At 70.2% G+C, this 112,650-nt stretch carries 97 protein-coding genes and 17 pseudogenes (2 of these 114 running past the window's edge); 58 read left to right on the top strand and 56 right to left on the bottom strand.

The features are described 5' to 3' along the window. From AC6I72_RS32695 to AC6I72_RS32665, 7 genes and pseudogenes are all read left to right on the top strand, one after another. On the top strand, window positions 1–11 hold the 3' end of the coding sequence (locus AC6I72_RS32695; RefSeq protein WP_376365844.1) for a GTP-binding protein. 595 nt of this gene lie to the left of the window's left edge; only the last 11 of its 606 coding nucleotides appear in the window; the start codon falls outside the window, past its left edge; the stop codon is at window positions 9–11. Further along, window positions 8–1,348: a cytochrome P450 gene (locus AC6I72_RS32690; protein ID WP_498005072.1), complete on the top strand. Its 1,341-nt coding sequence runs from the start codon at window positions 8–10 to the stop codon at window positions 1,346–1,348. The genes AC6I72_RS32695 and AC6I72_RS32690 overlap by 4 nt, the downstream gene beginning before the upstream one ends. A 332-nt stretch (window positions 1,349–1,680) precedes the next feature. Then, complete coding sequence (locus AC6I72_RS32685) at window positions 1,681–2,850, top strand: tryptophan dimethylallyltransferase family protein (RefSeq protein WP_498005071.1); 1,170 nt, start codon at window positions 1,681–1,683, stop codon at window positions 2,848–2,850. A gap of 61 nt (window positions 2,851–2,911) precedes the next feature. Then, on the top strand, window positions 2,912–4,285 hold the full coding sequence (locus AC6I72_RS32680) for a tryptophanase (RefSeq protein ID WP_498005069.1): 1,374 nt from the start codon (window positions 2,912–2,914) through the stop codon (window positions 4,283–4,285). A gap of 24 nt (window positions 4,286–4,309) precedes the next feature. Beyond that, window positions 4,310–4,453 carry a hypothetical protein gene (locus AC6I72_RS32675; protein WP_498005067.1) on the top strand — a complete coding sequence of 48 codons (144 nt, stop codon included), beginning with the start codon at window positions 4,310–4,312 and terminating at the stop codon, window positions 4,451–4,453. A 21-nt stretch (window positions 4,454–4,474) separates the two neighbouring features. Then, window positions 4,475–5,365: pseudogene (locus tag AC6I72_RS32670) on the top strand (amidohydrolase family protein); the annotation flags it as partial. Further along, window positions 5,314–5,652, top strand: coding sequence for a nitrilase-related carbon-nitrogen hydrolase (locus tag AC6I72_RS32665; RefSeq protein WP_498005066.1), 339 nt, complete (start codon window positions 5,314–5,316; stop codon window positions 5,650–5,652). The pseudogene AC6I72_RS32670 and the gene AC6I72_RS32665, both read left to right, overlap by 52 nt. Here AC6I72_RS32665 and AC6I72_RS32660 read toward each other — a convergent pair. The 5 genes and pseudogenes from AC6I72_RS32660 to AC6I72_RS32640 form a co-directional block, all read right to left on the bottom strand. Continuing rightward, window positions 5,644–7,647 (bottom strand): annotated as a pseudogene (locus tag AC6I72_RS32660) (acetoacetate--CoA ligase). The gene AC6I72_RS32665 and the pseudogene AC6I72_RS32660 sit on opposite strands and share 9 nt — an antisense overlap. Then, window positions 7,644–8,471: an SMP-30/gluconolactonase/LRE family protein gene (locus AC6I72_RS32655; RefSeq protein ID WP_498005064.1), complete on the bottom strand. Its 828-nt coding sequence runs from the start codon at window positions 8,469–8,471 to the stop codon at window positions 7,644–7,646. The pseudogene AC6I72_RS32660 and the gene AC6I72_RS32655 overlap by 4 nt, the downstream one beginning before the upstream one ends. Next, window positions 8,468–9,931, bottom strand: a complete 1,464-nt coding sequence (locus AC6I72_RS32650; RefSeq protein ID WP_498005063.1) for a bifunctional 3-(3-hydroxy-phenyl)propionate/3-hydroxycinnamic acid hydroxylase — start codon at window positions 9,929–9,931, stop codon at window positions 8,468–8,470. Before AC6I72_RS32650 ends, AC6I72_RS32655 begins: the two co-directional genes overlap by 4 nt. Before the next feature lie 11 nt (window positions 9,932–9,942). Beyond that, window positions 9,943–11,199, bottom strand: a complete 1,257-nt coding sequence (locus tag AC6I72_RS32645) for an MFS transporter (RefSeq protein ID WP_498005062.1) — start codon at window positions 11,197–11,199, stop codon at window positions 9,943–9,945. 37 nt (window positions 11,200–11,236) lie between these two features. Further along, window positions 11,237–11,371, bottom strand: coding sequence for a hypothetical protein (locus AC6I72_RS32640; protein WP_498006413.1), 135 nt, complete (start codon window positions 11,369–11,371; stop codon window positions 11,237–11,239). 50 nt (window positions 11,372–11,421) lie between these two features. On the opposite strand from AC6I72_RS32640, the gene AC6I72_RS32635 reads away from it, so the two are divergent. Then, window positions 11,422–11,868 (top strand): GntR family transcriptional regulator, encoded by a 447-nt coding sequence (locus AC6I72_RS32635; protein ID WP_498005061.1) that lies wholly within the window; start codon window positions 11,422–11,424, stop codon window positions 11,866–11,868. Between the two features lie 3 nt (window positions 11,869–11,871). Here the strand turns inward: AC6I72_RS32635 and AC6I72_RS32630 are convergent, their stop codons facing one another. Further along, entirely contained in the window at window positions 11,872–12,606 is a 735-nt protein-coding gene (locus AC6I72_RS32630) for an SDR family NAD(P)-dependent oxidoreductase (RefSeq protein WP_498006412.1), read from the bottom strand. Between the two features lie 176 nt (window positions 12,607–12,782). On the opposite strand from AC6I72_RS32630, the pseudogene AC6I72_RS32625 reads away from it, so the two are divergent. Then, window positions 12,783–13,205 (top strand): annotated as a pseudogene (locus tag AC6I72_RS32625) (LysR family transcriptional regulator); the annotation flags it as partial. 127 nt (window positions 13,206–13,332) lie between these two features. On the opposite strand, the gene AC6I72_RS32620 reads toward AC6I72_RS32625, so the two are convergent. The 4 genes from AC6I72_RS32620 to AC6I72_RS32605 all read right to left on the bottom strand — a co-directional run bounded on the left by AC6I72_RS32620 (window position 13,333) and on the right by AC6I72_RS32605 (window position 20,095). After that, window positions 13,333–16,254: a M48 family metalloprotease gene (locus AC6I72_RS32620; protein WP_498005060.1), complete on the bottom strand. Its 2,922-nt coding sequence runs from the start codon at window positions 16,252–16,254 to the stop codon at window positions 13,333–13,335. Further along, window positions 16,251–17,093, bottom strand: a complete 843-nt coding sequence (locus AC6I72_RS32615; protein ID WP_498005059.1) for a hypothetical protein — start codon at window positions 17,091–17,093, stop codon at window positions 16,251–16,253. The genes AC6I72_RS32620 and AC6I72_RS32615 overlap by 4 nt, the downstream gene beginning before the upstream one ends. A gap of 337 nt (window positions 17,094–17,430) precedes the next feature. Further along, window positions 17,431–18,552 (bottom strand): epoxide hydrolase family protein, encoded by a 1,122-nt coding sequence (locus tag AC6I72_RS32610; protein WP_498005058.1) that lies wholly within the window; start codon window positions 18,550–18,552, stop codon window positions 17,431–17,433. A gap of 52 nt (window positions 18,553–18,604) precedes the next feature. Beyond that, window positions 18,605–20,095 carry an MFS transporter gene (locus tag AC6I72_RS32605; RefSeq protein WP_498005057.1) on the bottom strand — a complete coding sequence of 497 codons (1,491 nt, stop codon included), beginning with the start codon at window positions 20,093–20,095 and terminating at the stop codon, window positions 18,605–18,607. Between the two features lie 51 nt (window positions 20,096–20,146). Between AC6I72_RS32605 and AC6I72_RS32600 the strand changes: the two genes are divergently transcribed. After that, window positions 20,147–20,731: a CGNR zinc finger domain-containing protein gene (locus tag AC6I72_RS32600; RefSeq protein ID WP_498005056.1), complete on the top strand. Its 585-nt coding sequence runs from the start codon at window positions 20,147–20,149 to the stop codon at window positions 20,729–20,731. Between the two features lie 154 nt (window positions 20,732–20,885). Here the strand turns inward: AC6I72_RS32600 and AC6I72_RS32595 are convergent, their stop codons facing one another. Then, on the bottom strand, window positions 20,886–21,884 hold the full coding sequence (locus tag AC6I72_RS32595; RefSeq protein WP_498005055.1) for a helix-turn-helix transcriptional regulator: 999 nt from the start codon (window positions 21,882–21,884) through the stop codon (window positions 20,886–20,888). Between the two features lie 156 nt (window positions 21,885–22,040). Here AC6I72_RS32595 and AC6I72_RS32590 point away from each other — a divergent pair, with 156 nt between their 5' ends. The 6 genes and pseudogenes from AC6I72_RS32590 to AC6I72_RS32565 all read left to right on the top strand — a co-directional run. Then, a complete protein-coding gene (locus AC6I72_RS32590; RefSeq protein WP_498005054.1) occupies window positions 22,041–22,463 on the top strand; it encodes a VOC family protein in 423 nt (140 codons plus the stop codon). Window positions 22,464–22,573: 110 nt separating this feature from the next. Continuing rightward, window positions 22,574–22,756, top strand: a pseudogene (locus tag AC6I72_RS32585) (aldo/keto reductase); the annotation flags it as partial. Between the two features lie 124 nt (window positions 22,757–22,880). Continuing rightward, on the top strand, window positions 22,881–23,975 hold the full coding sequence (locus AC6I72_RS32580) for a winged helix DNA-binding domain-containing protein (protein ID WP_498005053.1): 1,095 nt from the start codon (window positions 22,881–22,883) through the stop codon (window positions 23,973–23,975). A 271-nt stretch (window positions 23,976–24,246) separates the two neighbouring features. Then, complete coding sequence (locus AC6I72_RS32575; protein ID WP_498005052.1) at window positions 24,247–24,957, top strand: FadR/GntR family transcriptional regulator; 711 nt, start codon at window positions 24,247–24,249, stop codon at window positions 24,955–24,957. Window positions 24,958–25,040: 83 nt separating this feature from the next. Further along, the gene (locus AC6I72_RS32570; protein WP_498005051.1) at window positions 25,041–26,204 is read left to right on the top strand and encodes a CynX/NimT family MFS transporter; all 1,164 of its coding nucleotides are present in this window, start codon (window positions 25,041–25,043) and stop codon (window positions 26,202–26,204) included. 144 nt (window positions 26,205–26,348) lie between these two features. Next, a pseudogene (locus tag AC6I72_RS32565) lies at window positions 26,349–26,541 on the top strand (amidase family protein); the annotation flags it as partial. Here the strand turns inward: AC6I72_RS32565 and AC6I72_RS32560 are convergent. The 6 genes from AC6I72_RS32560 to AC6I72_RS32535 all read right to left on the bottom strand — a co-directional run bounded on the left by AC6I72_RS32560 (window position 26,523) and on the right by AC6I72_RS32535 (window position 34,617). Beyond that, window positions 26,523–29,282, bottom strand: a complete 2,760-nt coding sequence (locus AC6I72_RS32560) for a protein kinase domain-containing protein (protein WP_498005050.1) — start codon at window positions 29,280–29,282, stop codon at window positions 26,523–26,525. The pseudogene AC6I72_RS32565 and the gene AC6I72_RS32560 sit on opposite strands and share 19 nt — an antisense overlap. A 371-nt stretch (window positions 29,283–29,653) precedes the next feature. Next, complete coding sequence (locus AC6I72_RS32555) at window positions 29,654–29,917, bottom strand: hypothetical protein (protein ID WP_498006410.1); 264 nt, start codon at window positions 29,915–29,917, stop codon at window positions 29,654–29,656. Window positions 29,918–30,069: 152 nt separating this feature from the next. Next, window positions 30,070–30,807 carry an alpha/beta fold hydrolase gene (locus AC6I72_RS32550; protein ID WP_498005049.1) on the bottom strand — a complete coding sequence of 246 codons (738 nt, stop codon included), beginning with the start codon at window positions 30,805–30,807 and terminating at the stop codon, window positions 30,070–30,072. A gap of 61 nt (window positions 30,808–30,868) precedes the next feature. Beyond that, complete coding sequence (locus AC6I72_RS32545) at window positions 30,869–32,011, bottom strand: FAD-dependent oxidoreductase (RefSeq protein ID WP_498005048.1); 1,143 nt, start codon at window positions 32,009–32,011, stop codon at window positions 30,869–30,871. A gap of 253 nt (window positions 32,012–32,264) precedes the next feature. Further along, entirely contained in the window at window positions 32,265–32,960 is a 696-nt protein-coding gene (locus AC6I72_RS32540) for a TetR/AcrR family transcriptional regulator (protein WP_498005047.1), read from the bottom strand. An 805-nt stretch (window positions 32,961–33,765) separates the two neighbouring features. Next, window positions 33,766–34,617 carry a helix-turn-helix transcriptional regulator gene (locus tag AC6I72_RS32535; protein ID WP_498005046.1) on the bottom strand — a complete coding sequence of 284 codons (852 nt, stop codon included), beginning with the start codon at window positions 34,615–34,617 and terminating at the stop codon, window positions 33,766–33,768. A gap of 85 nt (window positions 34,618–34,702) precedes the next feature. On the opposite strand from AC6I72_RS32535, the gene AC6I72_RS32530 reads away from it, so the two are divergent. The 4 genes and pseudogenes from AC6I72_RS32530 to AC6I72_RS32515 all read left to right on the top strand — a co-directional run bounded on the left by AC6I72_RS32530 (window position 34,703) and on the right by AC6I72_RS32515 (window position 37,470). Beyond that, window positions 34,703–35,497, top strand: coding sequence for an SDR family NAD(P)-dependent oxidoreductase (locus AC6I72_RS32530; RefSeq protein WP_498005045.1), 795 nt, complete (start codon window positions 34,703–34,705; stop codon window positions 35,495–35,497). A gap of 265 nt (window positions 35,498–35,762) precedes the next feature. Next, a complete protein-coding gene (locus AC6I72_RS32525) occupies window positions 35,763–36,446 on the top strand; it encodes an SMI1/KNR4 family protein (RefSeq protein ID WP_498005044.1) in 684 nt (227 codons plus the stop codon). A 188-nt stretch (window positions 36,447–36,634) separates the two neighbouring features. After that, window positions 36,635–36,765: pseudogene (locus AC6I72_RS32520) on the top strand (IS701 family transposase); the annotation flags it as partial. A gap of 282 nt (window positions 36,766–37,047) precedes the next feature. After that, window positions 37,048–37,470: a hypothetical protein gene (locus AC6I72_RS32515; RefSeq protein WP_498005042.1), complete on the top strand. Its 423-nt coding sequence runs from the start codon at window positions 37,048–37,050 to the stop codon at window positions 37,468–37,470. Window positions 37,471–37,748: 278 nt separating this feature from the next. Here the strand turns inward: AC6I72_RS32515 and AC6I72_RS32510 are convergent, their stop codons facing one another. Next, the gene (locus AC6I72_RS32510; RefSeq protein WP_498005041.1) at window positions 37,749–38,327 is read right to left on the bottom strand and encodes a hypothetical protein; all 579 of its coding nucleotides are present in this window, start codon (window positions 38,325–38,327) and stop codon (window positions 37,749–37,751) included. Between the two features lie 126 nt (window positions 38,328–38,453). Here AC6I72_RS32510 and AC6I72_RS32505 point away from each other — a divergent pair, with 126 nt between their 5' ends. The 3 genes from AC6I72_RS32505 to AC6I72_RS32495 all read left to right on the top strand — a co-directional run bounded on the left by AC6I72_RS32505 (window position 38,454) and on the right by AC6I72_RS32495 (window position 41,079). Further along, window positions 38,454–39,053: a TetR/AcrR family transcriptional regulator gene (locus AC6I72_RS32505; RefSeq protein WP_498005040.1), complete on the top strand. Its 600-nt coding sequence runs from the start codon at window positions 38,454–38,456 to the stop codon at window positions 39,051–39,053. Between the two features lie 174 nt (window positions 39,054–39,227). Next, window positions 39,228–39,494: a hypothetical protein gene (locus AC6I72_RS32500; RefSeq protein WP_498005039.1), complete on the top strand. Its 267-nt coding sequence runs from the start codon at window positions 39,228–39,230 to the stop codon at window positions 39,492–39,494. Window positions 39,495–40,074: 580 nt separating this feature from the next. Next, window positions 40,075–41,079 (top strand): M23 family metallopeptidase, encoded by a 1,005-nt coding sequence (locus AC6I72_RS32495; protein WP_498005038.1) that lies wholly within the window; start codon window positions 40,075–40,077, stop codon window positions 41,077–41,079. Between the two features lie 298 nt (window positions 41,080–41,377). Here the strand turns inward: AC6I72_RS32495 and AC6I72_RS32490 are convergent, their stop codons facing one another. Continuing rightward, window positions 41,378–42,745 (bottom strand): erythromycin esterase family protein, encoded by a 1,368-nt coding sequence (locus tag AC6I72_RS32490; RefSeq protein ID WP_498005037.1) that lies wholly within the window; start codon window positions 42,743–42,745, stop codon window positions 41,378–41,380. Window positions 42,746–43,492: 747 nt separating this feature from the next. Here AC6I72_RS32490 and AC6I72_RS32485 point away from each other — a divergent pair. Next, window positions 43,493–46,558, top strand: a complete 3,066-nt coding sequence (locus AC6I72_RS32485) for a DNRLRE domain-containing protein (RefSeq protein ID WP_498006408.1) — start codon at window positions 43,493–43,495, stop codon at window positions 46,556–46,558. Between the two features lie 19 nt (window positions 46,559–46,577). Continuing rightward, window positions 46,578–46,919, top strand: coding sequence for a hypothetical protein (locus AC6I72_RS32480; RefSeq protein ID WP_498005036.1), 342 nt, complete (start codon window positions 46,578–46,580; stop codon window positions 46,917–46,919). A 721-nt stretch (window positions 46,920–47,640) separates the two neighbouring features. Here the strand turns inward: AC6I72_RS32480 and AC6I72_RS32475 are convergent. Then, window positions 47,641–49,188 carry an isocitrate lyase/phosphoenolpyruvate mutase family protein gene (locus AC6I72_RS32475; RefSeq protein ID WP_498005035.1) on the bottom strand — a complete coding sequence of 516 codons (1,548 nt, stop codon included), beginning with the start codon at window positions 49,186–49,188 and terminating at the stop codon, window positions 47,641–47,643. 147 nt (window positions 49,189–49,335) lie between these two features. Here AC6I72_RS32475 and AC6I72_RS32470 point away from each other — a divergent pair, with 147 nt between their 5' ends. Next, complete coding sequence (locus AC6I72_RS32470; RefSeq protein WP_498005034.1) at window positions 49,336–49,569, top strand: hypothetical protein; 234 nt, start codon at window positions 49,336–49,338, stop codon at window positions 49,567–49,569. A gap of 337 nt (window positions 49,570–49,906) precedes the next feature. Here AC6I72_RS32470 and AC6I72_RS32465 read toward each other — a convergent pair whose 3' ends face one another. Then, window positions 49,907–51,157, bottom strand: a complete 1,251-nt coding sequence (locus AC6I72_RS32465) for an IS701 family transposase (RefSeq protein ID WP_498004750.1) — start codon at window positions 51,155–51,157, stop codon at window positions 49,907–49,909. Window positions 51,158–51,556: 399 nt separating this feature from the next. Between AC6I72_RS32465 and AC6I72_RS32460 the strand changes: the two genes are divergently transcribed. After that, window positions 51,557–52,093 carry a YcxB family protein gene (locus AC6I72_RS32460; protein ID WP_498005033.1) on the top strand — a complete coding sequence of 179 codons (537 nt, stop codon included), beginning with the start codon at window positions 51,557–51,559 and terminating at the stop codon, window positions 52,091–52,093. 37 nt (window positions 52,094–52,130) lie between these two features. On the opposite strand, the pseudogene AC6I72_RS32455 reads toward AC6I72_RS32460, so the two are convergent. Then, window positions 52,131–52,327: pseudogene (locus AC6I72_RS32455) on the bottom strand (transposase); the annotation flags it as partial. Window positions 52,328–52,455: 128 nt separating this feature from the next. Between AC6I72_RS32455 and AC6I72_RS32450 the strand changes: the two are divergent. After that, entirely contained in the window at window positions 52,456–53,748 is a 1,293-nt protein-coding gene (locus AC6I72_RS32450; protein ID WP_498005032.1) for an APC family permease, read from the top strand. A 763-nt stretch (window positions 53,749–54,511) separates the two neighbouring features. Here AC6I72_RS32450 and AC6I72_RS32445 read toward each other — a convergent pair. Next, a complete protein-coding gene (locus tag AC6I72_RS32445) occupies window positions 54,512–55,753 on the bottom strand; it encodes a serine hydrolase domain-containing protein (RefSeq protein ID WP_498005031.1) in 1,242 nt (413 codons plus the stop codon). 249 nt (window positions 55,754–56,002) lie between these two features. Between AC6I72_RS32445 and AC6I72_RS32440 the strand changes: the two genes are divergently transcribed. Then, window positions 56,003–56,725, top strand: a complete 723-nt coding sequence (locus AC6I72_RS32440) for a GNAT family N-acetyltransferase (protein ID WP_498005030.1) — start codon at window positions 56,003–56,005, stop codon at window positions 56,723–56,725. 195 nt (window positions 56,726–56,920) lie between these two features. Here AC6I72_RS32440 and AC6I72_RS32435 read toward each other — a convergent pair whose 3' ends face one another. Beyond that, a complete protein-coding gene (locus AC6I72_RS32435; RefSeq protein WP_498005029.1) occupies window positions 56,921–57,076 on the bottom strand; it encodes a hypothetical protein in 156 nt (51 codons plus the stop codon). 120 nt (window positions 57,077–57,196) lie between these two features. On the opposite strand from AC6I72_RS32435, the gene AC6I72_RS32430 reads away from it, so the two are divergent. Then, entirely contained in the window at window positions 57,197–57,343 is a 147-nt protein-coding gene (locus AC6I72_RS32430) for a hypothetical protein (protein WP_498005028.1), read from the top strand. Between the two features lie 9 nt (window positions 57,344–57,352). On the opposite strand, the gene AC6I72_RS32425 is transcribed toward AC6I72_RS32430, so the two are convergent. The 6 genes from AC6I72_RS32425 to AC6I72_RS32400 form a co-directional block, all read right to left on the bottom strand. Next, entirely contained in the window at window positions 57,353–58,543 is a 1,191-nt protein-coding gene (locus AC6I72_RS32425) for a sialidase family protein (protein WP_498005026.1), read from the bottom strand. A gap of 841 nt (window positions 58,544–59,384) precedes the next feature. Next, the gene (locus tag AC6I72_RS32420) at window positions 59,385–60,620 is read right to left on the bottom strand and encodes a Gfo/Idh/MocA family protein (protein WP_498005025.1); all 1,236 of its coding nucleotides are present in this window, start codon (window positions 60,618–60,620) and stop codon (window positions 59,385–59,387) included. Window positions 60,621–60,626: 6 nt separating this feature from the next. Then, entirely contained in the window at window positions 60,627–61,496 is an 870-nt protein-coding gene (locus tag AC6I72_RS32415) for a carbohydrate ABC transporter permease (RefSeq protein ID WP_498005024.1), read from the bottom strand. Further along, a complete protein-coding gene (locus tag AC6I72_RS32410) occupies window positions 61,489–62,466 on the bottom strand; it encodes a carbohydrate ABC transporter permease (protein ID WP_498005022.1) in 978 nt (325 codons plus the stop codon). The genes AC6I72_RS32415 and AC6I72_RS32410 overlap by 8 nt, the downstream gene beginning before the upstream one ends. An 11-nt stretch (window positions 62,467–62,477) precedes the next feature. Continuing rightward, window positions 62,478–63,773 (bottom strand): ABC transporter substrate-binding protein, encoded by a 1,296-nt coding sequence (locus AC6I72_RS32405; RefSeq protein ID WP_498005021.1) that lies wholly within the window; start codon window positions 63,771–63,773, stop codon window positions 62,478–62,480. Between the two features lie 290 nt (window positions 63,774–64,063). Next, a complete protein-coding gene (locus AC6I72_RS32400; protein ID WP_498005020.1) occupies window positions 64,064–64,813 on the bottom strand; it encodes an IclR family transcriptional regulator in 750 nt (249 codons plus the stop codon). A gap of 272 nt (window positions 64,814–65,085) precedes the next feature. On the opposite strand from AC6I72_RS32400, the gene AC6I72_RS32395 reads away from it, so the two are divergent. Further along, window positions 65,086–66,045: an amidohydrolase family protein gene (locus AC6I72_RS32395; protein ID WP_498006406.1), complete on the top strand. Its 960-nt coding sequence runs from the start codon at window positions 65,086–65,088 to the stop codon at window positions 66,043–66,045. A gap of 182 nt (window positions 66,046–66,227) precedes the next feature. Here the strand turns inward: AC6I72_RS32395 and AC6I72_RS32390 are convergent, their stop codons facing one another. The 3 genes from AC6I72_RS32390 to AC6I72_RS32380 form a co-directional block, all read right to left on the bottom strand. Further along, window positions 66,228–66,896 carry a TetR/AcrR family transcriptional regulator gene (locus tag AC6I72_RS32390; protein WP_498005019.1) on the bottom strand — a complete coding sequence of 223 codons (669 nt, stop codon included), beginning with the start codon at window positions 66,894–66,896 and terminating at the stop codon, window positions 66,228–66,230. A gap of 213 nt (window positions 66,897–67,109) precedes the next feature. Further along, entirely contained in the window at window positions 67,110–67,865 is a 756-nt protein-coding gene (locus AC6I72_RS32385; protein ID WP_498005018.1) for an SDR family oxidoreductase, read from the bottom strand. Between the two features lie 95 nt (window positions 67,866–67,960). Then, entirely contained in the window at window positions 67,961–68,152 is a 192-nt protein-coding gene (locus AC6I72_RS32380; RefSeq protein ID WP_498005017.1) for a hypothetical protein, read from the bottom strand. Between the two features lie 235 nt (window positions 68,153–68,387). On the opposite strand from AC6I72_RS32380, the gene AC6I72_RS32375 reads away from it, so the two are divergent. Continuing rightward, the gene (locus AC6I72_RS32375; RefSeq protein ID WP_498005016.1) at window positions 68,388–68,573 is read left to right on the top strand and encodes a CsbD family protein; all 186 of its coding nucleotides are present in this window, start codon (window positions 68,388–68,390) and stop codon (window positions 68,571–68,573) included. Window positions 68,574–68,708: 135 nt separating this feature from the next. After that, entirely contained in the window at window positions 68,709–69,638 is a 930-nt protein-coding gene (locus AC6I72_RS32370; protein WP_498005014.1) for a YihY/virulence factor BrkB family protein, read from the top strand. Window positions 69,639–69,828: 190 nt separating this feature from the next. On the opposite strand, the gene AC6I72_RS32365 is transcribed toward AC6I72_RS32370, so the two are convergent. The 4 genes and pseudogenes from AC6I72_RS32365 to AC6I72_RS32350 form a co-directional block, all read right to left on the bottom strand. Then, on the bottom strand, window positions 69,829–70,908 hold the full coding sequence (locus AC6I72_RS32365) for a hypothetical protein (RefSeq protein WP_498005013.1): 1,080 nt from the start codon (window positions 70,906–70,908) through the stop codon (window positions 69,829–69,831). A gap of 372 nt (window positions 70,909–71,280) precedes the next feature. Beyond that, a pseudogene (locus AC6I72_RS32360) lies at window positions 71,281–71,460 on the bottom strand (IS5 family transposase); the annotation flags it as partial. 293 nt (window positions 71,461–71,753) lie between these two features. Next, window positions 71,754–72,491, bottom strand: a complete 738-nt coding sequence (locus AC6I72_RS32355; RefSeq protein WP_498005012.1) for a hypothetical protein — start codon at window positions 72,489–72,491, stop codon at window positions 71,754–71,756. Beyond that, on the bottom strand, window positions 72,488–72,817 hold the full coding sequence (locus AC6I72_RS32350; RefSeq protein WP_498005011.1) for a hypothetical protein: 330 nt from the start codon (window positions 72,815–72,817) through the stop codon (window positions 72,488–72,490). Before AC6I72_RS32350 ends, AC6I72_RS32355 begins: the two co-directional genes overlap by 4 nt. A 133-nt stretch (window positions 72,818–72,950) precedes the next feature. On the opposite strand from AC6I72_RS32350, the gene AC6I72_RS32345 reads away from it, so the two are divergent. The 4 genes from AC6I72_RS32345 to AC6I72_RS32330 all read left to right on the top strand — a co-directional run bounded on the left by AC6I72_RS32345 (window position 72,951) and on the right by AC6I72_RS32330 (window position 76,780). Next, a complete protein-coding gene (locus AC6I72_RS32345; RefSeq protein WP_498005010.1) occupies window positions 72,951–74,156 on the top strand; it encodes a sensor histidine kinase in 1,206 nt (401 codons plus the stop codon). After that, a complete protein-coding gene (locus AC6I72_RS32340; RefSeq protein WP_376366410.1) occupies window positions 74,153–74,845 on the top strand; it encodes a response regulator in 693 nt (230 codons plus the stop codon). Before AC6I72_RS32345 ends, AC6I72_RS32340 begins: the two co-directional genes overlap by 4 nt. Before the next feature lie 191 nt (window positions 74,846–75,036). Continuing rightward, a protein-coding gene (locus tag AC6I72_RS32335) for an IS3 family transposase (protein WP_498005009.1) occupies window positions 75,037–76,247 on the top strand; the annotation gives its coding sequence in 2 pieces (ribosomal slippage) (window positions 75,037–75,283 and window positions 75,283–76,247; 1,212 coding nt in all). A gap of 194 nt (window positions 76,248–76,441) precedes the next feature. Further along, a complete protein-coding gene (locus AC6I72_RS32330; RefSeq protein ID WP_498005008.1) occupies window positions 76,442–76,780 on the top strand; it encodes a hypothetical protein in 339 nt (112 codons plus the stop codon). A gap of 109 nt (window positions 76,781–76,889) precedes the next feature. On the opposite strand, the gene AC6I72_RS32325 is transcribed toward AC6I72_RS32330, so the two are convergent. Beyond that, complete coding sequence (locus tag AC6I72_RS32325) at window positions 76,890–78,494, bottom strand: DUF5722 domain-containing protein (protein WP_498005007.1); 1,605 nt, start codon at window positions 78,492–78,494, stop codon at window positions 76,890–76,892. Window positions 78,495–78,821: 327 nt separating this feature from the next. Here AC6I72_RS32325 and AC6I72_RS32320 point away from each other — a divergent pair, with 327 nt between their 5' ends. Next, window positions 78,822–79,145 (top strand): hypothetical protein, encoded by a 324-nt coding sequence (locus tag AC6I72_RS32320; protein ID WP_498005006.1) that lies wholly within the window; start codon window positions 78,822–78,824, stop codon window positions 79,143–79,145. Here AC6I72_RS32320 and AC6I72_RS32315 read toward each other — a convergent pair. After that, complete coding sequence (locus AC6I72_RS32315; protein WP_498005005.1) at window positions 79,117–79,635, bottom strand: transposase; 519 nt, start codon at window positions 79,633–79,635, stop codon at window positions 79,117–79,119. The two genes, AC6I72_RS32320 and AC6I72_RS32315, sit on opposite strands and share 29 nt — an antisense overlap. 124 nt (window positions 79,636–79,759) lie before the next feature. Further along, window positions 79,760–79,879, bottom strand: a pseudogene (locus tag AC6I72_RS32310) (transposase); the annotation flags it as partial. A 290-nt stretch (window positions 79,880–80,169) separates the two neighbouring features. Here AC6I72_RS32310 and AC6I72_RS32305 point away from each other — a divergent pair. From AC6I72_RS32305 to AC6I72_RS32295, 3 genes and pseudogenes are all read left to right on the top strand, one after another. Next, window positions 80,170–80,340, top strand: a pseudogene (locus tag AC6I72_RS32305) (integrase core domain-containing protein); the annotation flags it as partial. A 163-nt stretch (window positions 80,341–80,503) separates the two neighbouring features. Then, window positions 80,504–81,588, top strand: a protein-coding gene (locus AC6I72_RS32300; protein ID WP_498005004.1) for an IS630 family transposase whose coding sequence is annotated in 2 segments (ribosomal slippage) — window positions 80,504–80,947 and window positions 80,950–81,588 — 1,083 coding nt in all. Because the reading frame shifts where the segments join, the coding sequence is not laid out codon by codon here. A gap of 240 nt (window positions 81,589–81,828) precedes the next feature. Next, window positions 81,829–87,021, top strand: coding sequence for a hypothetical protein (locus AC6I72_RS32295; RefSeq protein ID WP_498005003.1), 5,193 nt, complete (start codon window positions 81,829–81,831; stop codon window positions 87,019–87,021). Between the two features lie 11 nt (window positions 87,022–87,032). Here AC6I72_RS32295 and AC6I72_RS32290 read toward each other — a convergent pair whose 3' ends face one another. From AC6I72_RS32290 to AC6I72_RS32280, 3 genes are all read right to left on the bottom strand, one after another. Continuing rightward, window positions 87,033–87,155, bottom strand: a complete 123-nt coding sequence (locus tag AC6I72_RS32290) for a hypothetical protein (protein WP_498005002.1) — start codon at window positions 87,153–87,155, stop codon at window positions 87,033–87,035. A gap of 276 nt (window positions 87,156–87,431) precedes the next feature. After that, the gene (locus AC6I72_RS32285) at window positions 87,432–88,541 is read right to left on the bottom strand and encodes an IS630 family transposase (protein WP_498005001.1); all 1,110 of its coding nucleotides are present in this window, start codon (window positions 88,539–88,541) and stop codon (window positions 87,432–87,434) included. An 84-nt stretch (window positions 88,542–88,625) separates the two neighbouring features. Then, window positions 88,626–88,901 (bottom strand): hypothetical protein, encoded by a 276-nt coding sequence (locus AC6I72_RS32280; RefSeq protein WP_498005000.1) that lies wholly within the window; start codon window positions 88,899–88,901, stop codon window positions 88,626–88,628. Between the two features lie 916 nt (window positions 88,902–89,817). On the opposite strand from AC6I72_RS32280, the pseudogene AC6I72_RS32275 reads away from it, so the two are divergent. Continuing rightward, a pseudogene (locus tag AC6I72_RS32275) lies at window positions 89,818–90,588 on the top strand (protein kinase domain-containing protein); the annotation flags it as partial. Here AC6I72_RS32275 and AC6I72_RS32270 read toward each other — a convergent pair. After that, on the bottom strand, window positions 90,567–90,983 hold the full coding sequence (locus tag AC6I72_RS32270; protein WP_498004999.1) for a winged helix-turn-helix transcriptional regulator: 417 nt from the start codon (window positions 90,981–90,983) through the stop codon (window positions 90,567–90,569). The pseudogene AC6I72_RS32275 and the gene AC6I72_RS32270 sit on opposite strands and share 22 nt — an antisense overlap. A gap of 120 nt (window positions 90,984–91,103) precedes the next feature. On the opposite strand from AC6I72_RS32270, the gene AC6I72_RS32265 reads away from it, so the two are divergent. Beyond that, window positions 91,104–91,955: an SDR family oxidoreductase gene (locus AC6I72_RS32265; protein ID WP_498004997.1), complete on the top strand. Its 852-nt coding sequence runs from the start codon at window positions 91,104–91,106 to the stop codon at window positions 91,953–91,955. A gap of 892 nt (window positions 91,956–92,847) precedes the next feature. On the opposite strand, the gene AC6I72_RS32260 is transcribed toward AC6I72_RS32265, so the two are convergent. From AC6I72_RS32260 to AC6I72_RS32250, 3 genes are all read right to left on the bottom strand, one after another. Next, window positions 92,848–94,311, bottom strand: coding sequence for an amidase (locus AC6I72_RS32260; RefSeq protein WP_498004996.1), 1,464 nt, complete (start codon window positions 94,309–94,311; stop codon window positions 92,848–92,850). A gap of 702 nt (window positions 94,312–95,013) precedes the next feature. Continuing rightward, window positions 95,014–95,952 (bottom strand): glutaminase, encoded by a 939-nt coding sequence (locus AC6I72_RS32255; protein WP_498004994.1) that lies wholly within the window; start codon window positions 95,950–95,952, stop codon window positions 95,014–95,016. A gap of 475 nt (window positions 95,953–96,427) precedes the next feature. After that, window positions 96,428–97,321, bottom strand: a complete 894-nt coding sequence (locus AC6I72_RS32250) for a helix-turn-helix transcriptional regulator (protein WP_498006404.1) — start codon at window positions 97,319–97,321, stop codon at window positions 96,428–96,430. A gap of 215 nt (window positions 97,322–97,536) precedes the next feature. Between AC6I72_RS32250 and AC6I72_RS32245 the strand changes: the two genes are divergently transcribed. The 5 genes from AC6I72_RS32245 (at window position 97,537) to AC6I72_RS32225 (ending at window position 100,639) form a co-directional block, all read left to right on the top strand. After that, a complete protein-coding gene (locus AC6I72_RS32245) occupies window positions 97,537–97,860 on the top strand; it encodes a carboxymuconolactone decarboxylase family protein (RefSeq protein WP_498004993.1) in 324 nt (107 codons plus the stop codon). Window positions 97,861–97,890: 30 nt separating this feature from the next. Beyond that, complete coding sequence (locus AC6I72_RS32240) at window positions 97,891–98,292, top strand: (R)-mandelonitrile lyase (RefSeq protein WP_498004992.1); 402 nt, start codon at window positions 97,891–97,893, stop codon at window positions 98,290–98,292. 33 nt (window positions 98,293–98,325) lie between these two features. Continuing rightward, window positions 98,326–99,348: a zinc-dependent alcohol dehydrogenase family protein gene (locus AC6I72_RS32235; protein ID WP_498004991.1), complete on the top strand. Its 1,023-nt coding sequence runs from the start codon at window positions 98,326–98,328 to the stop codon at window positions 99,346–99,348. A 218-nt stretch (window positions 99,349–99,566) separates the two neighbouring features. Then, on the top strand, window positions 99,567–99,791 hold the full coding sequence (locus tag AC6I72_RS32230) for a hypothetical protein (protein WP_498004990.1): 225 nt from the start codon (window positions 99,567–99,569) through the stop codon (window positions 99,789–99,791). A gap of 149 nt (window positions 99,792–99,940) precedes the next feature. Further along, the gene (locus tag AC6I72_RS32225; protein WP_498004989.1) at window positions 99,941–100,639 is read left to right on the top strand and encodes a type 1 glutamine amidotransferase domain-containing protein; all 699 of its coding nucleotides are present in this window, start codon (window positions 99,941–99,943) and stop codon (window positions 100,637–100,639) included. Window positions 100,640–100,785: 146 nt separating this feature from the next. Here AC6I72_RS32225 and AC6I72_RS32220 read toward each other — a convergent pair whose 3' ends face one another. From AC6I72_RS32220 to AC6I72_RS32205, 4 genes are all read right to left on the bottom strand, one after another. Beyond that, window positions 100,786–100,956, bottom strand: a complete 171-nt coding sequence (locus tag AC6I72_RS32220; protein WP_498004988.1) for a hypothetical protein — start codon at window positions 100,954–100,956, stop codon at window positions 100,786–100,788. 434 nt (window positions 100,957–101,390) lie between these two features. After that, window positions 101,391–101,654, bottom strand: a complete 264-nt coding sequence (locus tag AC6I72_RS32215; RefSeq protein ID WP_498004987.1) for a hypothetical protein — start codon at window positions 101,652–101,654, stop codon at window positions 101,391–101,393. 14 nt (window positions 101,655–101,668) lie between these two features. Beyond that, window positions 101,669–101,821, bottom strand: coding sequence for a hypothetical protein (locus AC6I72_RS32210; protein ID WP_498004986.1), 153 nt, complete (start codon window positions 101,819–101,821; stop codon window positions 101,669–101,671). Then, complete coding sequence (locus AC6I72_RS32205; RefSeq protein WP_498004985.1) at window positions 101,818–101,961, bottom strand: hypothetical protein; 144 nt, start codon at window positions 101,959–101,961, stop codon at window positions 101,818–101,820. Before AC6I72_RS32205 ends, AC6I72_RS32210 begins: the two co-directional genes overlap by 4 nt. A 348-nt stretch (window positions 101,962–102,309) precedes the next feature. Here AC6I72_RS32205 and AC6I72_RS32200 point away from each other — a divergent pair, with 348 nt between their 5' ends. Beyond that, on the top strand, window positions 102,310–102,516 hold the full coding sequence (locus AC6I72_RS32200; protein WP_498004984.1) for a hypothetical protein: 207 nt from the start codon (window positions 102,310–102,312) through the stop codon (window positions 102,514–102,516). A gap of 191 nt (window positions 102,517–102,707) precedes the next feature. After that, window positions 102,708–104,060 (top strand): IS4 family transposase, encoded by a 1,353-nt coding sequence (locus AC6I72_RS32195; RefSeq protein ID WP_498004983.1) that lies wholly within the window; start codon window positions 102,708–102,710, stop codon window positions 104,058–104,060. 343 nt (window positions 104,061–104,403) lie between these two features. Here the strand turns inward: AC6I72_RS32195 and AC6I72_RS32190 are convergent, their stop codons facing one another. Continuing rightward, window positions 104,404–104,577, bottom strand: a complete 174-nt coding sequence (locus tag AC6I72_RS32190) for a hypothetical protein (protein WP_498006477.1) — start codon at window positions 104,575–104,577, stop codon at window positions 104,404–104,406. Between the two features lie 53 nt (window positions 104,578–104,630). Then, window positions 104,631–105,050, bottom strand: a pseudogene (locus AC6I72_RS32185) (outer membrane protein assembly factor BamB family protein); the annotation flags it as partial. On the opposite strand from AC6I72_RS32185, the pseudogene AC6I72_RS32180 reads away from it, so the two are divergent. Then, window positions 104,950–105,907, top strand: a pseudogene (locus tag AC6I72_RS32180) (transposase); the annotation flags it as partial. The pseudogenes AC6I72_RS32185 and AC6I72_RS32180 sit on opposite strands and share 101 nt — an antisense overlap. A 164-nt stretch (window positions 105,908–106,071) precedes the next feature. On the opposite strand, the gene AC6I72_RS32175 reads toward AC6I72_RS32180, so the two are convergent. From AC6I72_RS32175 to AC6I72_RS32165, 3 genes and pseudogenes are all read right to left on the bottom strand, one after another. Then, window positions 106,072–107,156 (bottom strand): IS630 family transposase gene (locus AC6I72_RS32175; RefSeq protein ID WP_498004945.1). Its coding sequence is split into 2 segments (ribosomal slippage): window positions 106,072–106,695 and window positions 106,698–107,156, totalling 1,083 coding nucleotides; the frame shifts between segments, so codons are not numbered across the junction. Beyond that, window positions 107,153–107,425, bottom strand: a pseudogene (locus tag AC6I72_RS32170) (transposase); the annotation flags it as partial. The gene AC6I72_RS32175 and the pseudogene AC6I72_RS32170, both read right to left, overlap by 4 nt. Window positions 107,426–107,728: 303 nt before the next feature. Continuing rightward, a complete protein-coding gene (locus AC6I72_RS32165) occupies window positions 107,729–108,217 on the bottom strand; it encodes a hypothetical protein (RefSeq protein ID WP_498004982.1) in 489 nt (162 codons plus the stop codon). 446 nt (window positions 108,218–108,663) lie between these two features. Between AC6I72_RS32165 and AC6I72_RS32160 the strand changes: the two are divergent. The 7 genes and pseudogenes from AC6I72_RS32160 to AC6I72_RS32130 all read left to right on the top strand — a co-directional run. Next, window positions 108,664–108,879: pseudogene (locus AC6I72_RS32160) on the top strand (glutaminase); the annotation flags it as partial. A gap of 221 nt (window positions 108,880–109,100) precedes the next feature. Continuing rightward, complete coding sequence (locus AC6I72_RS32155) at window positions 109,101–109,598, top strand: nuclear transport factor 2 family protein (protein WP_498004981.1); 498 nt, start codon at window positions 109,101–109,103, stop codon at window positions 109,596–109,598. A 134-nt stretch (window positions 109,599–109,732) separates the two neighbouring features. Next, a pseudogene (locus AC6I72_RS32150) lies at window positions 109,733–110,479 on the top strand (transposase); the annotation flags it as partial. Continuing rightward, window positions 110,480–110,728: pseudogene (locus AC6I72_RS32145) on the top strand (glutaminase); the annotation flags it as partial. It abuts the pseudogene before it with no gap. Window positions 110,729–111,101: 373 nt separating this feature from the next. Further along, window positions 111,102–111,995: a DUF6924 domain-containing protein gene (locus tag AC6I72_RS32140; protein ID WP_498004980.1), complete on the top strand. Its 894-nt coding sequence runs from the start codon at window positions 111,102–111,104 to the stop codon at window positions 111,993–111,995. Then, a complete protein-coding gene (locus AC6I72_RS32135) occupies window positions 111,995–112,249 on the top strand; it encodes a hypothetical protein (protein WP_498004979.1) in 255 nt (84 codons plus the stop codon). Before AC6I72_RS32140 ends, AC6I72_RS32135 begins: the two co-directional genes overlap by 1 nt. Window positions 112,250–112,516: 267 nt before the next feature. Further along, window positions 112,517–112,650: the 5' portion of a hypothetical protein gene (locus AC6I72_RS32130; protein WP_498004978.1), read on the top strand. It continues 379 nt past the right edge of the window; only the first 134 of its 513 coding nucleotides appear in the window; it begins with the start codon at window positions 112,517–112,519; its stop codon lies beyond the right edge, outside the window.

Raw genomic sequence — 112,650 nt, 5'->3', positions numbered from 1 at the left:
AGCACGCATGACCACCACCCCCGTTCCACCACCCGGCTGCCCCGCGCATGGCAGCGGCCAGCCGATTCCCCTGCACACCCCGCAGTTCGCCGCCGACCCGCACGCCTTCTACGCCTACATGCGCCAGTACGGGCCCGCCGCGCTCGTCGAGCTCGCTCCCGGTGTGGAAGCGACCCTGGTGACCGACTACGGCGCGGCGCTCGATCTCCTGCAGAATCCGACCGTCTTCCACAAGGACTCACACCGCTGGCGAGCCCTCGGTGAAGGGCGGATACCCGCCGACAGCCCGGTCCTTCCCCTGCTCGCCCCACGGCCCAACTGCATGTTCACCGACGGCGCCCCGCACCTGCGGCTGCGCCAGGCCGTCACCGACAGTCTGGCCCGGATCAACGACATCCGGCTGAGCCAGACCGTCGAGCGGGTCGCCCAGTATCTCATCGCCCAGTTCAGCGCCCGCGGCTCGGCCGACCTGCTCAACGACTACGCCAAGCCGCTTCCCCTGTTCGTGTTCAACGAACTCTTCGGCTGTCCGTCGGAGATCGGTGACCGGGTCATGTTCGGCATCTCCGGTATGTTCGACGGCATCAACGCGGAGCAGGCCAACCAGGTGCTCGTCCAGGCGGTCGGCGAACTGGTCGCGCTGAAGCGGGCCCAGCCGGGCGATGACGTCACCTCCTGGCTGATGGAGCATCCGGCGCAGCTGAACGACATGGAGATGGTCCACCAACTCGTACTGCTGCTCGGTGCCGGTGCGGAGCCGCTGCGCGGGCTCATCGGCAACACCCTGCACCAGGTGTTCACCAACGAGCGTTTCGCGCGCAGCGGACTGCTGGACGAAGCCCTCGACGACACGCTGTGGCGCAATCCGCCCATGGCCAACTACGCGCCGCACTACCCGTCCGTGGACACGGACGTGGCCGGCCACAAGGTCAGCGCAGGAGAGCTGGTACTGGTGAGCTTCGCCGCCGCCAACGCCGCTCTGGCAGACCAGGCCAGCAGCAATCGCGCTCACCTCGCCTGGAGTGCCGGCCCTCACGCCTGCCCCTCCAAGGAGCCCGCCCGTCTCATCACCTTGACGGCCATCGAGCATCTGCTCAACGAACTGCCCGACGTCGAACTCGCGGTCCCGGAGGAGAGCCTGGTCTGGCGCCCCGGCCCCTTCAACCGGGCGTTGGCGCAGCTTCCCGTCCGGTTCGCCCCGGTCAAGCCACGGGTTTCCGCACAGCCTCAGCAGTCGGAGACGCCTCTGCGGCCGCAGACGCCTCAGCCCTCGGCGTCCAGCACCGATCAGAGCAACTCCAAGCGCCCCGGACGCTGGAGCGCCTTCCTCGCCTGGCTACAGAAGTGACGCACGTGACACACGAGGTCGTTGCTAGCTGCATGAATGGTGAACCACTGGGGTAGGACTGCGCGGACTGTTCCGGGGTTGTCACAAGGTGAAGGAGAGACAGTGGATTCCCACGACATACCTGTTCATCAACGCGTGGCACGGCCACCCCGGGGACGGTCCCACCTCCAGCCGGACAACCCCCCGCACAGGCCCGGACATGGTGAGGAACACGGTCGGACGCCCGTCTCTCCCGGCGGGTGTTCGCGTGGCTCCTCGCTCACCGGCAGGTCGCCCGCAGGAGTGACGCCCGCGAGCCACCGGTCCGGGCGCCGGCCGCCGCTGGGGGGACGGTGAAGGCACTGCCGACGTCCGCCGCACCGGGGACAGCATCCGCGGCAGAGCCTGGCAGAACCACGCTCGGCGGCCACGTCCTGGGCCAACTGGTGCGCCTCGCCCCCGTCGCCGGGCTGAACGACGCGGACACGATCGCGTACGGCCAGGCACTCATGGACTCCCTGTCGGACACAGCGCACCGGCCGTTGTCCCTGCCGCCGGCTTCGCCCAGCTTCATCTCCGACGACCACACCCCGGTCGAGTTCTCTCTCGCCTTCACCCGGGACGCCGATCCGCGTCTGCGGGTGCTGGTGGAACCCGGCTGCGCGGTCGGCGACGTGGCCGGCAGCGGTCGCGTCGGCCTGTCGGTCATCCGTGAGATGGCCGCCCGATGGGATTTCTCCACCGCTCAGCTCGACGCCGTCGAGGACCTCTTCTTCCCGGCCGACCCACAGGGCCCGCTGGCCCTCTGGTACGCGCTGGAACTGCGTCCCGGAGGGGTACCCGGGGTCAAGGTGTATCTGAATCCCTCGGCCGCCGGCCCCGAGAACGCCGCCCGGACGGTGCGGGAAGCGCTGCGCCGGCTCGGCCACCCCCACGCGTTCGACGTGCTTCCCGCAGCAGCGGGCTACCCCTTCATCGCCCTCGACCTGGGCAGCTGGGCGACGCCCCGCGTCAAGGTGTACGTCAAGCATCCCCGGATGTCCGCAGACGACGCCGCCACGGTGAGCCGCACCACGCCCGGCCTGGCGGAAGACCAGGTCACCACCTTCTTCCAGCTAGCCGCAGGAACGGTTCCGCTGCCGGGTCGCAGGACCGAGGAGAGACAGCGGCTCCTGCGGCGGCCCGCGCTCACCTGCCATGCCTTCACCGACGGCAAGGCCACTTCACCGAGCGGCTTCACCCTGCACATTCCCGTCCGGGACTACGTCCGCGACGACCAAGAGGCCCTTGCCCGGGCAACGGCTCTGCTGCGCCACTTCGGCATGGGCGCCTCGGCTCTCCGCCGAGCCCTGGCTGCGCTCACCCCCCGGAAACTCACCGACGGCGTCGGGCTGATCGCCTACCTGGCCCTGGCGCACGAGCAGCACCGGCAACCGCGCGTCACCGCCTACCTCTCCTGCGAGGCGTACGCGGTCCGCCCGCCGCTGGCCCTGCCCCTGCGGGAAGCAGCCAGCCTCCCCTGAGCAGGGACGAAGCATCGCAAGCCATACACGAAGCACACGCAAGGCAAAAGGAAGAACCCACGTGGAGCCCTACCGCATCAAGGTCGTCGAGCCCCTGGCCTTCACCACTCGGAAGCAGCGCGAGGAGGCCCTCGAACGGGTCGCCTACAATCCCTTCGACCTGCGTGCCGACGAGGTCACCATCGACCTGCTGAGTGACTCGGGGACCGGCGCGCTCTCCGCGGCACAACTGGCCGCCGGTATGAACGGCGACGAGTCCTACGCAGGATCCCGCTCGTTCTACCGCTGGCACACAGTCGTCAGCGAACTCACCGGCTACCCGCACATCCTGCCCGTCCATCAGGGAAGAGCGGCGGAACGCGTTCTGTTCTCCGTGCTCCTCAGACCCGGCGGCACCGTTCTGTCGAACACCCACTTCGACACCACCCGCGCCAACGTGGAACTGACCGGCTGCCAGGCACGTGACCTCCCGTGCGCCGAGGCCGCCGACCTCGACAGCCAGTATCCCTTCAAGGGTGACATCGACCTGTCCGCTCTCCAGCAGGCGCTCGAGAGTGCGGAGGAATCCCCCGTTTCGGCCGTGGTGATGACCATCACCAACAACGGCGGTGGCGGCCAGCCCGTGTCCATGGAGAACCTGCGACGGACCGCCGACCTGTGCCGCCGTCACAACGTCCCGATGATCCTGGACGCCGCGCGTTTCGCGGAGAACGCCTGGCTGGTGACCCGCCGGGAACCCGGCTACCAGGACCGCACCCCCCGCCAGGTCGCCGAAGAGGCCTTCAGGCTGGCGGACGGGTGCATCATGAGCGCCAAGAAGGACGGCATCGTCCACATCGGCGGCTTCATCGGCCTCAAGGACCCTGAACTCGCCGAGAAGTGCAACGGGCTGCTCATCGCCACCGAAGGCTTCTCCACCTACGGCGGCCTGGCCGGGCGTGACCTCGACATGATGGCCCAGGGCCTCCTTGAGGTCACCGAGCCGGCCTATCTGGCGGAGCGCGCCGAGGCGGCCAACTACCTGGCCGACGCCATCCGTGCCGCAGGCGTCGACATCGTCGAGCCCGCCGGCCTGCACGCCCTCTATCTCAACGCCGGGCGCCTCCTGCCCCACATCCCTCCTCATCAGTACCCCGGCACTGCCCTGGTCTGCGAGCTCTACCTCCGTGGAGGCATCCGCTCCGCAGAGCTGGGATCCCTCTACCTCGGCGAGGAGGACGAACAGGGAAACCCCGTCAAGAGCGCACCGTACGAGCTGGTGAGGCTGGCACTCCCGCGCCGGGTCTACACCCGCAGCCACTATGACCACGTCGCCCAGACCCTGGCGGACATAGCGAAGGATCCCGGCTCGGTCCACGGATACCGCGTCGTGGGGCAGTCCCCGATCCTTCGGCATTTCAGCATTCGGCTGGAACCGGTGAACCCCGCAGGGTGACACCCCGCCGGCCCCGCCCGCCCGGTGCACCGAAGCGGCCGAGCGGGCGGCTGCACGGCCGGCGTCGTCGTGGATCTCGGCGGCGCCCACGCCGTTCCCGGGTTCAACGACGCGCAGCACCATCTCAGCCTCGTCGGCAAGGGTGTGCGCGAGCCCGACCTCTCGTAGGCCGTCACGCCGAGCCTCGACGCGCTCTACGCGGTGGTGGACGTGCGGGCCGCGACGCTGCCCGAGGGGGCCTGGATACTCGGCGCGGGCTACGACCAGGACAAGGTCGGCGCCCATCCCACCGCCGAGGCGCTGGACAAGGCGGCACAAGGCCGCCCGGTGTGGCTCGTGCACACCTCGCACCACATGGGCGTGGCGAGCACGGAGGCGTTCCGGCGGGCCGGCTTCGGCGGCCTGGCCGCAGTGCCCGACCTGCCTGGCGGCCACCTCGTGCGCGACGCGGCGGGGCGGGCGGAGGGACTGCTCCAGGAGACGGCGATGCAGTTCGTCGAACGGGCGCTGCGTCCCGAGCCCGTCGCGGAGTGGACCGCCAACATCGCCACCGGCGCACGGGCCGCCCTCGGGGTCGGACTGACCAGCGTGACGGAACCGGGCATCGGTGTCACCGACGGCCTCGGCAACGGCCCGGCCGACCTGGACGCCTGCATGCGGGTGCGAGAACGTGGTGAGCTCGGCGTCCGCATGACCGTCATGCCGTACATCACCGCACTGCACGACTGCGGCGTCTTCGAGCCGGGCGCCGCCTGGTACGGACTGGACCTCGGTCTGCGCACCGGCTTCGGCGACGAATGGCTGCGCACCGGACCGACGAAGCTGATGTCGGACGGCTCACTGACCGGACGGTCCGCGGCGATGTGCTGCGACTACCACGACGCTCCCGGCAACAGCGGCCTGCTCCAGCACGAACCCGAGCGGATCCGCCGTTACATGGTCGAGGCACACCGCTGCGGATGGCAGATCTGCACGCACGCCATCGGGGACGCGGACCTGGACATCGTCCTTGTACAGCCCTGGCCCAGATGCTCAGCACCGCCGACCCGCAGGAGAACCTGCGCACCATCACCGATCTGACCGCTCGGGGCGCCGACGTCGTCGTCTTCCCCGAGGCCGCCATGTGCGCCTTCTCCGGCCCGGTCGCCGACGCGGCCGAGCCACTGGACGGACCCTGGGCCCGTCAGGTCGAGTCCCTCGCGGCCGCCCACGAGGTGACGCTCGTGACCGGGATGTTCACACCGGCCCCCGACGGCGGGAAGGCGCTCATCTCCGACGCTTTGCGGCGGGTCTGCGAACGGCTGGGCTTCTCCGTCCGGCGGCCGCGTCCGCGCACGCCGACGGCCTCTGACGTCCACTCATCCTGATGAGGCGCCTTTGACGGCCTGACCGGTTGGCCCGTGCTCCGCACCGGGTTCGGTACGGCGCGCGAGGGCGATCCCGTGGTACCAGCTGATGAGGCCTGGCCGGTCGACGCTGCCGGGGTCGACGACCGTCTCCGGGGCGTCGCCGCGCAGCAGCCGTTTGATCGGTACCTCCAGTTTCTTGCCTGTACGGGTGTGCGGGATGCCCGGTGCCGCGATGATCTCGTCGGGCACATGCCGTGGGGAAGCGTGGCGCCGGATCGACACGTCGATCCGCTGCCGCAGCGCCTCATCCAGGGCGCACCCGTCGACCGTGGTCACGAACAGCGGCATCCAGTAGCCGCCGTCGGCCTGCTCGACGCCGACGACGAGGGCCTCCTCGATCTCGTCGAGCGCCTCGACGGGCCCGTAGATGTCGCCGCTTCCCATGCGCACCCCGTGACGGTTCAAGGTCGCGTCCGACCGGCCGTGGATGAGCACCGAACCGCGGTCGGTGATGGTGATCCAGTCGCCGTGGCGCCACACACCCGGAAAGGTGCCGAAGTAGGCGTCGCGGTAGCGGGCGCCGCCGGGGTCGTTTCAGAACCACACCGGCATGGACGGCATCGGCCGTCGTACGACCAGCTCACCGACCGCATTCCGCACGGGCTTTCCGTCGGTTGCCAGCGCGTCGAGCGCCACCCCGAGGCACGGCACCGCCAGTTCACCTGCCCACACCGGCGTGATCGGCGTCGCGCTGACGAAGGTCGTGACCACATCGGTTCCGCCACTGCTCGGCACCACTTGGACCCGGTGCCCGAGTTCCCCGGCGAGCCAGCGGTGCAGCTCGGCCGGGAACAACGACCCGGTGACTCCGACCCTTGCCAGCGTCCGCAGGTCGTGATCGGCGAGCCGGACACCGGCTCTGCGGCAGGCCCCCAGGTAACCGGGACTGGTGCCCAGCACGGTGACACGCAGGCGGGCGGCTTGGTCCCACAAGGTGTCCGGGCGGGGAAAGGCGGGGCTGCCGTCGTCGCACACGGCGGTCGCGCCCACCAGCAGAGCACCGACGAGGGAGTTCCACAGCATCCAGCTCGGAGTCGTGTACCAGAGGAGGCGGTCTCCCGCACGCAGGTTCAGGTGGAACGCGGAATGCTTGAGCTGCTCGAGCACCACGCCGCCGTGGCCGTGCACGATCCCCTTGGGACGGCCGGTGGTCCCCGACGAGAACAGCACCCACAGCGGGTGATCGAACGGCACCGGCGCGGGGGCCAGTTCCGCGTCGCCGCCGGTGACCGACGACCACGAGACGGCTCCGGGCACCGGGGCCGCGTCATCGATGACAACGGTCGCGGTCAAGGTCGGCAGCGCGGCGCGCAGTGCTGCCACGTCGGCACCGCGATCGACGGGGCGCCCACCATGCACGGCGCGGGTGGCGGTGATCAGCACCGTCGGCTCCAGCTGCGCGAACCGGGCCTGCGCGGCCGAGCCGGTGTAGTCCATGCCGCACACGGCCCAGACGGCGCCGAGGCTCGCGGTGGCCAGGAACGCCACGATGGCCTCCACCGAGTTCGGCAGGTATCCGACGACCCGGTCCCCGGGCGCGACGCCCAGTGCTGTCAGGGACGCTGCGACCGAGGCGACCCGGCGGCGCAACTCAGCCCAGCTCACCTCGACGGGTGCGCCGTCCTCGGTGACCGCGACCACCGCGACGCCGGCATCGTCGCGGCCGCGGAACACCTCCGCCGCGTAGTTCAGTGTGCTTCCCGGGAACCAGACGCTGCCCGGCATGGCCTCGGCCGCCAACGCGGGCTGCGCCTGCGGGCGGGCAGGCAGCCCGAAGTAGTCCCACACCGCTGACCAGAAGCCGTCCGCATCGCGTACCGACCACCCCCACAACGTCCGGTACCCGCCCGTCAGGTCGTGGCCGGTGCGTCCCGACGCGTACCGCGCGAACTCGGTGATGCGTGCCCGTTCCACCTCGTCCGGCCGCGGGGCCCACAGCTGGTGCCCGGTCACGGCGCCTCCTGGACGACCGCGACCGTGGTCGCGACGGACTTCGCCGCGAGGGCTTCGGCCAGTGGCCGTCCGCCGGTCCCTGCGAGGGTGACGAAAAGCCTGCCCGCGCCGTCGCCGCAGCAGGCGATGGGAAACGCCGCGCCGGTGTCGATCGCGGTGATGAGCGTGTTGTCCCGGACCAGAGCCAGGGTGCGTCCGGTCGTGGTCGCCACCCAGATGCCGCGCGGTGTCGCCCAGATCCCGTCAGGGCGGGCGTCGCTGCCCACCAGGGTGGCGATGTCGGCGTAGAGCCGCCGGTCGGTGAGGCTTCCGTCGTCGTCGACGGTGAAGGCCGTCAGCCGCCGTGCGTCGGTTTCGGCGACGATCAGCGTACGGCCGTCGTCGAGGAGGGCGAGACCGTTGGGGAACTCGACGCCCTCGGCGGCGACGGTGGCCGAACCGTCCGCGGCGATCCGCAGCAGGCGTCCTGGCCGGGGTGATTCACCGGCGTGCGCCGCGAAGCCGACGTCGTCGACGTACAGGTTCCCCTGGGGGTCACCGACGAGATCCCCGAGCGGTCCCGTGGCCAGTGCGCCGAGATCCGCGTAGGTGTCGAAGCGGTCACCGGTCCAGACGTCGATGCGCTTCTCGTGCATCATGGCGGCGGTGAGCCGGCCGTCGGGCAGAAACCACAGCCCGTTGGACGGCGAGTTCAATCCCGTGGCTCCCCAGCTTCCGCCGTGGTCCGTCCACAGCTTGCTGCCCTGGGTGTCGGACAGCCACAGGGCACCCTGGTGCCAGCGCGGACCCTCACCCCAGGCCATACCGGTGGCGTACTGCTTCATGCGCTCACCTCCGTGGACGCCAGGATGCGGGCCAGTTCCCTTGTCGCCTTCTCCAGCTCCTCGGCGTCACGGGCCAGCGCGAACGTGTAGCGGTCCGGACGGATGATGGCCGCCGTCGCCGAGTTCGCCGCCAGCCAGGCATCGACGGCCGGGCCGGTGCCGGGGGTGACCACGACACCGAGTCTCTGCCACAGCTCGGCGGTGTCGGCCGCCACGGCCGCTTCGCCGACGACGGCGAAGGTGTAGCCGGTGACGTCGTCCAGCTTCGCGCCACCCGCGCCCCGGGGCTGGGGAGCGAGTCCGGCCGATTCCCCGGCGAGCCCGGGCCCGAGCGGCGGCCGCAGTGGCGCGAGAGCCCGGGGTTCGCTCGGATGCGGCGGGACCGCGCCGGTGCCGAAGGCCTCGATGAGGTTGGACTGCCGCGCGGATTCGACGATGTAGGGCCGTACGTGCGGGGCACGTTCGCTCTCGTACGTGTCGAGCAGGCTGTCGTCGGCGCCCTGGATGACGGCGGCGAGTTTCCAGGCCAGGTTCGCCGCGTCCCGCAACCCTGAGCACATGCCCTGTCCGAGCATCGGTGGCATCTGATGTGCGGCGTCGCCGGCGAGGAGGAGCCGCCCCGATCGCCAGCCGTGCACGAGCCTGGCGTGCCACTCGTAGGTATCGGTGCGCATGATGCGGTAGCTGCCCGGTTCGATCCAGCGGCTGAGCGCGTCGTACACCGCCTGCGGGCGCTCGAGTTCGGCGGCGTCGTCCTCGGCGAGCAGCATGAACTCGAAGCGCAGCATCGGCGGGAAGACCGGCACGTACGTGATGGGGCGCTGCCCCTCGCACAGGATGAAACCGGCGGTCTCCGGAAGGGCCGGCGGGTGCTGGAACGGATGGATGTCGACGATGAGCGAGCGCTGCGTACCGTGCAGGTCCTCGATGCCGGCGTCCATGGCCTGCCTGACGAACGAGTTCGCCCCGTCGGCTCCCACCACATAGGCGGCCTTGAGTTCCGTCACCCGGCTCGTCGCGCGGTCCGCCACCGTGAGGGTCACGGCGTCCGCGTCCTGGCCGACTGCGGTGACCGTCCAGCCGAACCACAGGTCGACGTTGTCGTCGCCGGCGAGCAGGCCCCGCAGCCGGGACTCGAAGTCGGGTTGGTGGAACTGGTAGTCGGTGTACCAGCCCTGACCGGACGTCTCGTGGGGGTGGGCGAATTCGAGGAACGGCGCGCCGTCCGGCCCGTGCAGGACCCAGCCGGTCTGGCGCAGGAATCGCTGCTCCAGATCGGCCGCCCCCAGCGTTTGCAGGGTGCGCATCGATTCGTCGTCGAGATGCGTCGCCCGCGGATGGTGGCAGGCGATGCGGTTCGGGTCGATCGCTGCGACGCGCAGCCCTTTGAGGCCGAGCAGCCGTGCGAGGGTCAGGCCGACCGGCCCGCAGCCCACGACCGCGACGTCGTACGTGTCCATAGTGATCTCTTTCATCGGCTCGGCTCGGCTCGGAGGATGCGGCTTTCCGGCTGGTGCGCAAGGACCTTCCGCGCGCCGACGGCGGCGGTGAGGATGGCGCCGACGAGTGCCGGAAGTGCGAAGAGGGCGAAGTTCCATCGCGGCGCGAAGCCGGCGGCGAGTATCCAGCCGCCCAGGGTCGGGCCGGCGATGGCGCCGATCCGGCCGATGCCCAGCACCACCCTGATCGCGCTTGCCCGGGCGCGCACCGGATAGGTGTGTGCGAGGTAGACGTTGATGAGCCCCTGGACCCCGAGCACGCCCGCGCCGCCGATCATGATGACCAGGTAGAGCACCGTCGGCGCCGACTTGATGCTCAGGGCGGCGATCGCGGCGGCCGCGATCAGGAAGGACGCGATGATCGTTCCCTTCGACCCGGCGCGATCGGCGAGCAGGGCCATGGCGAGTCCGCCTATGGTCGCGCCCACGTTGAGCAGCATGAGGAAGGTCAGCGACGATCCCAGCGGATGGTCCGCCGCCTGCATCAGCTCCGGCAGCCAGGTGTTCATCCCGAAAATGAGCAGGAACGAGCAGACGATGGAGCAGAAGAGGATCGTCGTGCCCAGGTACGGCGCCCGCAGCACCAGGCGCATCCCACCGTCCCGTGCCGCCTTTCGTGACGGCTTCCCCTCGTACGCCGGCGATTCGGGCAGCCGGCGGTAGGCCAGGGGCAGGATCACCAGCCCGGCGGTGGCGCCCGCGATGTACTCCAGCCGGAAGTCGCTTCCGTGCAGGAACGCGTTGGCTATGGCGGCGGCCAGCGAACCGCCGACGGTGACTCCGCACTGGACGATCGCGAACACCAGGTTCTTCCGGTGCACCGGTGCGAGCTCGAAGATCAGCGGCGCCATGGCGGGATACGCCGAACCGACCCCGAGCCCCACGACCAGCCGGCCCGCGCCGAACATCTCCGGGTCGACGGCCGCCGCGCACACGGCCATTCCCAGCGAGATGAGCACGATGCTGAGCAGCGTTGTGCGCCGTCGCCCGTAACGATCGGTGGCCTGCCCGACCAGCAGTGCGCCGAACAGCATCCCGATGGGCGTGAGGCTGCCCAGCAGACCCACTGCGGAAAGAGAGAGGTTCCACGGCTCGTAACGGAGCAGCATGGGTGTCGTGGCACCGAAGGCGACGAGGTCGTAGCCCTCCAGCGTCATGACGGCCAGCCCGATCGCCATGCCTCTCCACGGCAGGGACGAGGCGGGCCCCGGTGATGGTGGCGTGCTCACGGACGGACTCCTTTGCCCTTGAGTTCGTCTTCGAGGGTCACGGCTTCAGGTGCAGCAACCGCTCGGCATTGCCGTGGCTGATCTTGGCCCGGTCGGCGTCGCTCACCGGCGCCTGCTCGAGGAACCGGACGGCCTCGGCGGTGTCTTCGAAGGGGTAGTCGACGGCGAACAGGATGGCGTCGGCGCCGATGGCGAGGACGGCGCCGGCGAGCGCGGCGGGTCGTGGCGGTCTCCCCGGCCGCGCTGCGAGACCTGACCGGCGCGCGGGTCGTCATCGAGACGCACGTGGTCCGTGAGGCCGTCAGACACGGGACCATCGCGTGGGAGTCCGACCTGATCGCCGCCCACCACCACCTCGCGCGCACGGCCTTCGCCGGCGAGGACGGCGCGATCAACGAATCATGGCTGAGCGCGCACGCCCGTTTTCACGAGACCCTGCTGGCGGGCTGTCCCAACCTCCACCTGCGCCAGGTGGCGTCCCAACTCCGTGACTCCGCCGAGGTGTACCGGTGCTGGGCCCGCACTCCGACCGAGCACAGCCCCCGGGACGTCCCGGCGGAACACAAGCTCATCTGCGAACGGGCCATCGCGCGGGACGCCGAAGGCACGGCCGAAGCGCTGCGCGAGCACATCGAGCTCACCACCGCACTGATGCTGGAGGAGAGATGACCCTCATGCCCGCCGTCCTCCATCGACCGACAGCGCGATCCCGGTGACGTAGGACGAGGCGCCCGAGCACAGCCAGACCGCCGCCGCCGCGGCCTCCTCCGGTGCTGCCAGCCGGCCGAGCGGCGTGATCGCCTCCTGCCGCTCGATCATGCCGGTGTCACCTGCGAACTTCTCGAACCCCGGCGTGCGGGTCGGTCCGGGGCAGACAGCATTGACCCGGATTCCCTCCGGCGCGTAGTCGACCGCAGCCACCTTGGTGAGACCCACGATGCCGTGTTTGGCGGCCACGTAGGCGGTGGCCTGCGGGATCGCGTACAGGCCGCCGCTGGAGGCGATGTTGACGATCGCGCCACCGGCGGTGAGCCGGGGCAGCTCGTACTTCATGCACAGGAAGGTCCCGGTCAGGTTGACGTGAACCACGCGCTCGAACTCCGCCAGACTCGTCTGGTCGAGCTTCCGGTGCGAGGACATCCCGGCGTTGTTCACAGCGAAGTCGAGGCCGCCGAACGCGGCGACAGTGCGCTCGACGGCCGCCCGCACGGAACCTTCGTCCGCGATGTCGACGGCGGCGGCGAACGCGTTCCCGCCGTCGCCGACGATCATCTCAGCGGTCTCGGCCGCGGTGTTCTCGTCGATGTCGAGTACGGCGACCGACGCGCCGCACCGGGCCAGCTCGATCGCCGTCGCGCGGCCGATTCCACTGCCCGCTCCGGTGACCAGCCCGGCCTTCCCGGGCATGCCGATCACGACGACACTCCCGTCCGTTTGATGCCCACTGGATACTGGTCGGAATGGCTGACCGATGTGGATGGATCGAGCGGATCGACCCTTGAATCAGTGTTCATGGGTAGATGCTCACGCCGTACGACGTCGGTGTCCAAGACCAGTCCGACACTCAGCGATACCCTGGAGGCATCGTCGATCCGGAGACTCGCGAACTCGAGCCCGTCCTCACGGTCGCCGACGAGCTGCACTTCGGCCGGACCGCCGTCCGGCTCTCGATCGCCCAGCAGGCGCTGTCCAAGGCGATCCGCCGGATCGAAACCCGGCTCGGCGTCCCCCTGTTCCTCCGCACCGGCCCCCATGTCGAACTCACTCCGGCCGGGAAGGCGCTCCAGGAACACGGTCGACCCGCGCTTCACGCGATCGGTGCTGCTGCCCGCAGCGCCCGACGAGCCGGCGACACCCAGGCTCACCCGAGGCTCGTACTCAAGCCCGGCGGTGACGCCGGTCTACTGTCGCCCATCCTGGCCGGCTACGCGCACGAGCCCGACGCCCGGCGGGTCCACATCCTGTTCAGCGGCCCCGCCCCAGTTGGGGGCGGACTCATCGACGGCCTCGGAGCCTGCCGGACATCCGCAGCCCCCGGTACGGACGGCGACAGGTGGCGAGGCGCGGTTCCTGGGGCTGCGCGTGGCCGGCGTCCGGTGCCGCCGGCGCCCTTCCGGCGGTTGCCCGGGCCGGTCACCGGCCCGGGTGGCGATCGGCCTGGGCGGTCACTTCGCGCAGGACGCCGCTCAGCCGCTCGGAGAGAGTGAGGACGTCGTTCATGCTGGTGAGGTAGAGGTCACGCTTGCCCTCGTCGATGGCCTGCCGGCAGTTCGTGCCGATCCGCCTGCCCTGTGCCGACAGGGTCGGCTGCTGCCGGGCCATGTCGGGATCGGGCACGGGGAAGTACGCGCCGAGCCGCTGCGCGGCCGTGCGCAGGCCCAGGCAGTGCGGGCGTATGACGCGGGCCGCATAGCCGCGGTCGGTGAAGGCCCTGTCGTCCTGAAGGGCCGTCATGATGTGCAGGACTTCACCGGTCATCTTGACCAGCAGTTCTCTCCCGCCGAGGCGCAGCCAGGCGTCCGTCTGGAGGGCGAGCACCTCCTCGGAGGGTCTGGCGTCCTGTGCCGGTACCAGGTTCTGGCGGGTCAGCGAAGTACGCGCGCCGGAGGGTGTGCCGGTGCCGACGGGGAGGCTCGCCGCGGTGATCAGGGTGAGCGCGGTCAGGCAGACGGCCGCCACAGCCGCCTTGCGGGCCGGGGCGCGGGTGCGGCCTGCGTCCCGTGCGGGCCGGAGGCGCGTGCGCCGGCCGCGGTCACCGGTGTCCGGGCGCGGCCGGCGCCGCGACCGGCGTACCGCCGTGGCAACCACGGCTGTGACGACGGAGACGAACAACGCCAGTCCCAGGACGAGCGGCAGCAGCAGTTCGGTCAACGGCCAGGCACCCCCCGGCAACCAGGCGCAGGTGGCGCCCAGCGTGGCCAGGGGGCTCACGCAGCCGTCGGCCGACAGCAGCAGGAAGGCGGCGGTGACGCCGGCGAGTCCCGCCGTCCCGGCGGCCACGGCCGCGGCCGGCACAGGGAGCCGGGGTGTCACCGAGCCGGTCACCGCCGCCGTGGCCACCACCACTGCGGCGAGCACCACGAACAGCCAGGCCACCACCAGCAGGGCCTGCTGCCCCAGCGGCTGCCCGACCGGCGGCCGCACGGCGTGGATGCGGGCCAGCACCACCACGACCCCCAGCAAGGCGCCGCCGGCCCCGAGGCCCGCGGCCACCGCGAGCCGCCGGAACGACGGCAGCCGCCCGGCCCGCCAGACGGCGCCCTCCTCCGGCGGCAGCGCACGGACCGCCCACGCCGGTGCGCTGTTCGCCGCCCCGATTCCCCACGCCAGCAGGGGCAGCACCCACAGGGTCGTCACCGCCCACAGCAAGGGGTCCTGCTCCCACGGCAGGACGACCGACAGCACCACCGCGATCACCGTGAGCGTGCTCGCGCCGAGCGCGGGGCCGGGCAGGTCGTGCTGGAGTGCCGCGCGGATCGCGGGCTCCGAGAACGGCCAGCCGGCCGCGAAGATCCTGCCGCTGCTCTGCCACCAGTCATAGGTCAGGGCGAAGGTGACCAGGGTCGCCGTGAGCCCCGCGGCGAACGCCGGCCGCAGGCGGCTTCCCCGCCAGCAGCGCAGTGCGAGGTCGGCGAACTGTGCCGTCCAGCAGGTGACGACGACGCTGATCACGACGAGCAGTGTGAACACCTCCGGGTGTCTGGGCAGTACCCGCCACCCGGAGACACCGCCGGTCAGCACCTCCCCGAGGACGAGCCCCACCCCCAGCCACCACCCGGCGCGCAGTCCGGAGGGCGCGCGAACGCCCGTCAGCACGGCCCGGGCCGCGGCACGCCACAGGTTCACGGCGACCGTCGTCGCGATCAGACCGGCGACCGCGGCGGCCGCCAGGCGCACCACCCACCCGGCCCCCAAGCCGTGGAGCTGTCCGGCGCAGATCGAAGCGGTCGCCCCGGTGAGGAACAGGGTGAGCGCGGAGGAGTGGAACAGTTCCTCCGCACCGGCGAGCGCCCGTCTGCGCAGATCCCAGCCGGGATGACTCCGCCACGCGGCAGCCAGAGCCCGCGCGGCACGGCCGAGCCTGCCACGGTCCGGGGCCGCGGGCTCGGTAGCCCCGCCCCAGCCCGCCGGGTCGGCCCCCCACCGGATGGCGTCGGCGTCGGCGTACAGCTCGCGGGTGCGCAGGATGTCGGCGCGCGTCAGGAAGACCAGGGCGACGAGCACCGCCGTGGACGCCACGTCGCGCGAGGTGGCGACCAGCGACGGAGGACCGAAGACCGCCGAGGACAGGGCGTCGCGCAGGGCCAGCACCGCCCAGACCAGGTAACCCGGCAGGACGGCGAACAGGAAGACACGCCACAGGGCCACCGTCGCGTAGGTGATGTCGACGTCCCGGTTGTGCAGGTGCGCCAGCTCGTGCAGGACCACGGCGCGGAACCTGCGCGCGTCGCTGTCACGGATGGCGACGAGGCCGCCGTGCAGGCAGACGACGTGGCGCCGCCACCGTCCGAAGACCACGGCGCTCGCCGTGCGTGCCGCGGGCGACACGACGAAGCGCGGCCGCCGGGAGAGGCCGGCGACGTCGACGAGTTCGTCGAGAACGGCGCGCAACTCGCCGTGCGGGTCGATCACCGCGACGGGCACGAGCCTGCGGCCGCGCTGCTTCCACCTGGGCAGCGTCCAGTACAGGACGCCGGCGGCCAGCACGAGTGCCACGACGGCGGCCGGCACCGGCCAGGGGGAGGCATGCGGGACGAAGCGGTCCACACATGCGCGGAACGCCCTGTCGGATCGCAGCGTGGCCAGGCTCGCGCCCAGGAAATCGGCCCGCGGGTCCGATCCGGAGGCCAGGGCGCAGCCCGAGGTGATATTGCGGGGGTCGGTCAGCGAGTGGAAGACGGCCGACGCCACGGTGGCGCTGCTCGTCACGAAGAGGAGGATGAGCAGGAGGAACCGCGGCCCGGTACCGGCGCCGAGGAGGCGTTCGTCCATACGCCCGGGCCCGGGCGACGACGCCGTGTCCGTGTCCTTCTCCGTGCCGGGGCCGGGGCTCATGCGCGGCCGCCCCGCTCACCCCGGTCCGTTGCGCGGCCGGCCGAGGGACCGTCGTCTGCCGGGGAGACCCGGTGCGGTGCGCGATGGTCCGGTCCCGGCTCGGCGTCGTCCTCCGGTCCCGGCTCGGCGTCGTCCTCCGGTCCCGGCTCGGCGTCGTCCTCCGGTCCCGGCTCGTCCTCCGGTCCCGGCTCGGCGTCGTCCTCTGGTCCCGGCTCGGCGTCGTCCTCCGGTCCCGGCTCGTCCTCCGGTCCCGGCTCGGCGTCGTCCTCTGGTCCCGGCTCGGCGTCGTCCTCTGGTCCCGGCTCGGCGTCGTCCTCTGGTCCCGGCTCGGCGTCGTCCTCCGGTCCCGGCTCGGCGTCGACCTCCGGTCCCGGCTCGGCCTCGTCGTCCGGCTGAGGCTCGGCGGGTAGCACGAGCCGGGCCACGACCCGTTCGGCGAGTGCCTCGGCCGCCTCGCGCTCCAGCCCGCTCTCCACGGCGAGCCGGGCCACCCGCGACCGTACGGCTTCCAGTTGCTCGGGCGTCAACGGCGGGAGCAGACGGGACTGCGCAGGCTCTGCCGGCCGGCGCCTGATCCGGCGCAGCCACGGACGTGCCCGCCGGCCGGCGGAGGCGACGGTGGCGGACACCACCTGCCGGGCCGCTTCGTCCAGGGCCATCCACACCACGGGAGTCAGCAGGGTCGCGGCCTCGCCCAGCCCGAATCCCAGGGGGTCCCGGTGCCGATCGCGCGCGAGCCGCCGCAACGCGGTGTCGTCGTCCACCAGAAGGAGGGCATCGAGCACGATCAGCTCATGCGGCGCCAGCTCGCCGACGATGCCCCGGACGACGTCTCGCACCGGTGTGCCCGCAGGCGTTTCAGGTCGCCCGTTCATCACATCCCCCGTTGTCACGTCCGTCCGTGCACCAGGTCCAAGGTAATGCAGGACGAGGTCCGGCTGGCCGAAATCGCTTACGGCGAAGACCGGTTGACGTGAATCGCCCCGGCGTCGAGCGCCTCCTGGAGCAGCGGACGGACTGCCGGCGGTGGATCGGACCGCGCCAAGCGCATCCGTGCGCCGGCGAGCCGGGCGACGTTCGCCCATTGCACCGCCCCACCACGTGATGTGCCGGTAACCCGGGGGACGGACAGGCCCATCCCCTGGGCGCGGGCTTCCCAGGGGGTGGCACGGATAGTCAGCGGAACAGGCGGAAGAACCCGCGCACCTGCTTGACCAGCGACTCCGGCTGTTCCAGCGCGGCGAAGTGGCCACCATGCGGCAGTTCCTCGAACCAGCGCAGGTCGGTGAACCGCAGCTCGGCCTCCCGCCTCGACGGGCGGGTGATGTCGCGCGGGTAGACCGACAGCCCGGATGGCGCGGTCACCTTGTCCCGGAAGTTGGCGAAGCTCTCCCAGTACAGGCGCGCCGACGACGTGGCCGACGCGGTGAACCAGTAGACCGAGATCTCGTCGAGGATCGTCTGCCGTGACAACGCGTCCTCGGGATGGCCGTCGTTGTCCGTCCACGCCCAGAACTTCTCGGCGATCCAGGCGGCCTGCCCCGCCGGGGAGTCGGTGAGGCCGTAGCCGAGCGTCTGCGGCCGGGTCGCCTGGATCGCCGAGTATCCCCGGCCGGTGCGCCGCATCTCCTTCTCGGCCTCGAGATTCGCCAGCTCCGCGGGCGTCGGGTCGTCGAACGCGCCCGCCGCCACGGATCCCAGGTTCAGGTGCACGCCGGCGACCCGCTCGGGCGCCACCTCGCCCAGCGCCGCGGACACCGCCGAACCCCAGTCACCGCCCTGCGCGCCGTACCGGTCGTAACCCAGCGAGACCATCAACGTGTCCCAGGCGCGCGCGGTGCGAGTGACGCCCCACCCGGTCGTCGACGGCTTGTCACTCCAGCCGTACCCGGGCAACGACGGCGCGACCACGTGGAACGCGTCCGCCGGGTCGCCGCCGTGCGCGCGCGGGTCGGTCAGCGGGACGAGGACCTCCAGGAACTCGAGCACCGAACCCGGCCACCCGTGCGTGAGCACGAGCGGGAACGCGTCCGGCTCCGGCGAGCGGACGTGCAGGAAGTGGATGCCCAGTCCGTCGATCGTGTCGCGGTACTGAGGGAACACGTTCAGCCGCTCGGCGAACCCGAAGTCGTAGTCCTCGGCCCAACTGCGGCAGAGCTCCTGCGCGTACGCCAGCGGCAAACCCTGTGACCAGTCGTCCACCGGCTCGCGCTCGGGCCACCGCGTCCGTCGCAATCGTTCACGCAGGTCCGCGATCTCGGCTTCGGTGATGCTGACCTCGAACGGCTCGGCGGACATGGCAAGGCTCCCTACTGGTCAAGGCGCTGGCGGATCAGATGCAGGTGGACCGTCATCGTGGGCGCCCACGCGTGGCGTCGGGTTCGGGACGGCGGTCCGCGGTGGGGCGCCGGGTCAGGCTGAGGACGAGTCCGGCCAGGGGGAGTGCCGCGAGTACGGCGAGGGCCACCGGCACCGGCACGATGCCGGACAGACCCGCGACAGCGGCCGGACCGATCCCGCCACCGAGGGCGTTCATGAAGTTGAGCAGGCTCTGTGCGGTGTCGCGGTCGTCCGCGGCGACCAGGTCCGGCGCGAGGTTCACCAGTACGGCTTGGGCGCCGGCGAACCCGCACACGGTCAACGCGGTGCCGACGACGATCAGGATCGGCCCGGTGAAGAACGCGACCACGAGCACGCCGGCGACGGTGAGTGCCGCAAGCCCGGCCGACACCTGCCAGCCGGTGAACCGGTCGGTCAAGGTGCCGACCAGCCGCCCGGCCAGCACCGAGCAGGCGGCGGCCGGGACCAGGAGCACGCCCGCTTCCAGGGGGCCACCGCCCGTGGCCTGCTCGATCAGGGACGGGGCGCGGAACAGCACCCCGTAGTAGCCGGCGAAGACGGTCCCGCCGACGACGCCGGCCGCCAGGAAGCCGCGGGATGCGATCACCCGCCGGGGCACGAACCCGTCGGGCGTGCTCCGTACGCGCCACCACAGTCCCACGGCGGCGAGCGCCCCGGCGGCAGCCACGACGAGCGTGACCGGAGCGGGCAGGCCGACCGAGTGCGCCTGCAGCAACGTGATCAAGGAGCCGGCGAGTACCGACAGCACGGCCGCGCCGACGATGTCGAGTCGCCCGGTCGAGCCGTTTCGCTCGCCGCTGCCGCTGCCGCTGCCGCTGCCGCTGCCGCTGCCGCTCCGCGTCAGCGCGCGCCTACTCGGCAACGCGGCGAGCAGGAGGGGCAGCGCGAGGACCGGGATCGCGAGCACGGCACGCCACCCGAGCCATGCGGTCACCGCCCCGCCCAACAGTGTCCCGCACCCCGACGCCGTCGCGCCGGCGGCCGCGATGATTCCCAGGGCACGGATCCGTTGCCGTCCGGGAAGGGCGGTGGCCGCGGCAAAGACGGCGATCACGGTCGCGCCCGCCCCGGCCCCGCCGATCAGCCGGCCCACGATCACGACGGACAGTGTCGGCCCGGCTCCGGCGAGCGCGGAGCCCGCGGCGAGCGCCACGACCCCGGCGACGAGGACCTGGAAGGGGCTCCACCGGACCAGCAGCCGACCCGCGACCGGCATCGCGAGCGCGGAGGTCAGCGACCACGCGGCGAGAATCCATGCGGTGGCCCCGAACGGCACCGCGAGTGCGCGGCCGATGGCCGGCAGGGCCACCGAGGGCGCTCCCAGTGCCACATACATCGGCAGTACCAGCATCCCCGAAGTCAGCCCCAGCCGACGCCCGTCCGGGGCGTCGGCCCGCTCCGGCGCCGGGGCCCCTCCGGACGGGGTCGCCTGCGGCGTCGTCCCCTGCGGCGTCGTCCCCTGCTGGGCATGCTGTGACATGCTAAGCCTCCTTTGGGTGTAACGTTACGGAGCAGTGAGGAGACACGTCAAATGCAGGATGCGTATCACAGCCCATGGGCGATCCAGACGGCCGTCGACCTGGCCAACACCTTGAGGCCGATCAGGGGAGAGGACGCGCTCGAGACCGTGGAGCAGCTCCGGGACTTCCTCGACGACCATCCCGCGGCTGAGCCTCCGAATCGGGCCGCGAACCAAGGGACCGGTCCGCGGCAGCTCACCCGCGCCGACCTGGCGGAAGTCCGTGCGGTGCGCGAGACGGTGCGTGAGGTGCTCGAACGGGCGAACACGGACGCGGCCGAAGCCGCGGCTCTGATCAACGACGGTCTGCGTCGCTGCCGCGCCACCCCCGTACTGCGCCACGAGGACGACCGCTGGTGGACCGAGGTGACCTCCGACACCGACCGCTGCTCGGCGCACCTTGCCGCGACCACGCTCAGCGCACTGGCCTCCGTGATCGCCACGCTCGGTCCCGCTCGTCTCGGCGTATGTGCCGGGCCGACCTGCCGGGCCACTTTCGTGGACCTCTCGCGCAACGGCTCGAAGCAGTACTGCACCCGAACCTGCGCACACCGGGCCAGCGTCGCGGCCTACCGGAGCCGGCGCGGCCCGCGGTGAGCGCCGGCACCTGACCCTGCGCCATGCCTGGGTGAACGCATGCTGTACTCCGTCCCAGGCTCCGTGCTGCCTGCCGCCGGCGGCAAGCAGCGCCACGCTCAGAACGGACTGCCGGTGTGCTCGGTACAACCGCTCCCGCTCGAAGTCGCCGCTCTCACCACGCCCGGCCTGTCTCTGGTCCTGCGGTGCGTGCAGCCTGGGCGTAGCGGGCGGCGAGGTCTGCGAACGCGGTGGCCAGTGGCGGTGGGCCGATGACTTCGATATCGGTGTCGAAGCGGCCGATGGCGGCGGCGAGTCCGGTCCATGACCAGGAGCCGAGGGTGAGCCGGCAGTGGTGGGGGCTGAGTTCCTCGACGACTCCGTCCTGGGCGAAGGGTGCGACGTCGGCGGCCGGGAGGTGGAGGACGACTTCGCCTTGGCAGGGCCATTCGGTGGTGGTGCCGTCGTTGCCGCGGAACCGGCTGGTGATGAAGGCGGAGACGTTGCCGCCGGGGAGTTCGCGCGGGGTGAAGCGGGGGCCGGTGGGGGTTCGGGGCCGGATGCGGTCGACGCGGAAGGTGCGCCAGTCCTCGCGGTCGAGGTCCCAGGCCACGAGGTACCAGCGATGACGCCAGGTGACCAAATGGCGGGGCTGTACGTGGCGGACGTCATCGGCCGGGGCGCTTGGACCGGTGGTGTAGTCGAAGCGCAGTTCCTCGCAGGCGTGGATGGCGCGGCTCAGGTCCACCAGGGCCTGAGTGCCGACCTGGGGGGTGTCGCGGGGCGCGGGCGGTGGGACGGCGGTGATGCGCAGCAGGTCGATGCGGTGGCGTAGGCGGGGTGGCATGACCTGGCGGAGGGTGGCCAGGGCGCGGGTGGCGTCCTCGGCGACGGGGGTGCCGGTGGCTGCGGTCTGCAGGGCGACGGCCAGGGCGACGGCCTGGCCGTCGTCGAACAGCATGGGTGGCAGGTGAGTGCCGGCGTCCAGCCGGTAGCCGCCGGCCGGCCCCTTGACGGTCGTGATCGGGTAGCCGAGTTCGCGCAGGCGGTCGATGTCACGCCGCACGGTGCGGGGGGTGATGTCGAGACGCTGGGCGAGAGCCTCGCCGGACCAGTCACGGTGCGTCTGAAGCAGCGAGAGCAGCGCGAGCAGCCGGGAAGAGGTCTTCTGCATGAGATCCATTCTTCCCGCAGTAGAGGACACGACCTGTCCTCTACCTCCGCCATGCTGGCACACGAGCCGTTCGGGAGGCATCGCTCCTGGTCACGGCAGTCGTCAGGGCTCGGACGGCCGACGGCGTATGTGTCACATCGAGGCAAGGAGCAGGTCATGTCCGTCACGACCACCACTCACCTGAACTTCCGGGGCGCTGCACGGGAAGCGCTGGACTTCTACCAGTCCGTCTTCGGCGGACGTACGGCCGCGGTCACCTATAAGGACGCGGGCGCCGTGCAGAACGAGAGCGAGGCGGAGTGGGTGATGTGGGGCGAGGTGGCCGGCGACAACGGCTTCCACGTCATGGCCTACGACGTACCCTCGCAGCTGCCCTGGAACCAGGGCGAGAACCCGTTCTTCGTCTCCGTGCGCGGTGACGACGCCGAGGAGATCAGCGCCCTGTGGGCCAGGCTCGCCGAGGGCTCGACCGTCGTGCGTGCGCTGGAGCCCGCACAGTGGGCGCCGCTGTACGGCATGCTCACCGACCGCTTCGGCGTCACCTGGGTCCTGGACGTCACCGCCCCGTACAACGGCTGAGCCGGCCGACTGACACGCCTGCGCCGCGGGCCGCCACAGCCACACGGGCGGCCCGGACGGCGCGGGCCCCGAACACGTACAGCAGCGGAAGGAAACAGGTCACCGTGCGGATGCGGAAGCTGGAACGGACCGGCATCGAAGTCAGCGCCTGCTGCCTGGGCACCATGGTGTTCGGCAAGACGGGCAATCCGGATCACGAAGACTGTGTGCGCATGATCCACCGGGCTCTCGACGCGGGCATCAACCTCGTCGACACCGCCGACGTCTACGGCTGCAGCGAGACCGAGGAGATCGACGCGATCGTCCCGCCCGGCACCGACATCAGCCCTCTGGACGTCTCCCGCACACCCCCCTCCCTCACCCGCACGGACCTGCGCCGACGCCCGCTCCACGAGCGGGCAGCAGTCTGAGAACGTCATGACCGTCCTCGACAGCCGCGCCCTCAACCGCGCCACCCTCGCCCGCCAGCACCTGCTCACGCGCAGCGACACATCCGCGCCCGAGGCGGTGTCCCACCTGTGCGGCCTGCAGGCTCAAGAGCCCCAGGAACCGTTCATCGGACTGTGGTCCCGCCTGGCCGACTTCAAGCCCGGACTGCTGGACGACGCGCTGACCGGCCGCACCGTGGTGCGCACCCACCTGATGCGCCGCACCGTCCACCTCGTCACCTCCGACGACGCGCTCGCCTGGCGGAGCCGCCACGACACCATGCTGCGCCGGCGAGTGCTGGGCACCTACCGGCGCGAACTGGCCGGAATCGACTTGGACGAGGTCGCCGCAGCCGGCCGCGCGGTCATGGCCGACCAGCAGCCCCGCACCATGAGAGAGCTCGTCCAAGCCCTCGAAGACCGCTGGCCCGGCCCACCACGCCGTGTCCTGGGCGAGCTGCTCGTCGCAGCCCTCATCCCCATGGCCCAACTCCCGCCCCGCGGCCTCTGGCAGCAGACCGCCGGCGTACGCAACCTGCCGTTGGCCACCTGGCTGCAACGGGACATCGACCCCCTGCCCGCCGGGGACAGCGATCCCGTCGGGCAGCAGTTGTTGCGCCGCTACCTCGCCGCCTACGGGCCCGCCGCCGGCGCGGACCTACGCGCCTGGTGCGGCCTCGCCGGACTTCCCGCCGCCGTCGAAGCCGCCCGAGAAGAACTCGTCGTCTTCCGTGACGAACGCGGCCGCGAACTGCTCGATCTGCCCGACGCACCTCGCCCCCACCCCGACACCCCGGCCCCTGTCCGGTTCCTGCCGGCCTTCGACAACGCCGTCCTCGGCTACCACGACCGCAGCCGCATCATCGACGCCCCCCACCGCGGTCTGTCCGTCGCCGGCCACCGCATGGTCCTCGTCGACGGGCGCGTCACCGCCACCTGGACCGTGCGCAACCACCAGCTCCACATCAGCTCCCTGCGCCCCCTCACCGCCCTGGAACAGGAAGCCGTTCACGCCGAAGCCCAGAACCTGACCACCTTCCTGGACAACGGCATCGAGCACATCCGACTCGACACCGGAAACTGACGATCACCCGCTCCAGATCCCGGCGTGGCGGGACCCTTCGCCCACCGTGCTCGTCGGCTCGCACGTGGACCCACACCCGGTACTCCGCGGCCGGCACCGTGCGCACCGGGCCGGGCGCAGCGGGGTCAGGGGCGTCGTCCCGTTCACCCCCGTACGCAGCCGACCGGAGTCGCTCCGGCCGGCGGCCCGAGGTGCCGACCGCCTTCGGCATGGCATGGCGCACACAGAGGCATGATGTTCAAATGTCTGATGTTTGTATAGGGTGTGCTCCATGGATCGGATCAGTGCACCGCGACGGGCGACCAGCCTGTCCGCGCAACTCGTGGAGAGTCTTCGCTCACACATCGAGGCAGGGGGCTGGCCGGTGGGGACGCGCATCCCACCGGAGCAGGCCCTGATCGAGGAACTCGGGGTCGGACGCAGCACGCTGCGGGAGGCGATCGGTGCGTTGGTGCACCTTGGCCTGCTGGAGCCCCGGGCCGGGGACGGAACCTATGTGCGTTCCGCGAGTGAGCTGCAGTCGGTCATGGTGCGGCGGGCGAGTTCCGCGAAGCGGGACAACGTATTGGAGCTGCGGACCGTATTGGAGGAGTACGCCTCGGGAGCCGCGGCGCTGCGCCGCGACGAGGAACAGCTTCAAGAACTGCGGGAGCTGCTGGCCGACGCCGATGCGGCCAGCGTCAGCCAGGACACGGCCGCGGCCGGGAGCGTCGACGCGCTGTTCCACCGGGCCGTGGTCCGGGCGAGCGGGAACGACCTGCTGATCGAGGTGTACGACCACCTCGGTACGGCGCTCACCTCGTCCCTGGGCGGCCTGCCCTGGGACGCCGCGCACGCCGAGGAACACGCGCGCCTGCACCGGCGGCTGGTCGCCGCGATCGAGGCCCGGGACGCGAACGGGGCCCGCGAGGCGGCAGCAGCGATCGTCCGGTGCACCCGTGACCACGAGAGCGACCGGTCCGGAGCAGGTGAGGAACAGTGACTGCTCGGTCCTCCTCCGTGTCCCCACGTCACTCCGCCCCCCGGTCGACGCACGCCGGCCGAACCGCCCCTGCCCCGCCTGCTGTGTCGGTCGGACTCGTCGTCGCGATCTGTCTCGTGGCGGCGAACCTGCGCACCACCCTCACCGGCGTCGGCACGCTCCTGCCGGAGATCGAACGTGGCAGCGGCCTGACGTCGAGCTGGGGCGGGTTGCTGAGCACCCTCCCGCTGCTGACGTTCGCCGCGACCTCGCCGCTGGTCGCCCGGGCCTCCCACCGGTGGGGCAGCGCCCGCCTGCTGGTGGCGTCGCTCGGGGTGCTGGCCGTGGGCACGGTGGTCCGTTCCCTCCCCTCGGTGGTCTGCCTGTTCGCCGGTACGGTGATCCTCTCCGCGGCCATCGCGTTCGGCAACGTGCTGCTGCCCGCACTGATCAGGCGCAGCGTGCCCGCGCACCGTATCCAGGGCGTCAGCGCACTCTACGTGACCGTCATGGGCCTCATGGCCGCGGTCTCCTCCGGGATCTCCGCGCCGCTGGCCCACACCGTGCCGGGATCCTGGTACACCGCGCTGGCCTGGGGGGTCGTCTTCACCGTCGCGGCGTTCCTGGCCTGGCTGCCCCGTATGCGGGGGGACGAGCCACAGGCGTCCACCGGCGGGACGCACAGCCCGGTCCCCTGGCGGTCGCGGCTCGCCTGGCAGGTCACCTTCTTCATGGGCCTGCAATCCCTGGCCTTCTACACCGCCGTCGCGTGGCTGCCCAGCATCCTGATCGACCGCGGCACGAGCAGCACCACGGCCGGCTGGATGCTGTTCTACTACCAGGTGGTGTCCCTGGCGGCCAGCAGCCTTCTGCCCCTGCTCACCCGGGGCCGGCACGACCAGCGGTGGACGGCGGCCGGGGCCTCGGCCCTCGTGGCGGGCGGATTCACCGTCCTGGTCGCCGCGCCCGGGCTGCCCGTCGTGGCGTGCACTCTGCTCGGCCTCGGCGGCGGCGCGAGCCTCGTCCTGGCGCTGACCTTCCAGAGCCAGCGGGCAGGCAGTCCCGGCGAAGCCGCCGCACTGGCGGGCATGGCACAGTCCATCGGCTACCTCGTGGCGGCGGCCGGACCTCTCCTCCTCGGCATCCTGCACGACGCCACGCACAGCTGGACACTGCCGCTCGCCGTCCTGGCCGTCCTCGGCGTCGCCACAGCAGTCGCCGGACACGGAGCGGGACAGGACCGCCACGTAGGCCGGCCCGCCGGCTGACACGGACGCCCTGCCCGAAGCCCGGCCGGGTGAATCCCCAGACCCTCATCCAGCACGTCCTGACGGCCATCACCGCCAGGTGCACACACCGGTGAGGCCGCCGATCCCCTCTTGTGCTCGGCGCCTGCCGGCCGTGCAGCCTCGATCCCGTCCTCCACCCCGGCCGCCGTCACCGGCTGCCCGTCCCCGTCCGCCCGCCGGATTCGTGGGCGAACTCCCGGTCGGGCTGCTCCTGAAGGCCGGTGACCACCGGGACACCCAACTGCTGTCGCCGGGAGGGGCCGTGGAGCACCGGCCGGCCGTCCGGCGGCCGCCCCGCTACCTGCCGTCCACGTAGGCGCGCAGGGCCGACACCCCGTAGCCGTCGGTCTGGAGCCCGTGCAGGGACTTCGACACGGGGAAGGCGAGCGTCGGGACGTAGACCGGGACCGCCGCGGCCCGCTCCATCACGCGGCGGTCGACGGCCGCCCAACGGGCTCCGGCGGTACGGATGTCCGGGGCCTCGTCGGCGTGGTCGACGGCCGCGTCGACGCCCGCGTCCGCGAGCCGGGACCAGTTGACGTGCCCGAGACCCTGGGCGCTGTGCGCGCTGAAGTAGTCCGGCAGCAGGGACGAGCCGACGGGGAGGGAGGCAGTGACGGCCTCGGAGCCGAACACGTCGTACGCGGCCGTCTCCTGGTAGAACTTCTCGGGTGCCACGGCGAGCAGGGTGACCGCGAACCCGGCCTTCTCCAGGGCCTGTCGCACGACGTCGGCCTGGCCCGCGCCGTGGAACTGGTCCGACCGGTAGGCCACCGTCAGTTTCCTGCCGGTCTGCCCGGCCCGGTCGAGCAGGGCGCGGGCCGCGGCCGGGTCGCCGTCGTCCCCCGCCCCGTACACGTCGAAGTCCTGGGAGCCCACGACGCCCGGCGGCAGCAGATGGTGGGTGACCGTCCCCGACACCCCCGAGGCGCGCAGCACCTGCCCGGCGGGGATCGCGGTGGCGACGGCCTCGCGGACGGCCGGGTCGGTCAGGCGCCGGGTGTTGACGAAGTAGCTCCGCGCGTACCACGCCGGGGCCGTGAGGGTCCGCAGACGCGCGTCCGCCGGAACGCTGTCCCGGCCCAGCGGGCCGCCGGTGAAGGTCATCACCGGCAGGCCCGACTCCGCCAGCGACAGCAGGGTCCTTCCGGTGGTGGAGGCGTCACCGGTGCTCTCGACCGTGAACCGGTCGGGGTACGCCGTGCGCAGCGGGTCGCTGTCCGGCTGCCAGCGCGGGTTGCGCGCCAGCTCGACCGTGCCCTTGCCACCCGGGAGGGCCGCCTTCGTGATCCGGTACGGCCCGGTGGTGGGTGGTGCCTGCGCCGCGGGCGGCTTCCCGGTCCAGGAGCGGGGCACCGGCACCCCGGACGGGCCGGTGAGGGCGACGCCGAAGTCGGCGCAGGGCGCGGCCAGATGGAAGACCACCGTGCGGTCGTCCGGGGTGCTGATCGCCCCGGCGGGCAGCGTGGCACCGCTCATCCGCTCGGCGCCCGACAGGCCGAGCAGCCGTCGGCGCATCAGGTCGTCGTTGGTGCTGAACGCCGGGTCGAGGGTGCGTTCCACCGCGTGGGCGAAGTCATCGGCCCGCACCGGTTCGCCGGTGTCGTAGCGCAGCCCCGGCTTCAGGTGGAACGTCCACGTGCGGCCGCCGTCGCTCACCTTGCCCGGACCGTCGGCGAGGTCGCCGACGAGGCGCATGCGGCCGTCCGGCAGCGGCTTCAGGCCGGTGAGGCCGCGGTAGGCGAGCTGGATCAGTCTGACGTCGCCCGCGGCCTGGGCGTTGCCCGGGTCGACCGTGGTGAGGAAGGACTCCACGACCGCGACCCGCCCGCCGCGCCGGGCGCCGTTCACCGCCGGGGCCGGGCCCCGGGAGTCCGCGGCCGTGCCCTCGGTGAGGGTCTGGGGGTGCGCGGCGGGCGCCACGGTGCCGGCTGTGCCGTCGAAGCCGCCGCCGGCCCCCGCACCGCCGCCGCCCGTGCCCCGCCACGGCTGGATGACGGCGAGCGTGGCGGCGAGGGCGCCCGCGACGACGGCCGCCGTGGCCGTCAGCCACAGGGTGCGACGGCGGCCGGACGGGACCGGTGCGGGGTCGGCGCGCCGGGGCGGCATGAGGTGGTAGGAGGTGGTGGTGGCAGGCGGGGCCCCGGCGGGCGGGGCGGCGGCGTCCGGGACCGTCGTGGGCGTGGTCTCCGGGGGCCGCGCCGCCTCCGGGGCGGGGCGGGCCAGCGCGTCGAGCGCCGTCGCGGCGGCCGTCGCGTCCGGCCGGTCCGCCGGGTCCTTCGACAGCAGCCGCAGCAGCAACTCGTCCCAGGCGGAGCCGAGTCCGCTCCGCAGCTCGGAGGGGCGCCGTACCTCCTCGTGCAGATGGCTGTACATCAGGACGGCCGCTGAGGCGCCGGTGAACGGGGTGGTCCCGGTCAGCGTCTCGTACAGCGTGCAGCCCAGCGAGTACAGGTCGCCCGCGCCCGTGTCCGCTCCGCGCGTGAACCGCTCGGGTGCCATGTAGTGCAGAGTGCCGACGGGCGCGTCCGCGGTCGCAGTCAAGTATCCGGCTCCGGTCCGGGCGTCGACGAACTTCGCGACGCCGAAGTCCAGTACCTTGACGGTTCCTTCGCCGGTGACCATCACGTTCGGCGGTTTGATGTCGCGGTGCACGATGCCCGCGCGGTGGGCCGCAGCCAGGGCCCGGCACACCTGCGCCGCGGTCTCCGCCGCCCGTACGGGCTCCATCGGGCCGTACGCGTCGAGGAGTTCGCGCAGGGTGCGCCCGGACAGCAGCGGCATCACCAGGTAGGGCACGTCGCCGTGGGCGCTGTGGTCGAAGACGGGGACGATGTAGGAACTCTCCAGCGCGGCGGCGGCGTGCGCCTCGCGGGCGAACATGCCGAGGAACCGCGCCCGTTCCTCGCCGGCCAGACCCGCTGGCACGCTCAGCAGCTTCACGGCGACCTGTCGGCCGAGCCGCGCGTCCGTGGCCCGCCACACGACGCCCATGCCTCCGGCGCCGATCCGTTCGCGCAGGGTGTAACGCCCTCCGAGGACCGCGCCGTTCTCCATCTCCGTGCTCCCCCAAGCGCCGTCGTCCGTGCTGCTTCCTCCGTCAATCTACCCGGCGGGCGGGGCGCGGTCGGCGGACGCGGGGCGGGAACTACGGGTGGAGGACGGCCTTTCCGGTGACGGTGCCGGACTCCGCCAGGGCGTCGCGTCGGCACCGTGCTCCTGGAACTGCTCCAGGGTGACGACGACGGGCACCGCATGGCTGTAGTCCTTCGCCGTGATCGTCTCGCGGTAGTAGCCCGGCGTCTACGGGCTGTGCCAGGCGCACGTTCGGGTCGCCGCCCCTCGTCCCGAGGCGGCGGGCGAGGTCATCGTGCAAGGCGAAGACCTGGGAGTCTGGGTGGTGGCGCAGTGTGCCGGATGGGAGCGGCTCATGCCCGCACAGCAGTACCTCCTGGAATCGACCAGGACACTCCGGAGAACCGGCGTGCGGAGGACTTCGCCGCCGTCATCGCGGGCTCCCTCGGCCAACGCCGGGTCCTGTGTGACTGCGGCGCAAGTCGGTCGAACCGATGGCGGCCCGCCTCGGCGAGGTCGACCACGTCGTGGTCGGCGTCGCTGCGCTTTCGGGCCTGCTCCAGTACCCACTGTGCGACGCGTGCGCCGGCACGTCCGGTGCGGGTGCTGCCGAGAATGATCGCGATCTTCGCGATCGTGTCTCCGGTAGCTGGAAGAACCGGTCGGCTCCCCGCCCTGGGCGCGGATCGGTCCCCGGCTGAGCGTGATCAACCGCTGCCGAGGACAACGCCGGCGTCGGCCCGCGGACGGGGAACCGGATAGCAGGGGTTCACTGACCGGTGGCCGAGGCTCGGTGGGTGAGGAAGGAGTCGAGATGGGTGAAGACCGTCTCGGGTTCTTCGCGGAGGGGCAGGTGTCCTGCGCCGGGGATGATTTCGAATCGTGCGTGGGGGAACCCCGCGGCGTAAGCGCGGCCGAAGTCGGGGGTGACGACTGCGTCGTCGGCGCCCCAGATCACCAGTACCGGGCAGGTGACGGTGGGAAGGCGGGGCAGCATGCCGGGATCTGCCATGGCCGGCCCGGCGTAGGCACGCATGGCGGCCATCGCCTGTGCGGGCGGTCCGCCCTGCGGCGCCGGAGCCGGTGGACCGGCGGGCATGGTGATCTGCCGGCCGGGGATGACGGGGCCGATGGCGTCCATGAGGACGAGCCGGGAGATCCGGCCCTCGCGGTCGTCCAGGACGGTCTGGGTGGCGACCCAGCCGCCGAAGGACGTGCCGATCACCGTCACGTCGTTCAGCCCGAGCCGGCCGAGAAGTTCCAGGTAGGCAGCGGCGAGTGCGGGCACGCTGTCCAGGTCGTCGGGCCGTACGGTGGCGTCCCAGCCGGGATGGGTGGGCGCGACCACCCTGTGATCCGGTGCCAGGTGGTCGATCAGGGGCGAGATGCTGGAGGGGCCGGGGCCGCCGTGCAGGACGAGGACCGGGCTGCCGCTGGTGCCGGCCTCGCGCACTTCGAGGTCGAGGCCGGGCCGCACCGGAACGGTGCGCTGATGGGGTGCGGTCATGGGGTGCTCCTGGGCGCGGGGGATTCGGTGACTGAGGGCGCGGTGGCCGTGAGAGCGGGCCTCACCGGGCTGCCGGGTCGGAGGTGAAGAAGGCGACCATCTGCTCCAGGCCGCGCTCGCCGAACATGGTGTCCAGGTTGGCGGCGGACTCGGCGGCGGACTCCTCGCTGCGCGGGAAGAGGGCCTCCTCGTACGCTGCCAGGGCGGCCTCGGTGTCGCCGGGGTGGGCGGCGACGGTCAGGGCGAGTTCGGCGCCGTCGAGCATGGCCAGGTTGGCGCCCTCCCCGGCGAAGGGGGACATCACGTGGGCGGCGTCACCGAGCAGCGTGACGCCCGGGACGCGGTCCCAGCGGTGCCCGACGGGCAGGGCATGGATACGGCGCGGTGTGATCGTGTCCGCGTCGGCGACCAGCGCGCGCAGGCCCTCGTCCCAGCCCTCGAAGTGGGGGAGAACCGCGGCCTTGGCGGCGGCCTGGTCGGTGAAGTCGACCGTGTCCAGCCAGCCTTCGTCGGCCTTGAGCGCCGTGTAGACGTGGAGACTGCCGTCGCTCTCCCGGTGCGCGAGGACACCGCGTTCGCCCCCCAGGGCGATGAAGAACCCGCCGCCGACGACCGCGACGCTGCGCGGATGGCGGGTGTCGGCGTCGAAGAGGTCGGTCTCGACGAACGAGATGCCGGTGTAGGCGGGCTTGGCGTGCGAGACCAGCGGCCTGATCCGCGACCAGGCGCCGTCCGCGCCGATCAGCAGACCGGTGGTGACGGCCGAGCCGTCGGCGAACGTCACCTCGTGACGCCCCTCGCCCAGCGCCCGGGCGCCGGTGACCTTCCGGCCCCAGTGGACCGTGCCGTCGGGCAGGGAGTTCAGCAGCAGGTCCCGCAGGTCGCCGCGGTCCACCTCCGGCCGGCCGCCGGTGCCGTCGTCCTCCTCAGCCACGTGCACCGTGCCGTCCGGGCCGAGGAGACGCATGGCCTGACCGCCTTCATGGACGATCTTCAGGAAGTCGTCGTGGAGGCCGGCGGCGTGCAGAGCCTTCTGCCCGTTCTCCTCATGGATGTCGAGCATCCCGCCCTGCGTACGGGCCGCCGCCGACGCCTCCAGGTCGAAGACCGCCGACTCGATGCCGTTGACGTGCAGGACACGGGCGGCGGTCAGGCCGCCGAGACCTGCACCGATGATCGCGATCGGGACGTGACTGGTGCCCATGGGGGCCTCCGAAAGCACTAGGGGAACACCTCTGTCCGCCGAGCAGGTCCCGCCGACGCCGCCGGACTCATGAGGAAGGCCGGCGTCCACGTGATCGGCAGGCAAAGGCCCGGCCACACAGAAGACCGTACCGAACATGTTCGTTGCGAACAAGTTCGGTACGGCTCAGCGAGGGGCGGCGGGCCGGGGGCGGCGAGAGAACTGCGTCCGACCAAGCCGCAGCCGCCGGCAGGGCGGGCGAACCCGCCGGAACTCAGCCTCCTGTGCCCGGGACGGGCGTGTGTGTGATGCCGTTGACGAGGACGTCGAAGCTCCAGCGCATCCTGTCCGACGCCGCGCCGCCGATCAGGTCGGGCATGTGCGCGGTGATCGCCGGATGCGTGGCGGCGTCCACGGCGTGCAGTGCACGCACCGTGGCGTTCCAGTCGTCCTCGGAAGCGGGATCGTGCTCACGCGTCGAGTGCTCGGCAGCGGTGGCCGTCGCATCCTGGAGCAGTTTGTCCACCCCCCAGGCGACTTGCTCGCGACCGGCGCCGCTTTCTGAGAGGAGTTCGAGGATGCGCTCCACCAGGCGCAGGTAGTTCTCCCCGCTCGGGCGGGCGACGAGCGCGGCCCGCGCCAGCTGCGGGTGCGCGAACAGCACCTGGGTGTACGACGTCATGACAGCACGAAGCTGCTCGCGCCAGTCCTCACCGCCGTCCCGCCCGGTCAGGTCGACCTCGCTGAGCAGGGAATCCAGAACGGCTGCGTGCAGCTCGGCGGTGTTGGCGACGTAGACGTACAGCGACGCGGGGCCGGTATCCAGCTCCTGCGCCAGGCGGCGCATCGTGACCTTCCCCAACCCCTCCGCCCGCATGATCCGCACGGCGGTGTCCACGATCCAGCGCCGCGACAGGGCGGGCTTCGCCGGCCGCTCCCGGCGGCTGATCGGCTCTCTTCTGGCAGTCATAACTCGATCGTAACGAACATGTTCGCAGTGCGGGATTGCCCGGCTCACTGACCGGCTCCTGGACATGGCGCCGGCCCGTCTCGAGGAGGCCGGACCGGTGCGCGAGCGTACCTCGCAGCGCACCGACTCCGCCCGCCTCTTGGCCGCGGTGCGTGACCTGACCCGTCTGGAGCTGATCACCGAGGGGGTCCGCGCCGCACTCGGAGGTCGCTGGCCGTCTCCCCTCACCTGCTGGACGGACGGGTCGATGAGGACTGGGGGATCCGCTGCGGCCGGCCGGTCCGCACGGGCAAGAACCCACCCAGCCCGAGACCACGATCCTTGGCACCGGAGACGACGCCGTTCGGCTCCTGGAACACCTCGACCGGCACGGGGCACAACTGGCAGTTCGGGGGCCCACATGACGGGGGACGCCGAGGGAGAGGGTGTGCCGAGGCAAGCCGCGTGGCACGGTCGACGAGTTCGCCCACGGAAACGGCACGCGGCGAGCTGCAGGACGAGGCTGGAGAAGGCCGTGGTGCGGATGCGGCCGCTGGCCATGCCGTCACGGGCGACGTGGCCCGCATCAGGTCGAGCGCCCGCGACACGGCCTTGGTCCACCGGGGTCGGTGAGAGCAGCGAAGCTCTTCATCATGCCCCCGCACTCGATGTCCGGACGGAAGGCGCCGTCCGGGTCGACGTTGGACGAGAACAGCGCGGTCAGGCCGCACCGGTCCTCGCCCCTCAGCTTCTTCGCCCACGCCCGCTCGGACACTCCCGGATGTCGCCCAGCCGGCGACGGTGATCGCGGTGCCTGGCTGTGACGCTACGGCGTGTAGTGACTGGCCTGTGCTCCCAGGACGTTCAGCAGGGCCAGGGCCTCGGCGCCGGGGGATCCCGGCGGTGCGGTGTAGAGCACGAGGTGCTGGTCTCGGTCGGTGAGGGTGAGGGTGTCGCAGTCGACGGTGACGTCGCCGACCGCCGGGTGGCAGAAGGTCTTGGTGAGTGTCGGTGCGGGCTGTACGTCGTGCCGTTCCCAGAGCCGGGCGAAGTCGGGGCTGGTCTCGCGCAGTTCGCCGACGAGGCCGGTCACCGCGGGATCGGTGGGGTAGCGGGCGAGGGTGGCGCGGAGCTGCATCACGACACCCAGCCGGAAGTCAGCGGCGTCGGAGATTCCGTAGAGCGTCTCATCGGCGTACTGAGGTCCGGGGAAGGCCCGGCGGGCGAGGTTGCGTTCTCGGGGGGTGAGCGGGGCGAAGTCCTCCATGAGGGCGGCCGCGAGGTCGTTCCAGGCGAGGACCTCGCACGCGGCGGACATCACGAAGCCGGCCGTCTGCGGCAGTCGTTCCAGGAGCGCGAGGATGCTGGGGCGGACGTCGCGCCGGTGCAGTCCGGTGCGGTTCGGCGCGGTGCCCGCGAGGACGTGGAGGTGGTCGGATTCTGCGTCGGTGAGCCGCAGCGCGCCGGCGATCGCGGCCAGGACGTCGCCGGACGGGCGTGGCGCCCTGCCCTGTTCGAGGCGTGTGTAGTACTCGGTCGAGATGTGCGCGAGGACGGCTGCTTCCTCGCGGCGCAGACCTGGTGTGCGCCGGCGCGGGCCGGGGGCAAGGCCGACGTCCTGGGGGCGGAGCCGCTCGCGGCGGCTGCGGAGGAATGCCCCGAGTTCCTGCTTGTCCATACGACAAGTGTGCGCGCAGTCCGGCGGCGGATCCTGGTACAGCCTGTGCCTGTATCCGGACGGCAGCCGGCCGGACGCTGTTGCCATGACGAACCACACGAACACCACCGACAGCGCACCCGTCGGCCTGCTCACCGGCAAGATCATCTTCATCACCGGCGCCAGCCGCGGCATCGGAGCGGCCGCGGCCCGGCTCTTCGCCTCCGAGGGCGCCGCCGTCATGCTCGCCGCCCGCAGCACCGACGCCCTCGACCGCATCGTGGAGGAGATCCGCGCCGACGGCGGCAGCGCCGACGCCGTCCCCCTGGACCTCGCCGACAGCGCGAGCGTCCGCGCCGCTGTCGACCACGTCGAAACGCTTCACGGACGGCTGGACGGCGCCTTCAACAACGGCGCGGTCCCCCAGCGGCAGTTCGGCCCGGTCGAGACCACCAGCGACGAGGACATCGACGAGCAGTTCGCCGTGAACTTCCGCGCGCACTGGACCGCCATGAACGCCCAGGCCGCTCTCATGCGGAAGAACGGCGGCGGGGCGATCGTCAACACCTCCAGCATCGGCAGCCGCCGCGCGAACCCCGCCCTGCCCGCCTACGGCGCCATGAAACGCGCGCTCAACAGCCTCACCGAGACCGCCGCGGTGAACTGGGCCGGTGACCGTATCCGGGTCAACGCCATCACACCCGGCGGCACCTCCACCGAGATGATCGACACCTGGGAGGCAGCGACTCCCGGCATCGTCGAGCAGATGACCAAGTCGATCCCGCTCGGTCACATGGCCGAGCCCCGGCAGATCGCCGAGGCGGCCGCGTGGCTGCTCAGCGACCGCGCCTCGTACGTGACCGGCGCGATCCTGCCGGTCGACGGCGGCGCCGGCGCCTGACAAGAGTGGCCCGGGTCCTGATCCCCGCTCCAGGCCCTGTCGGCAACACCCGGACCGCGTCGTCAGCGCCTGCCTGAGCCCGCGTTCGCGCACACCACTCCAGCTGGAGATCGTGATCTCGCTGGCGGGCGTGACCGAGAGCATCAGCCGGCCGATGTGCGTGTTGTGCGCAGGGACCTGGGGCGTCGAGCCGGTCCTCAGCCCGTCGGGACCGTAGGAGTGGGCCCGCGCCCCAGGTGTCGGCGGCTGCACGTACGGTCTGCGCATGACTGATCAGCAGGGGTGGGCGGGCGTGCGTCAGCGGCTCGAGGCGGCGGGTGCAGGGCCTTCCGGCGGCAAGGTGTTCGGGGCCTTGGGGCACAGGTGGATCGTGGAGGACCCGCTCACCCAGGGCGAGCTTGCCGAACTCGAGGCTCAGACGGGCGTGCGGCTGCCGGAGGAGTACCGGACATTCCTGCTCCACGTCGGTGCGGGTGGTGCCGGCCCTGCGCACGGCCTGTTCCCGGTCCGGCGCGTGCAAGGCCGCTGGCGTTGGGAAGGCGACGGCGCGGACCTGGCCGACCTGACGAGACTTGCCGAGCCGTTTCCCGACCAGGGCCCGGACCCGAAACTGCTGGACGACCTTCTTGCCCAACGCCCCGAGGAAGAGGACTTCGACGACATCGAGGACTTCGACGACGCCATCGAGGCTTGGGACGAGCGGTGGGAGGTCATCATGTTCGCCCCGGAGCGCACCGCCGACGCCATCGTGATCTCCCACCTGGGCTGCGCCCAGAGAGAATGGCTGATCATCAGCGGCAGCCACCGTGGCACGATCTGGTCCGACTGCCGGGTGGACGACGTCGACCTCGCCCCGCTGCTCGACGACGACGGTACGCCGGTCACGTTCGCCCGCTGGTACACCGACTGGCTGGAGAAGGCCGAGCGCACAGCCCTGTCGGCACCGTAGGCCCCTCGGCCTGTGCTGTTGAGCGTTACGGTGCGAACGGGCTGAGCAGGGCCCTCAGCCAAGGTGGGCCGGTGGGAGACGGGTGCGGCCGCCGTTGATCATCGTGACTTGTGTGGAGTAACGACAAAACGGTGGCCGCAGGTCACGGCATAGATCCACTCCGTGGGCGGGAAGCGTTCGAGGTGGCCGTGGGCCGGATCGCCGGCCAGTTCCCCCGGGTCGAACCACCGCTGCGGGCCGGGCGGTTGGTGCCGGCCTGCTGCCGGACCTGTCGAGGAAGAACTGCTGGACGATCGCGGAGTGGGCCGGGGAGGCCAGCCTTCCCCGACCGCGCGGCCGGTGTAACCAGGTGGGGAGACCGATCATGCCCAGGCGCCGGTGCCGGTCGGTGTCGATGGCAAGGCCCGCAGGCCGTGGACCACCTGGTCCCCAGCCCATCGACGGTGTACTGCGGAGACCGGCATCTGGCTGACAGGCCGTCCGTCTCTGGAGCCCTTGTTCTTCCGGAGAACCGCTCGAGCCCGGCTCCTTGTCTATGGTGGTGCGTGGCCCCAGGCGCGTTCCTGGTTGCACGGGCCATCGCATCTCAAAGGGGGACGGGATGAGCGAGTCGAGCAACGACAATGAGGGCACAGGCGTCCTGGTCGCACTTGGCATGACGGCCGTCCTCTCCTTGGTCTGGGCCTACGTCATCAAGGACCAGGCAGAGCTGATGACTTGGGGCGCCCTGGTGATGGGTGGAGCCACCGGCCTCATCGCCGGAAACTACAGCAACCACAGTCAGTCGGTCGCCGTCACCTGCGCGTTGGCCACCCCGCTCGGCGCCTACCTGGGCACGCTCCTCGGCCTCTGCCTGATCGCCGCCGCCCGGTACGGAGGCGACTTCAGCGACGCCTGGCACGTCTTCACCAGCGACACCAGCGAGGCGGCGCGCCTGTTCAAAACGGAGGCTCGGGACCGCGACTGGCTCTTCCTGTTCCTGTCGGCGCCGGTGGGGTACGGAGCGGCGTTGCTGGAGGATTGACCTGGGGTGTGTCCCCGCGGCAGCCGCGGGGACACACCCCAGGTCAATCCTCCGCGCTTGCCCCGAGGCCCGCCTCCCCCCTGACCCCCCGCAAGGCCACACTCAAGAGATCATCTCGGTTGGTGGATCGGAGCGAAGGTGCCCCGGCGGACTGCGTCTTCAGTGCTGGTGCGACGGAGCTGTCCGGCACTGGCGTACCGGTTGAGGTGCTGTCCGGCGATGCCGAGTCAGGCCGTGCCTTCTGTTGCAGATCCGGGTATCGGCCCGGTCGAATCCGTTCAGCCGTTCCGGCCCGCGGACTTGAGGCGGAGTGCGGAGACGAGGAAGAAGACGCCGCCGAGGAAGGCGTACCCGGCGAGGTTCGTGAGCGTGGCGTCGCCCTTGCCGCCCTGGAGGAAGAAGCTCGCGCCGGCAAGGGTGGAGACGGCCCCGCTCACGATCATCGGCCACTGCCCGCCCATCCGGCGCCGGACCACGGCCACGGCGAGCTGTGTGATGCCCGCCGCGACGGCCCAGACGCCCCAGACTCGCAGGACGGCCGGGATGCCGGAGGCGAGCGCGGCCGCCAGGGCGATGCCGGTGAGGACGCTCAGCCCGATGTTCACCCGCAGTCTCGTGACCGCACCGTCCGCCGCCCGGGTCGCCCGCAGGTCGACCACGGCGCAGGCCGCGTCGACGAGCGGATAGAGCACCAGCAGTGTTCCGCTGAGCGGGCCCAGGGTGTCGGCCGTCGCGAACAACAGGGCCGCCCAGACGGCGGCGAACGCGAAACGCAGGAGATACAGCTTGCGCAGGGTCGCCGGGAGCTGGGCCGGAGTGGTGGGAGCGGGGTGGTCGTGGTCGACAGCGGTGTCCATGGCGGATCCACCTTTCACGAGGGGGGAGGGGTGATGAGGGAGAACGTTCGGTCTCTTTTCATCATTCGGTGCCGCTGGTCGACCTGTCAAGACCGAACGTTCTCCCTCGGCTGTAGCATGGGTGTCATGAGCCGGAAGACGAAAGAGGCCAGCACGTCCGAGGTCCGAGTACGGCTGCTCGGGACAGCGGCCAGGATTTTCTACGCGGAGGGGATCCACTCCGTCGGCGTCGACCGGATCATCGAGGAGGCGCGGGTGACCCGGGCGAGCCTGTACCGCCACTTCTCCGGCAAGGAGGCTCTCGTCCTCGCCTACCTCGAGCAGGCGGACCAGGGCATCAGGGCGCAGCTGACGGCCGTCCAGGAGGGTGCTCGAACCCCGGGTGACAAGGTGCGCGCGGTCGCCCGCGCCATCGCCGAAGGCATCCGGTCGGAGGGCTTCCGCGGCTGCGCCTTCCTCAATGCCGTGGCCGAGTATCCCGATCCGGCGCACCCGATCCACCAAGCCGTTCTCGCGCACCGACAGTGGTTCCTCGAGACCGTCACGGACCTGCTGGCACAGGTCGGTGACGCGCCCGCCGAGGCGGCGGGGCGGCACTTCGTCATGCTCCGGGACGGAGCCATGGCCGCGGGGTGCCTCTCCGATCCTGGACCGGTCACCGCGACGTTCCTGGAGAGCATCGAAGAGATCTTGCAGGCCCGTTCCGCGGTGCACGTGGCGAGCTGAGCCCGGCGGCTGGGCGCCCGACGAGGGGGGTACGGCGGGAGCGGTCGCCAGGGCACGGACGAGCCGGCTTGCGTGGACGTCGAACGCCGCCCGGCTGCCCGGCGAGGTGGGTGTCACCCTCATCGGCACCCATGGTGTGCTCACCCGGCGAACCAGGAACAGAGCTGCCGTCGCGTGGTCCGGCGGCCGCTCACCGTGCAGGGATCCGACGTCAGAGGACGTGGTCTCGGCGCTTCGTGCTGTGCGGAGGACCCCTGGACGGGTGTCGAGACGGGTGCGTACGACGCCCGCGACGTCGGCCGGCTGACGGTGCTGCTGTCCGCGACCGTTCAGGGCATCCCGGCGTTCGTCACCTCCCGTCGGATCACCACGTCCCAGGGCGAGGCGCTCATCGACGACGCCATGAGGATCTTCCTCGCGGGCGCATCGGCCGAACGGTGACCGGACCGGGGCGGCGGTGCCGTCCGCCGGGGCCGCGTACGGGACCCCGGCACGGGACGCGGCCCCGGTGGGCACCGGCGGTGCCCCATCGGGCAGCCCCTCCTGTCCCAGAGGCCGGTGACCCCCCGTCCCGGGCACGCTAGCGTCCGAGCGTGAGCCGATACACCTCGCCGACATCACACCCCGCCGTGGCGTCTTCGTGGAGCCGGTCCGGCACGTGACCCAGGACAGGGAAGGCGCCGCGTACCCCCGGACGACGGGGACGGCCGGGAACGACGTCGGCCTTCGGCCTAGCCCCATGGCAGCGCCCGCCGATCCGGCGGAACACCACTCAGTACGCTCCGGAGCCGCCGGACACGAGACCGGCGGACACGAGACCGGCGGACACGCATCCGCCGGGCGCTCGGCGGCAGGGCGCGAAGCCGGGTGGGATGCATCCACGAGGCACGTCGCGGCGCGGTCCGGACCGCAGCCGCCCCTCGCGGAGCCGTCCGTCCTCCCACCGGCCGGGAACGCGCCGGTCGCCGACGCGCCCGGCACCCGCACCTCCCCTCGCCGCCGCGGCCCCGGTGCCTTCGTCGTGATCGTGCTGCCCGGCCTGGTGACGCTCACCGGAGGCCTCGTGTTCGTCGCCCTGTCCGGCATCCCCGGCACGGACCTGTCGCAGGACCCGGGCCCGAGCCAGTCGTCCGTCAGCAATGTGGACGGCTCGTACGTCCCCTGGCTGCGCAGAGCGACCGAGGATTGCCCCGGCGTCACCCCGGCGCTCCTCGCCGCGCACATCGACCGGCTCTCCGGATGGCAGGGCGACACCGCGAGCCTCACCGAGCAGGGCATCGCCCGTTTCACGGACGCCGACTGGAAGACCTGGGGCCGGGACGAGGACGGCAACGGCAGCTCCTCGCCGCGGGACGCGGTGGACGCGATCATGGCACTGGGACGGAAGGACTGCTCCCTGGCGAAGGAAGTGACCGCGCTCCGCACCAAAGGCACCGTCAACGGTGACATCGCCGATCTCACGCTCGCCGCATACGCGACCGGAACGGACCAGGTCAAGAAGGCCGGCAAGGTCCCCGCCCAGGCCCGCGCCTTCGTCACCGAGGTCAAGAAGCGGCTGCCACGGTACGACGCCCTGGTCCGGCACAACCCCGAGCAGGAGAGCGGTAGGGCCCCCGGCGCGCTGCTGACGCCGCCCGTCGCCGTGCTCACCGTCACCTCGCCCTTCGGTTCGCGCACACACCCGCTGACCGGGGTCACCAAGCTCCACACGGGCGTCGACTTCGGCGCGCCGCAGGGGGCCCAGGTGTCCGCGGCACGGGAGGGGCGGGTGGAGTTCGCGGGCATGACCCCGGCCTATGGCAACCGCGTGGTGATCGACCACGGCACGGTCGACGGCAAACGGCTGGAAACCACCTACAGCCACCTGTCCACCCTCCAGGTGACCGCCGGCCAGAACGTGTCCGTCGGCCATCCCATCGGGCTCGTCGGCTCGACGGGTCTGTCCACCGGTCCGCACCTCCACTTCGAGGTCATCTTCGACGGCCAGTACATGGACCCGGTCGCCTGGCTCAACAGCCGCGGCTGATCACCGAATCGGCCATCCGAAGGGACCGTGATCCGTTTCCCGGCGCGGACGACGAGGCCGTCGCCGCCTGCTCGGGCGGTCTGGCCGGGGGAGCCGCCCACCGACGGACGCGCATGGCCGGACCGTTGCTCGGCCGCGTCAGGTCGCCCCATTCCTTCACCTTCGACGGGCGGGTACGGCACTGAAGGGGGGGCGAGGCCGAGCGCGGTATGGAGAACCTCCCGGGCCTGCTCGCGCTCCAGCGGGAGGCCGGGTCTACGGCGCGAAGTGGCCCCACGCGGTCGCCGCCGGGTGGGGTTCAGAGCTTGTCGGCCGCCCGGACCCGGTGGAGATGGACGAGGACGTCGTAGGCCCGGCCGACCGCGAGGGCGGGCAGGGGGTCGGCGGTGAAGGTCGATCCGGCGTCGTAGACCGGCCGGGGCCGGTCGAGCCAGGTCCGGGCGTTGGCGGGTGCCGTCCGCAGGTCCACGTAGAAGTCCCGGTATCCGACCTGGTCCAGGGTGTACTCGTGCATGCCGGGGCGCGCCGCCGGGACGGTGACCGGTTTCCAGTCGCCGTCGAGGGAGGCGTCTTTGGTGAGGAAGGAGCCGCCGGCGAAGGTGAAGCCGATCGCCGCATAGCGGCGGCCCAGGCGGTCGCGCAGCACGGTGCCCTGGGTGCGCGGGTACATGTCGGGATGGGCGGACAGGTAGCCGACGTGGCCGTTGTGGGCGGACAACAGCATCTTGTGCCCGGTCTGGCGCTGCCACCACAGCACGTTGTCGGCCATGGCCTGGTCGCGCAGGCGCTCCGCGGCCGTGACCGAGGCCGGGTCCGCGAGGTCGATGGTGGCGAAGGCGAAGGTCTGCGCGATGTTCCGGGCGTGCTGCACGGTCCACGCGTACTCCTCGCCACCGGCCCCCTCGTGTTCGGCCACCAGGTCGAAGGCCTCCTGGGCCTGCGCGGCGTTCTCCTTGCGTTCCGTGAGCGGCTTGCGGAGGTAGGCGAAGATGTCGTCGAAGGGGCGCAGCCCCGCGTACAGCTCCTCGAGCCGGGGCAGTGCCTCCGGCCTGGCCGTACCGACGGACGAGAGAACTCGTTCGAAGATGTGGTCGCCGAGTTTCGGTCCCCCGAGGTCGTCGCCCATGAAGTGGACCCGGCGGTCGGGGCGGCGGCTGTTGTGGTCGCGCATCCAGCCGATCAGACGGACGAACTCCTCGCGCTCCCAGGGGGATCCGGCCAGCGTCTCCCGTGCGATCCGCCGCGGATCGCCGGGGCCGCCCTGGAGGTACTCGTCGATCCGGAGCCCGGCCGACCAGCTCATCTCCAGGGCGAAGGTGGTGAAGTCACGTTCCTCGACGAGGTGCTGGAAGACGCGGTGCTTCATGGCGAAGAACTCGTGCGAACCGTGCGTGGCCTCGCCGAGGCCCACCACTTTCGCGTCTGTGACCATGGCGCCCAGCGACCGCAGGTCCGCCGCCGGACCGCCGGGCTCCGTGGAGCGCAGCGGGTGCGCGGCCCGCTCCAAGGAGCGTACGACGCCTGCCGGGGACGCGGGGAGCGCACCGGGTACGAAGGGCGGGGCCGGGGCCGCGGAGGCCGCCGGGGCGGCCACCGCCGTGGTGGCGAGCGCCGCCGTGAGCGCGAGCAGTTCTCGCCGGCCGATCGGCTTCCTGTGTTCCTGCATGGTGATCACTCCTCGTCAGTGGCGGCTCCCCGAGCCGATGCATTGATCTTCGTGCGCCACGGCGCCGACCGCACTGAGGCTTCCCACCGTCCTGGTCCGGGGGTCTTCCCCCGCAGCCGGAGGGGGAGGGTCCCGACCACCTCCGGGAGCCCACCGCATGGTCCCGCCGACATCACCGGGGTGATCTGGGAACAGGACGTCCGCCGGCTTCCGACCGGAGGCACACCTTCGGATTCCAGGACGGCATCAGCCATCCGAACATCGAAGGTGCCGCACTGCCCAGCCATCGAACGTGTCGGACCGGCCACGCACAACCGGGACTGGAAACTGGACGGAAGCGGGCATGACAGCGCCGCGGTCCGGCCGTTGCAAGTGGCGGCCTGCCCGAGCCTGACCCGGTCACCCGACCGTCAACTCGGCGGTTGCGCGTCCGCGTTGGTGGGCGATGTCCGGCGGTACGTCGCCGCTCCGGCTGCCCACGGCGGCCACGACGCTCTCGCCGAGGTCACCCCAGTGCAGCCGGCAGGCGCCCGTCCGACCTGCTGGAAGCCGCCACCGCCCGCAGCGCCCGGACCGCGCCCACCTCGTACTTCCCGCGCCATACACGACGGCTCCCCCTCATGCACCTGTTCTTATCAAATTCTCACCATAGGTATGATCATCGTAAGTGTCGGCTTCCGCGTCCATTGCACGATGTATGGGCGCAGAAGCCGACTTGGTCATGTTTGAGGAGCAAAACAAGTGCATATGAGCTTGCGGGCCCGCACGATGGGCATCGCGACGCTGACCTCGGCCGCCGTGCTGGCGGCGGCCCCGTACACGGCGGTGGCCGTGGAGCGGCCTACCGCACCGGCGACCGTGGAGGTACCGAGGAGCAAGCCGGTCACCGAGGCCGCCACCGCAGAAGCGGCGCTGGCCGCCGCCAAGGCATTCGACCGGCGGGTGGAGGTGCTGGACCAGCGCACCGAGACGACCACCACCTACGCCAACCCCGACGGCACCCTGACGACCGTCCAGTCGGCCGGTCCTGTCCGCATGATCAAGAACGGTGCGTGGACCGATGTCGACGTCGACCTGAAGCGCAACGGCGATGGGACGGTCAGCTCGCACGCCCACCCGGAGAACCTCACTCTCGCAGGCCCCGGCGGCTCCCGCGCCGCCTCGGTTGCGCACGCCGCGCTTGCCCCGGACTCCGCCGCCCGCGACCTGATCACCCTCGGCTCGGGCCGCCAGCGGCTGTCGGTGCAGTGGAAGGGCGGCTTGCCCGCGCCCGTCCTGGACGGCAACCGTGCCACCTACCGCGACGCGGCACCCGGCGCCGACCTCGTCGTCGACGCCACCCGCAGCGGCTTCGAGCAGTTCCTGACGCTGAACAAGCGCCCCCAGGGCGGTGCCCCCCTGGTACTGCCGTTGAAGGTCACCGGCCTCAAGGCCGAGGCGCAGGACGACGGTTCGATCCTGTTCACCGACAAGACCAGCGGCGAGCGCGTCTCCACCATCCCGGCCCCGACGATGTGGGACGCCTCGGTGGACGAGCGCTCCGGCGAACACACCAACCGTCGGCCCGTTCCACTGAAGATCGTCCAGACCGGCGACAGCATCGAGCTGCGCCTGACTCCCGACCCCGAGTGGCTGGCCGACCCCAGGACGCAGTACCCCGTCACGATCGATCCGACCGCGGACGTCCTCGACGTACTGTTCGACACGTGGGTGCAGGGCGGCGAAACCGCCGACCAGTCCGCCTCCACCGACCTGAAGATCGGCTGGCCGGGCGACAGCACGGGCACCACCAAGCGGGTGGCGCGCTCCTTCCTCACCTTCCGCACCTCGCCGTTCGCCGACGCGCTGGTCACCGACGCGAAGCTGAAGCTGTACAACTACCACTCCTGGTCCTGCCAGGCGCGCGGTTGGGAGGTATGGGCCACGGACCCGGCCGACACCGGCACCCGGTGGACCGAACAGCCGCAGTGGAAGCAGAAGTTCGCCACCTCGACCGAGACCAAGTCCACCACGTGCAACAACGACGGGTACGTCAGCGCGGACATCACCGAGCTGGCCAAGGTCTGGGCGAGCGCCAAGGCCGACACCAGCTCGATCGGACTGCGCGCCACCGACGAGAACGACACCTACGGCTGGAAGCGCTTCTACTCCGGTGACGCCGCTGAGGACCGCATCCCGCAGCTCGAGGTGACGTACAACTACCGTCCACGCAACGGCGTCAACCTCCAGGCCGGCCCGCCGTTCGTCAGCGACGGCGGCATCTACAAGGTCCCCACGACCACCCCGACGCTGCGTTTCTCCACCGAGGACGCCAACCCTGACGACCAGGTCCGCGGCACGTTCGAGATCACCGATCTTGCCACCGGCCAGGTCGTGACCACCCTCAACTCCGCCTTCGTGCCCGCAAGTACGACCGCTCAGGTGACGGTGCCGGCCGGCAAGCTGCTGACCGGCCACACCTACAGCTTCCGCACCACCACCTTCGACGGCACGCACTGGGCCAACGGCTGGTCCGCCCCGGCCACGTTCCACGTGGACACCGCCTGGGCGATGGATGCGGCCACCCGGACCCTCGGCTACGCGAACGCCGCCTCCGAGGCCGCCGACGTCACCGCCGCCACCACCAGCAACAGCAGCTACGCGGCAATCGCGACGACCGACGAGAACACCATCGGCGTGCCCTGGAACGCCTCCGGCACCATCGACATCGCCGACGGCAACGGCGGCTTCGCCTCCCTGGGCCTGCCCGGCGGCACGGCCAAGGGCACTTCGGTGGGCGGCACGGTCGTCTACACCGACCCGGCGCAGAACGTGGACACCGTCACCCAGCCCACCGCCGAGGGCGGCGTCCGCACCCTTCAGGTGATCAAGAACGCCGACGCGCCGCACTCCTACCGGACGGCCCTCCAACTGCCCGAGGACGCCGACATCGTCGCCCACGAGGACGGCAGCGTCTCCGTGCTCGACGGTGCCGTCCCCACCGGCACGGTCTCCGTCATCGCCGGCGCCAACGGCAACTACCTCTCCGCCCGGGTGAACGACGCCGGCGACCAGGCGGGCAAGGTCCGCGCCTCGGCCACCACCGACAGCACCTGGGAGAAGTTCACCCTCGTCGCGAACACCGACGGCACCTGCGCCCTGAAGTCGCAGGCGAACGGCAAGTACGTCAGTATCGAGAACAACTACACCGGCATTCGCCAGGGCATGCTGCGCGCCCGCGCCGACTCGGTCGGCACGTGGGAGAAATTCACGCCGGTCAAGCAGCAGAACGGCGCATACGCGCTCAAGGCCCTTGCCAACGGCAAGTTCGTGACTGTGGAGACATCCGCCACGGGCGTGGACGCTGCCCTGGCCCGCGCCACGGCCACCGCCGTGACCGACGCGCAGATCTTCACCATCGTCCCGGACCAGCCCCGCGAGCAGATCGGCTTCTTCGAGGCACCCTGGGCCAAGGACGCGGCCGGCAACGACGTCCCGACCCGCTACGAGGTCAAGGACGGCAACCTCGTGCAGACCGTCGACTTCTCCGCCACCACCGCCTTCCCGGTCGTCATCGACCCCGGATTCTGGTCCACGGCGTGGAAGGTGACGAAGTGCGCCGCGTCGGTCGCCAGCTTCATCTACGGCTTCACGCCCCAGGGCTCGAGCAAGAAGGTCATCACGGCTGTACGGCTGGTGAAGAAGGTCGGCTTCCGCAAGACGGCGAACATCATCCGCACGTATCTCAAGCGGCACAAGCTGACCACGGACGGACGCAAGATCGTCGCCGGCATCCTCGGCATCAACTCGATCAAGAGCAACTGCAAGTTCTGACCCGGAAGGAGGAAACACCATGTGGATCGCAGGGATCGCGATCACCGCGCAACTGGCCCTGGTCGCGGTCTATCTGGTGGTACGGGGCCGCCGCTCCTCGGCACAGCGCGCCGACACGGCACGGTGGCCGCATATGGGCGAACGGATGTCGTACGGCTCCCTGCTCGCGGCCGCTGCGGGACTGCTGGTCGGTCATCTGTCCGCCCGGCCACACACCGATCCGCTGTTCCTCGGCCTGGCCGGCCTGCTGCTGCCCGCCCTGGCGGCCCAGGCGCTCGCCGCACTCACCCCGGTTCGGGGTGCCGCACCGGCCGTGGCACTCGCGGGCGGCCTGGCAGCGGGCATCGCGACGGTGCCGTGACGCACTGAACCCTCGGTGAGAACAACTGGCCGGGCCGGCGAGTACCGACTCGCCGGCCCGGCCAGTCCTCTCCTCACGACCCGTCCGTAGGGAGATGAGTTCTACGAGCTGGTCCCGGGGAGTGGTCGGGGCGTCGACGTGAAGGCGTACGCGTACCTGCTGGAGGCCGGTACGGTGGCGGCGACGGCCTGGTGGGCCTACATGGAACCGATGTTGACGATGGAGCCCTTCGCGCCGCGCTCGATCATGTTGGCGGCGACGGTCTGGGTGAGGAAGAGGCGCGGTTGAGGTCCTGGTAGCGGTCATAGTCTGCGGCCGTGTGCTCCAGGAAGGGCTTGGGGGCGAAGACGCCGGCGGCGTTGACCAGGAGGGTGGCGTCGGCGTGCTCCTCGGTGAGGGTGGTGCGCAGGCGGTCTACGGCGGCGGGGTCGGCGGCCAGGCCGACGACGGCCGATGCGAGAACGGTCGGCCCCTCGTGACCGGCATATCGCCCGCCTCCCCGGCCGCCGGCGCGACGAGGACAGCGAGCTGGAGGACGACTGGACGCCGTCGCTGGTCGTGCTGCCGGGAGAAAGCACGGCACGGTGGTTGATCCCCGAGGGGCGGACACCGGGTTTCATGCGACGACAGCGCACGTGACGTGCTCAGTTGCTGTTCACCGCATCGGTGGCCGGCCCGCGCACAGCAGCAGATGACCCACAGCCGGCCCACTGAAGGCGCATCACATGGAATGCCGCGGCGTTCCAGCAGGCGCCCCCAGCGCCTGTACCTCCGCGTAAGAGAGGGCGGCGAGTTCCGTCGGCAGGCCGTCGCGGATGGCCCTCGCAGTGGTCACAGCCGCCGCCAGGGCATTGCGGTAGAGCAGAGAGCCGAGACTGATCCTGCGCACGCCCAGCGCGGCCAGATCGGTGATGGCGGGTCCGGTCGGCGTGTAGAGGATGTTCAGCGGGACGGTGAGGGTTGCCGTGAGGGCGGCAATCCTGTCCGGGTCCGACAGCCCTGGCACGAACGCCCCGTCCGCACCGGCCTGTTCGTACACCGCGAGACGCGCCCCGGTCTCTTCCTCCTGGCACCCGAGCCAGTAGGTGTCGGTGCGAGCGTTCACGAACAGCGCGGGCACGGCGGCCTTGACCGCGGCGATCTTCGCGGCGTGCAGTTCCACGGGGGCGAGGGTGCTGTCGGAGCGTCCGTCTTCGAGGTTGATCCCCGCGGCGCCTGCGTCGTACAGCTTTCTGGCCAGCTCGGCCACTTCCTCCGGGTCGTCGCTGAAGCCCCCTTCGATGTCGACGGTGAACAGAAAGGAGCCCTGTCCGAGCCGGCGAGCCAGAGCCAAGGTCTCCTCGGCAGTCGCCGCCGCCCCGTCCGGCAGACCTGCGGCCGCGGCCACGCCAAGACTCGTGGTGCCGATCGCCCGGAAGCCCTCCGCCGCCAGAACGGCCGCGGAGGCGTAGTCCCAGGCATTGGGCAGCAGCAGCGGGGTCTCCTGGTCGTGCAGACAGGCGAAAGGGGTCCGCGGGCGCTGAAGCAGGCCGTCGGCCATGGCAAGGGCGTGAGCCCGGCCGGGGCAGAGCCGCGGCGGTGCACCGAAGGTGAGGGGCACGGGGTGCACACGGTTGGCAGTAGCAAGGTCCAGGAGCACCACATCGCCCTCGGCGATGTCTCGACCGGCGACCCGGGTGGCACGAGTGGCGACCCGGCGCAGGGCCGCTACCGGCGGAACTTCCCGGAGCACCCGGGCCAGCGGTACGTCGCTGCCGGCCGCAGCTTCCACCAACGCAGCCGTCGCCGTGCAGGCCTGCACCAGCAACCCGATGCGGTTGGCGGCAGCCTCCAGCGCGGCTTCATCCGCCGGCACTGGCACCAACTGCGCCACCAGCCGCGCCACCGCCTCGTCCGCGGCCGCGTCCGCACCTCCGAAATAGGCCCCGGCCACCACGGTCACCGCTTCCGCAACCGCCCCGGGATCCGGCATCCCCAGAGCCTCGGCAAGGGTACGCACCACCCGTACCCGGACCTCCCCTTCGGGCCCGGCCGCGACCGCCCGCCGTAGTGTGGCGGGCTCCAGCCGGGCCAGTTCGGCCTCCACCAGAGCCCGCCGTCGCCGGTGCGCCTCACCGGAACTGAACCGCGCCACGGTGGCGCGCAACCAGGCGCCGTCAGCTCCGGCCGGACCACCGTCCGCAGCCGGCAGCTCCGGGACGAGCGCCGGGTCGGCAAGGGCCGCCGAAATATCCGCATAGCGGTCGAACTCATGCATGGTGTGCGTCATGGCCCTGACGCTAGGGCCGGAACAGTTCGGCATCCCCCGAACCGTCCCTGCGCCATCATGACCTCATGCCCCCACTCGCCGAGAGCGCTGGCCTGTTCGCCGACCGTACCGGGCCGCCTTCTGCCAGGCGCTGATCGACGGCCGCGCTTGGACAGCGGCGGCACCTTTCCCGACGACCTGGTGCAGACGCGAGCCGCCTGGAACGCCGCCTACGCCGTGCTCGCCGCACCCCGCCCCCGCGACACCACCGCCCTGCGCCGCCGTCTGCTGCGTCCGTACGGCTGTGGTGGCACCCCTACTGGCGGACGGCACCCTCGGTGCCGGCCGCGCCGCGAGCTGCGCCGGCTGGCCCGTGCCCGGCAAGCCGTCGGGGCCGCGTGACCTGCGCCGCCTCGGGAAACAGGATCACGTGGCGGCACAGGTTGCGCCTACCTGTTGCGCCACGGGTTGCGCTAGGTGTCGCTCGGCCCGCCGGAGCACGTCCGTGCAGCGACGCGGGGGCAGCGGCGGGGCCGGGGTCCCATGCATGTTCGAGGTCTGCCCGGGCTCAGCCGGCGATGCCGAAGGCGGCCAGGGGCCTTCGCCAGCCGCGGGCGGCGTGGCCTAGTAGGGCTTGGTCAGGTCCGTATCAGTGTGGGTATGTCGCGGTGGCAGGTGGGGCAGGCGCCGGCCCAGGTGGCGAGGAGTGTTTGGAGTTCTCGGACGACTTGGTAGAGGCTCAGGCCTGCGCCGCGTCTTTTGGGTCTCGTGCCAGTCGTTGCAGCGTGCAAAAGGCATGGGCGGCCGATACGAGGGTGACGTGGTGATGCCAGCCACCCCAGGTGCGGCCTTCGAAATGGGCCAGGCCCAGAGCCTGTTTCATCTCCCGGTAGTCGTGTTCGATGCGCCAGCGCAGCTTGACCAGCCGGACCAGGGTCGCCAGCGGCATGCCGGAGGGCAGGCTGGAGAGCCAGAACTGCACGGGTTCGGCTTCAGTGGCCGGCCATTCGGCCAGCAGCCAGCGTTCGGGCAGCTCAGGACCGTCGGTGGCCTGGCGGACGCCGCGTCCGGCCGGGCGGATGCGCAGAGCCACGAACCGCGAGCAGATGCGTTTGAAGCCGCTGATTCCTTTGCCAGGGCGGGAGCCTTCTCGCCAGGACACCGGTCTCGCGGCCGTCCTGCCGGCCGCGATGACCAGGTCTTTGACGGTCTGCGCAGGCTCGGGATACTGCAACTGCGGTGGCCGGCCGGTGCCGGCGTAGGCGGGCTGGACGGGCCGGGCGTCGGCCGGGTGGGCGGTGTGACGGCAGGAAATGCCCACCGCGTAGGGCAGGTTGCGTTCTTCCAGGCCGTGGCGGAAGGCGGCGGCATCGCCGTATCCGGCGTCCGCGACGACCAGGGGAATGTCGATGCCCCACGACCTGCTCTCGTCGATCATGTCCAGGGCCAGCTGCCACTTCTCCACGTGCCCCACCTGGTCGGGGATGCCGCAGCGACTGCGGCGGGCGACCTTGACCGCATCGGCCTCCGGCGAGTCGGGATCCCACGAAGCGGGCAGGAACAGTCGCCAGTTCACCGCGGCCGAGGCGTGATCCCGGGCCAGGTGCAGCGACACCCCGACCTGGCATTTGGTGACCTTGCCCGCGGTGCCGGTGTACTGCCGCGACACACACGCCGAGGCGTCCCCGTCCTTCAAAAAGCCGGTGTCGTCGACGATCAATGCCTCCGGACCGATCGCCTCGGTCATCCGCCAGGCCAGCCGGGCCCGGACATGGGCCGGATCCCACGGGCTGGAGGTGATGAAGTGCGCCAGCGCCTGACGGTTGCCGTCCTCACCCAGACGTGCCGCCATCGGCTCCACCGACTTACGCCGGCCGTCCAAAAGCAGTCCCCGCACATACGCCTGCCCCCACCGCCGCTGATCCGCACGGAAGAACCCGTCGAACAACTCCGCCGCGAACGCCTCCAGATCCTCCCGGACCCCGGCCATCTCCTCAGGTGTCACACCATTCCAACGACGCTCGCGAGCAGTAGACACGCATGCACGAGTGAAGATGACCAAGCCCTACTAGGCCCTGTCGTCGAATTCCCGCCTGCCTCGCGACGCCATGCACGCACTCTCGCCGCACCGGGCCCAGACCCGAGTACGTCCAGTACGAGGGTCAGGGCCCGGCACGCCGAGAGCACGCACCTGACGCCGCGAGGCCCGCCCTCCGGGCGGACGACGGGAATTTGACGACAGGACCCAGGGCTGCGACGAACAGCTCGCTGAGCAGGACTTTGCGGCGCAATTCACCTGATCCTGTTCCCAATTGGCGCGCGCGCCACCGGCCCGACCGCCAGATATCCTCCCCTGATCCGATCACGAAGGTGACCAAGGGGAGGGCCCATGGAGGACCGTGCGGAAACCACGGTGGGGGAGTACGTCGAACTGGAGTACCAGGTGACGCGAGAGGACATGAGACAGGCACTCAAAGCGCGGGCCAAGGCGTCGGGCCGTGCCCGGCGGACGCAACGGTTCGCTCTGATCGGCGTGGCCGCGTTCGTCGGAGCGTCCGCGGTGCCGCTGGTGAAAGGTGAGGCCCCCGACACGCAGTCGCTGGTGATCGCTGGCCTGTTCGTCGTGCTGCTGTTCGTGATACAGCCCTGGCTCCTGGCCCGCCAGTTCCACAAAATCGCGTCCCGGAATGGCGCGTACCGCGCCAAGGTCGACGACTTCGGCGCCACCGTCAGCAACACAGGCGGCTCCAGCCAGCTCAACTGGACCGCCGCCCCGCATTACGCCGAGACCCCCGACACCTTCGTCCTGCTCAGCGGCGACAAGAACGTCTCGTGCCTGACCGTGCTGCCCAAACGCGGCGTGCAAGAACCGGGGGGCGTGGACGGCATCAGGACTCTGCTGGACCGGCACATCCGCAGGCTCTGACCCAGGGCGCGTCACCCGGCCCCAATCGGCTTCAGGCGCTGGCGGCATGGACGCTGACCGCAACCTGGCAATTGGCGCGTTTGCCCAGGGCCCCGCAGTATTGCGGGGCCACGACGACCGACATTCTTCCGCCCTTGGGCACCGACACGTCGTCGATCACCCAGGCCGTCGGACTGATCAGTGGCAGCATGCGCAGACCCGCCGCTGGGCGGGCACCGGGTCCCAGGTGGACTGCGGATCCATCGCCCGCTGCTGACGACGGCCCGCGCGCCCTCCGGCACGGCATGTTCAAGTCCGTGGCTTATCGTGCGCGCGGGACGCCGGCCCGCCGGTGAGCGCCTGTGGTTGAGGGAGAAGCGAAGTTGAGCAATGTATTCAAGCCCGCCCCGGGGATTCCGGACGAGCTCCAGCGGCGGCTGGGGGTGCCGGACGCGGTGATGATCGGGCTGGGCTCGATGATCGGTGCCGGGATCTTCGCCTCCCTGGCTCCGGCGGCTCGCGCGGCCGGCTCCGGCCTGTTGCTCGGCCTCGCTCTGGCTGCGGCCGTGGCCTACTGCAACGCCACCTCCTCCGCCCGGCTCGCCGCCCTCTACCCGGCCTCCGGCGGCACCTACGTCTACGGACGCGAGCGACTGGGCGAGTTCTGGGGCTACCTGGCCGGCTGGGCGTTCGTGGTGGGCAAGACTGCCTCCTGCGCGGCCATGGCCCTGACCGTCGGCTCCTACCTCTGGCCCGGCCGGGCCCACGCTGTCGCGGTGGCCGCCGTGGTGGTCCTGACCGCGGTGAACTACGCGGGCGTCCAGAAGTCCGTCCTGCTCACGCGCATCATCGTGGCCGTTGTCCTGGCGGTCCTCGCTGTCGTCGTGGCCGCCTCGCTGACCTCCACAGCCGTGGACAGGGCTCACCTGGACATGGGGACAGACGCGACGGCGGGCGGGGTGCTCCAGGCGGCCGGGCTGCTGTTCTTCGCGTTCGCCGGCTATGCCCGCATCGCCACTCTCGGTGAAGAGGTCCGCGACCCGGCCCGCACCATTCCGCGGGCCGTCCCGATCGCCCTGGGCATCACCCTCGTCGTCTACACCTTCGTCGCTGTGTCCGTCCTGTTGGTCCTGGGCCCGGACGGCCTTGCCGCCACTGGGGCACCGCTGACCGAGGCCGTGCGCGCGGCCGGCGCCGACTGGCTCGTCTCCGTCGTACGCGGCGGCGCGGCCGTTGCGGCTCTCGGCTCCCTGCTCGCCCTCGTCCTCGGTGTCTCCCGCACCACCCTGGCCATGGCCCGCGACCACCACCTTCCCCACGCTCTGGCTGCCGTGCACCGGCGCTTCAAGGTCCCCCACCGCGCCGAACTCACCGTTGGCGCCGTCGTTGCCGCAGCCGCTGCGACCACGGACATCCGCGGAGCGATCGGGTTCTCCTCCTTCGGTGTCCTGGCCTACTACGCCATCGCCAATGCCTCCGCCTGGACCCTCACCCCGGCCGAAGGCCGCCCGGCCCGGATCATCCCCGTCGTCGGCCTCACAGGCTGCCTCGTCCTGGCCTTCGCTCTCCCGCTGCCCTCCGTGCTCACCGGCGGCGCCGTCCTCCTTGTCGGCGCCGCCGCCTACGGGACGCGCCGTATGCTCACCGACCCCGCCCAGCGGCGGCACCCCCGCTGAACCAGCGAAATCGAGGGCGACCGTCCGGGCGGCAGCGGCCGGCCGCTCTCAGGTGGACGTTGCTGGCGAACCTGCCCCGCGCACGGTTCACGGCCTCGGGAACGATTGATGTCGGGGAATGCCGGCCTGGCGGGTCGGCTGGTAGGTAATCAGCAGGCGGCCTGCCGGGCGAGCACGAGTAAGAGCTGCGAACAAAAGTGGGTTCCGATCAGCGGGCGGTGTCCGGTGCGTGCGATCGCAAGGCGCCGGAAGGTCCTTGTAGCGGAGCTGTCAGGGCCTTCCGGCAACGCGGCGAGGGCGCGTGCCGGCCGCCGGCCGCCGGGGCCCACTTTTGTTCGCAGCTCTAAGGTGCCGGACTTGCGTCGCGCGGGCCTGCGGGCGAAGCGGTCGGAGACCGGACCCACGATGGCGAGGCGGGTCTCGGTGCAGGTCTCACGGCGGCCTGTGAACCGCTGCACGGAGTCCAGCCCGCCACCACACGCTCGGCCACCGAGAAGTCGTCCCGCAGTCCGGGCAGGTGGCTCTGGATGAGCCACGCCGGGCCAAGCGACTCCAAGATCACCCACGGAAACGCGGCCGGAACCGATTTCAAGAATCGCCATCAGCGTGTCCGCCACCGCCGACTTCGAGAAGGCCGCGCAGTTCGTGAGGGACCATGACCTGGACGCCTTCTGGGCGAAGCACCGCATCCGTGAATCCGCCGGATCGGCTGCGGTGGCGAAGCAGCCACCGCGGCCGGACCGGAAAGGGGTGTTCTCGCAGATCAGGCGCCGCAGAACTCGGCGTCGACGACCCGCTGTTCGTGGACGTTCCAGTCGCCGTTGAAGTTCAGCGACAGCACGTGGTCACCGTCCGCCGTCGCCATGGTCTGCGAGATGGAGCCCTGGATGCCGCCGTTGTGCCCCCACACCTCGGTGCCGCACGACAACGTCATCTTCATCAGTCCCAGGCCGTAGGAGAAGTCCGGCAGATCCTTGATCATCACGGTCGTCATCATCTGTTCGAGCTCAGGGCCTTTCAGGAGTCGGCCGGAGAACAGGGCCCGGTAGAAACGGTTGAGGTCGCGGTTGTTGGAGATCATCTCTCCGGCGGCGCCCGCGAAGGAGGGGTTCATCTCGGTGACGTCGTAGACAGGTCCGTCGTGCTCGCCTGGACCGGCGAGTTCACCGGTCAGCTTCGAATAGGCGCGTCCGCTGGGTCCGGGGACACGGACGCGGTTGCCCGGCACGCTGGTGGAGTCCAGGTGCAGGGGGCGCAGAATACGCTGCTCGATCTCGTGGGCGTAGGAATGGCCGGTGACCTTCTTGATCACCATGGAGGCGATGACGTAGTTCGTGTCGGAGTAGCTCCAGGAGTCGCCCGGGGTGAAGGTGGGCCGGTGGGCCATGGCGAGCCGGACGATGCGCTCGGGTGTCCAGGTCTCATAGCGGTGCTGGAGGAAGTCGGTGCTGAACTCCCGCCGCTTGAAGCTTGCGTCGTCGGTGTAGCTGTAGATGCCGCTGGTGTGGTTCAGGAGCTGGCGGAGCTTGATCTTGCTGCCGTCGTTGCCGTTCCCCGTCACCAGACCCGGTAGCCAGTGATCCACCGTGTCCTCCAGGCTCAGCTTGCCCTCAGCCTCCAGCTGGAGCATCACCGTGGCCACGAACGTCTTGGTGATCGAGCCGACGCGGTAACGGTCATCGGCGTGCGGCTTGCGCCCGGTCGCCAGATCCGCGGTGCCCGCACGCCCCGCCCAGGCGGTGTGCCCCACCTCGGCGAGCACGCTGCCACCGGGCGGCCCGTCCTGGACCACCGACTCCAGGGCTTTCCGGGTGGCCTGGTGTCCCGCCCGCGCGCCGGCCGTGTCCTGGGTGCCCGCGGCGGACGCGGGCAGGGTGAGTCCGGCGCTCATCACGGCCGCCGTCATCGCCCCGACGGCAGCGACCCGCATCCTGCGCCCCGGCCGCCCGCGACCGCCGCGCTCGGACGAACGTGCCTCGTCAGCGCCGTGCGGGTGCTCATGCATGAAGGACTCCTTCGGTGATGGTGACGACTGAGTCCAGTATTTTGATCAAGGTCTGGGTCCGGGATACCGCAAGCCACCGGCTTGCGGGTGGGGTTACCCCCAGGGGCTGTTGCGTGATCACGTTGCGTCCGGAGTGCCGTGCTGGCCCGTCTCTGAAGGGAACAACCCGGTTCGGGGACGAGGACGCACAGGCGCTGGCGGCGGTGGGCAACGGACCGCTCGACGGCCTCGCCGAGGTTGTGTCACCAGATGTCACCGGTCAGCGACCTGGATCGCCTGGGGTGCCCCGGCCGTGGCGCCTTCCGCGAAGAACGGAGCCTGTCCCGGCAGATGACCTCGATCCCCGGCCGCTTCGCCGGCCACTCGCTGTCCGGCGTCTACGATCGGCGCCATGCCCCGTGGCACGACGGCTCGTTCGCCCGTGAGATGGTTGCTGTCATGACTACTGGCGCGCCGCGGAGCGAGGTTCTGCTCGAGACGAGTCGGCTGCTGCTCAGACCCTGGCGGGTGGACGAGGCTGTCGTGCAGCGTGAGCTGTGGACCGAACGTGATCCACGAGTGCCGGCGCACCGCCGAATCGACACGGACGGACACCCCACGCTCGCGGAGCTCGAGGATTCGATCCGTACCGACAAGGTGTGGTCGACCGGGTTGCTGGCGGTCGAACGGAAGGCGTCTGGTGACGTCATCGGCTATTGCGGGCTGGTCGACAGCGGGCGGGGACCGGCAGGGGAACCGGAACTGGCATTCGAGCTGCTACGCCGAGTTCGGCGTCAGGGTTACGCGACCGAGGCCTCGTCGGCGGTTCTGGAATGGGCCCGATCGTCTGGGTACGAACGTCTGTGGGCCACCGTCTGGGACTGGAACACCGCTTCTCGCAGAGTGCTGGCCAAGGTCGGGTTCACCGAGACCGATCGGAAGGAAGTGGACGCGGTACACGGGACCACCTTGTTCACCACGAGACGGCTCTGACACACCCGACGCCTGACCTTGCGGACGGAACCGTGCAGTGCCGCCCGGCGACAGGTGCCCTCCTTCGCGTCGGCAGGCAGAAGCGGACGCGGCACACACTCCATGCCAGGCGCTCGGGAGGCAGCATGGTGGGCGGGCTGCCCAGTTCACCCGCTGCCGCGGACCGCCGATCCTTCGAGCAGCGCGCTGCATGGATCAGGTGTCGCTGATCCACTCGAAGGCGGTGGCCTCCTGCCATGCGGCGATCACGTGCTGGAGGACGGTGTCTGTCTCCTGGGCGGCAGCCGAGATCGACGTCGTGCGGCGGCACCTCAGCACCCGTCTCCCGGCGCCGGCGGGCGAGTTCGTCACAGGAGCCGCCTGCATGTACGTGAACACGGCGGACAAGCATTTCGTCGTCTCCCGCCACTCCACTCACGAGGGCGCCGTCGGGTCTGCGGCTTCTCCGGTCACGGGTTCACGTTCGTGCCGGTGATCGGGGAGATCCTGGCCGACCTGTCGGTGGACGGCACGACACGCCGCTCCATCGCACTCTTCGACCCGGCCCGGCTCCGGCGCGGCCCTGCGAGGGCCGCGCCGGACATGACCGGAGGCCGGTGCGTCCACGCACGCCTCTGAAACCGACGGTCAGGAAGTGGTGCGGCCGATGGGGGACTTGCCGGGTGCCAGGGTGCCGAGGGCCGAGTACGCCCGGCAGCTGCCCGACTCGTCGTAGTCCGTGGTGATCTCCAGGACCCGGTGTCCGTCCGGTGAAGGCAGCAGCGCAGGGCTGTAGTTGGGGCAGGGGTCGTTGCGTACGTCGGAGACGCTGACCGGAGCCTGGTGCGCCTGCCAGGTGCCCCGGCCCCCGCTGGTGCTGGTGAAGAGGGTGCCGCCGGTGCCCGGGGCCGCCGTGCCGCTCTGGTCCACCAGCATCTGGCCGGTCAGGAAGAGGGTGCCCTCCCTGCCTCCGCCCGCGGACCAGGCCAGCGTCGGGGTGTGGGCGAAGTGCTCACCCGCGGCGTCGGTCGGCACGGAGCCGGGCGCGGCCGGGTCGCCCCACTGCCAGGCGTCGCGCGAGGTCCGCAGGTGCACCACGCAGTCGTCGGCACGCCCGGTGCCGCAGATCTCGTACGTCATGACGTAGGTGCCGGTGGGCAGGCGCCGGACCGTCGCCATGCCCGGCCGCAGCGCCGGGTCGTCGCTGCGCACGACGGCCCGCGAAGCGGACCAGTGGACGCCGTCACGGGTGGACTTCTCGGCGAGGAACTGGCTGTGGGCGGGCTGGTCGGTCTCGTCGGAGTAGTACATGACCAGCCGGCCGTCCGCGGCCACGGTGAACTCCGGCTCCCACAGCCCGTGCGCGTTCGGCGAGGCGGCGGCGGTGCTCAGATACTGCCAGTTCCGTCCGGCGTCGGTGCTGCGCCAAATCCGCAGGGACATCCGCCGATCACTCGCGCCCTGGCCCACCGAGCCCGCCCACAGCAGTGTGCCGCGGGGCAGCGCGCCGATGCGGCGCGGCAGTTCGTAGAGCGTCGTGCAGCACAGGCCGGTGCGGGCCGCGACAGTGTCGCTCACCCGTCCCACGCGGGTGAAGGACCGGCCGCCGTCGTCACTGCCGTAGATGTCGCCGGCCGGCCCGCCGCTCGGGAAACCGGTCACGGTGGTCAGGATGCGGCCGTTGGCCGCCCCGTTGTGGGCGAGCCGGACGACCCGCGGGTACATCGCCGCGTCGGGCCCGAGCGGCCGGCCGGTGGCCGCGGCCCCGGCAGGCACGGCCGCCGCGAGGATCATCACCAGCGCGGCGAGGAGGGCGGGCAGGGCCGCACCGCGGAGCACGGCGCGTGGCGCTGGCCTCGCGGCGGCCCGCCCGAGTCGGCCGGTACGTGCAGGGCGTGGGGCAGGGGTCATCGGTTGCTCCCCGAGTATGTAGGCGGTCGGGAGTGTGCGTGCGGGCGCGGCGACGCCGGATGGCGACACGTCAGGAACGTTCGGACACCGCGGCGTCGCCGCTCACGTTCAGCCAGAGCTCCTTGCGGACACGTCGGTCGCGTCGGCACGGCGATCACTGTGACACGCCCTTTGCAACGTTGCAAGAGTCGAGGAGGCGTAGGTCGCCGCCCGGTCACCCGGCGGCAGACATTCCACCTACGGCCGCCGACCGACGACCGGTTGCCGGCCCGGACGTGAGCGTCCTGGCGGCCCGGACCCGCCAGGTCGCCGGCCCTCGCCCGACGCTGCGCGGGACCACGACCGTACGAAACGGTCCATGCGTCCATGACTGCGACGCTGGAAAGCCGCGCCCCGCTCCGAGCCGTCCGGCACGGCACGTGCGTACCTTCCCTGACCGGCACCGGGGCTGCCGGCGGGACACTGCAGGCGCCGAGGCGGGCGACCGTCCGCTGCCGTCTCCCGCCCGGAACCCGGCCGACGCAAGCGGCAGCAGCGATGCGCGGCCGGCGGTGGTCTACGTGCCGGCGGTACGCAGCGATCGCTCAGATCCGTACCCGGCGATCGCTCGCATCCGCGGGCAGCGGATCGTCCCGCGCCGCGCGAAGATGCCCGGAGACGGCCGTCGAGCGGATCGGGGCACCGTGCGGCCGGACGGAGGCCTCGGAGCTGCGGACAGAAGCGGGCCCCGGCGGGGGCGGTGTCCGGAACCCACCTTTGCCCGCAGCTCTCAGCCCTGACCGTTGGCGAACCAGTCGGCCAGGGCGGGATCGACGCGCCGTACCGTGACGGGGCGGCCGTCGGCGCGCAGCGACTCGGTCGCCGCGACACCGGCGGCTACGGCCTCGCGGGCCGCGACCGGGCTGGTGTCCGTCGCCCCGCCGTGGCGGACGAAGCGGAGGAACTCGGCCACCAGCAGCGGGTCGGAGCCGCCGTGGCCGCCCTCGCCCGGGGCCGGCATCGCAACGACGAGGTCGGCGTCGGCCCGGTAGCCGCTGCGGTGTTTCCACACCCGGACCTCCGCCGTTTCTCCGTGGTCGCCGAAGTTCTCCAGGCGGCCCTCGGTGCCGATGACCGTGTAGTTGCGCCAGTAGTCGGGCGTGTAGTGGCACTGCTGGTAGCTGGCGTGTACGCCGCCCTGGAGCCGCATGACCATCATCGACAGGTCCTCGACGTCGACGACCGGGTTGAGGCCGGTGTTGGACAGCGGGGGCCAGTTGTTCTCGGGGTCGTACCAGTCGGGCATGACGGCGCCGGGGGCCTGTCCCGAGCGGTCGGTGATGTCGCCGTAGACGGTGAGCCCGCCGAGGGCGGTGACGCGCTCGGTGTACGCGCCGGCCAGCCAGTGGATGACGTCGAGGTCGTGGGCGCCCTTCTGCAGGAGCAGGCCCGTGGTGTTGCGGCGGTCGGCGTGCCAGTCCTTGAAGTAGAAGTCGCCGCCGTGCCCGACGAAGTGACGGCACCACACCGCCTTGACCTCGCCGATCTCGCCGCGCTGGATGAGGTCACGCATGACGCGCACCACCGGCATGTGCCGCATGTTGTGGCCCACGTACAGCCGGGTGCCACTGCCCCGCGCGGCTTCCAGGACGCGGTCGCAGCCCTCGGTGGTGATCGCGAGCGGCTTCTCGACGAAGACGGCGACCCCTGCTTCCAGCAGGTCGACGGCGAGGGCTTCGTGGGTGTGGTCGGGGGTGATGACGAAGACCGCGTCCAGCTCTTCGGCGGCCAGCATCTCCCGGTGGCCCGGGTAGACGTGGACGTCGTCGCCGAACCACTCGCGGGCCCGGCCGAACATGCCGGGTGCGGTGTCGGCGGCGGCCACCACCACTGAGCCCTCGCCGGGGTGGTGGGCCTCCCGTGCGAGGGTGGCGCGCAGTCCCAGGCCGATGACGCCGAGGCGCAGGTCACGTGTGGGGGCGTGGCCGTCCACCGGGGCGGCGGAGTGGAGGGAGGTGTCGGTCATGTGTACTCAGCCCTTCATGCCGGAGAAGGCGATGCCCTGGATGAACTGGCGCTGCATCGCGACGAACACCACGATCACCGGGAGCGTGGCGAGGAGGGACCCGGCCATCAGCACCGGGTATTCGGTCAGGTGGGCGCCCTGGAGCGAGGCCAGGCCGGCCGACAGCGGCATCTTGGCGGGGTCGGTGTTGACGATCAACGGCCACATCAGGTCGTTCCAGGACCACAGGAACGTCAGGACGCCCAGCGCCAGCAGTCCCGGGCGGGCCAGCGGCAGCGCCACCCGCCAGAAGACGGTGAACGGGTTGGCGCCGTCCAGCCGTGCCGCCTCCTCCAGCTCCTCGGGCAGCCCCATGAAGAACTGCCGCAGCAGGAAGGTGCCGAAGGCGGAGAACATCCCGGGGACCACCAGCGCCTGCATGGAGTCCAGCCAGCCGAGGTCCTGCATGATCTGGTACTGCGGCAGCAGGAAGAGCTGGCCGGGCACCATCAGCACGGCGAGGAACCCGAGGAAGATCATCCCGCGCCCGGGGAAGCGGATGCGCGCGAAGGCGTACGCCGCCATCGAGCACAGCAGGAGCTGGGCCCCGGTCCGCAGTACCGCCATGACGACGGTGTTCACGAACTGCCGCCCGAACGGGACCGCGTCGAAGACCGCCCCGTAGTTCGACCGGTCCCAGTGCGCGGGCAGGATCGTCGGCGGCACCTGTACGGACTCGCCGAAGCTCTTGAAGGAGGTCAGCACCTCCCACACCAGCGGGAAGACGGTGACCACCGCGCCCAGCGCGAGCAGGACGTGGGCGGGCCACAGCCTGCCCTGACGGCTTCCGTTCCCCGAGCGCCAGGAGCCCCGGGCGCCCTGCGTCGCCTCACGCATAGTGGACCCACCTCTTCTGCAGCCGGAACTGGACGGCGGTCAGCGCCATGATCAGGACGAACAGCACACAGACGATCGCCGCGCCGTAGCCGCGCTGGTTGTCGAAGAACGCCTTCTGGAAGAAGAGCATCACGACGGTCTGGCCCTCGCCGTAGGCCGGGTTCTGCAGCGCGTTCTGCGTGTTGCCGCCGATGATCAGGTACACCAGGTCGAAGACCTGCAGGGACTGGATCACCGACAGGACGGTGGTGAAGAACAGGGTCGGGCTCAGCAGCGGCAGGGTGACCGAGAAGAACTGCCGGACGTGCCCCGCGCCGTCGAGCGCCGCCGCCTCGTAGTAGTCGCCGGGAATGCTCTGCAGTCCGGCCAGCAGCAGGATCATGTTGTAACCGACGGTCATCCACACGCCGACGACGGCCACCGCGAAGCGGATGGTGTGCGGGTCCGACACCCAGTACGTGCCGTGGATGCCGATCGCGGACAGCGCGTGGTTGAGGATGCCGGAGTCGCCGTTGTAGAGCCAGCGCCAGACCACCGCGACCGCGGCGGGCATCGTGACCACCGGCAGGAAGTAGAGCGTGCGGTAGACACCGGTGCCGGTCAGGCCCTTCAGGTTCAGCAGCACCGCCAGCACCATCGACAGCGGGATGCTCAGCAGGACCAGGCCGGTGTAGATGCCGGTGTTGCCGAGGGACTGCCAGAACTCGGGATCGTCCACCAGGGTGCGGTAGTTGGACAGGCCGATCCAGGTGGTTCCGCCGAAGGCGCCCCACTCGGTGAAGCTGTAGTACACCGTCTGCACCACGGGCCACAGGTAGAAGACCGCGAGGCCCAGCCCGGCCGGGGCGATCAGCAGGTAACCCCACCACTTGTCCCGGTGCTGGAACCGGCGCTCACGGCGGCGCAGTTCCCGCTGGTCGAGTGTGTCCGGCCGCGGGCACCGTGCCGGTGCGGCGGTTTGCGTACGCACGTCGAGGCTCATCAGGTCCGGCCCTTCCTCTCCTGTGCGAGCAACTGGTTCATCGCCTCGGTCAGGGAGCCGGTGGCCCGCTCCAGGCTCTCGTCACCGCTCCACGCCCTGGCGAGCCACCTCTGTTCCCTGTGCTGCCAGGCGGCGCTGTTGGCGGAGCTGGGGAAGGGCACCGCGTACTCGAGCGCGTCGAGGTGCACCTGGAGGTCGAACTCCGGCATTCCGGCGGCCCACGGCTCGGCGGTGCCGTTGCGCGCCGGGATGGCGGTGCCGTACTTGCCCTGGAGCAGCGACGCCTGCTCCCCGCCGAGGAACCGGACGAACTCCCGGGCCAGTTCGGGGTGCGGGGTGCGGGCGTAGACGACATTGGCCAGGCCGTGCAGGACGGTGGCTCGCCGCCGGCCCTTGGGCATCGGGGCGACGCCGGCCTTGGCGCGCAGTTCGGGGTCGGCGTAGAACGTCGCCGCGTTGTAGGACGCCTCGTAGGTCATCGCCAGCGTCCCGGACTGGAACATCTGGGTGGGGTCGGTGTCGGCCATCTGCTGGAGGGACGGGGAGGCCCGGTAGCGGTGGATCAGGTCGATCCACAGCTTCAGCCCCTCCCGGGTGTGCTCGTCGGAGTAGCCGGAGCGCGTCTTGTCCGGGGAGATGACCCAGCCGCCGGCCTGCGGTATCGAGTTGTAGTAGTTCTCCTGCGCACGGACCGGCGCCCCGACGCCGTAGATGCCGCGTCTGCGGTCGGTGAGGCGCTGGGCGGTGGAGATCAGGTCCTGCCAGGTCCAGGAGGCGTCCGGGTAGTCGGCCTTGGCCCGGTCGAAGATCTCCTTGTTGAACCACAGCGCGACCGTGTCGAAGTCCTTCGGGGCGCCGTACTGGGTGCCCTTCCAGCGGTAGAGGGAGATCAGGTCGGAGGGGAAGTCGGCGGGCCGCACCACGGCGTCGGGCCCCTCGGTCTCCAGCGGGAGGAGCTGCCCGGCGTCGGCGTAGAGGCCGAAGTTGGGCCCGTTCATCCAGAAGACGTCCGGAGCGGTGCCGCCTGTGCACGCGGTGCGCAGTTTGGTCCAGTACGTCCCGTTGGGGGTGAGCTGGACGTCGACGCTCACCCCGGGCCGGGTGCGCTCGAACTCCCGCGCCGCCCGCTGCATGGCGGGCACCTGGTAGATGTCCCAGACGCCGTAGGTGAGGTGCCCGCGGCGGGAGCCGCCGGTGGAGGCCGATGACGGGGAGGAGGGGCCGCAGCCGGTCGCGAGCGGGGCCGCCGCGAGCGTCGTGGCGGCGGCCGCCGTGAGGAGGGAACGTCTGCGCACGCCAACCCTTCCGGGTGAGAGGTCGCAGCCCCGCCGCGCGGGAGAGACTGCGAGACCGACGGAGGTCGTTCGGCTGTCCGGCAATCGGAATGCCAGCACGCTATTTGCTCAAAGTTGTTTGGTCAACGGCTCTTTCAATCATGTTTATGCAAGGTACGGTTCTCCGGGGACGGGCCGGCCGGCGCCGGTTTCGTTCCGGGGAGGGCCGCTCGGGCGGCGTCCGCGCGGTGTTCCCGGGTGCGGAGGGCGTGCCGACGCAGCTCAGCCGGGCGCCGCGCAACCATCCGGCGTCATCCCTGATGAGGGACCGCCCGGCCGCTGCCCTCGGCGAGCCGGCGGGAGATCGCCCGCGCCGTCGCCCGTACCGCCGGACCGTAGCCCGGACTCCCGGGGCCGGTGTCCGGAGCGACGACCGACAGGGCCGCCACCACCTCCTCGCCGTCCCGTACCGGAGCGGCCACCGTGGTCACCCGCCGGGGTCGGTACTGACGTCCTACGGCGTGGTCCCCGCGCCGGACCTCCGGGAGCACACGGCGCAGATCGTCGGGCGTACGGATGTCGTCGTCGCCGTGGCCCGGCCGGTACCCGGCGATGGCCTCCTCCTGGACGGCCGGCGGCGCGAAGGCGAGCAGCACCAGGCCCACCCCGGTCCGGGTCAGCGGCAGGCGCCCGCCCACGCGGTGTCGCACCGGGCTCGCGTCACGCGCCGACAGCCGTTCCACGAGCAGCGCCTCGCACTGGTCCCGTACGGCGAGCAGGACATGCTCGCGGGTGACGTGGAAGAGGTCCTCCATGTACGGCATCGCCACCGCCCGCAGCCCGTGACCGCGTGGCGCCAGTGAGGCGGTCTCCAGCAGCCGCAGGCCGACGACGTAGCGGCCGTCGGCCAGGCGTTCCAGCGCGCCCACCCCCGTCAGCGACCGGGCCAGTCGCAGCGCACTGCTGCGGGGGATGCCGCTGCGCCGGGCGAGTTCGGCGAGGGTCTGTGCACGGTGGTCGCCGTCGAAGGAGGCGAGCAGGGCGAACGCCCGGTCGATCACCGGCTGCCCCTGGGGCGGCCTGCCCCCGCCCCTGCGCCGCGGACCGCCCTCGGACATCGCCGCTGCCTCGCTGTCTCCTTCACGGCGCTCAGGGCGTGCGCGGCGCTCATGGCATCGGTGCCGTTCGTGGCGTTCCATTCATCGGAATCGCCGGTGCCAATGTACGGGCCCGCTTCCTACGGTGGCGCGCACAGGCACCCGGGACCAGCCTCGTCAGCGTGCCGGAGCAGCCCCCACAGGTACCCAGAGCAACGGAGACCCGTATGACCCCGATGACCCCGACCGGACTTGTCGACGTTCACGCCCACTTCGTCACCGACGGCTACGTGACCGCGGCCCGGTCCGCCGGCATCGAACACCCCGACGGCATGCCCGGATGGCCCACCTGGAGCGTCGAGGCACACCTCGACCTGATGGAGCGCTCGGGGATCGAGAAGTCCTACCTGTCGGTCTCGTCCCCCGGAGTGCACTTCGGGGACGACGGCGCGGCCCGCGCACTGGCCCGCGAGGTCAACGAGTTCGGCGCCCGCGTCCGCACCGGGCAGCCTCGGCGGTTCGGCCACTTCGCCTCCCTGCCCCTGCCCGACGTCGAGGGCGCGCTCGCCGAGGCCGCCCACGCACTCGACGTCCTGGGCGCGGACGGAGTCACGGTGGAGAGCAACCACCACGGCGTCTACCTCGGCGACCCGCGCCTCGAACCGCTCTGGGAGGACCTGGACCGGCGCGGCGCCGTCGTCTTCGTGCACCCCACCTCGCCGCCGCACGCCGACGACCTCGCCCTGGGCCGTCCCCGGCCGATGCTGGAGTTCCTCTTCGACACCGCCCGCACCGCGAGCGACCTGCTCTTCCGCGGCGTCCTCGCCCGCCGTCCGGGCATCCGGTGGATCCTCACCCACGGCGGAGGAGCGCTGCCGCTGCTCGCCGACCGGATGGAACTCTTCCGCACCCACTTCGGCAGCGGTCCGGCGGACGCGCCGAGCGCCGTTGAACAGCTCGGCCGCCTCTGGTACGACATGGCCGGGACGCCCTTCCCCCGTCAGATCCCGGCCTTCGACGCCGCCTTCGGCACCGAACGCCTCCTCTACGGCAGCGACTACTGCTGGACGCCCTCCGAGGCAGCTCTCGTGCAGGTCGCCACCGTCGATTCCGCGCCCGCACCGTCAGACGCCGCCACCTGGCGCGACCTCACCACCCGCAACGCGCACCGCCTCTTCGCCGGGGACGCGCGGTGACCGCCCGCACCGGAGTGCCCCGCAGCCCCGACGGCACCCCCTGGCCGGCCCGCACCGCCACCGGCCCTCACTTCACGGTCACCGCCGGCCGGACCGGGGGCGTCCCCCTGGAGCTCTCCCCGTCTGCGAGATGATCAACTCCCGACGGCTCCCTGCTCCGTCCTGATCACGCTGCCGTCCGGTCACCTGTCCTCCGGCGCGTTCCACAGCTCGCGGAGTTCGGCCCAGTCGGGCGCCGGGCCCGACAGGGCGGGGCGTGGGGCGGCGGGCGCGGTGCGCAGCCCGGCCAGGACGAGATCGAGGTGACGCAGCTGCAGCGTGACGGTGCGCTCGCCGGTGACGGGAAGCCGCAGGGCCAGGAGTTCGAGCAGCAACGGCACGTCGGCGGAGGCGAAGTCGGTGCGCAGGACGCCGGCGGCGTGTGCGCGTCCCACCAGCTCGTCGAGCGCGGCGCGGAGCCGGGCGGCGGCGGCCACGACCTCGTCGGTGGCCGGCAGCCGGCCGCCGATCAGGGACAGCAGCGGACCGCCGGAACCCTGCGCGGTCAGCGCGTCCCGAAGGAAGCGGGCGAACGCCTCCCACGGTTCCGGCTCCTCCGCGAGAGCGGTGCGAGCCTGGGCCACGAGCTGGTCCATCCCCATGACCCGCATCCGCTGAGCGAGCAGGTCCTTGCTGGGATAGCGGCGGTACAGGCTGCCCATGCCGATGCCCGCCCGGCGGGCGATCTCCGAGACCGGGGCGTCCCAGCCCTGCTCGGCGAAGACCTCACGCGCGGCCCGCATGAGGCGCACGTCATTGCGGCCGGCCTCCCGCTGCCGGCCGCGCGGGGTGCCGGTGCGCGTCTCACTCATGAAGCGGTTCCTCCTGTTCCCTGGCTGTGCGGCGGACCAGGGCGTGTTCCGAAAGTGGCGCCGTCCGCCCGAAGGGCGGGCCCCGCGGCGCCCGGTGAGTGTGATCGCGAGGCGGAGGGTCGTCCTCGTACCGGGCGTACATGGACGATCCCGGCAACGCGGCGAGCGCGCGTGCCAGGCGTCGCGGGGCAGACGGGACTTCCGGAACACACCCTAGCCCCGCGCCACGCCGTGGCCGCCGTCGACGGTGAGGACCTCGCCGGTGAGGAAGCCGGTCTCCTCGCCGGCGAGCATCGCGATCACCCGCGCCACGTCCTCGGGTTCCGCGACCCGGCGCAGCGGAGTGCGCTCCGCCAGGCGCTGCCGGAATTCCTGCGGCATGTGAGCGCTGGCCTCGGTACGGACGAAACCGGGTGCCACGACATTGACGTTGATGCCGAGCGGGCCGGCCTCGTAGGCGACGAAGCGGGCGAAGGCGTTGAGCGCGGCCTTGGCGGTGCCGTGCGCGGCCATGCCCGGGGCAGGAGGACCGTCGGCCACGGCGCTGGAGACGTACACGATGCGCCCCTGCCCTCGCGCGGCCATGAGCGTCAGCGCCCGCTGGGTGAGTGTGTAGGCGGAGGCGAGTTCGTCCGTCACCTTCGCCCTGAAGTCCTCCCAGGCAAGGTTCTGGACGGGGGTGGGCGTGAAACGGGCGCCGGCGTTGCAGACCAGGACGTCCAGACGCCCGTCGGCCGCGGAGCGCTGCAGCAGTTCGGCCGCCTGGTCGGGGTCGTGCACATCGGCCTGCAGGGCGAAGGCTTCGCCCCCGTCGGCCTGGATGGCCTTGACCACCTGCTCGGCCGACTGTCGATCGGAGAAGTAGTTGACGGCCACGCGGTACCCACGGGCTGCCAGCTCCCGCGAGGTCGCCGCGCCTATGCCCCGGCTGCCGCCGGTGACCAGTGCTGTCGGCCTGCTCGTCGTCATGTCTGCTCCATCGTCGAGGAGGTGCGCCCCGTGCCGGGAGGTGCGCCGGACGCTGTCCCTCGCTATCGGAGCGGAGCGCTCCGTTCAAAATCAGGTCACTGCTCCGTGCCCGCGCCCCGGACGCGGTGGATGGTGCGGGTGGCGTGGATGCCGGTGAGCGGGTCACCGTCGACGAGGACGAGATCGGCGCGCAGTCCAGGGGCAATGGAGCCCCGGTCGGTCAGACAGGCGCGGGCGGTCGCGGTGGTGGCTCGGAGGAACCGGCGGTCGGGGCGAGGGCCGGGCACAGGGCCACCTGTCCGGCGCGGTCGCGCCGACGGATGCCGTGGTGGGGGTCCGCCCCGGCCACGAGGACCTCGCGGACCGAAGGCCCGTACTCCCCGACGTCGTCACAGCTCCCGGCGAGCGCTGTACCAGGAAAGCCCACAGAGGCGTGCCGCGGGCAGTGCCGGATGCATCACCCGACGTAGGGCGGGTAAACGGCGGGGGCACCACCCCCACAGGTTCGGGAGGACAGTCTCGATGAGCACTTCGGACAAGGCCGGCAACACGGGCGACAAGGTCAAGGGCAAGGCGAAGGAGGGGCTCGGCAAGGCGGTCGGCAATGAGCGGCTGGAGGCGGAGGGCAGGGCCGACCAGGTCGAGAGCGACGCCAAGCAGGCCGGCGAGAAGGCCAAGGACGCGGTGAGGGACCTCCTCAAGGACTGATCTCCTCAGCGGAACCCTGAAGGCGGGTTGCGGCAACGAGCCGGACCCGCCTTCGCGCTCGGTGAACGCCTCGCGGCCGCGACGGTGCTGCCGGCCAAGGGCGCCGGAACGACGGACAGTGGGAGCATGTGGATCATGCGGAGTGCTGACGGCCGGGCGGACGGGTGGCGGGCGGCGTTGCGCCGCACACCAGTGGCCATCTGGAACGACGACATCACGGACTGGGCTGCCGCATTGACCTACTACGCGGTGCTCGCTCTGTTCCCCGTGCTGCTGGTGCTCCTCTCGGTTCTCGGGCTGACCGTGCCGACGGCCCGGCCCGAGGTGATCGACCGGGTGACGCAGGCCGTCCCCGCCACCTCCCGCGAGTTGCTGCGCAGCGCTCTGCAGCAGATGGCGGGGCAATCCTCCGCAGCCTGGGTGCTGGTCGTCTTCGGCGCGGCCGGGGCCCTGTGGTCGAGTTGCAGCTATCTGAGTGTCTTCCGCCGGGCCCTGCACGCCATGCACCGGGCCGACGCCGACCGGCCGGTGTGGCGGACCGCCCCGCGCATCGTCCTCACCGCGCTCGTGCTGATCTCCCTCCTCCTGACCACCACGCTCGCGCTGCTGGTGAGCGGCAGCGTCGCCCGACGTCTGGGCCGCGCGCTGAACCTGGGTGCCGTGCCCCAGGTCGCGTGGGACGCCCTGCGCTGGCCCGTCCTGGCAGCGGTGGCGGTCGCACTGGTCCTGGTGCTCTACCGTTCGGGTCCGGCCCCCTCGCGTCCCGTGCGGAGGATGGCACCGGGCGGCGCCCTGGCGATCGTGCTCCTGCTCTGCGTCTCACTGGGATTCGCCGTCTACGCCTCGCATGTGAGCACCTATCACCGCCTGTACGGTTCCCTGGCGGGCGTGGTGGTCTTCCTCGTCTGGCTGTGGCTGTCCAACCTCGCGCTCCTGACGGGCGCCCAGTTCAACGCCGAGCTGGCACGTACCGGCGACGACACCGGCCCGGGCCCGGGCCTGCCCCGGGGGCGGGAAGGCGGCAGCACTCTTGCCCCCGAGCCGCCCGGTGGCCGACCCGCCTGATGCGTCCGTGTGCGCCGGGTCCTCACGGCGGGTTCGCACCGCCGCGACGGGCGTGCCGCTGTCCGCCCGCGCCGCGGTGCGGGCGGCTGGGGCGCGATCGCGTGCACCGCCTCCGCCCTCCCGCGCCGGCGCCCCGGGCCGAAGCCCTGCCGGACGCCGCTGTGGCGCCTCGGCAGGGCCTCCTGCGGACTCAGCCGGTCGCCGGCCGGTTCGCCGACGGGACGACGACGAGGCGCAGGTTCTCCTCGTCGTTGTGCTCACTGATCGCGAACAGCCGGGTCCCGTCCGGCGTCCACGCCAGGCCGCGGGGCCGCAGGGAGCCCGCGTCGAACCCGGTGGCGGGGGCGAGGGACACGGTGCGATAGGGGGAGTCGGCACCGGCCCGGTACAGGTAGACGTCCGGATCGGGTTCGATGCTGTCCACGCCGGCCGCGACGTCACCCTGTGCGGAGACCGCGACGGCGACCGGGTACGACGTACTGGGATACGTGTGGCTCTCGGCCAGGTCCGGCAACCGGAACGACGGGTGGTGGTAGGGCGCCCCGGACGCGGTCAGCAGCGTCCCGCCGTCCGGACTGATGGCCATGTCGCTGAAGTCGGAGCTGCCGCCGGGACCGCTCACCGTCTCGTGCAGCACGGGGGTCCCGCCGGAGACGTCGTACACGGAGAGCCGGCCCGGAGAGGTGTTCTGGTCCCCGGCGACGAGGGTGTCAGGCGCTGCGGGAGAGGTCGCCAGCAGCGGCGCACCGCTGAACTCTCCTTCGGGGATGAGTCCCAGACGCACTGTCGGGGTGGAGGTGCCGAGGGTGAGCGAGCCGATGCTCGCCTCCCATTGTTCTCCGTAACCGAAGAAGAGCGTGCGGCCGCTCAGCGCAGCGTGGAAGGGAGCGGTGCCGGCACCGGTGGCGTAGCGTGCGCGCTGCCTTCCGGTACCGGTGTCGATGACGCTGATCGCGTCGCCCCGGGCGAGCGGAGCGTAGAGGGTGCGGTAGTCGGCGGACAACTCCAGATCGCACACCCCCGGGAGGTTGTCGATGGTGCGGACCAGGCGGCCCTCGTAGTCGGCCACCAGGACGGTGCCCGTGACGTAGTCGGAGATGAGTACGTGTTTGTGCAGCGGGTCCACCGCGAGATCGCAGTGGTACGCCACCGGAAGGGCGGTGCCCTCCTCGTCCGCTGCGGCCTGCGTCGCGGGCGCGGCGCCGAGCGACAGGCCCAGCAAGGCCGCGAGCGTCAGCAGCAGGCGAGCGTGACGAAGTCGTCTTCGCATCGGTTTCCCTTCAAGAACGGGCGCAGTCACTGGTCGGGCACCGCCCGTGTCACGGTCCATGGCCGCATCGGACTACCCTCGCCGCGGCCCCGCATTCCCTCCGAAACCCCGATCGTCACAAGGGATGTCACCGATTCCGCTTGACCGGCAGGCCTCCGGAACGGGGGCGGTGGGCCCAACGGCTTCCCGGCCGCGGGCCGGGAAGCCGTTGCGGTAGGAGCTGCCAGGGCCTGTGTGACGCGGTGATCAGCCGGCGGTCTTCAGGAGGTCCGGTTGCTTCCGGTCCCGCTCGCAGGGGATCAGCTGTGCCTCCCTGGGCACACGCAGCGGATTGGGTCGCCGGGTGCCGGCGTCAGGCGGGGGAGGGGAGATGGTGTTCTCGCCGGTGAGGCGGCGGGCCATGAGGTCGGTCATGGCGAGGCGGATCGTGGCTTCGGAGCGGACAGGCAGGGTCTCGTAGTCGCGGGCCGGGCGGCGGTGGAGCATGAGCCAGCCGTAGGTGCGCTCGACCGCCCACCGCTTCGGGATCGGGGTGAAACCCCTGGTCCCTGGTGCGCGTGCGCTGACGTCCTCGCCCGCGCAAGCCGGACGCCTGCTCGGTATCTGCCCGGCAGCGCCACGGCGAAGGGGGCCTCAAGTCCGGTGATTTCATCGGCAGCAGGAGCAGGAGCAGGAGCAGGAGCAGGACCACGCCAACCGAACGAGATGGGCTCTCAGCCGCCACAGGGCCAACACGGAGACGGCGAGGACCCCCGGTGAGAGGAAGGGCTCCAAGGCCTCTCCGGAACACACCGGGGGTTCTGTCTCGCGGGCGGTTCGTGCCAGGCGGAGGTCAGCCCGGCCCGTCAAGTCAGCGGGCGTGCCCGCTTCTTGTTGGCCCGGTGGATGCCCAGACCGGTGAAGCCGACCCAGACGAGAGTGATCAGACCGACGAGGGCATCCGCACCCCACCCGTTGACGGCGTAGAAGTGGGTGGCGTCCATGCCGAAGTAGAGCGACGGGATGGCCAGCAGGTTGATGACTCCGACGACGATGGAACCGCGCAGGGTCCACCGTGGCACCACCGGTGACGCGGCTGCCGTGAACCGCTGCGCGGCACGGGCGAACCCGAGGAAGAACATCGCGATCCACAGGTGTGCGATCGGACCGTGAGCCAGTGCCATGGCGGCCGCCAGAGGGCCGTCCGTGGTCGGGTCCATCCCCCGATCCGGGAAGGCCAAGGGAGTACCGGCCTCCAGCGAGGTGGCGAAGAGGATCACCGCGACGTAGGTGAGCAGCGACACGATGGTGAGCTGACCGACGATGGCGCGCCGGCCCGTGTCGTCCCTGGGAAGCAGACGCGCCAGAGCGACCCCGAACGCCGTCAGCACAGCCATGATCACCAGCGTCAGCAGGCTACGCGTCAGGACGTTCCACTCCGGAGGTGGTCCGGAGTAGACGAAGTACAAGGCCACCATCGGCACCGAGAGGGCACCCACTGCCATCCCCGCCCGGCCGGCGAAGGTGGTGGTGGACAGGTCCGATGCGTCGGCTGCGTGACGAGACGAGGCAGACAGGTTCTGCGTGGGCGATGGCGTGGTCACAGTGACTCCCGGGTGACGTCGTCGGTACGGAGGTGTCCGGTCTGGAGGCGGTGCGATGAACCGGTGCGTAGCCACTGGTCGCGGACGTGGTCCACGGACAGCAGTGCAGCGTTGATGAGAAGGGCGCTGCCGGGCGTCCACAGCCACCACGGACCGTCGAGGTCAGTGCGGAAGATGCCCATCAGCAACCAGACGATGGTCTGGACGGCGGTCGCGAAGGCGGTCACCGTGGTGACGGCGAAGCGGATCCGGGTCGTGGAGCGCTGATCGGTCGGGTCGAGCCCGAGCAGCGTCATCAGGTGTCGGCGAGGACGTGTGGTGTTCATGTCCTCCACCATGTCGGCCGGCCGATGTGCCGGACGTCTGCCGATCGGACCGGTCCCGTCCACGAACGGCCGACAGTTTCTACGACTTTCGTTGACTGCCTCGTCGAGGCCGCCGGTCTAGGGTGGTTCGGTGATGTCTCCTCCCCTCGCCGCCGTCGGCGGTCGCAACGACGAGATACCGGTGCGTCGAGGGCCGTGGATCGAGCGCGGCCGGTCGGCGTTGCTCGTTCTCTCCTCGTTCACCGGTGGACTCGCCATGCTGTTCCTGGTCCTCGAGCAACGCCCGGGAGGCGGGTGGCGCGTCCTTGACATCTCCGTGGGCGCCGCCGCGAGTCTCGTCCTGCTGGTCCGTTACCGTGCTCCGGTCGTGGTCGGCCTGGTGCTGGCGGTCGCCGGGGCGTTCTGCGCCACCGCCGGCGTGGCCAACTACGTGGCCCTGTTCGCCGTGGCACGCAGCCGGGGCATCGAGCAGGCGTTCGTGGTGGCGTTGGCCGACATCGCCGGCGCCCTGGTCTTCTGGCTGCTGTATCCGGCCAACTCCGCGCTGAGCCTCACCGTGGTGGTCAACACCGCGATCGCACTCGCCGTCGTGGCCTGGGGCGCACTGCAGCAGAAGCAGCAGGACCTGGTCGCGGTCTACCGGGACAGAGCGGCCCGTATCGAGCGCGAGCGGGAGCAGCGTGCGGAACAGATCCAGATGGCCGAGCGCGCCAGAATCGCCCGGGACATGCACGACTCGGTCGCGCACTACATCTCGCTGATCGCGCTGTATGCCGGCGGGCTCGCGGTCGCCGGGGACAACGCCAAGAATGTCGGCACGACAGCCGCGACGATTCGCACGACCGCGATCAGTGCGCTCGACGAGTTGCGCACGGTGATCGGGATGCTGCGCGACGGCACCGTCGTGACACCGCAAACTGCCGAGCACGAGCACACCGTTGCGGGACTGATCGACGAAGCCAGACAAGCCGGTCAGTTGATCGTCGCGCACCTTGATCTGCCCGGCAACAGCGGCAGCACCGGCAGCACAGCCGCGCTGCGGGATTTTCCGAGCGCCGAGCACGTGTACCGCGTCGTGCAAGAGGGGCTGACCAACGCGCGCAAGCACGCCCCCGGCGCACTGGTGACGGTGAATGTCCGCCGCGAGGGCAGCGATGCCCTCGTCACGATCACCAACCCGGTCGAAGAAACCGAGTCAGCGCTGCCCGGAACGGGCGCCGGCCTGAGCGGTCTCGTCGAACGGATCGCCACCGTGGGAGGCGTAGTCGAACACGAGGTCGTCGACCGCGGTGAGAACACCCACGAGTTCCGGCTGACTGCGCGAGTGCCCCTGCGATGACCAGCTCTCCACGTTCCAGCAGCGCCCCCGGCGCACCCACGTCGGTGCTCATCGTCGACGACGACGCGATGGTCCGCGCCGGGCTGTCGATGGTCCTGTCGGTGGACCCCACCATCACGATCGTCGCCGAGGCATCCGGCGGAGCCGAGGCCGTCGTCGCGGCCACGCGGCACCGTCCCGATGTCGTGCTGATGGACCTGCAGATGCCGGAGATGAACGGCGTCGAGGCCACCCGCCGTGTCCGAGCGGCGGTGCCGTCGGTCGCGGTGCTGATGCTGACCACCTTCCACCTGGACACACACGTCCTCGACGCGTTGCAGGCCGGCGCGAGCGGATATCTGCTCAAGGATGTCGCGCCACAAGAGCTCTGCCACGCGATCCACCTTGCCGCATCGGGCGAATCCGCGTTCTCGGCAACGATCACCCGCCAACTCGTGGCACGCCACACTCGCACAGCCGAGGACTCCACCAGCGCCAAAGCCCAGCAGGCACTGGAGGCGCTCACCGATCGGGAGCGCGCCGTCGCCGAGGCTGTCGCTGAAGGCGCCTCCAACGCGACCATCGCGAAGGCACTCTTCATGAGCGAAGGCACAGTCAAGACGCACATCTCCCGCGCACTCACCAAGACCGGCTTGGACAACCGCGTCCAGCTGGCACTCATGGTCTTCCGAGCGCAGCAGAACTCCTGAGAGGTCGTTTTCGCCCGATGTTTTATCCCGGAAGCGGCTATTCGGTCTGTGGTGTCGGGTCGTGCCAGGAGATGGTGCTCTCGCTGGTGAGGCGGCGAGCCATGAGGTCGGTCATGGCGAGGTGGTGAGGCTGATCCTTTGGAGTGGACACCCTGACAATGGATCTTGATGATCCAGGGAGGGATGCCCGGGTGGGACGCAAGTCTCCGTATCCGGAGGAGTTCAGGAAGGACGCTGTCGCGCTCTACCGCGCCGCGGCCGGCAAGCGGACGTACGCGGCGGTGGCCGCGGATCTCGGCATCACAGCGGAGTCGCTTCGGACGTGGGTGCGCAAGGACGACGCCCAGGCCGTGCCCGAGGGCCGCGACGGCAGCGTGAGCGCGGCCGAGGAGCTGGCCCGGTTGCGAGCGGAGAACGCCCGGCTACTGAAGGCGGAGAAGGAGTGGCAGCTGGAGCGCGAGATCCTGCGCCGGGCAGCGGCCTATTTCGCCCGGGAGGTGAAGTGAGACCCCGCCGCTGGGACTTCATCTCCGACAACCGCGCCGACTTCGGCGTCAAGCGGATCTGCCGGGTGCTTGGAGCGTCCCGCGCTGGCTACTACCAGCACCTGGCCACTGAGCAGGCCCGCACCGAACGCCAGGCCGAGGAGAAGCGGACCGTGAGCGAGATCCGCGCCATCCACGCCGAACACCAGGGTGCCTACGGCGCCCCGCGCGTCCATGCTGAACTGCGTGCGAGAGGACGCAGGATCAACCGCAAGCGCGTCACCCGGCTGATGCGGATCAACCACATCGTCGGCCGACACCTACGCAAGAAGAAGCGGACGACGATCGCGGACAGGACCGCGCCACCCGCGCCCGACCTGGTGATGCGCGACTTCACCGCGGACACGCTGAACACCAGGTGGTGCGGCGACATCACGTACATAGCCGTCGGTACGACGTGGCTCTACCTCGCCACGGTGATCGACATCTGCTCGAGAAAGGTGGTGGGCTGGTCGATCGCCGACCACATGCGCACCTCCCTGGTCACCGACGCGATCGAAATGGCTGTGGCCACCCGCGGCGGCCGGGTCCACGGCGTCGTTTTCCACACCGACAGGGGCGCCCAATACAGCGCGGCCGCCTTCGCCGAGGTCTGCGGCCGGCACGGCATCTGCCGCAGCATGGGCCGGGTCGGCTCAAGCTATGACAATGCCCTCGCCGAGTCGTTCTTCCAGGGCCTCAAGCGCGAATTGCTCCATGGCCGCCGCTGGACCTCGAAGGCACAGACTCGGCTGGAGTTGTTCCGCTGGCTGTCGTACTACAACCGACGCCGTCGGCACTCCGCGCTCGGCTACCTCACACCAGCCGAGTTCGAACAGCAACTGATCACGTCACGTACGCTGTCACGCGTCGCATGAAACCCGGTGTCCACTCCCGAGGATCAACCTCAGTGGATCACGACTTCGGATCGGGTGGGCAGGGTTTCGCAGTCGCGGGCGAGGCGGCGGTGGAGCATGAGCCAGCCGTAGGTCCCTTCGACCGCCCAGCGCTTCGGGAGGGGAGTGAAACCTCGGGCCCCGGGCTTTCCTGATCCAGCAGGATGCTGCCCGCGGTGGCCGTGGGTGTCCGCGGCGAGGACGACGACTGCGACGACCCGGCCGCGGACGTCCACGGCCAGGCCGCGCGTGCGGCCTGGCACCGTTCGGCCGGGTCGTCGCAGTCGTGGAGGCCGGGGGCCCGGGCAGCCACCTGGACACTCGGGGGTATCCAGCACCACCAGGGTCTGGTCCTCCGACGGGCGGGCGCGTTCAGGGACCTGGCAACGCAGAAGTTCATGGAAGACCTGGTCGGTCCGTCATCGGGCCAGGCGGCGAAGCAGGGGTACGCCGCGCTCTTCGGCGGCAGGTCGTGCGGAAGGCAGGCCCACCGGCAGCCGGTCCGCCCCTGGTAGAGGATCGGGTACGGGATCAGGACCGGCGGAAGGCGCTGACGCCGCCCTGATAGCACGTCAGCCTGCCCTCGCCGGCGCCGGTTCCAGCCGCCGGGCCGCCGTCCCGTTCTCAGGTCCGCCAGGCGTACCCGAGCAGGCCCTCGGTCCGCTGGCCCTCATCACACGTGGGCTGCTCGGAGACGAAGTGGTCCCCGGTGGACGGGATCTGGCACCGGTAGAGGGCGACGGTGCCCGGCGCGGCAGCGGTCGCGGCGAAGCCGAGCGGGCCGAGCGGCTCCTGGCCCTCGCAGCCCGGCTCCGTGCTGACCATGTCGTGGCCGCCGACCCGGCACTCGAAGAGCGGACGGGTCCCGAACGCCTCGTGGCGCAGCAGCCGCCAGGCGTTCTCGGCGGTGAACCCGGCGGGCAGCCCGCGGGTCGAGGCCCAGTGGCCGCGGGTCGGGGAGTGGGCGCGGACCAGACGCGTGTACGGCAGGTCCTCGAAGCCGCAGGACAACTGCGCGGGCGTCAGGTCGGCGCGGTTGGCCAGGGCCCAGGTCCGCCACGCGGGCTTCGCGCTGCCGTCGGGGGCGCGCAGCCCGAGGGCGAGTCCGGCAGCGGTCTCCGTGGGATTGTCGAGCATGCGGTGGTAGACGTAGTTGGTGATGCCGGGCGTGCCGAGCACGTCCCGGAAGGATTCGCACACGGCCTGCGCCTGCCGCTCCGGCGAGGAGGATCCCGTCGAGGTGATGCCGCTCTCGGTCAGCTGCACGTCCGACCAGGCCTCGGTGTTCGCCGGGAAGTTCTGGCGCAGCCAGCCCACGAGATGGCCGAGCGTGCCGTACGTCACGTACGGCGTGTCGTCCGGACCGAACACCGGACTGCGCAGGTCACGTGGATAGGGGTGCATGGCCACCCGCCAGCGGCGGGTTCCGGCGCGGGCGGCCAGGCCGCGCAGCACGGTCATGCCGGACAGGACGGGTTCCGTAGCGGCGGGGGCGTCCAGCGCGCTGCCGAAGGAGTGGTCGAGCGACAGATAGGTGCGGGCGGTGGGCTGTTCGCCGGTGACCCGGTCGTAGGCCGTGTCGTAGAGGGCGGCGATCTCGTCGAGCCACGCGGTGGTGCCGCACGGAGTGCCGTGGCCACAGCCGATGTTGAACCAGGTGTTGGTGTTGACCTCGTTGCCGATGACGAAGTCGGCGACCCGGCCGTGACCGTGCAGTCCGTCGTACCGCTGGGCGAGCATGCCGGCGAAGCGGGCGTAGTCGCTCGCGCGGTCCGGGGCGCAGAAGATCTCCATGCCCGGGGCGGAGGGCACACACGTCCTGCCGGTCCGGGCCCAGGCCGGTGTTCCGTAGACGACGCCGGTGACGACGAGACCGCGCTCGGTCCAGTCGCGGATGTCGGCGTCCAGGTGCGCGGGCACGGTGAAGCACTGCCCGTCGTACTGCTGTTGGCCGGCCGAGCACGGCACGGACTGCACGGTGGGCTGCCACTGCGCCCAGACCAGGTTCACGGCGACGCCGCCGGTGTTGTTGCCCGCGATCTCGTCCTTGTCCGGCCAGTCGTCGGGCTGGACGGCCTTGATCCGGTAGTCACCCCGCTCGGGGTAGGCGAGCGGTGCCGGAGGGGAGTGCGGCTCGGCCGCCGCCGCCCCGGTGCCCGGGGCGAGCAGCAGGACGAGCGCGCACAGAACGGCCGGCCAGGTCCACCGGGCGGGTGCCCCACGTCTCATCGCGGTCTCCTTGCCCTACGACGGGCGGTCGGTGTCGGACACATGCAGCGACGGTCCGGGTGCGGGACGGGTCCCGGCCGGGGAGCGAGTGCGGGCGGGCCGGATCAGGGCGTGGTCAGCAACTTCGGCTGACGGCGGGAGGCGTGGTTCGTCCGTTCGTCTCGCTTGTGGAGGTGGCTGGTGCCGTCGGTGCTCGGTCTGCTGGAGGCCCAGGAGAAGAAGGTCCGCGAAGACGTTGCGCGGCTGCGTGAGGAGGCCGAGCGGCTTTAGGCCGCGCTGGGTGAGGCCGAACACGCACTTCAGCGGCTGGTGGATGCCCGTGTAACGGTGGCCGAGGTACTGGCCGAGCCGCCCTCCGCGGTCGCGGATCCGGTGCGAAGTGCGGTGGCAGGCGCCGTGGTGCCGCATCGGGCCGACGGCATGACGGCGTCGGCCCTCGCGCCGGACTACCAGCGGATCATGTCCGTGCTGGCGTCGGAGGCGGCGGGGGAGGGCATGCGCTGCAAGCAGCTGGCAGCGGCCCTGGGCCTTCAGGCGGTCCCGGCGAAGGTCGAGGGGGTGCGGTCGAAGGTGAAACGCCTGGTGGAACGGGGATGGGCGGTGCAGGTGCGGCCGGGAGTGTTCACCGCGCTCGCGGCGCCGGCCGACTGAAGGCGCCCGAGCGGCGTCCGGCCAGGCGGCTGCTCATCAGCATGGTCATCGACCACAGCACCATGGCCTCGTGCATGACCGGCAGCGTCTCGTAGTTGCGCACCAGACGACGCGAGCGCATCAACCAGCTCAGCGTTCTCTCCACCACCCACCTGCGCGGCAGCACCACGAAGCCCGTGGTGTCGTCGGAGCGTTTGACGATGTCGAGAGTGAGCCGCAGGTTCTCGGCTACCCAGTCGACGAGCCGGCCCGAATAGCCGCCGTCCGCCCAGACGAGCCGGACGGAGAAGTGCAGCTTGCGCAGCCGTTCCAGCAGGGGCACCGCAGCGTCCCGGTCCTGGACACTTGCCGCGGTCACCGTGACGGCCAGGACCAGGCCGAGGCAGTCGACCACCAGGTGCCGCTTGCGCCCCGCGACTTTCTTCCCGCCGTCCCAGCCGGACGTCTTGGTGGGGACGGTCGCTGCCGCCCGCAGGGACTGCGAGTCCACGATTGCCGCACTCGGATCCGGTGAACGGCCCTCCTTGTTCCGAACCCCGGTCACGCAGCCGGTCGTGCAGCTCCGCGAGCAGACCCGTCACCTGCCAGCGGCGGGCGAAGGCGTGCACACGCCGATACGGCGGGAAGTCCGCAGGCAGGTTGGCCCACTTCACTCCGTTGTCGACGACGTAGCGGACCGCGTCGAGTATCACGCGGTGGCAGTAACGCTCCGGCCGGCCGCCCCTCCCCTCCATCCAGGCCGGGATCGGCAGAGATGCCCTCACGACCTGCCATTCCGTCTCCGTCATGTCCGAGCCATAGCGTGGGATTCGCTGCGGGGCCATCCGCCGCATTCCCGAACCTGTGAGCGAGGCAGTCACACGTCCGTGACGACGAGTTGGACTCCACGGACACGGGCGCGAAAGACTGCAGCAACAGGGCCTCCTGGAACCGTTCGGATGGGGTCGCACCCCCGAACTACCAAGAGGCCCTCCTTTCATACGCGGACCACGCCACGATCACCCGATCAGGACCCCTGTTCGACTGGACAAGCCCGTTGATCGGTAAGCGGATGGCTTCTCAGAGACGCCTGGAGTTGTTCCGCTGGCTCGCCTACTACAACCGGCGCCGCCGCCACTCCGCCCTCGGCTACCTCTCACCGGCCGAGTTCGAACGACAACTGATTTCGTCACATACGCTGTCACTCGTCGCATGAAACCCGGTGTTCACTCCCGAGGTTGAGCCTCAGTTGGCCGTCGACGGCGACGCCAAGCGCGGCCACCCGCCCCGGCTCACCTTCCGGAACCAGGTCCTACTGAGTTTGTTGGCGTGTTGTCGTTGGGGCTGACGGGGTGTGATCGTCGCGGTATGCCGGTTGTATGAGGTATCCGCAGGGTGGTGGGCTGACGCCTGAACGGCAGGCGTTTCGTGAGCGGATCCGGATGGAGGCCGCCGAACGGTTCGGCGCCGGCGCCTCCAACGCCGAGGTCGCCAAGGACTTACGGGTGAGCGTGCGCTCCGTTCAGCGGTGGCGCCTGGCCTGGCAGGACGCAGGCGCGGGCGGTCTTCGCTCGATGGGTCCGGTGTCGCTGCCCAAACTGAGCGAGCAGCTGTTCGCGGTACTGGAGCAGGAGCTGGCCAGGGGCCCGGTCGCACACGGCTGGCCGGACCAGATCTGGACGCTGACGCGGATCAAGACGCTGATCGGGCGCCGGTTCCACAAGAGCATGTCCCTCTCGGCCATCGCGAAGATGCTGCACCGGCACGGCTTCAGCCACCAGGTCCCCGCCCGCCGCGCTGTGGAGCGCAACGAAGAAGCCGTCACAGGCTGGGTGAAGGAGACCTGGCCCCACGTGGAAACACCGCGGCGGCGCTCGGGGCCTGGCTGTGCTTCGAAGACGAAGCCGGCTTCTCGATGACGCCGCCCACCACGCGAACCTGGGCCCAGCGCGGTCACACACCCCTCATCCGCGTGCGGGGACGCTCCCAGCGCCGCTTCTCCATCGCGGCCCTGGCCTGCTACAAGCCGGGCGAACGCTCACGCCTGATCTACCGGCCCAAGCGGCACGTCGATCACAAGCGGGGCGGCAGACGCAGTTTCACCTGGACCGATTACCGCGACCTGCTCATCGCCGCCCACCAGCAGCTCGGTGCCCCCATCGTGCTCGTCTGGGACAACCTGAACGTCCACAAGGACGCCCGGCTGAGAGCGTTCATCGACGCTCACGACTGGATCACCTGCTACTTCCTGCCGGCCTACGCCCCCGACCTCAACCCGGTCGAGGGCCTCTGGTCACTGCTACGACGCACCAGCCAGGCCAACACCGCCTTCACCGACCCAGACCACCTGATACGCACCCTCCGGCATGGCCTCCGCCAGATCCAGTACCGCAGCAACCTCATCGACGGATGCCTCGCCGAAACCGGCCTCACCCTGACGACACCACGCCAACAAGCTCAGTAACGGCCGTCCTTCACCTGCGAGTCGCCCTGGCCGCGGAATCTCTAGCCGTGCTGTTCGACAGCAGCCGGCCCGCCATGCACCGCACCCCATGAAGGGGAAGCTTCACAACCTCACCCGGTAGCGCGAACCTACCAGACAGTAGCAACGTATGACCCACGGAGGCTCCCGTTCCGCCATCGAACGAAACGGTGGCTGTCCGTTGTGTCGGCACACGCTGGTTTGTGGGTGGTTTCGGTGGCTGTGGATCCTGTGGTCAACGGCATTGTTGTCGCGTTGACGGGGATGACGGTGCCCGAGGGTTCGCCCGAGCGGGTCCGGGCGGAGGTCGTGGATCCGCATCTGGGGCTGGTGCGTTTCCTGACAGGTCTGGAGGGGGCGGTCGCGGATGTGGCCGGTGCCACCGCCTCGGGAGCGGACGGGGAGGCCATCGACGCGTACATCCGTGCGATGGCGGGGTTCGCGTCGGGGGACGGCGCGGACTACGTCAAAGGGCTGAAGGACACCGCGCTGCAGCTGGCGGACGCCGGCAACGAGTACGCCTACCAGCTCGAGTACACGAACATGATGATCGTGGAACAGGTGATCCTGTTCTTCGCCGAACTCGCGGTCATCGCCATCCTGGAGGTTTTTAACCCGGTCCAGGCGGCATTCGAGAAACTCGCGCTGGACACGTTCTTCCGGGAGCTGTTCACCACCGAGCTGACGCAGTTCCTGGCACGGGTGGCGGCGCAGACCGCGTCGATCGTGACGATGAACGTGGTGCTGGCGGCGGCGCTGGACGGGTTCACGCGGTGGGTGCTGGCCACGCAAGGCAAGCACACCGCGCACGGGAACGAGTACCGCAACCAGTCCCTGAAGTTCGGCGCGATCCAGGGTGCCGTGTCCTCCCTGGTGCCCTTCGCGATGGGGCCGATCGGCAAGGGCATCGGGAAACTGCCCTTCTTCGGCCCGAAGTCCGTCAAGGACATCCGGAGCATCATCGGTGAGAGCCTCCACGGCCCCGCTCCCACCACCAAGACCGCCCTGCCCGGCAGCGGGAGCGTCCTGCCCAGCGGTGGCAAGGCCGCCCTTGGCGGGGAGAAGGCGCTGCTGGGCGGAGGGAAGACGTTCGACCGGAACGCGATGCGGGGGTTGTGGAACGACCCGCTCAACCGCGAACTGCTCAGCGGCAACTGGTTCGGACGTGAGATCGGTCGTCTGACCGTCCCCATGGCCGTCCATCTGCAGAACGGGGTGGTGGGACGCGGGGCGCGGCAGTCGTTCCGCGATGCGGTGGGTGACCAGTTCGCGCGGGCCTTCGGTCAGCGCCTGGGCTGGCGGCAGGCCGGGGAGGCGGGCCGCGTGTGGGCCGACACCTTCATGGCGCATGCCGGGCGCGGCTCCAGGGTGCTGGGGCGGGAGCTGGAGGACACGCTGCACTGGATGCCGTCGGGGATGGGTGGGCTGCGCGGCGCGCTCTCCCACGACCTCGCTGCGGCGCTGCCGTCACCGTCGTGGATGAAGTTCGCGCGTGCCTTCCCCGAAGCCGGCCTGCAGGCTGGGGCGATGAACCTGTCCGAGGGTTTCTTCAATCTCGACGAGCAGGGCAGGTTCACCACGTCCTGGATGACCACCGCCGGCGGCGCCGGTGCCGCTCTGGGCAGCGGCATCGGACACATCGGCGCCGTCAAGCTGGGTCACTGGATCAAAGGCCGCCTCGGCTTCGACCTCCCCCACCACAAACTCCCCCTCACCGGCCCCGACCTCACCCTGGTCAACAAGGCGGGCGGGCACGGACCCGGCGGCAACGGCGGGACACCGCCCGACGACAGCGCCGGACGCACGCCGACCCCGGCACCCTCCTACCGGACCACCCCCCGCCCCGGCGAAACCACCCTGCCCCCCACAAGCCTCCTGCCCACCACCGGCACAAAAGCCCCGGCATACACGCCCTGGTCCCCGGACACTCACTTCCCCCGCTCGGGCCAGGTCCGCCTCACCCTCCCTGAACGCCTCATCACCGGCCACGCAGCACCCGGAGCAGAGCGGGCCACGGACGGCCGGCCCACCCCGCTCACCCCCGCCCCCCGTCTCGCCACCGAGTCCACCACCCGCCCGGCACCCGCAAGCACGGAGCGCACCCGGCTCCGAGAGGAGCTGCACCGCTGGCAGGCACCCACGGAACTCACCCTGCACGACACCGACGACACCGACCGCGCACGCCTCCTCCTCGAACGCCCCGCAGCCGCCTTCCAGGCCATACAGCACCTGGGACAACTCGCCGTCCAAGCCGGCATCCCCCCCACCGAACAACGCCGCCTCCTCGCCGACGCCGACCAAGCCGTGGCCCGCCGCGACTGGCCCCAGACCGCCACCCACCTCACCACCTTCCGCGACCACATCAGAACCGTCCTCGACACCGCTCCCACCGCCCCTCATACGACCTCATCCAGTGCGACCCACCTGGCAACTACGACGGACAGGCACACGCCCACAGGGATGCCCACGACGGCAGCGCCGGAGCATGTTCCACTCGCTACCGCCCAAGTTGCTCCCGCACCAGGCAGACAAGGCGTGCCGTCGGGCCCTGCGATATCTGGCGGACAGGCAGTGGTTACTGTCACAGAATCGGCACCGCTCAGCAGTGAGACGGGTGCTGCCACCCGCGCTGGCGGCGGGCCTCTTCCTACAGAGCCGCAGCTCGATTCGGAACGAGGAACCGGTCCGAGAGACGGAAGGCTCGCCGATCATCAGACCGCAGACGAGCGGTTCACCGGCGCGTCTGGCGGGGGATGGCGTCAGTTCGCCGATGTCGACGCCGATCTGACGCAACGCGGCATTACGAGTCGTCTGCCTGAAGCCGACGTTGATCGGCACGGTGAGCGCGCTGGGGGTGAGCCTTTCCGAGCACCGCGTCGGCCGCTTAGCCTCGATGAGGTGGAGAATGCTGTTCGCCGTGCTTCTGAGGCGTTTCAGGATAAGCGGTCGGCAACTGGTGGCGAAGATTCCCTTCTCGAATCGTATGCTACTCAGTCACCGCATGACTTGACTGTGCAGGATTGTCTGACCCTTCTCCACGAGCTGAGGAACCAAATCTTTCCGCATGGGGTTAGAACTTCGACCACAGTGGATGATTCTGTGCTCGGAATCCGCCCTCAAGAAAGCCCGCTGGCTGTAGGACCGGATTGGCGACAAGTTGATTCCTGGCTGCCGGTAGCAGAAATGCTGAAAAGCAACCCGGGGAGCACAGCTTTTATTCTCAATCGTCGTCTTTACGGGGTGGGACACGCCTGGGCGGCTTACTCTCTCGCTGCAGAAGGGTCGGAGAGCCCTCCCCGTGTCCTCTGGGTCGACATGACCGCCCCACAGCATCGCAGCCTCACAGACGATGTGCCGCAGATGCCACCAGTGGAGGCGCGTGTCCTTTTCGTGGACCTTTCAGGGAAAGTCCTGAGCCAAGATGCGGGCACGAGCAGTTCTTCCACGGTGCGGGCACTTATAGATCCTGCCTCTAATCATCAGTACGGGGCGGGCAGCTCGAACCGAGACAACGATCACGACAGCCTTTTCGGTTCTCCACCTCCGCCCACCCCTGACGGATCCCGCCCAGACCCTCACAACCTGGCTCTGCCCACAAGTAGCGGCGCGTCGAGGGCAGACGCGGGAGCGAACGACGAGGGCTTCCGCCTCGCTCACGAGATTCGCGCATGGTTCGGGGACCCGAAGAACCGCGGTCACATCCCATCTTTCATGAGCAGTATCGCCAGGAAACGACTGCCGGCAGAAGTACGGGCCTTCGCCGACTGGACCGGTCATTTCAGGAGAGTTGGCTATCGGACAATCCAACCGGAAGTGATCGAGGCATTCAGAAGCGGTGGAGTTGAGATAGTAAAAAGAAACGCACCGAACAGCTCTTCGGGTGAGGCGTATTTCTACAAAGAGAAGTACCCTACGCGCAAAATAGATGAAGCCACCGCGCACAGGATCTCGGACGCTCATAATGTGTGGCAGGCGAATCGCGGAACCAATACTTCCGCACATGCTTCCTCCTCGCGAATTCCCGGCGCGGTTCGAAATTCGTCCGGACCTTTCGTCGTCCTGAGCGCCCCAGAACAACCCACCGCCGACCCCAGCAGGGCCCCCGCTGGCCCGCTACAGATGGTCTCTGTCGACATCCACCTGACGTCCAGCGGTTCCATGGCCGTGCAGGAACACGTAAACCTCGACTCCAGTCCGGTCGGCGGTACGCCTCAGCATGACTTCAGGCGGTCTGTGTCCGCAGTGCCCGGTTCGGCTGGGGGATCGAGAGAACGGTCAGTGGGCGACCCTATGCGAGAACAAAGCGCGGACCATCTGGGGGAGATGCTGCGTGACATCTTCGAATTCGACGCCAATGATCTTTCTGCACTACAGTCAGCAGCCAGCGCACCTCACGAAGGTCTGCTCCTGATGGTAGATCTCGCCCTGATGGAATTCGGGCACGATCAACTGAGTATGGAAGAGGCGGAGACAATACGCACCCATCCCGCCATTTCCCAGATTACCCACGACTGGGATCTTGCTCGCAACATGGCAGAGAATGTCGCAATTGCGCGGAACGTCTCTGTGCCAGAACCCGGCAGCGTGGCTGGCCCCTCACACACGAGCGGGCCATCCCGACAGCCTGACCAGACGCAGCATGAGGAACTGCTGCAAATGGTGAACGTGGCCTTGGAAATTGAAGGGCAAGCGCCACTTAATGTGCAAGAAGAAGGCACAATTGCCAACTACCAGAACCTCACCCAGGGAGAATTAGACTGGGCACTGGCTCTGGACATCGCGAACGATATCGCAGCAGCCCGCCGGGCCCCCGTCGCTGGTCCCAGTAGCGGTGCAGCTGGGCCTTCAGACACGGAAAGCACTCACAGCCATGCGCCGGACGTTCCCCCGCAAACCTCCGCTATGGCCAACTCTCTATACAACGGGGTGAACGCGATCTTCACCGCCAGAGACGAAGAGGCACTCAGCCCTCAAGAACAAGCCCTCTTGTTGCGCCACCCGGGCATCCATCTGTCAGCCTCCCCAAACTGGGAAACGCTCACGGACGCCGCAGACTATATCTCAGAAGTACGTAGCGGCACCGCTCAGGGAAATTTTGACACCCAGGTCCACCGAACAGAATTCACGAAGGGCCTTGAAGCCAAAAACCAGAACGTGCTGCAAGACGCCCTTCTCAACTACATCACCCGTCTAGAAAGAAATCCTTCCTATCTGACTAAACTGCTCAAAGCGCTCGAAACACACGACAATAAAACGCAGCCGGATACGGCGACCGAACCCTCCCCCCACCCGCTTCCCAACAGAGAGGGCGACACGTCGCAGACCCATGGGGTGACGGAAGAGCATTCCGCAACGGCTGAGGGTGTCTATTCCACCCTCATGGGCACGCCCGCCAGCGAGCCCCTTTCATCCTGAATAGCTGCTGGTCAGCAGTATGTGGACGGCTTGCGGACATGGATGGGGGCGGTGCGCCCGACCAGGGCGCCCCCCAGGTGCAGGTCGTGCTCGACGACGCAGGCGGCGCGGCCGTCGGGGCCGATGAAGCCCACGCGCAGTCGCCGGTCCCGTGTTACGGAGCTGTTGGTTCTGTGGTGGTTGGGTTGTTGTGACCTGGTGTTCCCTTTTTGGTTTGGGATTTGGGGCTTGGTCGGTGTGTTGCGGTGGGCCGGGGTTCGGCCTGGCAGCGGGTGTTCGGTTTGGTTGTTCGGGGTGTTGAGCTGGGGTTTCGCGGGTGTGTGGGATTGATCTTGGGTTTGTTGTCGATGGAATGGTGCGTGGTAAGGGAGCCGGTGAGCGGCCACGGCGCGGGTTCTGGTTGCTGCTGGTCAGTGGCGTGATCGTGTGAGGTAGTGTCCTGAGTCGTTAATTGGTGTGCAGTATGCGGCGAGGGTGTCGAGGATGTCGTCGGCGGTCTTCGTCCGGACGAACGGCTTGGGGTTCTTGTTCCACTCGTTGATCCAGCCGCGGATGTCCCGTTCGAGTTCGACGACGCTTCGGTGGGCCGAGCGGCGGAGTTTGCGGCAGGTCAGCTCGGCGAGCCAGCGTTCGACGAGGTTGAGCCAGGACGTCGAGGTGGGGGTGAAGTGCAGGTGGAAGCGGGGGTGTCGGAGCAGCCACTTCTTGACCGGTTCGGTCTTGTGGGTGGCGTAGTTGTCCAGGATCAGGTGGAGTTCGAGGTTCTTGGGGACGGCGGCGTCGATGACCTTCAGGAAGCGGAGGAACTCCTGGTGGCGGTGGCGGCGGTAGTACTGGGCGATGACCGAGCCGGAGACGATGTCCAGGGCGGCGAACAGGCTGGTCGTGCCGTGCCGGACGTAGTCGTGGGTCATCTTCGCCGGCGTGGTTGGTGCCATCGGCAGCACCGGTTGAGTTCGGTCCAGGGCCTGTATCTGCGACTTCTCGTCCACCGCGAGGACCAGGGCGTTCTCCGGCGGAGAAAGGTAAATACCCACCACGTCACGGACCTTGGTCACGAACTGCGGGTCGGTCGACAGCTTCCACGTCTCCACGATGTGCGGCTTGAGGCCGAACGCCCGCCAGATCCGCGAGACGGCCGACTGCGACATGCCCGCTGCCCCGGCCATCGAGCGCGTCGACCAGTGCGAATCACCCGTCGGCGGCGCCTGGCCGAGCGTCCTGGCGACCAGGGCTTCGACCTGCTCGTCCGTGATCTTCCGCGGGGCTCCCGGACGCGGCCGGTCCACCAGACCTTCCAGCCGGTCCGTGGCGAACCGGGACCGCCACTTGCGCACCGTCTCCCTCGAGACACGCAGGTCATCCGCGACCTGCGCGTTCGACAGGCCCTCCGCGCACGCCAGCACGATCCTCGACCGCAGCACCAGCGCCTGAGAGGCGGTCTGCTTGCGCAACCAGCCTCGCAGCACTCGGCGTTCGTGATCGGACAGTTCCAGCGGCAACGGCTTCGGGCCAGGCATCACCCCACCCTACAACCGCAAGCGAACTAACGACTCAGGACACTAGAACCCAAGGTTCGGGCCCCGGCCCCTGATGGGCCTCGGCTATTCGAGCCACTCCGAGTAAGTCCCGCATGAACTGATCGGCCATTTCTCCTCCCATGAGAAGTCCTCCTTCACGGCGGCACCGAAGGTGTCCGTGAAGGAGGGATTCCATGACCGTGGAATGACATGGGTCGCGGACCGCCAGTCGGACATGTTCGTCACGTGGAAACTCAGCGTGACGGACTTGTCCTTCTTGTTGATCGATTTGATCTGAGCGGTGCCGCTGTAGCTGCCGAGGAAGGCGTCCGCCTGGTACTCCGTGCCCAGACCGGCCATTGGTCAGCACACCGAGAACGTCGTTCGCCGCTCCGCGTAGTGAGTTGAAGTGGTACCACGGGCTGCCGGGGTCGGGCCCCTTGTCCTGGTAGACCAGCGGGGCGGCCTCCTCGGCGAAGGGCGCCTTCATCCCCTTGTCGCGGGCCTGGCCCACAAGCGTCTGCCACATCTCGGAGACCGTCGGATCGACCGCCAAGATCGCCGTGAACGCGTCACCGCCAGGAAGCTCTGGTGGTCACCGAGCGGGTAACCGCCGCCCCACAGCCAGCCGAGGAACAGAAAGCGGGAGGACTCCCAGCCGTTGTCGGCCTTCTCGTCCTGGACGATGCCCCAGTCGGGCAGGTTGGCGAACAGGTTCGGGCCGAGCGGCGCCCGGTCGAACGGGGTGTCCCAGGACCTGGTGATGAAGTTGTACGTCGCTCCGGGCCGCCACTTCTCGCCCTGGTTGAACCGCTCCGGGTTCGGTAGAGGCTGTCGACGGTGACGCCGCCCCTGTGGCCCGCCCGTGCTGTGGAGAGAGCGAGTGTGCACATCAGTCGGTGAGCCCACAGGCTTGGGCCATGCGCTCGGCGAGGTCGGCGGTGACCTGTGCGAGTTCCTCAGCGTCCGGAGCAACTGTTCCTTGTGCGAGGTCGTGCCGCAGATGGGCGGCGAACTCCTCCAGCAGGGCCGCGCTCGCCAGCGCTTCAGTGCCGGTGATGGTGATGGTGACGCGAGCGTCATCAAGCTCCTCGGACAGGCTTTCGCGCTGTTCGGCCGCCTCCTCCGCGAAGCTGACGGGCTGGGAGACAACAGGCCCCGAGTCGTCCCGTTGGTATCGGCGGCTGCTCAGCAGTGCTGGCGAGGCCCAGTTCGGTCATGAGAGCAATTCTTCGCTTCGACGTGTGCGTGGTCAGGACAGGCGGCCCACGCCGCGGGCATCCAGCACCGCGATGTCAAGCCCGCCAACGTCATGCTCACCGAGGATGGACGGATTCTGCTCACGGATTTCGGCATCGCGGTCCATCACGACGACTCCGCGCTGACCGGCACCGGACTACTGATCGGCTCCGTGGAGTACATCGCGCCGGAACGCGTGCGTGGAGGCGGCGGTCCGGTCAGTGATCTGTTTTCACTCGGGGTGACGCTCTATCAGGCCGTCGAGTGCCTCTCACCGTTCCGCCGGGAAACGGCGGGTGATGCGCTGAGCGCCGTCCTGTTCGACGATCCGCCCGAGCCGCAGCGTGCGGGAGCTCTCACGCAACTCATCGCCCGGCTGCCGGTGAAGGATCCGAACCGGAGGGCGACGGTTCAAGAGGCCGAAAAGCTGCTGGAGGCGGTGTCCGTGGGCGGTGCCGCCCGCGCGCCCACACTCGTCACCCCCACGCAGCCCCCGGCCGTCGCCCCGCCGGACGCCCGGCGCAGACGCCGGGCGATCGGGGCACTGGCCGCCGCGGAGCACGCCGCCCGCGCCTGCGACGAGGACGACCAGGCGCGGTTGATCGCCCGAGTGGTCGCAGCCCCGGGTGCGGCCCGGCTGCCTCGCGTGATCCCCGATGAACCCGCTGGGTGGTCGAGCGCACCATGTCCTGACTGGCAGGCAGCGGGCGACCGCCCCGACGCCACGAACGCAAGGCCGAGCGCTTCCCCGCCTTCACCGCGATCGCGCGATCGTCACCAGCCTGGTCAACCACCGCGGACTCGCTGAGTGACAGCGGCCTCTCCTGTCTGTCCCGTACGAGCGTCGTAGGCACCGCGTGCTGCATGCACGCGGGCTGCGTTTGCCCTGGACCAGTCTGCGATGGCTGTGGTGAGTGCCTCCGCTTCGTGGCCGAGGCCCGTGAGGGCGTACTCGACCCGTGGAGGGACGGTCGGGTAGACGGTGCGGCTGATCAGGCCGTCGCGTTCGAGAGTGCGGAGCGCCTGCGTGAGGGACTTCTGGGTGACGCCTCCGACATGTCGGCGCAGTTCGGTGAAACGGAGCGGACGGTCGTTCTGGCCCAGCACGCCCAGAACGTAGAGCGACCACTTGTTCGCCAGCACACTCAAAACCGTGCGCGACGGGCAGTCCTTGGAGTACGTGATCTTCGATTCGGTATCCATCAGGTACCTATATATCCAAGAGGTGCCTACTTCACAAACGATACGGCACCTGGGCAGGCTGGAGAGGCTGTGCCGCGTAGCGGCGTGGACCACCCCTTTGATGCTGATGACGGAGGCGCCATGATTTTGGTGACAGGAGCGACAGGCAGGATCGGTACCGAGACGGTGCGGCTCCTGAACAGCAGGTGCCTCCCCGTCAGGGCGCTGGTGCGGGACGCGGCGCGTGCGCCGCAGGACGGTAGTTGGAGCGGCGTCGAGATCGCGGTGGGTGATTTCGACCAGCCCGACACACTCGACACCGCGATGGCAGGCGTCGACGCTCTTGTCTTGATCACCCCGTCGGTCCCCGCCCAGGAGATCGCGGCCATCGACAGTGCCGTCCGCCGGGCTGTGAAGCACGTCGTCAAGATCACGAACCACAAGGCGACGGACGACTCTCCCGTCGACCGCCGCCGAGATCACGCACGCATCGAGGCTCACCTCGCAGCGAGCGGCCTGACATACACACTGCTTGCCCCGAACCTGCTCATGCAGAACCTGTTCTCCGTGGTTCCGATGATCAAGCAGACACACGAATTCGTGATGTCTGCCGGCGACGGCCAGTTCGGCATGGTCGATTCACGTGACGTGTCCGCAGCCGCGGCGGCCGTCGCAGCCGACCCCGCGGGCCGTGAAGGGCGCACCTACTTGCTGACCGGGCCTGAACTCGTCACCTACGCGGACGTCGCCGCCGAGCTGACCCGCGCCCTGGGCGAGGAGATCGAGTACCGCCGACTCACGCCCGACCAGCATCGCGAGGCCATGGTCCGAGCTGGGCTTCCCGGGCCGGTCGCTGCCTCCAACGCCCAGGTCTTCGGGCTGATCGCTGAAGGAGATGCCGCGTGGCTGTCCGATGACGTCACCACCCTCACCGGACGCCATCCCCGTAGCCTGCGAACCTTCGTCACGGATCACGTAACGGCGTTCAAGTAGATCATTGACGTGCGACCCGGCGGGCAGTCATGACGCGTTCCGTGCGCCGCCCGTTTCGCCCCTATACGAGTAGCCGAACAGGACCCGCACGGCGATCGCACAGGCCCGGGTGAGGCCGTCGCCGGAGGCGCCGGGGGTGTGGTGAGCCCTCCCCGGACAGGTCGTCACATGCCCCGCCTCATGCCGTCGGCCACTGGCGAACGCCGTTCCGGTGCCGCCTCACGGCGGTCCGTCCGGAAGACGCCGACCGGCGGTTCCCGTGCGGTCCGCGGAAGACTCCGTAGCCGAGTCGAACGGCTTCGGACCGGCCCTGCCGCAGCGAGGCCAAGCGCAGCAGCCGCGGGCAGGCTCCGATCGATAGTCGGTCGCAGCGGCTGACCTCGGCATGCCGGTCTTCACTCACCACGGAGCCCTGCTTCACCCATGCTCGGGAGAGCCCGCGTACCGGCCATGCTCCTGTCGCCGGGCGAGTTCGGTTGGCGATGGCTGCGGCGCCCCTCCACGGACCACGGTGCGTTCGCGTGCGCCGACACCGAAGGAGAAACCATGCCATGCCCACTCCCCCCGCCATGACCCGCGACTTCGCCTTCAAGACCGTCCGCCTTCAAGACCGTCCGCCTTCAAGACCGTCCGCCTCTCGAAGACGGCTTTCCTGGCCGTGGGTGACACGACGAAGATCCAGGAAACCAAGAGGGTCACCCTGCCGGACAAGATCGTCCGTGACGGCAGCGGCAAGCCATCGTCGCCGGCTCCCTCAAGAGCCGGCGCCTGCAGTGGCTCAAGAGGGCGAACCTGAACAGGGTCGAACACCTCGTCAGCGAAGGAAGGGCCGAGACCCGCATCCTCGACGTACAAGGCAGCACCGGCACTGTCAGTAATGATCTGCAAGCCCTCAGGCGGAGAACGGGGGGTGCGCGCCGGACCACGGAGCGGCCCGCTCGAGCTGGGAGGCCAACCGGATCAGCACGTCCTCCCGGCCGTGCGCGGCGACGAGCTGCACGCCGATGGGGAGTCCGTCGGAGGTGCGGTGCAGGGGCAGGGAGACGGCGGGCTGGCCGGTGACGTTGAACGGCAGGGTGAAGGCGATACATCCTGCGACATCGGCCACCAGGTCCATCGGGGCTTTCGCGTCCGGGGCGAGCTCACCGAGGCGCGGCGGGGGAGTGGGCAGCGTGGGCGTGAGCAGGACGTCGACCTCGGTCTCCCACAAGCCGGCCACACGTCGTGCCCACTTCTGCCACGCCTGTATGCCGGAGAGCCACTGGGCGGCCGTGACCGAGCGGCCCGCCTCCGCGAGCGCCCCGTTCATCGGCTCCAGGTCGGCGGGTTCCAGCTGTTCGCCCAGACGCTGCGACCACTGCTCCAATTCCCAGGCGAGTATGGCTGAGAAGAGGGTGGGCAGGGCCTGGAACAGCTCGGGTGCGTCCAGCGCCGCCGCCGGTGTCGGCTCGACGTGGTGGCTGAGGCGGTCGAGCAGCCGGGCCGCGTGCTCGACCGCCGCCACACATTCCTTGTGGGCCGGCTCGGTCGCACCCGGCGGGATCGAGCGGAACCCGATCCGCAGTGCGCCCGGTTCGACTCCGACCTCCTCGCGGTAGGGCCGCGTCGGGGGTGCCGCCGCGTACGGGTCGCCGACTGCCGCACCGGCCGTCACGTCGAGCACGGCGGCGGTGTCACGCACCGACCGGGTCAGCACGTGCTCGTGCGTCACCCCTCCCCAGTACTCGCCGTACTGTGGGCCCAGCGAGGTCCGGGCACGAGTGGGCTTCAGACCGACGAGACCGCAGGCGCTGGCGGGCATCCGGATGGAGCCGGCCATGTCGTTGCCGTGCGCGACCGGGACCATGCCGGCGGCGACCGCCGCCGCCGACCCACCGCTCGAGCCGCCAGGCGATCGATCGAGGGCCCACGGGTTGCGCGTCGCCCCGTGGGCCAACGGCTCCGTGGTCACACTGGTGGCCAGCTCGGGAAGGTTCGTCCGGCCGCAGAAGACGAAACCGGCCGCCCGGAACCGTGCCGCCAGGGTGGAGTCCTCACGAGCCCGCCAGTCGCGGTCCCGCAGCGCGCGCATCCCCCCGTAGTACGGATCACCCGCGGTCTGGCACAGGGCGTCCTTCAGCAGCATCGGCACACCGCGGAACGGGCCATGGGGCAGCCCGGACGCCTCCGCATCGGCGAGGGCCTTCTCGTACAGGGGGGTGATGACGGCGTTGAGTGTGCCGTTGAGCCGCTCTATCCGTTCGATGGCGGCCTCGACGAGTTCACGCGGCGTCAGCAGGCCGCGCCGCACCAGGCCGGCCTGCGCCGTCGCGTCCAGCCACGCGAGTTCCTCGCCCGACACGGGGCTCTCCGTCATGTGCCCGCCCTCTCCTCGGTTCTGCCTCTGCCAGGGAACGTCACAAAGCACCGTCGTGGCAACCGGCCAAGCCCCCCAGGGTTTCGACTGCGTCACCCTCTACGCCTACACACTCCTCGAGCCCAGCGCCGCCGCCCGCGTCCGCGCAGCCTTCCCCCATCCTGGACAGCCCGGCCGGCCTCGCCGCCGAAGCAACCGTGTGTGCCCAGCTGTTCCAGACCGTCAGCCGCGGCGACGATCTCGCCTTCGAGGACCGGCTGCGGGAGTGGTGCGAGGTCCTCCGCCGCCGGCAGTCCTGAGATCAGCCCGCCCACCCGATGTCACGGACCTCGTTCGCACCGGCGTGCGGCATGAACTGGATCCAGCACCGCCGTCCGAACGCCTCCCGGATCTCCTCGGTCAGGGCCGCCGTACGCACAGTTCGGTGCCTCGGCTTCGCCGGCTGCCTGCTGTTCGGCTCGGGCGCGATCCTCTGCCTGCGTCCGACCGCTCGCTGCGGCCCTGGCACAGCGGCGCCCTCGCAGGACCTGACCGTACAGTGGCCACCCCTCGACGCGGGGCAGCGCGACTTCCCCTCCGGACGCTTCGGACTGCCCATGCTCGCGGCCGCGTTCCACGGCACCGACTGGCACTACGAAGGCACCGAACGCCAGCACATTCAAAAGGTCGAGCCCTACAAGAGGGGCGGGGCCTTTCGGCTGGTCAGAACACCGACAGTCCGGTCAGCGTCGTGAACCGGTCGAGGGCGGCCACGCCGGCCACCGAGTTGCCGCGTTCGTCCAGGCCCGGGCTCCACACGCACAGCGTGCACCGTCCCGGTACGACGGCGATGATCCCGCCGCCGACCCCGCTCTTGCCGGGCAGGCCCACCCGGTAGGCGAAGTCACCGGCGGCGTCGTAGGTGCCGCAGGTCAGCATGACCGCGTTGACCTGTTTGGCCTGGCTGTTGCTGAGCAGCCGGCTGCCGTCGGCGCGGATGCCGTGCCGGGCGAGGAAGCCGGTGGCGAGCGCGAGATCGGCGCAGGAGGCGGCGACGGAGCACTGCCGGAAGTACTGGTCGAGCAGGACCGGCACCTCGTTGTCGACGTTGCCGTAGGACGCCATGAAGTGGGCCAGCGCGGCGTTGCGGTCGCCGTGCGCAGTCTCGGAGGCGGCGACCTCCCTGTCGAAGTCCAGGGCGGGGTTCCCGCTCTCGGCGCGCAGAAAGGCCAGCAGTTCGCCGGCCGCGTCCCCGGTACGGGTCTGGAGACGGTCGGTGACGACGAGGGCACCGGCGTTGATGAAGGGGTTGCGCGGGATGCCGTTCTCGTACTCCAGCTGGACCAGCGAGTTGAACGGGTTGCCGGAGGGCTCCCGGCCGACGTGCTCCCACAGTTCGTCGCCCTCGCGGGCCAGGTCCAGGGCGAGGGTGAACACCTTGGTGATGGACTGGGCGGAGAACGGCTGCCGCCATTCCCCCACTCCGTACACCGTGCCGTCCAGCTCGGCGACGGCCATGCCGAAGCTGCGGGGGTCGCGGGCGGCGAGCGCCGGTATGTAGTCGGCGGCGCGGCCCCGGCCCGGCGTGTGCTCCAGCTCCGCGGCTATGCGCTCCAGGATCGGCAGGAAGGTGCGGGACGACGTCGTTGTCATGATCACCATTGTGCCTTCCCGTCGTTCCCGGAGCACCTGGCCCGTGCCCCCCGAGACCGGCCGTGACCGCAGGACAGGCGACCGGTCCCCCTGCCCGCGACGATCTCCGGGCGAGCAGCCCGGCCGGCGTCCAGGCGGACAACAAACCCTTCTCCAGCGCAGTTCGGCCACCCCACCCGACTGCTGCCGCTACTGGACAAGGTCCCGGCTGTCAGCGGCGTCGTCGGCCAGCCGCGGCGGCGGCCGGACATGCTCTTCGCGATCGCGGCTACGACCACGACAAGTACCGGCGGCTGCTCCGACAACGCGGCATCCGTCCGGCGATCGCCGAACGCGGCCACCCGCATGGTTCTGGCCTGGGCATCTTCCGCTGGGTGACCGAGAAGACGATCTCCTGGCTGGGCCCTGGCCGAGGATACGTGTGTGCATTGCGGTGTCTGCGACGGTGTCGGTGTCCGTGATCCCCGGAGGTCGGGAACGCCGGTCAGCGGCTGGGGGTGCGGTCGGCGGCTGCGGAGGCATCCTCGGTGGCCGCCCACGCGGCCAGCAGCTGCAGCGCGTCGTGGGCCGGAGTGTGCGGGCCGGCGCTGTACGCGGTCAGGGTCAGACCCGGCTGCGCGGGTAGTTCCATGGCGTCGAAGTCGAGGGTGATCTCGCCGACGGCCGGGTGGCGGAAGGCTTTGCGGCCGGTGTGGTGCAGGCGCACGTTGTGCTTGGCCCACGCGGTGCGGAACTCCTCGCTGCGGGTGACGAGCTCACCGATCAACCCGGTCAGATCGCTGTCGCCGGGAGCCCGTCCGGCCTCGGTGCGCAGCAGGGCCACGGTCGTGTGTACCGACTGTTCCCAGTCGGGGAAAAAGTCCCGGCCGTGCGGGTTCAGGAACTGGAAGCGGGCGACGTTGACCGGGCGCGGAGCGTCATCACTGTACAGCGGGGCGTACAGGGCGCGGCCGAGTCGGTTGATCGCGAGGATGTCGAGGCGGCCGTTGCGGATGAAGGCCGGGGAGTCGGTCATGGAGTGAAGGACGCGCAGGACACTGTCCGGGAGCGGGCCGCGAACGCGTTTGGTACGGCGGGCGGGACGTCGGGCGACGGCGCGGGCCAGGTCGTAGAGGTGAGCGCGTTCGGCTTCATCGAGCTGCAGGGCGTTCGCGACGGCGTCGAGGACTTCCTCGGAGGCGCCGGCGAGGTGACCGCGTTCCAGGCGGACGTAGTAGTCGACGCTGACGCCGGCGAGCATCGCGACTTCCTCGCGGCGCAACCCCGGCACGCGCCGGTTGCCGCCGTAGGCGGGAAGTCCGGCCTGCTGCGGGGTGATCTTGGCGCGGCGGGAGGCCAGGAAGCCGCGGATGTCGCTCTCGGTACTCACGTCTTCCAGGCTAGGCGGGCGGGCCAGGGCGAGGGGGGTTCTGTCAGTACCTGTAACGACCGTACCTTCCACCCCTGCGTGACCTGCGGTTTCATCGGTAGTGGCCGCTGTGGCGGCTCCCGGCGGACACCTCGGACGAGAGGCTCCGGGGTGCCGGGACGGGCGTCCGGCCCCAGAGCGGGAGTGCCCGTTTCCACAACGTTTGCGAGTGAAGGAGTCGCCCGATGGCGAAGCAGTCCGCGCCCCAGGAGCTGACCGGCATCGCGCCCAAGCTCGTCGAGGTCACCGATGAGGTCCTCTTCGGCGACGTCTGGGAGCGGCCCGGACTCTCTCCGCGGGATCGCAGCCTGGTGACCGTGAGCGTGCTGGCCGCGCTCTACCGCGGTGAGCAGCTCGGCTACCACCTCCGTGTGGCGCTGGAGAACGGGCTGAGCGTGGAGGAGCTGTCCGAGGCGATCACGCACCTCGCCTTCTACGCCGGCTGGCCCAACGCCATGACCGCGATCAACCTGCTCAAGCAGATCGACGACGAGCAGGCCACCGCCTGACGGCGACCTGCGACAAGGGAGCACCACCTCATGGAATTGCTGACCAAGCAGCCGACGATGAAGCTGCCCGCCCAGTGGTTCACCGGCGACGCCTGGGCCGATGTGATCCACCGCGGTGAGGAACCCTCCCGCGCCCGCGCGAACACGGTGCGCTTCGCGCCCGGCGCCCGGACCGCCTGGCACAGCCACGGCCTGGGCCAGACCCTCTACATCGTCGAGGGCATCGCCCTGGTCCAGTCCCGCGGCGGCGGGATCCTCCAAGCCCACCCGGGCGACGCGATCTGGACACCGCCGGGCGAGGAGCACTGGCACGGTGCCGCCCCGGACCACTTCATGACGCACATCGCGCTGTGGGAGACCGACCAGGTCGACTGGCTCGCGCACGTCGGCGACGACGAGTACGGCGGCCCCCGCACCAGCACCCGCCACTGATCCGAACACGGACAATCTGTAAGGAGCATCGCCATGCGAGGAGCCGTTCTCCACGCCCCCGGGGACGTGCGCTTCGAGGAGCGTGCCGACCCGAAGATCATCGAGGCGACCGACGCGGTCATCCGTACCGCCGCGACCTGTGTGTGCGGTTCGGACCTGTGGGACTACCGCGGCATCAACCCGGTCGAGCGGCCCACCCCGTTCGGCCACGAGTACGTCGGCATCGTCGAGGAAGTCGGCGCTGATGTGAAGACCCTGCGGCCGGGTCAGTTCGTCATCGGCTCGTTCTTCGCCTCCGACAACACCTGCGCCAACTGCCGCAACGGTTACCAGACCAACTGCCTGCACCGCGAGTTCGTCGGCGCCGAAGGCTGCCAGTCCGAGAAGATCCGCATTCCGCTCGCGGACGGCACCCTGGTCGCCACGCCCGACCAGCCGGCCGAGGAGCACATTCCCAGTCTGCTGGCCTGCTCCGATGTGATGGGCACCGGCTGGTACGCGGCCGTCGCCGCCGGGGTGCGGCCCGGCGACACGGTCGCGGTGGTCGGCGACGGCGCGGTCGGCCTGTGCGCGGTCATCGCCGCCGAGGAACTGGGCGCGACGCGGATCATCGCCATGTCCCGGCACGAGGCCCGGCAGAAGCTGGCCCGCGAGTTCGGGGCCACCGACATCGTCGCCGAGCGCGGCGAGGAAGGCATCGCCCGTATCAAGGAGATGACCGGCGGGATCGGCGCCGACCGCGTCCTGGAATGCGTGGGCACACCGGAGGCGATGCAGCAGGCACTGCGCTCGACGCGGCCCGGCGGCAACGTCGGCTTCGTCGGCGTCCCCCACGGCGTGGCGGTCGACGGCACCGAACTGTTCTACTCCCACGTCGGCCTGCGCGGCGGCCCCGCCCCCGTGCGCGAGTTCCTGCCCGACCTGATCGACCGCGTGCTCACCGGCCGCATCAACCCCGGCAAGGTCTTCGACCTGACCCTGCCGCTCGGACAGGTCGCCGACGCCTACCAGGCCATGGACGAACGGCGCGCCATCAAGGCACTCCTCAAGCCCTGAGCCGGCCGTTGCACAGCACGCGGCGCGAGTCGGCCATGGCCGGCCGCCGCTCGCTTCGGACAGCCCTTTGCCGAAGCGCCTCGACCGCGCCCCCACCACCTGGGTGGGGGAGTACGGCGGCCTGCCCTGGGCGGAGCCGACGATGTTCTGGATCCAGTGGCGATGCACGACATCGAATGGGCTCCGCTCGGTGGGCTCCACCCGATGGGCTCCACCGAGTGGACTCCACTCCGGTGCGCCGGATGACGGTGGACGCCACCGTGGAGCGCACCGCGTTGGTGCGCCAGAGCGCGACGTCGACGGCCCCGGCCCGGCTGGTGCCGAAGCGGACCTCGATCGACTGCGGGGAGCGGACCCTTCCGAGCCGGACCATGTGGTCGAGCTCCCGTTTTCCGAGCTTCAGGGCGTCCGCATCGTCGATGACCTGGATCGATGCGTCGTGAGGCAACCGTGACGTGGGCAGCCGGGACGCCCGGCCAGAAGCCACGCGGTCATCCGCTGCCCTTTTCGGGTCCTTCTTGGCACCGGACCGGTGTAAGGCCGGCCCCGCGGGAAGCCGTCCCAGGGGAGGCGCGAGAACCGGGAGACTCTGATGGCTGCCACCAGAAAGATTCTGATCATCGTCACGAACGCGGGCGAGTACGAGAAGGTAGGGATGCGTACCGGGCTGTGGCTCGGCGAGCTGACGCACTTCTACGACTACGCCAAGGACAACGGCTTCGCACTCGACATCGCCAGTCCGGCCGGCGGATACGTGCCGATCGATCCGGAGAGCCTGGCCCACGACGTGCTCGGCGAACTCGGCACGGACAGGCGCTACCGCGACCGTGAGTTCATGAACATGCTGGAGAACACCAAGAAGGCCGGCGACGTCCGGGTCGAGGACTACGACGCCATCTACTTCACCGGCGGCCACGGGGTGATGTTCGACTTCCGCGACCAGGACCTTGCCGCGCTGACGGCCCGGTTCTATGACAGCGGACGGATCGTCTCGGCGGTCTGCCACGGCCCGGCCGGCCTGCTGGACGTCACGCTCGACACCGGCGATCCGCTGGTCAAGGGCAAGAACGTCACCGGGTTCTCCTGGCCGGAGGAGGAAGCCGCCCAGCGGGCGGACGCCGTCCCGTTCAGCCTGCAGGACGAGCTGAAGAAGCGCGGCGGGAACTACAGCATCGCCGACAAGCCGTTCGACACCCATGTGGTCACCGACGAGCGGCTGATCACCGGCCAGAACCCCGGCAGCGCCCGCGCGGTCGCCGAGGCCGTCGTACACGCCCTGCAGGCCCAATGACACCCACGGAAAGCCCCGCCCCAGCCGGAGCCGCGCCGCGGGTCCTCGTGGTGGTCTCCGCCGCGGACCGGACCCGCTGCGCGACGGGCACAGCGCGCCCACCGGCACCTGTCTGGGCGAACTGACCGAGCCCACCGACGCGATGCTCATGTCCAACCGGGCTGGCCCGGGGCCATTTCACGGCTGAAGGCGACGCCCTCGCGGGCCCCGGAGACGGCGAACTGGGCGAAGTCGCCCTCACCCCCGGTGGTCCAGGCGGCGATCCGTTCGACCGCCTCGGCGTGGTCCATGCCGTACTCGCTGCCAGCATCGCGCACTCGCGCGCACCGGCCTTCCCGGCGTGGTACGGGGACTGGTTGACGTGGGTGGTGCCGGCGAGGTCCGCCATGAACTCGGTGCGGCCGGGCAGCGCGGCCGGCACATCTACGGCCTCGCCGAGCTGCCGCAGGGCCGAGCGGCGGATCAGCTTCAGCCCGCCGTAGCCGTGGATGAGGCCGTTGAGCAGGTTGCTGGCCCGCCACACCCGCGTCGACACCCCTTCCGGAAGGGGTTCGACGGCGCGGAGGGTGAACTCGGTGGCGATGACGAAGCCGGCATCCGCGAGCAGGAAGTGTTCGGCGTCCACGATCTCGGCGGCCGGCCGGTGGGCGCGGTGCATCCCCCCGGTGTCACCTTGGCGGTGGCCCGGACCCCCACACCGAGGGCCGTGTTCCCGGGATCTCTCCCGGGAACACGGCCCTCGGCCCCGCGGCTAACGCCCTGCGGCCCTCCGCAGGGCCCGGGCGACGGCCCGGTCGTCGTCGAGGGCGCTCATCCGGACGGGGTCCCTCTCGTCGTCCAGAACGACGGCGCGGAGCACCGTTCCGACAGCTGCCTGCTGGTCACCGTCCGGCCAGCGGGGGTCCTTCGTGTTGTCGATCAGGCCCGCGGTGCCGTCCGGGAGCACTACGTCCAGCCCCCAGGGCCGTACCGTGAGCACACGGACGCCGTACTCCTGATGAAGTGTCGAGGGCATGGCACTCGGTCTCCTCACGGCTTGGGTATCCAGGTGCGGGCGGCGGTCAGGGCGTTGAACTCGTTCAGCCTGCTGTAGTCGATCTTCCACTCGATCCTGGGGATTCCGTTCGGGCCCTTCCAGTCGTAGCGCTTGGCCGCCTTGGCGAACTGCACAAGGAACTTCATGTCCAGTCGTACCGGTACATCCCGGAGGCGTAGGTACCACGCCCCCAGTATTCGGCGGCGATGCTCTGCTCACCGAAGTACAGCTTGCTGTTGCTCCTCTCCTGGCCCCCGGGCCGGGTTCGGGCCGTGCAGCTTCTCATAGGCCACGTCCGTGGTGTTCAGGGCCCGGAAGATGGGGAAGGTGCAGTCCGGGTCCGTCGACCCGGCCCGCGGTATCGACCCCCGCCCCGTCACTCCCCGCGCTCTGCCCGCCACCGCGAGCCTGCGGTGCACCTTCGCCCGCACACTCTCGACGGTGCTGCCGCCCGAGCCGCTTTCCTCGGAATCGTCGTCGAGCTCGGTCACCTGCTGCGCGGGCGGGGCCAGGCCGCCCGGGCCCTCACCTTGCCCCTGTGGTTCGCCGGCGGCGCTTCCTGGGAGAAAACCCGCCGCCCGCCCGAAGCATCCGGCCACGACGAGGACCTGCGCACGGTGGCGCCTGTCAGCTGATGGACGCGGCCGGGCTGCAGCGCGGCCGCCTGACCGGCATCACCGTCAGGGCTGGTGATCTCATCGACGTCCGGCAGGCCGCTCAGCAGATCAGCCTCGCTCAGGCTCGCGAAGCCCGACTGGTCGCCGAAGAGGCCATGGACCGCATCCCGGAGAGGTTCGGCCCCCGCACGGTCGTGCCCGCTGCCGCACTGCGTGCCTCCTGAAGTGCCGGCCGGCCAGGGTGCCCTGTGGTCCGGTCGGCGTACTGGACGCGCGCGGCCACGGGCAGGAGCTCTAGCTGCAACGCCGTTCAGTTAAGGGCGGAGGGTGTTCGTCAAGGCCGGTGAACGAGGCAGCGGAGCTGCTGTAGAAGAGGTTTGTCCTCCAAGACATCCTCACCACAGGAGCTCCGCTGTTGGAACAGGCTGCCATAACCAGGACGGTCGGGGTAGCGGCCGGGGTGTTCGCGCCGGGGCATATCGGTGAGCTGACCCGGATCATCCCGTTCGAGATGGTCGACGAGGTGCTGGCGGCGACCGGAACGGTCCAGCGCAGGATCCGTCTGCTGCCGGCGCGGGTCACGGTCTACCTGCTGCTGGCCGGAGCGCTCTTCAGCGGGCTGGGCTACCGGCAGGTCTTCGACCGGTTGCGTGCCGGGCTGTCGGGCCTGGCAACGGTTCGGCCCAGCGGCAGCGCTCTTCGCCAAGCGCGGCAGCGGCTGGGCCCGGCACCGATGAAGGCACTGTTTGACCTGGTGAGGGGACCCGCGGCCACGACCGCTGCCGCCGGGCGGTGGCGGGGTCTGAGAATCGTCGCGGTCGACGGCACCCTGCTGCCGGTCCCGGACTGTCCCGCCAGCCTTGCGGTGTTCGCCCGCCAGCGGCTCGGCAACGGGACCTCGGGCTATCCGCAACTGCGTCTGGCTGCGCTGGTGGCCTGCGGGACACGCTCGGTGACCGGGGCCGTATTCGGTTCAGCCGCGACCGGCGAGCTGGAGTACGCCCGCCGGCTGGCAGTGGACCTTCGGGCCGGGATGCTGCTGCTGGGTGACCGGAACTTCGCCGCCGCCGCACTGCTGAACCAGATGGCCGCCACCGGCGCCGATCTGCTCGTGCGCTGCAAGGCCAACCGGCGCCTGCCAACGGTGGCCCGCTGCCGCGACGGCTCGACACTGACCCGCATCGGAACACTGACCATGCGTGTCATCAACGCCGAGATCACCATCCGCACCGCTCAGGGCACACGCACCGGCCACTACCGGCTCCTGACCACCCTCACCGACCCCGCCACCCACCCGGCCGGCGAACTCGTCCGGCTCTACCACGAGCGCTGGGAGATCGAGACGGCCTACGCGGAGCTGAAGTCCACGATCCTGGGCGGGCGGGTCCTGCGGGCCCGCACCCCGGCCGGTGTCGAGCAGGAGGTCTGGGCACTGCTGGTGGCCTACCAGGCACTGCGGACCGCGATGACGGACGCCACCGACAGCGTCCCGGGCACCGACCCGGACCGGGCCGGGTTCACCACCGCCCTCGCCGCCGCACGCGACCAGCTCGTCCTGGCCGCCGGTGTGATCACCGACACCGTGACCGACCTGGTCGGAGCCATCGGCCGCCACGTGCTGACCCACCTCCTGCCCGCCCGGCGGATCCGCACCAAAGACCGCATCGTCAAACGAGCGATCTCCAAGTACAACGCACGCGGACCCGCCATCGACCGGACCACCTACAAGGCCACCATCAGCATCAACATGCTCACAACCGACCCTTGACACGGCCCAGACCGCCCTAACTGAACGGCGTTGCCTCTAGCCTCCAAGTGCCTGACGCTGACAGGACGTCGAGGCACCTCGGCGGCCCCGCACTCCGCTGCGCCCTGGGGCGGGGGCCGCCCAGGATTCCGTCCTTCCACCTGCTCGCTCTGGCCAGAGTCCGGCCGCCGTGACTGCTGTGACTGAGCGCCCCGCTCGGTGGGTCTCGCCAGCTTCAGTGCTCGCCTTGCGACGCTCTGGCCTGCGTGTATGTCCCCGCTTCAACTCGGGGCTGTTTCCAGACCGAAGGGTCGAGGTTCCTGATCGGGGCGCTGACCTGCGGAATGCTCAATCCGCCAGGTAGTCAGCGGCGCAGGGCGTAGCGGCGCCCCTCGCCGGCCCCGGGGTCCTTGTCCGCTGTGATGAAGACGGTGCCCTCTCCGATCGCGGGGTTTGTCTGCAGCTCGCCCCCGGTGGTGTGGGTCCAGAGTTTCCTGCCGCTGGCCGCGTCGAAGGCGTACAGCTTGCCGTTCCACATCCGAAGTAGACGACCCCGTCGGCGAGGACGGGGGAGTGGGCGACGGTGGTGCCATCGGTCAGCGCCGACCAGCGTACGGTCCCGGTGTCCGCAGCGAGGGCGTAGAGCACTCCGGCGTCGCTGCCCAGGTAGACCGTGTTGTCGAAGACCGCAGGACGGTCGGAGAGGCCGCCGGCGCCTTCTGCGTGGAACGTCCAGATCTTCGCGCCGCGTGTCTTGTCCACCGCGAACACGGTTTCCTCGTCGCCGCAGATATAGACCGTGCCGCCGACGACGGGAGAGCCGTTGTGGAAGCCCTCGCCGCCGGAGAACGTCCACCGCACCGCACCGCCCCGGTCGCGGCGTCCAGTGCGGAGAGGCCACCGTCGCGACTCGGTGGTGGCAGCACTGAAGACCGGCTGCACGTCCTCGACGGCGGTGCTGGGCGCGGTCCGTCTGGAGCCCGGTGCCGACGTCGCCGCAGTGACCACCATGCAGATCCGTGAGGTCGTCGAGCGGGTTGTCGCGGTCGGCCCGTGGAAGCCGGGCGCCCCGGAGATCCTGGTCGTGCTGGACGCCGGATACGACGCCCCGCGCATCGCCCACTTGCTGGACGGCCTGCCCGTCGAGATCCTCGGCCGACTCCGTTCAGACCGGGTGATGCGGCGTCCGACTCCCTCCCGCGAAGAATTCCACCTGGCCAACCCCAGGGGCGGCCGGCCGCCCAGGCACGGCGGCGAGTTCGTCTTCGGCGCCCCCGCCACCTGTGGGCCCGAGCAGGCAGTGACGGCCACGGACACCCGGCTCTGCGGGAAGGCCACCGCACAGGCGTGGGACCGGCTGCACCCGCGGTTGGCCCGCCGGGCCGCCGGGCCGCCTGGCTCGAGCATGACGGCCCGCTGCTCATCATCGAGGGCACCGTCATCCGCCTGGTCGTGGAGAAGCTGCCCAGCGGCGGGGTCAACAAGCCGGTCTGGCTGTGGTAGCCACGCACCGGCGCCACCGAAGTGGACGTCGACCGCTGCTGGCAGTCCTTCCTCCGCCGCTTCGACATCGAGCACACATTCCGCCTGTTCAAGCAGACCCTTGGTTGGTCGAAGCCCCGGCTCCGCAGCTTCGAAGCGGCCGACCGGTGGACCTGGCTGATTATCGCCGCCTATGCCCAGCTCCGGCTCGCCCGACCGCTGGCCGCCGACCTTCGCAGGCCCTGGGAGAAGCCGACCGAGGCGAACAAGCTCACGCCCTCCCGTGTCCGGCGGGGGTTCAGAACTTGCGCACGAAGACCGGCTCCCCAGCCGGTGCACCGAAACCATCTCGTCCCGGACATGGACGGCCTCCGGGCTCGAAGAATTAGAGCTGCGAACAAAAGTGGGTTCCGATCAGAGGGCGGTGTCCGGTGCGTGCGATCGCAAGGCGCCGGAAGGTCCTTGTAGCGGAGCTACCAGGACCTTCCGGCAACGCGGCGAGGGCGCGTTCCGGGCGCCGGCCGCCGGGGCCCACTTTTGTTCGCAGCTCTTACTGAGCTTGTTGGCGTGGTGTCGTCAGGGTGAGGCCGGTTTCGGCGAGGCATCCGTCGATGAGGTTGCTGCGGTACTGGATCTGGCGGAGGCCATGCCGGAGGGTGCGTATCAGGTGGTCTGGGTCGGTGAAGGCGGTGTTGGCCTGGCTGGTGCGTCGTAGCAGTGACCAGAGGCCCTCGACCGGGTTGAGGTCGGGGGCGTAGGCCGGCAGGAAGTAGCAGGTGATCCAGTCGTGAGCGTCGATGAACGCTCTCAGCCGGGCGTCCTTGTGGACGTTCAGGTTGTCCCAGACGAGCACGATGGGGGCACCGAGCTGCTGGTGGGCGGCGATGAGCAGGTCGCGGTAATCGGTCCAGGTGAAACTGCGTCTGCCGCCCCGCTTGTGATCGACGTGCCGCTTGGGCCGGTAGATCAGGCGTGAGCGTTCGCCCGGCTTGTAGCAGGCCAGGGCCGCGATGGAGAAGCGGCGCTGGGAGCGTCCCCGCACGCGGATGAGGGGTGTGTGACCGCGCTGGGCCCAGGTTCGCGTGGTGGGCGGCGTCATCGAGAAGCCGGCTTCGTCTTCGAAGCACAGCCAGGCCCCGAGCGCCGCCGCGGTGTTTCCACGTGGGGCCAGGTCTCCTTCACCCAGCCGGTGACGGCTTCTTCGTTGCGCTCCACAGCGCGGCGGGCGGGGACCTGGTGGCTGAAGCCGTGCCGGTGCAGCATCTTCGCGATGGCCGAGAGGGACATGCTCTTGTGGAACCGGCGCCCGATCAGCGTCTTGATCCGCGTCAGCGTCCAGATCTGGTCCGGCCAGCCGTGTGCGACCGGGCCCCTGGCCAGCTCCTGCTCCAGTACCGCGAACAGCTGCTCGCTCAGTTTGGGCAGCGACACCGGACCCATCGAGCGAAGACCGCCCGCGCCTGCGTCCTGCCAGGCCAGGCGCCACCGCTGAACGGAGCGCACGCTCACCCGTAAGTCCTTGGCGACCTCGGCGTTGGAGGCGCCGGCGCCGAACCGTTCGGCGGCCTCCATCCGGATCCGCTCACGAAACGCCTGCCGTTCAGGCGTCAGCCCACCACCCTGCGGATACCTCATACAACCGGCATACCGCGACGATCACACCCCGTCAGCCCCCAACGACAACACGCCAACAAACTCAGTAGCGGCCCAGCGCTCGGCTCAGCCCTCCGGCCCTCCGCCTCCCGGACATGGCTCCGCAGCGCATCGTGGATGCGCTCGACAGCGCCGTCGTCGTGCCACCAGGTGAAGTACCAGTACTCCGTGGGCCATGGAGTGAAGTCCTTCGGCAACTGTCCCCAGGCGCAACCGGTCCGCACGACGCAGAAGATCGCGTCCACGATCCGGCGCCGCTGGTGCTATTCCCGCCGTCCGCCCTTTCGCCCCACCCTCGACGGCGGCAGCAACCACTCCACCAACGCCCACTGCTCGTCGCTCAAATCCGACGTATACCCGCCCCCACCACCACTCACGCAGAGCTCAACAACCGCTCCGGCTCGGGAGTACGGCAGATCTCGAACGCGGTCTCAGAAGGGGGCACGATCAGGCTTCGAAGGGCCAGAGGCCCCAGCCTGGGCGAAGGGTCAACGAAGCAGCGATGGTGCCGGGCTCTGAGACCCCCGCCCGCTCGAAGGAGACGATCGACCGGCTCATCGAGTGTTTCGGTTCAGCAACCAGTGCCATATTGGCTGATAAGGCGCCCAGTGCAGGCGAGCCACTGGGAAAAGGGCGATCCAGACGGTTCCGATAACTATGGTCAATGCGCTGATCTTGGCCTCTGTCTGGTCGGGGCCTGCGTGGGGCGTGCTCAACCAGTTAAGCGCAAGCACCTCTGCCAGGGCTTGCGACAGCATCACGAGACTCCACGCCAATCCCAAGGTGGCCCTGGCGAATTGAGTCAACACCTTCGGCCACCGTCGGCGCAGCGATTCCCGTATTCTCCTTCTGGCTGATTCTTGCCGTGCGTCGGCCGACGAGCCCTCACCGGCGGAACCGAGAGCTTCCAGAACGGGAACCGCAGCCTGCTGACTCCAATCGCGCAAGTGGTTCCCGTAGATGGCCAGCTCCACTGATCCAGCCACGATGATGACTGGGGCAACTGCTGCAACAGTCGTAGCAAACGGCTCGGTCATCTGCATGACTTCATCATCTCAGATGTAAGTTGAGGGTCGTAGAAGGCGAGTTATGCCGCTGGCTGGCGGGCTGGCCGACCCTCATGACTGCCACGGCAGTTCGCTGGCGCGTACCTCCGAAACGATGGTCGACGACGCTTGACACGGCGGCGACCGCGACCCCGCCCTCACGCCGCCTGTGGTTTCCCCTATCGCCGTGTCGTAACGCCCTCACTGGGCATTTACCGGATGTGCATGGGGGCTGGTCTACTCCTGCCCTGTTCTGGTCAGCAGGTCTGCAGTGGACCGCTTCCCGGCGCTCGGGGAAGTCTCCTGCACAGATCCGAGACAGCGACCTGTCGAGCCTTCCGGACGGAGATCGGGGGTCGCCCACAGTTGATGCCATCGCCGACGAGGGCCTCACCGCAGCCCCATGGGCTGCAGTGAGCACAGTGGACGCCGTGACATCGACGATGGACCATCAGCAAGTTCTGCAACAGATTGGCGAGGAGAGTGCGCGGACGCCCGGCCGGGGGCGGTCCGCCGATTACATCCCGGCGCTCGCCGCCCGCGACCCGCGCGCCTTCGGCATGGCCGTCGCCGAGCTCGACGGCACCGTCCACGGAGTGGGCGAGTGGCGCGAGCCGTTCTCCACACGGTCCATCACCAAGGTCTTCACCCTGGCCCTGGGCCGGGGAGCGTGGGTCGGCAATGGGCGTGGCCGGTCGTCGGGCGGTGCTGTTTCCTGCCGTGGGCATGGTGGTGATCTGTGTCTGCCGATTCCTACGGTGGGTGCCCTGGCCGCTGCAGCGGCCGGCAGGATCTCCTGAGCTGACCGTGACGATGACGCTCAGGACGCGATGTCCGATTCTCGCCAGCGTCCTTCCCGTTGGATCGTCACCATGGGCTGATGACCGCAGAAAACACGATGAATTCGGGCCCGAGCGCGGTATCGGCGACTGGGCCGCGCACAGGCGTGCGCGCACGAGGCGACGCCTTGGCCGTACTGAAGGAGTTCTACGCGGCCGAAGCGGCCTACATCGCCGTCGGCGGTATGGGCAAGGCCAGCTTCGACGGACTCGCTGGGTTTCTCGATCCTGAGGTGGTGATGTACCAGGCACCTGGGTTGCCCTACGGGGGCACTTGGCGCGGGCCGCGCGGCATCGAGGAGTTCATGGCCGCGATGAGCGAGGCGTGGCAGTCGTTGGAATTCTTGGAGCAGCGATTCGTGGTCGATGGAGACGCCGTCGTTGTACTGAACCGGGGCCGCCTGCAGGCCCGCGCCACCGGTCGGATCCTGGACACCTCGGTCATGCAACTGATCACTGTCAAAGACGGACTCATTACCGAGATACACCCGTTCTACTGGGACACCATCGCGGTAGCCGAAGCCTTGCATCCACGGTAGGCGCTTCCAGTGACAGGTAATCCGCCTGTGTCTCGTGATCTTTCGTGCGGGACGATGCCGGTATGCGCGAGGGGAATGGGCTGTTCGAGGTCGAGCCGATCGCGGCGAAGCGGCGACAGGGCCGTCCGGCGGCGCTGGGCAAGACGTTCCGGGCGTTCGACCCGCACCAAGTCCTGCTGCTGCCACCGTCACTGAACGACTGGCTGCCCGAGGACCACTTCGCCCGGTTCGTCGCGGACTTGGTCGACGAGGTACTCGACCTCTTCCCGATCCGGGCGATTACACCGAGAAACGTGGCTGCCTGCCCTATGACCCCCGGCTGATGGTGCGCTTGCTGATCTACGGCTACACCACTGGTGTCCGCTCCTCCCGGGCGATCGAGCGCAAATGCGCCGACGACGTGGCGTTCCGGTTCCTGGCCGCCGACCAGGCCCCGGACTTCCGCTCGATAGCCCGGTTCCGTCGCCGCCACCTGGGGGGCCGGGCCGACCTGTTCACCCAGTCGCTGCACCTCGCGGCCAAACTCGGCATGGTCAAGACGGGCCGCGTCGCCCTGGACGGCACCAAGCTCGAAGCGAACGCCTCCAAGCACAGAGGCCGAAGCCGCGAACAAGGCCCGCCGCCACGCCGAGGAGATCGGGCGCCGCCGCCGGCAGCGCAAAGGAACAGCCGACGAGCAGGCCGTCACCGGTGCCGGTGAGAAGTCCGCCGCCAAGGGCCGCCCGAAGCCGAAGGCCCAGGTCAACTTCACCGACCGCGACTCGCGGATCACGAAGAACGGCGACGGTGCTTACGTCCAGGCCTACAACGCCCAGGCCGTCGTCGACGAGGCACACCAGGTCATCACCGCCGCCGACGTCACGACCGCCGCCTTGGACGCAAGCCGCAGCCAAGCCAAGCAGGTCAACGCCGTCATGCTGACCTGCGGAACCTATGATGCCGTCGGCGACTTCGCCTACCGCGTCGGCCTGCCGGGCAAGAGCGGGGTGGGCGGCGGCATCATCGCAGTCGTGCCCGGTCGCTGTGCACCGTGCGTGTGGAGCCCCGGTCTGGACCCACGGGGCAACTACCAAGTCGGCGTGGCGGCGTTGGACCTCTTCACCACGCTCACCGGGTCGTCGGTGTTCTGAGCTTGCCGGGCCGGGCCGGGCCGCTCCGATGCTCCGGCTGTCGACGGGCCGCAGCGGCCGGCGTCTGCGGCCCTCCCTCCGATCGCTCGCGTCTCGCACCGCTGCGAGTCTGGATCGGATGTACAAAGCAGGGCGACCGTACGCCGTGGCTCGCCTGGTTCACGGGTCGTACAGTCCGCCGGTGCGATGGCGCACCGCGCGTCCTGTACGGCGACGCCTACTACGTCCACACCAAGTAACACCAGCACCGCACCCGTGCCTGTCACACTGACCCCAGGCACCACCTGACCGGCAGGCACCGCACAGACGACGGGGGTTCGCCATGCCACGCCCGACCTGGCCCCTCCGGCAGGGCCGCACCCGCCCTTTGAAGATGAAGGAGTGGGGCGACCTCACCGTCATGGACCCCGACACCGGCGGCCCCAAGCCGCACGGCCGAGGACTCCTGTCGGCGGGGAAGGACTGGCTGCACATCGACGCCGGCAGCACCCTGGAGAACCCCGTCGTCACCCTCTACGCCGGAAAAGACCCCGGAGCCGAGGACGGCTGGGACGAGGTCGAGGAGATCACCATGGTCTCCTCGACCGGCTTCCTCGCCCTGTGCGACAGCGGATACACACCCGTGCGCAAGGAGAACCTCGCCACCGCGGGACCCGGCCCGTATCTGGTCCGCGTCCACGCCGCCGACCGCTCAACGGACGGCAAAGAGCCCCGCTTCCTCATTCAGGTCATCCCCGGCGACCGCACCGGCGCCGAACCCCAGCCGGCGGCTCCCACGATCGAGGAGACCGCCGGCCCCCTCCTGGTCCGCACATCCTTCGACCAGCCCGACTCCTGGGCGCGCCTGCTCCAGGCTCTCGAGGACGGCTCGGAGAACTACGATTCGCTCACCGTCATCGACAACCCCGACTATGCGGGCTTCACGCCCGGCCGGCTCCAGGCCCGGATCGCACGCGACGACGAGGACTGGCCCGACAGCCCCTTCCTCCTCATCGCCGACGAACAGACCCTGGCCTTCGCGGAATTTGCGCTGCTGGCCCTGAACAACCTGCCCGAAGAGGACGACGCCCCGTTCAGGATCACCCTCGCCGCGGCCGGCTCCTTCGTCGTCAACCTGGGGCTGGGCAACACGAGCTTCGGCGACTGGAGCCGCGGCGTCGGCACCGACGGTGTCTACCGAGGGCAGCACGCAAGGCCTCCATCGGCCCCTGCGGCCGCTCCTTCAGCACTCCCTGCATCCACGAACACGCCTGAGTCCGCTGCTTGATGCACTGGCCCGACTCCGCCCAACACGACCGGCTGGTCGAAATTCGCGACAACCTCATCGTCCGTAGCGCCGAGGCCGAGCGCGAAGGCTTGCTGGGCGAGGTCGAGGGACTACGGGTCAGCCTCGCCGGGGCAGAAGACAAACTTGCCCAGATCGACCGCTGCCGCGACAACCGCACCGTCGTCGACCTGGGCATTCCTGCCCCGGCCAAAGCATCCGGAGAGCCACCAACCGGCTCATGGACACCGCGTTGATCGTGTTCAGAGAATGGCGGTTCGGCCGGGATCGGCGGCTTCGCGACCTGCACGAGGCATCGCTGCCCGAGTCCACCGGACAAGGCCGTCAAGGAACTCCAACACGATCCTCTGGCGCCGAGACGGAAGAAAAGGCCACGTCAACCATGCAGGCGCGGACAGTAGTACGACTGCCAGGAGAGGGAGCAGGAACAACACAACGAGAAACGGGCGCAACAGCCACACAGGCATGCGTCAACCTCCAGGCTCATCCCCCGAGAGGGAGCTGTGCTGGATGGCGACGCGAACTGGGCATCCCAAGCGCACGAGCGCATGGAATCTCCGGCCAGAGCCGACATCCAGAGACTGCTCGGACCATACCCTCATCATCGGCCCCACAAGTACAAGTTCAGAGAATTCGG

This window comes from Streptomyces sp. Xyl84, assembly GCF_059731885.1.
Note: the sequence above shows the minus strand (reverse complement) of the source record. Positions and strands in the feature narration are given on the sequence as shown.

Excerpts from the sequence above, each read along its gene's own strand:
- AC6I72_RS32550 (WP_498005049.1), bottom strand. The coding sequence starts at position 30,807 with ATGACCGCACCCCATCAGCGCACCGTTCCGGTGCGGCCCGGCCTCGAC.
- AC6I72_RS32535 (WP_498005046.1), bottom strand. The coding sequence starts at position 34,617 with ATGGACAAGCAGGAACTCGGGGCATTCCTCCGCAGCCGCCGCGAGCGG.
- AC6I72_RS32155 (WP_498004981.1), top strand. The coding sequence starts at position 109,101 with ATGACCGCAGAAAACACGATGAATTCGGGCCCGAGCGCGGTATCGGCG.
- AC6I72_RS32465 (WP_498004750.1), bottom strand. The coding sequence starts at position 51,157 with ATGGCCGGGGTCCGGGAGGATCTGGAGGCGTTCGCGGCGGAGTTGTTC.
- AC6I72_RS32370 (WP_498005014.1), top strand. The coding sequence starts at position 68,709 with ATGCGGAGTGCTGACGGCCGGGCGGACGGGTGGCGGGCGGCGTTGCGC.
- AC6I72_RS32135 (WP_498004979.1), top strand. The coding sequence starts at position 111,995 with ATGCACTGGCCCGACTCCGCCCAACACGACCGGCTGGTCGAAATTCGC.
- AC6I72_RS32270 (WP_498004999.1), bottom strand. The coding sequence starts at position 90,983 with ATGGATACCGAATCGAAGATCACGTACTCCAAGGACTGCCCGTCGCGC.
- AC6I72_RS32475 (WP_498005035.1), bottom strand. The coding sequence starts at position 49,188 with ATGACGCACACCATGCATGAGTTCGACCGCTATGCGGATATTTCGGCG.
- AC6I72_RS32215 (WP_498004987.1), bottom strand. The coding sequence starts at position 101,654 with ATGCCCTCGACACTTCATCAGGAGTACGGCGTCCGTGTGCTCACGGTA.
- AC6I72_RS32630 (WP_498006412.1), bottom strand. The coding sequence starts at position 12,606 with ATGCCCGGGAAGGCCGGGCTGGTCACCGGAGCGGGCAGTGGAATCGGC.
- AC6I72_RS32575 (WP_498005052.1), top strand. The coding sequence starts at position 24,247 with ATGGATCGGATCAGTGCACCGCGACGGGCGACCAGCCTGTCCGCGCAA.
- AC6I72_RS32350 (WP_498005011.1), bottom strand. The coding sequence starts at position 72,817 with ATGAACACCACACGTCCTCGCCGACACCTGATGACGCTGCTCGGGCTC.
- AC6I72_RS32655 (WP_498005064.1), bottom strand. The coding sequence starts at position 8,471 with ATGAAGCAGTACGCCACCGGTATGGCCTGGGGTGAGGGTCCGCGCTGG.
- AC6I72_RS32560 (WP_498005050.1), bottom strand. The coding sequence starts at position 29,282 with ATGGAGAACGGCGCGGTCCTCGGAGGGCGTTACACCCTGCGCGAACGG.
- AC6I72_RS32610 (WP_498005058.1), bottom strand. The coding sequence starts at position 18,552 with ATGTCCGCCGAGCCGTTCGAGGTCAGCATCACCGAAGCCGAGATCGCG.
- AC6I72_RS32690 (WP_498005072.1), top strand. The coding sequence starts at position 8 with ATGACCACCACCCCCGTTCCACCACCCGGCTGCCCCGCGCATGGCAGC.
- AC6I72_RS32245 (WP_498004993.1), top strand. The coding sequence starts at position 97,537 with ATGGCGAAGCAGTCCGCGCCCCAGGAGCTGACCGGCATCGCGCCCAAG.
- AC6I72_RS32225 (WP_498004989.1), top strand. The coding sequence starts at position 99,941 with ATGGCTGCCACCAGAAAGATTCTGATCATCGTCACGAACGCGGGCGAG.
- AC6I72_RS32260 (WP_498004996.1), bottom strand. The coding sequence starts at position 94,311 with ATGACGGAGAGCCCCGTGTCGGGCGAGGAACTCGCGTGGCTGGACGCG.
- AC6I72_RS32375 (WP_498005016.1), top strand. The coding sequence starts at position 68,388 with ATGAGCACTTCGGACAAGGCCGGCAACACGGGCGACAAGGTCAAGGGC.
- AC6I72_RS32265 (WP_498004997.1), top strand. The coding sequence starts at position 91,104 with ATGATTTTGGTGACAGGAGCGACAGGCAGGATCGGTACCGAGACGGTG.
- AC6I72_RS32190 (WP_498006477.1), bottom strand. The coding sequence starts at position 104,577 with ATGTGGAACGGCAAGCTGTACGCCTTCGACGCGGCCAGCGGCAGGAAA.
- AC6I72_RS32620 (WP_498005060.1), bottom strand. The coding sequence starts at position 16,254 with ATGAGCCCCGGCCCCGGCACGGAGAAGGACACGGACACGGCGTCGTCG.
- AC6I72_RS32545 (WP_498005048.1), bottom strand. The coding sequence starts at position 32,011 with ATGGGCACCAGTCACGTCCCGATCGCGATCATCGGTGCAGGTCTCGGC.
- AC6I72_RS32515 (WP_498005042.1), top strand. The coding sequence starts at position 37,048 with ATGAGCGAGTCGAGCAACGACAATGAGGGCACAGGCGTCCTGGTCGCA.
- AC6I72_RS32240 (WP_498004992.1), top strand. The coding sequence starts at position 97,891 with ATGGAATTGCTGACCAAGCAGCCGACGATGAAGCTGCCCGCCCAGTGG.
- AC6I72_RS32395 (WP_498006406.1), top strand. The coding sequence starts at position 65,086 with ATGACCCCGACCGGACTTGTCGACGTTCACGCCCACTTCGTCACCGAC.
- AC6I72_RS32415 (WP_498005024.1), bottom strand. The coding sequence starts at position 61,496 with ATGCGTGAGGCGACGCAGGGCGCCCGGGGCTCCTGGCGCTCGGGGAAC.
- AC6I72_RS32665 (WP_498005066.1), top strand. The coding sequence starts at position 5,314 with ATGCTCAGCACCGCCGACCCGCAGGAGAACCTGCGCACCATCACCGAT.
- AC6I72_RS32285 (WP_498005001.1), bottom strand. The coding sequence starts at position 88,541 with ATGCCTGGCCCGAAGCCGTTGCCGCTGGAACTGTCCGATCACGAACGC.
- AC6I72_RS32460 (WP_498005033.1), top strand. The coding sequence starts at position 51,557 with ATGGAGGACCGTGCGGAAACCACGGTGGGGGAGTACGTCGAACTGGAG.
- AC6I72_RS32480 (WP_498005036.1), top strand. The coding sequence starts at position 46,578 with ATGTGGATCGCAGGGATCGCGATCACCGCGCAACTGGCCCTGGTCGCG.
- AC6I72_RS32205 (WP_498004985.1), bottom strand. The coding sequence starts at position 101,961 with ATGAGAAGCTGCACGGCCCGAACCCGGCCCGGGGGCCAGGAGAGGAGC.
- AC6I72_RS32505 (WP_498005040.1), top strand. The coding sequence starts at position 38,454 with ATGAGCCGGAAGACGAAAGAGGCCAGCACGTCCGAGGTCCGAGTACGG.
- AC6I72_RS32540 (WP_498005047.1), bottom strand. The coding sequence starts at position 32,960 with ATGACTGCCAGAAGAGAGCCGATCAGCCGCCGGGAGCGGCCGGCGAAG.
- AC6I72_RS32530 (WP_498005045.1), top strand. The coding sequence starts at position 34,703 with ATGACGAACCACACGAACACCACCGACAGCGCACCCGTCGGCCTGCTC.
- AC6I72_RS32490 (WP_498005037.1), bottom strand. The coding sequence starts at position 42,745 with ATGCAGGAACACAGGAAGCCGATCGGCCGGCGAGAACTGCTCGCGCTC.
- AC6I72_RS32345 (WP_498005010.1), top strand. The coding sequence starts at position 72,951 with ATGTCTCCTCCCCTCGCCGCCGTCGGCGGTCGCAACGACGAGATACCG.
- AC6I72_RS32200 (WP_498004984.1), top strand. The coding sequence starts at position 102,310 with ATGGACGCGGCCGGGCTGCAGCGCGGCCGCCTGACCGGCATCACCGTC.
- AC6I72_RS32210 (WP_498004986.1), bottom strand. The coding sequence starts at position 101,821 with ATGAAGTTCCTTGTGCAGTTCGCCAAGGCGGCCAAGCGCTACGACTGG.
- AC6I72_RS32525 (WP_498005044.1), top strand. The coding sequence starts at position 35,763 with ATGACTGATCAGCAGGGGTGGGCGGGCGTGCGTCAGCGGCTCGAGGCG.
- AC6I72_RS32165 (WP_498004982.1), bottom strand. The coding sequence starts at position 108,217 with ATGCAGATGACCGAGCCGTTTGCTACGACTGTTGCAGCAGTTGCCCCA.
- AC6I72_RS32580 (WP_498005053.1), top strand. The coding sequence starts at position 22,881 with ATGACCGTCCTCGACAGCCGCGCCCTCAACCGCGCCACCCTCGCCCGC.
- AC6I72_RS32485 (WP_498006408.1), top strand. The coding sequence starts at position 43,493 with ATGAGCTTGCGGGCCCGCACGATGGGCATCGCGACGCTGACCTCGGCC.
- AC6I72_RS32325 (WP_498005007.1), bottom strand. The coding sequence starts at position 78,494 with ATGAGACGTGGGGCACCCGCCCGGTGGACCTGGCCGGCCGTTCTGTGC.
- AC6I72_RS32140 (WP_498004980.1), top strand. The coding sequence starts at position 111,102 with ATGAAGGAGTGGGGCGACCTCACCGTCATGGACCCCGACACCGGCGGC.
- AC6I72_RS32650 (WP_498005063.1), bottom strand. The coding sequence starts at position 9,931 with ATGGACACGTACGACGTCGCGGTCGTGGGCTGCGGGCCGGTCGGCCTG.
- AC6I72_RS32385 (WP_498005018.1), bottom strand. The coding sequence starts at position 67,865 with ATGACGACGAGCAGGCCGACAGCACTGGTCACCGGCGGCAGCCGGGGC.
- AC6I72_RS32440 (WP_498005030.1), top strand. The coding sequence starts at position 56,003 with ATGTCACCGGTCAGCGACCTGGATCGCCTGGGGTGCCCCGGCCGTGGC.
- AC6I72_RS32340 (WP_376366410.1), top strand. The coding sequence starts at position 74,153 with ATGACCAGCTCTCCACGTTCCAGCAGCGCCCCCGGCGCACCCACGTCG.
- AC6I72_RS32255 (WP_498004994.1), bottom strand. The coding sequence starts at position 95,952 with ATGGTGATCATGACAACGACGTCGTCCCGCACCTTCCTGCCGATCCTG.
- AC6I72_RS32510 (WP_498005041.1), bottom strand. The coding sequence starts at position 38,327 with ATGGACACCGCTGTCGACCACGACCACCCCGCTCCCACCACTCCGGCC.
- AC6I72_RS32280 (WP_498005000.1), bottom strand. The coding sequence starts at position 88,901 with ATGGCCGGTCTGGGCACGGAGTACCAGGCGGACGCCTTCCTCGGCAGC.
- AC6I72_RS32365 (WP_498005013.1), bottom strand. The coding sequence starts at position 70,908 with ATGCGAAGACGACTTCGTCACGCTCGCCTGCTGCTGACGCTCGCGGCC.
- AC6I72_RS32600 (WP_498005056.1), top strand. The coding sequence starts at position 20,147 with ATGCAGGATGCGTATCACAGCCCATGGGCGATCCAGACGGCCGTCGAC.
- AC6I72_RS32590 (WP_498005054.1), top strand. The coding sequence starts at position 22,041 with ATGTCCGTCACGACCACCACTCACCTGAACTTCCGGGGCGCTGCACGG.
- AC6I72_RS32605 (WP_498005057.1), bottom strand. The coding sequence starts at position 20,095 with ATGTCACAGCATGCCCAGCAGGGGACGACGCCGCAGGGGACGACGCCG.
- AC6I72_RS32390 (WP_498005019.1), bottom strand. The coding sequence starts at position 66,896 with ATGAGTGAGACGCGCACCGGCACCCCGCGCGGCCGGCAGCGGGAGGCC.
- AC6I72_RS32420 (WP_498005025.1), bottom strand. The coding sequence starts at position 60,620 with ATGACCGACACCTCCCTCCACTCCGCCGCCCCGGTGGACGGCCACGCC.
- AC6I72_RS32445 (WP_498005031.1), bottom strand. The coding sequence starts at position 55,753 with ATGCATGAGCACCCGCACGGCGCTGACGAGGCACGTTCGTCCGAGCGC.
- AC6I72_RS32595 (WP_498005055.1), bottom strand. The coding sequence starts at position 21,884 with ATGCAGAAGACCTCTTCCCGGCTGCTCGCGCTGCTCTCGCTGCTTCAG.
- AC6I72_RS32235 (WP_498004991.1), top strand. The coding sequence starts at position 98,326 with ATGCGAGGAGCCGTTCTCCACGCCCCCGGGGACGTGCGCTTCGAGGAG.